Below are 112,132 nucleotides of genomic sequence, written 5' to 3'. Positions count from 1 at the left end.
CGCAGGCGCAGTACGACGAGGCGGATGCCTCTGCCATCGAGCCGCTGCTCAACCCGCCGACGCAGGGTTGCGCGTCCGCCGGCCGCAGTGCGTACTTCTGCCAGTACGTGAAGTCGATCATCGAGACGGACCCTTCCTTCGGAGAAACCCTGCAGGAGCGTCGTGATCTGCTTCGCCGCGGCGGCCTGAAGATCTTCACCACGCTGGACTTCCGCATCCAGGAGCCGGCGGCCCAGACGATGGCCGACATCGTCCCGACGAGCTACGGCGCGTACTTCGGTGCCGCGGGCACGTCGATCGAGGTCGGCACCGGCCGCATCCTCTCGATGACGCAGAACACCCTGTTCAGCGAGACGATCGAAGACAGTCCGGATTACACCTCGCTCGTGTTCGCCGGTGACAAGAAGAACGGTGACTCGGTCGGTTTCCCCGTCGGGTCGACCTACAAGCTCTTCACCCTGATCGACTGGCTCGAGAAGGGGCACTCCGTCAACGAGCGGGTCGACGGCAGCCTGCAGACGAACATGAAGTTCACCGCCGCGGCCTGCGGCGGCGGCACCATGACCGCCAACACCCGGGAGATCGGAAACTTCAACAGCGCGGCGGGATACACCGGCACCGTCATGGACTTCACCAAGAACTCGCTGAACAGCGGGTTCTTCGCGATGGCCTCCAAGCTCGACCTCTGCGACATCAACAAGGTGGCTGATCGCATGGGCGTCACCGTCGCGACGGGTGAGAAGACCACCGAGAGCAACGTCCCCTTCGACGTCCTCGGCTCGAAGAACATCTCCCCGCTGGCCATGGCGAACGCCTACGCGACGGTCGCGAGCGGTGGCACCCTGTGCACCCCCCGCGCGATCGATCGCGTCATCGGCGCCGACGGCAAGGACCGCGAGCTCCCGGCATCGTCCTGCACCGCCGGTGTCATCAGTCCCGAGGTCGCGGCGACCGCCGCATACGCGCTCCAGGGCGTCATGAACTCGGGGGGCACGGGAAGCCGGGCCAACCCGGGCGACGGCACACCGCTGATCGGCAAGACAGGCACGCACAACGAGTACGGCACGATGATGATCGAGTCCAGCACCAAGGTCGCGACCGCCGTCTGGGTCGGCCGTTCGCAGGGGCAGGACAACATCTACCGCGAGTGGTACGGCGATTGGCAGCTCAACGATCTGCGCTACCCGCTGGCCGAGGTGGCGCAGGCCGCCGCGAACGCGGCCTACGGCGGCGACGACTTCCCGCAGCCCGACCGCAACCTCACCAAGGTCGTCCTGACCGACGTGCCGAGCGTGGTCGGCATGACCGTGGACGCCGCGAAGGCCACACTCGAGGGCGCAGGCTTCCAGTTCTCGCAAGGTGGAGAGGTCGACAGCAACCTCGCCGCCGGTCTCGTGGCAGCTCAGGATCCGAACGGCCAGGCTCCGGCCGGCGCGACCATCACGGTCGCCACCAGCAACGGTTCCGGCACGACCGTGCCCGCGAACCTGGTGGGGATGTCGAAGGCGCAGGCGCAGGCCGCTCTGATCGCGGCAGGCTTCACGAAGATCAGCTTCGACGCGTCGTGCAATCCTCCGACGGCCACCGTGACCGGATCGGATCCCGCCCCGGGCGCCGCGGCCAGCAAGGCCGCCCAGGTCGGCGTGACGTGCCAGTAGCCTCCGGCCGCTCCGCACACCCGGCCCTCATCGCGCTCGGCGCGGTGGGGGCCGCGGGTGTCGCGGCGGCGGTGTGGGGCATCGGCATCGAGCGCTACCTCTTCACGCTTCGCGAGGAGACGGCCCCGGCCCTCGCACCCGGCTCGGCGCCGATCCGCGTCCTGCACATCTCGGACGCGCACATGGCCCCCTGGCAGCATCGCAAGCAGGACTGGCTGGCATCCCTCGCGCAGCTGAAGCCCGACCTCGTTGTCAACACCGGCGACAATCTGGGTCATCGCGACGGGCTCGAAGGCATCCGCCGTTCGTTCGATCCGTTCGCCGGCATCCCCGGTGTGTTCGTGCACGGCTCGAACGATGTCGTCGGGCCGTCTCCACGCAACCCGCTGCGCTACTTCCTCGGCCCGTCGAAGAAGCAGCAGGAGCCCGAGACCCTCGACACCGAGGCGATGGACCGGTACTTCACCGAGGAGCTCGGCTGGACCGATCTCGACAACGCGGCCGCGCGGCTGACCGTCGCCGGCAACACGGTCGACTTCTTCGGCGTGAACGACGCGCACCGCGACTGGGATCGGCTCGATCTGCTCCCCGCCGCGATCAGCGACCTCGGAGCACCGGATGCCGGCATCACGAAGCTCGGCGTCACGCATGCCCCCTACCAGCGCATCCTCAACGGATTCACGAGCCTCGGCGCTGACGCGATCTTCGGCGGTCACACGCACGGCGGTCAGGTCTGCCTCCCCGGCTACGGGGCCCTGGTGGCGAACTGCGACATCCCGCTGAAGCAGGCCAAGGGACTCAGCACCTGGTCGCACGGTGCCCGCTCCGTGCCCCTGAACGTCAGCGCCGGGTGCGGTCACTCCATCTACGCGCCGGTCCGTTTCGCCTGCCGTCCGGAGGCGACGCTGCTCACTCTGACCCCTCGGGCCTGATCGCGCGCACGATTCGGCGCACGGGACATTTCCCTGTAGACTCGGAGGGTTGCAAACGGGGTGTGGCGCAGCTTGGTAGCGCGCTTCGTTCGGGACGAAGAGGTCGCAGGTTCAAATCCTGTCACCCCGACCAGTGACACCGGAAGGCCGCCCCTCAGGGGCGGCCTTCTCTGTACGGAGAACGCGCACGGAAGGGACTCATGGGCTCTCTGCTCCCGCCGCCGCGCCGTTACACCCGCGCCTGGGCGCTCGTCCTCGGCATCCCCTTCCTCGCCGGCCTCGCCGTACTGACGTTGACGCCGTCGCGCGTCGAGGACTCGATGCCGAACCTGCTGGACCTCGTGCTCTCCGTGGTCCACCGGCTCGGCTGGACCGCACTCGACTTCACCCGTCTCGAGGTCCTCGCCAACATCCTGGTGTTCCTCCCCGTCGGGGTGCTCGCCTTCCTCCTTCTCCCCCGGCGCGTGTGGCTGCTGTCGCTGCTGGTCGGGCCGCTGGTGTCCCTCTCCATCGAGGCCGCGCAGCGCGTCGCCCTGCCCCACCGCGCCGCGACGGTGACCGACGTGATCGCCAATTCATCAGGCGCCACGGCGGGAGTGGCCTTCGCCGTGCTCTGCACGCTCGCCTTCGCCGTGCGCCGAGCTCCGCAGCCATCTCCTACGCTGGAGGCATCATGACCGCTCCCGCACTCGTCGCCTTCGACCTCGACGACACGCTCGCCCCCTCCAAGGGCCTGATCGACCAGCGCATCGCCGACCTCCTGCAGGCGCTGCTGCGCTCGGTCGACGTCGCGATCATCTCCGGCGGCAACGAGGCGCAGTTCCGCACGCAGGTGATCGCCCGGCTGGGCGATGCGGATGCCGCCGACCTCGCCCGCCTGCACCTGCTGCCGACGTGCGGCACGCGCTACCTGCGGCACGACGGCTCGGACTTCACGCCGGTGTATGCGCACGATCTCAGCAACGCGGAGAAGACCGCCGCGCTGACCGCGCTCCGCGAGGAGGCCGAGCGCCTGGGCCTGTGGGAGCCCGAGCCCTGGGGCGAGATCCTCGAGGACCGCGGATCGCAGATCACCTTCTCGGCCCTCGGCCAGCGCGCGCCGCGCGAGGCGAAGCACGCGTGGGACCCGACGGGCGCCAAGCGCTCGCTCCTGCGCGACGCCGTCAGCGCACGGCTTCCCGGACTCGAGGTGCGCTCCGGCGGGTCGACCTCGATCGACATCACGCAGGCCGGCATCGACAAGGCGTTCGGGATGCAGCGGCTCGCCGAGCACACCGGCATCCCCCTCTCCGCCATGCTCTTCTACGGCGACCGTCTCGACGAAGGCGGGAACGACTACCCGGTGCTCGCGATCGGTGTGCCCTCCGTCGCGGTCGACGGCTGGGAGGACACCGCCGACAGGCTCGACGCGCTGCTCCCGACGCTCTGAATCGCCGCGGAGCCGCGACAGCGCTCTAGCATGGCGTCATGGATGCCCTGCTGATCGTCATCATCGTGGCCGCGATCGCCAGCCTCGCCTGTTGGCTGCTCTCACTGATCACCCGGGACACCTCGTGGGTGGATCGCGCCTGGTCGATCGTGCCGGTCGTCTACGTGTGGATCTTCGTCGCCGGCGCCTTCGCCGCGGGTGACGGGTCGGTGCGCGTGGTGCTGATGGGCGTCCTCGCCACCGCGTGGGGAGCACGCCTGACGTTCAACTTCGCTCGCAAGGGCGGCTACTCCGGCATGGAGGACTACCGGTGGGCGATCCTGCGCCGGCGGATGAGGCCCTGGCAGTTCCAGGTGTTCAATGCGCTGTTCATCATCGGCTACCAGATGACCCTGCTGGTGCTCATCACACTGCCCGCCTCCATCGCTGCGCAGAATCCCTCGGCACTCACCGGATGGGATGCGGTCTTCGTGATCGCCTTCGTCGGCTTCCTCGTGGGTGAGACGGTGGCCGATCAGCAGCAGTGGCGGTTCCATCAGCGCAAGAAGGATGCGGGAGGCGCGCTCGCCCCCGGCTTCGCGACCGGCGGGCTCTTCCGTTACAGCCGCCACCCCAACTTCTTCTTCGAGCAGGCGCAGTGGTGGGCGTTCTACGCCGTCGGCGCGACCGCCGCGATGGCCGGGGGCGCCGGCATCCTCGGCGGAGCGCTGAACCCGACGATCGTCGGGCCCGCGCTGCTGACCGTCCTCTTCATCGGCTCGACGATCTTCACCGAGTCGATCACGGCGAGCAAGTACCCCGCCTATGCGGAATACCGGCGCACCACGTCGATGCTCGTCCCCTGGCCGCCGCGCGCGCGGGCCGCAGTGACGCAGGCCTGACCGCTCCTCCGCTCAGCGGACGACGGCCTCCGTCGCCGCGCGCGACACCGGCACGAGCCGAGTGAGCTGCGTGACGTGGCCGGGTTCGAGCTCCGCGAGCGACGAGACGCCGAGCAGCCGCATCGTGCGCTCGATCTCGCCGCGGAGGATCGCGATCGTGCGATCGACGCCCTGGCGCCCTCCCGCCATCAGGCCGTAGAGGTAGGCGCGCCCGATGAGCGTGAAGTCCGCTCCCAGCGCCACCGCGGCCACGATGTCGGCGCCGTTCATGATGCCGGTGTCGACCATCACGGTGAAGTCGTCGCCGACGGCCTTGCGGACCTCGGGGAGCAGGTGGAACGGGATCGGGGCGCGGTCGAGCTGGCGCCCGCCGTGGTTCGAGAGCACGATGCCGTCGACGCCGGCGTCGCGGAGCCGCACCGAGTCCTCGACGTTCTGCACGCCCTTGATGACGAGCTTCCCCGGCCAGATGTCGCGGATCACGGCGAGGTCGTCGTAGCTGATCGTCGGGTCCATCGCGGCGTCGAGCAGTTCGCCGACCGTCCCGCCGGTGGTGCTCAGCGAGGCGAACTCGAGCTTCGGGGTGGTGAGGAAGTCGAACCACCACCACGGCCGCGGGATCGCGTTGATGATCGTACCCAGCGTCAGCTGAGGCGGGATGCTGAAGCCGTTGCGCTTGTCGCGCAGCCTGGCCCCGGCGACCGGGGTGTCGACCGTGAACTGCAGCGTGTCGAAGCCGGCGGCGGCGGCGCGGCGGGTGAGCTCGTAGGAGATCTCACGGTCGCGCATCACATACAGCTGGAACCAGTTCCGTCCCTGAGGGTTGGCAGCCTTCACGCCCTCGATCGACGTCGTGCCGAGCGTCGAGAGGGTGAACGGGATGCCGGCGGCAGCCGCTGCCCCGGCGCCGGCGACCTCGCCCTCCGTCTGCATGAGGCGCGTGAAGCCGGTGGGCGCGATGCCGAACGGCAGAGCGGATGGCCCGCCGAGGATGTCGACGCTGGTGTCGACGGTCGGCGCGGGGCGGAGGATGCCGGGGTGGAACTCGACGTCCTGGAACGCCTGGCGCGCCCGGGTGAGCGAGAGCTCGCCCTCGGCGGCGCCGTCGGTGTAGTCGAAGGCCGCCTTCGGCGTGCGGCGCTTGGCGATCGAGCGCAGGTCGTCGATCGTGAGGGCAGCGTCGAGGCGACGCTTGCGCCCGTCGAGCTCGGGCTTCTTGAACTTCATGAGCTCGAGCAGCTCGGCGGGGTTGGGAAGCTGGCGCTGGACCATGGTGTGCCTCTCGGTCAGGATCGGGGGTGAGGATCAGGGGGTCAGGATCTGCGTGTAGTAGCCGGTGATGTGCGCGCGCACGAGGGAGCGGGCTGCCTCGGCATCGCCGACGTCGATCGCGGCGACGAGCGCGTGGTGCTCCGCCCGCAGACGATCGGCCATCGCGTGCCAGTCGGGGATCGCCTCGACGCCGCCTTGCACGTAGGACTCGATCGACGAGCGCAGACCCGCCATCATCGCCGCGATGACGGTGTTGCCGCTGCCTTCGGCGAGGGAGAGGTGCAGCTGCGCGTCGAGAGCCAGGAACTCCGCCGGCGTCAGATCCGCCGCGTCCATCGCCCCCAGGAGTTCGTGGGCGCGCACGGTGTCCCGCTCAGCGGATGCCGCCATCGCGCCGACGACGGCGTCTTCGAGCACCAGACGCGTCTGCACCACATCGGCGAGCGGGAACCCCTGGGCGGCGACCTGGAGTCGCAGGAGGGCCGACATGCCGCCGGTGGGCGTGGCGATCACGATCGCGCCGGACTGCGGACCAGAGCCTGTGGCGGTGCGGATCAGGCCCATCACCTCGAGGACGCGGAACGCCTCCCGCACACTGGAGCGGCCGACACCGAGTTCGCTCGCCAGGTCCCGTTCCGAGGCCAGCCGGTCCCCGGGACCGAGCCGGCCGTCGAGCAGGTCGCGCTCGATGTGCTCGAGCACGAGGCGCCAGGCGCGGGCGGGCTGCTCCGGCATCCGTGCTCCTCTGCTCGTGCGCGGTTCTCGCGTGTGGTCTGACCACAGTAGCGCGTGTGGTCAGACCACGCAAACGCCGACGGTTGCCGTGCCGACCCCGTGCACAATTCAGCAAGAGCGCGCCGATTGTCGCCCCCGGGTGCCGTTCCGCCGCCGGAGGGAGAGATCTTGCTGAATTGCGACCGCGAAGACGGCGGACCGGGCGAGCGTCAGCCCAGGCGTCCGCCGGATTCCTCGAGGTAGCACGTGCCGCACAGCGACTCGTAGGTCGTGAGCTCCGGCGCGGCGGAGCCGTCGGCCCCCTCGTCGATCGCGACCTGGTCGCCGTCGAAGACGAAGCGTCCTCCGATCACGCGGCCGTTGAACACGGCCTTCCGCCCGCAGCGGCAGATCGTCTTGAGCTCCTCGAGCGAGTGCGCGATCGCGAGCAGCCGCGCGGAGCCGGGGAACGCGTGGGTCAGGAAGTCGTTGCGGATTCCGTAGGCCATCACCGGGATGCGTTCCTCGATCGCGATCCGGAACAGGTCATCGACCTGCTCCGGCGTGAGGAATTGCGCCTCGTCGATGAGGAGGCAGGCCACATCGACCGGTCCGCTCGGGATCAGCTCCTCCTCGGCCGAACGTCGGATGCGCTCCCGATGCTCGGCGAACAGGGTCCGCGCGTTGTCACCGGGGCCGATCAGGAAGTCCACCTCGCGCGTGACACCGAGCCGGCTGGCGATCTCGGACGCCCCCTTGGTGTCGATCGCGGGCTTGGCGAGCAGCACATGCTGCCCGCGCTCCTCGTAGTTGTACGCGGCCTGCAGCAGCGAGGTCGACTTGCCCGAGTTCATCGCGCCGTAGCGGAAGTAGAGCTTCGCCACGGTGCCGGCTCAGGCGTTGATGCCGAGGGTCGCGGCCGTCGCCGCAGTGGACTCCTCCGCGAGCGCGGCATCCTTGTTCAGCATCTCGCCGAACGTCGGGATGAGCGCGCGCAGCTCGGGCTCCCAGCCCGCGTACTCCGCCGGGAAGCAGGTCTTGAGCAGCTGGAGCATGATCGGGACCGCGGTCGACGCCCCGGGCGAGGCGCCAAGGAGGCCGGCGATCGATCCGTCGGCCGACGAGACCACCTCGGTGCCGAACTGGAGGATGCCGCCCTTCTTTGGGTCCTTCTTCATGACCTGCGCGCGCTGACCGGCATCGATGAGCGTCCAGTCCTCGTCCTTCGCGGTGGGCATGAAGGTGCGCAGGCTGTCGACCTTCTTCGCGTGGTTCTTCAGCAGCTCGCCCACGAGATATGTGATGAGGTCGGGGTTCTTGACCGCGACCTGCAGCATCGGCATCAGGTTGTGCGCACGCACCTGCGAGACGATGTCGAGCATCGACCCGTTCTTCAGGAACTTGGGGCTGAAGGTCGCGAACGGACCGAACATGAGCGAGGCCTCGCCGCCGACCACGCGGGTGTCGAGGTGCGGCACCGACATGGGCGGCGCGCCGACCGAGGCCTGCGAGTACACCTTCGCCTTGTGCTGCGCGACGACCTTCGGGTTCGTGGTCTTGAGGAACTGGCCGCCGATGGGGAAGACGCCGTAGCCCCTGATCTCGGGGATGCCGGAGTTCTGGAGCAGCTTGAGCGCCCAGCCGCCGGCGCCGACGAACACGAAGCGCGCCTTGATCTCGTTCGGGGTGCGACCGACCGTCGTGCGGTACTTGACCAGCCAGCCGCCGTCCTTCTGCTTCTTCAGGCTGCGCACTTCGTGGTTGGTGCGCAGCTCGACGCCGGACGCGGTGAGGTGGTCGAACAGCTGATGGGTGAGGGCGCCGAAGTCGACGTCGGTCCCCGCCGGAACGCGCGTGGCGGCGAAGGGCTCGCCCTTGCGGCGGTGCTGCATGAGGAGCGGCGCCCACTGGTTGATGACGCGCGAGTCCTCGCTGTACTCGATGCCCGCGAACAGCGGCTGCTCCTTGAGCACCTCGTAGCGGGCCTTGAGGTAGGCGACGTCCTTCTCGCCGCGCACGAAGGTCATGTGCGGGGTCGCGTTGATGAACGTCGACGGCGCGTCGAGCACGCCCTTGTCGACCAGCGACGACCAGAACTGGCGGCTCTGCTGGAACTGCTCGTTGATCGAGACGGCCTTCGCCGGGTCGAGAGGCGCATCACCCTGCTGCGGCATGTAGTTCAGCTCGCACAGGGCGGCGTGACCGGTGCCGGCGTTGTTCCAGGGGTTCGAACTCTCCTGGGCCACATCGGAGAGTCGCTCGAAGGCGACGATCTTCCACTCCGGCTGCAGTTCGTGCAGCAGAGTACCCAGGGTGGCGCTCATGATGCCACCGCCGATCAGGACGACATCGACGTTTTCGGTCACCGGATCAGTCTAGTTCGACTGCGCGGACGCGAGAGCCAGTCCATGGCCTCGCGGGAGGTCCGACGAGACCGGATCGGTATCGCGGTGATGCGGTCAGGCTATGACGGCCAGGCGCTCGGCGAGCACCTCGGCGATCTGCACGGCGTTGAGCGCCGCGCCCTTGCGCAGGTTGTCGTTGCTGATGAACAGCACGAGACCCTTGCCCTCGGGTGCGGACTGGTCGGCCCGGATGCGGCCCACGAAGCTCGGGTCCTTGCCCGCGGCCTGCAGCGGGGTCGGGACCTCTTCGAGGGCGACGCCGGGGGCCGCCGCGAGCAGCTCGGTCGCGCGTTCCGGGGTGATGTCCTTCGCGAACTCCGCGTGGATCGAGAGCGAGTGCCCCGTGAACACGGGCACGCGCACGCAGGTGCCGGCGACCCGGAGGTCGGGCAGCTCGAGGATCTTGCGGCTCTCGTTGCGGAGCTTCTTCTCCTCGTCGGTCTCGTTCTGCCCGTCGTCGACCAGGTTGCCCGCGAAGGGGATGACGTCGAAGGCGATCGGGGCGACGTACTTCTCCGGCTGAGGGAAGTCGATCGCCGAGCCGTCGTGCACGAGGCGGAGCGTGTCGCCCTGGGCGAGGACGCCCTCGACCTGTCCGAGCAGCTCCTGTGCACCGGCGAGACCGGAGCCGGAGACGGCCTGGTACGTCGAGACGATCAGGCGCTCGAGGCCGGCATCGGCGTGCAGCGCCTTCAGCACGGGCATGGCCGCCATCGTCGTGCAGTTCGGGTTCGCGATGATGCCCTTGGGGCGATCATCGATCGCGTGCGGGTTGACCTCGCTGACGACGAGGGGCACCTCGGGGTCGTTGCGCCAGGCGCTCGAGTTGTCGACGACCACGGCGCCCGCCTCCGCGAAGCGCGGCGCGTAGGCGCGGCTGGCGGTCGCGCCGGCCGAGAACAGGGCGATGTCGATGCCGGCGGCATCCGCCGTCTCGACGTCTTCGACGATCACGGTCGCGCCGCCGAACTCGATCGCGGTACCGGCGGAGCGCGACGACGAGAAGAGCCGCAGCTCGCGGATCGGGAACGCCCGCTCGGCGAGAATCTCGCGCATGACGGTGCCCACCTGGCCGGTGGCGCCGACGATGGCGACGGAGAGTCCTGAATCGGAGATGCGGGTCATGATGTTCCTTGGCGTCGTGCGGATGCTGCGTACGAAGCGTCGGGCGCAGCGTCGGGATGCGGATGCCGCGCCTGGCGCCGGTGTCAGGGTTGCGGTGAGTCTACCGTGCCCTCACGAGCGCGAGGGCGGTGGGTCAGCGACCGGTACCGGCGTGGACGGTGACGTCGGAGTCGCCGTCGAGGCCGTAGGCCGTGTGCACCGTGCGCGCTGCCTCGGCGAGATCGTCACCGCGCAGCACGACCGAGATGCGGATCTCGGAGGTCGAGATCATCTCGATGTTGATGCCGCCGGCCGAGAGGGCCTCGAACAGCGTCGCGGAGACGCCGGAGTGCGTGCGCATGCCGGCGCCGACGACCGAGAGCTTGCCGATCTGGTCGTCGTGCACGAGGTTCTGGAACCCGACCTCGTTCTGCTCGGCGGCCAGGGCCTTGAGCGCTGCCGCGGCATCCGCCTTGGGCACGGTGAACGAGATGTCGGTGCGGCCCGTCGCGGAGACGTTCTGCACGATCATGTCGACGTTCGCCCCGGACTTCGCGACGATCTTGAAGATCTCCGCCGCCTTGCCCGGCACGTCGGGCACGCCGGCGACGGTGATCTTGGCATGGCTGAAATCGGTGGCCACACCGGCGACGATCGGTTCTTCCATGACTGCTCCCTCGGCTTCGCGCGGGTTCTTCATACCCTCGCCCAGAACGTACGTGCCCTCGGCGGACGAGAACGTCGACCGGGCGTGGATGAGAACGCCGTGACGGCGTGCGTATTCGACGGCGCGGATGTAGAGCACCTTGGCGCCGTTGGCGGCGAGCTCGAGCATCTCCTCGGTCGAGACGTGGTCGAGCTTCTGCGCCTTCGGGATCACCCGCGGGTCAGCGGTGAAGATGCCGTCGACGTCGCTGTAGATCTCGCAGACGTCGGCCCCGAGCGCTGCGGCCAGGGCGACCGCCGTGGTGTCGGAACCGCCGCGGCCGAGGGTCGTGATGTCGCGGGTGTCGCGGTTGAAGCCCTGGAAGCCCGCGACGATGACGATCGCGCCCTCGTCGAGCGCCTCGCGCAGACGCACGGGCGTCACATCGACGATGCGGGCCGCGCCGTGCTGCGAGTCGGTGATCATGCCGGCCTGGCTGCCGGTGAAGGAGCGCGCCTCGAAGCCCATCGAGTGGATGGCCATCGCCAGCAGCGCCATCGAGATGCGCTCACCGCTGGAGAGCAGCATGTCCAGTTCACGCGGCGCCGGGATGGGAGCGACCTCGTTCGCGAGGTCGAGCAGCTCATCCGTCGTGTCGCCCATCGCGCTGACGGCGACGACCACGTCGTGCCCGGCACGACGCGTGTCGACGATGCGCTTGGCGACGCGCTTGATGCTCTCTGCGTCGGCGACAGAGGAGCCGCCGTACTTCTGCACGATGAGGGCCACGTTCACTCCCGGGGATGTCGGGCGGATCCGCCCACCGCTCATTCTACGATCGGGCCGTATACCCCGCCGCGCATGTGTCGATTCCGCGGGCGGGCGTCAGGGGCGGGCGTCCGCGGGCGGGTGTCAGGGTGCGGGCGGCAGTACGGCGGCCGGAGGCGGATCGGATGCGAGCGGATCGGCCGTGGCGCGCCGCAGGCGTCCGCCGGTCGCGGCGAACCAGCATCCGGCGATGATCAGGGGGAAGCCGATGAGGAGACCGGGCGTCAGCGGTTCGGCGAGCACGAGCGCGCCGAGGATGATCGCCACGACGGGATTCACGTAGGTGAACAGCGGCGCGCGCACAGGTCCGACCTCGCGGATGAGCGCGAAGAACGCCAGGAACGCGACGGCGGTGCAGATCACCGCGAGCGCGAGGAGCGCGGCGATGGACGGCAGCGTCGGAACCTCGTGCTGCGTGAGCAGTCCGATCGGGAGGTACAGGATGCCGATCATCAGCAGCGACAGCGTGATGGTCCCGAGCGAGGGGACCTCCGTGAGCTTGCGCGCGACGATGAACGGGGCGATCGCGTAGAGGATCGCGACGAGGAGCACCTCGCCCGCCGCAAGCAGGCTGATCTCGCCGCCGAACAGCCCGGGTCCGGCGACCACGATCCCGACGCCGATGAAGCCGACGAGGAGGCCGATGCCGCGCGCGGGCCGGAGCACGCCGCGATCACCGCCGCCGAGGGCGATCAGCGCCGCGAACAGGGGCACCGTGGCCACCAGGAGCCCGGTCATGCCCGAGGGCAGCGTCATCTCGGCGTGCCCCAGGAGCACGAACGGACCCGCCATCTCGACGAGGCCGAAGGCGAGCACCCACGGCCAGTGCTTGAGGGCGGTGCGCAGTGCCCCGCCGCGGAGGGCGAACGGCAGCAGCAGCAGAGCGGCGATGAGCGTGCGACCGGCCACGATCGCGGGCGGCGAGAGCGACTCGACCGCGATGCTGATGAACAGGTACGGCACGCCCCACAGCAGCGCCATCGCCCCGAAGAGGAGCCAGCCGCGTCGGGAGAAGCCGCCCTGGGCGTTCACAGGACGCGCCGGCCCTCGAAGGCGCGACCGAGAGTGACCTCGTCGGCGTATTCGAGGTCGCCGCCGACCGGGAGGCCGGAGGCCAGCCGCGAGACGGTGATCTGCATCGTGGTCAGGAGCCGGCTGAGGTAGCTCGCCGTCGCCTCGCCCTCGAGGTTCGGATTGGTGGCCAGGATGACCTCCTGCACGGTGCCGTCGGCCAAGCGCGTCATGAGCTGGGCGATGCGCAGGTCGTCGGGACCGATACCGGCGATGGGACTGATCACGCCGCCGAGCACGTGGTACAGGCCACGGAACTCCCGGGTGCGCTCGATGGCCGCGACATCCTTCGCGTCTTCGACGACGCAGATCAGGGCCTGGCTGCGTCGCGGATCGCGGCAGATCGCGCAGCGCTCCTGCTCGGCGACGTTGCCGCACACCTCGCAGAAGCGCACCCGGGTGCGGATCTCGGAGAGCAGCTCGGCGAGACGGGCCACGTCGAACGTCGGCGTCTGCAGGATGTGGAACGTGATGCGCTGAGCGGACTTCGGTCCGATGCCGGGGAGCCGACCGAACTCGTCGATCAGCTCCTGAACGATGCCGTCGTACATCAGGAGAACCTCGTCGGGGGCTCGTAGGGCTCTTCGCGCAGGAACGTCGCGCCGAGCACCTGGCGGATCACGGCCTCGCCGTAGCGCTGCACTCCCCCGACGGAGGGCGCGCGTTCGGTGACGACCGGAGAGGCGGAGGGCGCACGCTGCGCCCGGGGAGCTGCCTGCGCAGCGGGCGCAGACGACGCGGGCGGCGCGTCCTGACGCGGCGGCGGTCCCTGCGGTGCTCCGACCGGCTCGTACGACGGGTCGTAGGGCGGCTCGTCGTCGAAGGAGGGAGCCTCGTCGTCGCCGGGCAACGGCGGCTCCTCGCGGTCGACGGCGCCGTCGGTCGGCGCGGCGGGCGCTGACGCTGCCGCCTCGACCTCTTCGGGTTCGTCGTCGACGGGAAGCGGGGATGCCGGGGCCGGGGCCTCGGCCGCGGGCGAGGCGGTGGGGATGGGAGCGACGGCCCACTCCGTGACGGAGGGGGCGGACGCGCCACGGACCTGCGGGCGGGAGGAACCCGCTGACGCAGGCTCCGACGCGGGTGCGGCGTCGGCGGGAGCCGAGACGGCGGATGCCGCGGGCTGGCGCGGCGCACCGCCGGACGGCATCGGCGCGGGGATGTACTTCACGCGGACGCCGAGCTCCTGCTCGATCGCCGTGCGCAGGTGGTCCGACGGGCCGGAGCCGGGCGTCGTGCCCTTGAACTTCGCGACGTCGTGCTGGCTCGTGAATCCGAGCGTGAGCACATCGCTCTCCGTGACATACGCGAGCGGCTGCACGGCCGTCGCGAGCAGCCAGGAGGTGCGGCTGATGCTCTCCAGACGCGTGAGCACGGCCGGCCATGCGGCGGTGATGGACTCCAGGGTGACCGGCCCGGCGGGCACGGATGCCGCGGCAGCGGGTTCGGGATCGGCCACCGCCGAGGTGTCATCCGCGACGGGGGTCTGGGGCGCGGCGGCGGTCTCGACAGCCGGGGTCGCTGCGGCAGCCTCCGCCGGGGCGGTCGAGGAAGTCGGCGCAGGCTCGGGTGCGGGCGCGGCAGCAGGTGCGGCAGCCGGTGCGGCAGCCGCGGCGGCGGGCACCTGGGCGCGGGCAGCGGCGGGAGCTGCCGGACGTTCGGAAGCGCCGACTGCAGGGGCCGCGGCCACGGCATCCGACGCTCCGGCGAGCACGCGAGCCACCATGAGCTCGAGATGCAGGCGAGGGGACGTCGCACCGCTCATGTCGTCGAGGGCCGCACTGACCACGTCGGCCGTGCGCGACAGACGCGATGCCCCGAAGGCCGCTGCCTGCCCGCGCATGCGCTCGAGGTCGTCTTCGGCGATGCCGCGGAGCACGGCCGAGGCGCCCGCCCCGACCGCCGCGATCACGATGAGATCGCGCAGTCGCTCGAGCAGATCGTCGACGAAGCGACGGGGATCCTGACCGGTCTGCACGACGCGGTCGATCGCGGGGAAGGCCGCTGCGGCATCGCCCGCGGCGAGCGCGTCGACGATCTCGTCGAGCAGAGCGGCGTGCGTGTACCCGAGGAGGGCGACGGCGCGCGCATACCCGACCGTCACGGTCTCGGAGCCGGCCGGGGCGTCGGAGCCCGCGATGAGCTGGTCGAGCAGCGACAGCGTGTCTCGGGGCGAGCCGCCGCCGGCGCGCACGACGAGCGGCAGCACGCCCTGCTCGACGATCACGCCCTCCTCGCCGCAGAGCTTCGCGACGTACTCGAGCATCGCGGCGGGCGGAACCAGGCGGAACGGGTAGTGGTGCGTGCGGGAGCGGATCGTGCCGAGCACCTTCTCGGGCTCGGTGGTCGCGAAGATGAACTTCACGTGCTCCGGCGGCTCTTCGACGAGCTTCAGCAGGGCGTTGAATCCCTGCGGGGTGACCATGTGCGCCTCGTCGAGGATGAAGATCTTGTAGCGGTCGCGGCTCGGGGCGAACGTCGCCCGCTCGCGGAGGTCGCGTGCATCGTCGACGCCGTTGTGGCTCGCGGCGTCGATCTCGACGACGTCGAGCGATCCGCCGCCGGCGCGCGACAGCTCGACGCAGCTGTCGCAGGTGCCGCAGGGCGTGTCGGTCGGACCCGCGGCGCAGTTCAGACAGCGGGCCAGGATGCGCGCCGAGGTCGTCTTGCCGCACCCGCGCGGCCCGGAGAACAGGTAGGCGTGCCCGACGCGGTCTCCGCGCAGCGCGGTCATCAGCGGATCGGTCACCTGAGACTGCCCGATCATCTCGCCGAACGTCTCGGGTCGGTAGCGGCGGTAGAGGGCTGTGGTCACCTCAACAGCCTACGGCGTGCCACCGACACTTCGGCGGTCACCTGATCAGTCGATCGGCTCGATGATCGGGATCGCCGTCGTGATGACCGGAACGGATGCCGAGAGCCTCGTCCCGTCCTCGCGCAGCGCGTCGGCGAACTGCCGCAGCGTCGGGCGCCCGGGGATCAGCGGCCCCTGGTCGGCGAGCGGAACCACGACGGCCTCGTCGGTCGTCGCGATGTACGCGGCGTCCCGCACGGTGAAGGCCACCGGTGCTCCGCTGCGCACCCGCAGCTGCAGCGCGTCCTTCGTCACGGTGACCTGCACGTCCGATCCCTGCCACTGCAGCGGGAACGACAGCGAGGGCCAGTCCGCCGGGAGGCGCGGGTCGAAGCTGAGCTCCCCCGCGTAGTCGCGCATGCCGCCGAAACCGCACACGAGCGCCGTCCACACCCCACCGGCGGAGGCGACGTGCACGCCGTCCGCCGCGTTGTGGTGCAGGTCGTGCAGGTCGACGAACAGCGACTGCTCGAAGTAGCGCTGCGCGAGGTCCTGGTAGCCGACCTCGGCGGCGAGGATCGACTGCACGACCGCCGACAGCGTGGAGTCGCCCGTCGTCAGCGGGTCGTAGTAGTCGAAGTCGGCCCGCTTCTCCTCCGGGGTGAAGTGGTTGCCCTGCAGGAACAGCGCGAGCACGACATCCGCCTGCTTGAGCACCTGGAACCGGTAGATCACCAGCGGGTGGAAGTGCAGCAGCAGCGGACGCTGATCGGCCGGCGTCTGGGCGAGGTCCCAGACCTCGCGCTCGAGGAACAGCGAATCCTGCGGGTGGATGCCGAGGCTCTCGCTGTACGGGATGAACATGGCCTCGGCGGCGCGCTCCCAGGCCTCCGCCTCCCCCGCACCGAGACCCGTGCGCTCGACGAGCCGCGTGTAGTCCTCGGGGTAGGTCTCCTGGATCTCCCGCACGATCCGCGCGGCGTAGCGGAGGTTGTACCGCGCCATCACGTTCGTGTAGAGGTTGTCGTTCACGACCGTCGTGTACTCGTCGGGGCCGGTCACACCGTGGATGTGGAAGGTCTCGATCGTCTCGCCCGCGCCGGGCTCCTCCATCAGCCGCGAGCCCCGCCAGAATCCGAGGGTCGCCCAGAGCCGCGCCGTCTCGATGGCGATGTCCGCGCCCTCGCGACGGAGGAAGTCCTCGTCGCCGGTGGCGCGCACGTACTTGCCGAGCGCGAAGCTCACGTCGGCGTTGATGTGGTACTGCGCGGTGCCGGCGGCGTAGTAGGCCGATGCCTCCTCGCCGTTGATGGTCCGCCAGGGGAACAGCGCCCCGGCCTCGTTGAGCTGCGCGGCCCTGCGGCGGGCGGCGGGGAGCATCTGGACGCGGGCGCGGAGCGCGTTGCGCGCCCACTGCGGCGACGTGTAGGTGAGGAACGGGAGCACGTAGATCTCGGTGTCCCAGAAGTAGTGGCCGCTGTAGCCCGAGCCCGAGACGCCCTTGGCCGGCACGCCGGTGCCGTCGGCGCGGGCCGACGCCTGCGCGAGCTGCAGCAGGCACCAGCGGGTCGCCTGCTGGATGTCCTCGCGGCCGCCGATCTGCACGTCGCTGCGCTCCCAGAACGCGGCGAGCCAGTCGGCCTGCCGGCGGAACTGCGTCTCGACGCCCTCCACCGCGACCCTGTCGAGGGAGCGGCGGCAGCGGTCGACGAGCTCGCGCGGGGGGACGCCCCGCGAGGTGTGGTAGCTGACGAGCTTGGTGATCCGGATCGGGACGCCGGCCTTCGCCTGCACGCGGAACACGTTCTTCGCGATGTCCGGCTCGATGAGCTGCCGGGCGCTGTACTCGTTGTCGGTCTCGATGATGTGGTCGGCGACCACGGCGACGGTCATGCCCGAGTCGGCGACCTGGTACGACAGCGCGGCCCGCAGTCCGTCCTGCCAGTATTCGGCGGGGTGGAGAACGCGATCCGCGATCTTCTCCGACTTGCGGGGATCGAAGCCGGCCTTCTTCTTCTGCGCCGCGACCGGCGTGCCGGCATACACGTTGCCGCCGTCCTGCCGGTTGAGCAGCTGGCAGCTGATCGTCACCGGGGCGTCGGAGTTCTCGACCGTGACCTCGAGGCGGAGGATCGCGAGGTGCCGCTCCTCGAAGCTGACGATGCGCTCGTCTCGGATGCGGACGCGCTTGCCCGACGGGGTCTCCCAGACGACGAGTCGCTCCAGGACGCCGGTGCGCATGTCGAGGGTGCGCTGGTACTCGCGCACGTCGGCCTCGTCGAACGACATCGGCTCGTCGTCGACGTAGACGCGCATGATCTTCGCGTCGGGCGCGTTGACGATGGTCTGCCCCACCTCGGCGAAGCCGTACGCCTGCTCGGCGTGACGGATCGGCCAGGTCTCGTGGAGCCCGTTGATGAAGGTGCCGTGCTCGTGTGCGCCGCGACCCTCGATGTGGTTGCCGCGGAGGCCGAGGTAGCCGTTGCCCACGGAGAACAGCGTCTCCCCCACGCCTTCCTCGGAGTAGCTCGTCTCGATGAGACGCCATGGGTCGACGGGGAAGCGGTCGCGGTCGATCATGCGGTCTCCGGGTTGTCGGTGCGGGTTTCGGGAAGGAAGACGTCGAGGTCGTCGACGACGACGGTGGCTCCGGCATCGCGCAGGGCGTCGGCACCCGCGCCGCGGTCGACGCCGACGACGGTGGCGAAGCCGGCGGCAGCGGCGGATGCCGCGCCCGAGGTGGCGTCCTCCACGGCGACGGAACGCGCCGGGTCGACGCCGAGGGCGGCGGCGCCGGCGGCGAACATGTCGGCGGCGGGCTTGGAGGCGAGACCGTCGCGCTCGGCGACGACGCCGTCGACGACGATCCGGAAGAACGAGCGGATGCCGGCGGCGCCGAGGACCTCCTCGGCGTTCTTCGAGCTCGAGACGACGCCGAGCGGAACGCCGGCGGCGGACAGCTGCTCGATGAGGGCGAGCGACCCAGGGTACGGAGCGATCCCCTGGCCGCGCAGGGACGCGGCGAAGGCGGCGTTCTTGCGGTTGCCGATGCCGCAGACGGTCTCGGCGGCGGGATCGTCGTCGACGTCACCCCAGGGGACCTCGACGTTGCGGCTCTGCATCAGGCTGGCGACGCCGTCGTAGCGCTTCTTGCCGTCGACGAAGTCGTAGTAGTCGGCATCCGTGTAGGCGGGCGTGATCCCCCAGCGCTCGAAGACATCGTCGAACACGACCTTCCACGCCCGCATGTGCACCTCCGCCGTCGGCGTGAGCACGCCGTCGAGGTCGAAGAGCACACCGTCGGCGTGGAGCAGATCGGGCAGGGCTTCTGGCACAGGAGCCTCCAGGAGAAGGGCGATGATGGTTCGGCACCTCTCCGTGCCACTGTGCAAGCGTAATGCGGTGCGGCCTGGCGGGGTAACCCCTGACGCGGCATCCGATCAGAGCAGTCCTGCGGTCTGGCGGGCGATCTGCAGCTCCTCGTTCGTCGGCACCACGAGAACGGCGACCTGCGACTCGTCGCGGGAGATCCGGCGGATGCCGCGCTCCCGCGCCTCGTTGCGTGCCGGATCGATCTCGACACCCGCGAATCCGAGGGTCGCGAGGGCTTCGGCCCTGACCCGGGCCGCGTTCTCTCCCACGCCGGCGGTGAAGGAGATAACGTCGACGCCGCCGAGCTGTGCGATGTAGGCGCCGGCGTACGCGCGGAGCCGATGGATGTAGACGTCGAAGGCGAGCGTCGCGGCCTCCTCCCCGTCGTCCACACCGGTGAGGATGTCGCGCATGTCGCTGCGTCCCGCGAGACCGAGGAGGCCGCTGCGACTGTTGAGCAGCCGATCGAGGTCGTCGATCGACAGCCCCGCACGCCGCGACAGATGCACGAGCGCGGCGGGATCGAGGTCGCCGGAGCGGGTGCCCATCACGAGTCCCTCGAGCGGTGTCAGGCCCATCGACGTCTCGACCGAGCGTCCGCCGTCGATCGCGGTGACCGAGGCGCCGTTGCCGAGGTGGAAGACGATCTGGCGGAGGTCGGCGAGATCTCTGCCGAGGAACGCGGCCGCCTTCTCGCTCACGTACTGGTGACTGGTGCCGTGGAAGCCATAGCGGCGGACCCGGTGCTCGGCGGCGAGCGCGGCGTCGATCGCATAGGTGAAGGCGGCGGGAGGGAGCGTCTGGTGGAACGCGGTGTCGAACACGGCGACGTGCGGCACGGTGGTGAAGACGGCTTTCGCGGCGCGGATGCCGGCCAGGTTCGCGGGGTTGTGCAGCGGCGCGAGCACCGCGAGCTCGTCGATCTGGCGTTCGACGTCGGCGTCGATCAGCGTCGGGGCGAAGAAGCGGGCGCCGCCGTGCACGACGCGATGGCCGACCGCGACGGGCGGGCGCTCCTCCAGCGACGGGCCGTGTGCCGCGAACTGCTCCAGCATCACCGCGAAGGCGGCGCGGTGATCGGCGACCGGCTGCTCGGACCGGTACGTCGCATCGAGCATCGTGGGCACGGCATCCGCCGTCGTCTCCGGGCGGACCGTGTGCGAGACCGGGCTGGCGTCCTGACCGATCCGCTCGATGAGTCCGCTCGCGAGCTCGTCCTCGGTGTCCACGTCGATCAGGCTGTACTTCAGCGACGAGGATCCGCTGTTGATCACCAGGATCGCGCTCATGCCGCGCCCTCCCCCGCGCTCTGGGCCTGGATCGCGGTGATCGCCACGGTGTTCACGATGTCGTCGACGAGCGCGCCGCGGGAGAGGTCGTTGATGGGCTTGTTGAGCCCCTGCAGCACCGGCCCGATGGCGACGGCGCCGGCGGAGCGCTGCACGGCCTTGTAGGTGTTGTTGCCGGTGTTGAGGTCGGGGAAGACGAAGACCGTCGCCCTGCCCGCCACCGCGGAGTCGGGGAGCTTGGCCTTCGCGACGGCGGCATCCGCTGCCGCGTCGTACTGGATCGGTCCTTCGACGAGCAGCTCGGGAGCTCGCTCGCGCACCAGGGCGGTGGCCGCACGGACCTTGTCGACGTCGGCTCCGGACCCCGACTCCCCCGTCGAGTACGAGAGCATCGCGATGCGCGGCTCTATGCCGAACTGACGGGCGGTCGCCGCCGAGGAGACGGCGATGTCGGCGAGCTGCTCGCTGGTGGGGTCAGGGATCACGGCACAGTCGCCGTAGACGAGCACACGGTCGGCGAGCGCCATCAGGAAGACGCTGGAGACCACGTTCACACCGGGCTTCGTCTTGATGATCTCGAAGGACGGCCGGATCGTGTGCGCCGTCGTGTGCGCGGCACCCGACACCATGCCGTCGGCGAGGCCCAGATGCACCATCATCGTCCCGAAGTACGACACGTCGGTCACGGTGTCGGCCGCCTGCGCGAGGGTGATGCCCTTGTGCGCCCGCAGCCGGGCGTACTCTGCGGCGAAGCGCTCGACCAGCTCGGGATCGGTGGTGCTGATCACCCTGGCCGCGGAGATGTCCACCCCGAGCTCGACGGCCCGTGCCCGCACCGATGCCTCGTCGCCGAGGATCGTGAGATCCGCGACCTCCCTGGCGAGCAGGGTGGCGGCGGCGCGGAGGATGCGATCGTCGTCGCCCTCGGGAAGGACGATGTGGCGACGGTCGGCCCGAGCGCGCTCGATCAGGCCGTACTCGAACATGAGCGGCGTCACGACCCGCGATTCGGCGAGCCCCAGCTGCGTGGTCAGCTCGGCGATGTCGACATGGGTCTGGAAGAGGCCGAGGGCGCGATCGTAGCGGGCGCGCGAGTCCGGCGAGATCAGGCCGCGGGTGCCCATGACCCGCACCGCGGTGTCGTAGGTGCCGAGGTCGGTCGTGATGATCGGCACCGTCGAGGAGAAGCCGTCGAGAAGCTGCACGATCGGCTCGGGAAGTGGGAACGGTCCGTTGAGGATGATGCCGGCGATGCGAGGGAACGTGCCGGACGAGTCGGCCAGCAGGGCGGCGAGCAGCACCTCGGTGCGGTCGGCGGGGATCACCACGACCGCCTCCTCGGTGAGCCGCGGGAGCACGTTCACCATCGACATGCCGGCGACGACGATCGTGAGCGCCTCGCGTCCGAGCCTGTCGTCGTCGCCCTTGAGGAGCTTCCCGTCGACCGCGGCGAGGATACTGCGGATCGAGGGTGCGACCAGCGCACGGTCCTCCGGGATCGCCCAGACGGGGGTGCCCTCCTCGGGAAGCGCTCCCGACACCTCGGCGACGATGTCGTCGAGGGCTGCCGGATCCGCGCGGTTGACGACGACCGCGAACAGCTCCGCGCGCTCCTCGGCGAGTTCGGACAGCGCCAGTGCGGCGATCTGGCTCACCGCCGCCGCGGTGCGCGCGGTCGTCGTGCCGAGCTGCTCCGCCTGCCGCTGCTGATCGCGGCCGCTGAGCGCGAGCAGCACGGGCGCGCCGAGGTTCGCGGCGATGCGGGCGTTGTAGCCGAGCTCGGCCGGGCTCGCGACGTCGGTGTAGTCGCTGCCGATGATGACCACGGCGTCGCACTGCGCCTCGACGGCCTTGAAGCGCGCGACGATGGTCGACAGCGCCGCGTCGGGGTCGCGACGGACATCGTCGTAGGTGACGCCGATGCAGTCCTCGTAGTCGAGGTGCACGCCGTCGTGGGCGAGCATCAGATCGAGGATCTCGTCGCGCTCGGTGACCGACCGGGCGATCGGACGGAACACGCCCACCCGCGGCGACACGCGCATCAAGGCGTCGAGCGCCCCGAGGGCGATCGTCGACTTTCCGGAATGGCCTTCGGCCGAGGTGATGTAGATGCTCCGCGCCACGGGTTCAGCTTAGGCGGGGTCTGCCGTGCACGTGCCGGACAGGGCGTCGACGATCGCGGCGGCGTCCTCCTGGAAGCGGGCGTAGTAGTCCCGATCGGTGTTCACCTGCACGCGATGGATCGCGTGCGAGGGCGGCAGCTGCTGCCAGTCGGGCAGGCGTCCGAGTCGTTCGAAGAACATCGTCGCGGCGGTGGCCGGGTCCATCCGGGCCTCGACGCTGCCCCACCACTCCTGCTGCTGGAACAGGCCGATGCTGCTGGTGGGCGTGCCGTCGGGGTTGGTGAAACCGCGGGTCTCCCAGTCGCCGTAGTCGATGTTCTCCAGACTGCTCTCCCCCATCGCCGTCATGACGCCGAGGATCTGGCCGTCGCGTCCGAACCCGAGGGCGGATGCCGTACGCACGATGGTCGCGGCGTTCTCGAGCTGCTCGCCGCTCCACCCTTCGATGCCCGCCTCCGGGAAAGTCCGCGGGTCGTCGATGCAGATCGCCGCGGGATCGCGGGCGAGGCCCAGCGGGATCAGGACCAGGAGTGCGACGCCGGCGGCCACCGCTCCCGCCGAGATCAGGATGCGGCGCAGCATCCGTCGACGACGCAGGCGGAGAAGCGCCTGTCGGCGGGCTCCCGGCTTGCGGCGATTCGCCGTCCCCTTCCTCGTGGTTCCCCTGGTGGCGCTTCGCGCTGCGGTGGCGCGGGACTTCGAGGTCTTCCGAGGTCGCGCCTTTCGCTGCGGGTTGGCCCGACCGCGGCTCACGGGGTCACGTCACGATCCGGTCTGCGGCGCCTGCCGGCGAGGGCTGCGACGCCGCCGCCGAGGGCTCCGAACAGGTGCCCCTGCCAGGACACGCCCTCGGCCGCGCCGAAGACGCCCGCGAGCATCGACCCGCCGTAGAGGGAGATGACGATGAGGGCGATGACGGCGTAGAGGATGCGATGGGAGACACGGCCGGGAGCGAAGACGCGCATCACGACATAGCCGAAGTAGCCGAATACCAGGACGGAGGCGCCGACCGTCAGGGTGCCGGGAGCGTTGACGAGCCAGGTGCCGAGTCCGCCCACGATCGCGACGATCGCCGTGACGGCCCAGAACCGGCGTGCGCCTTCGACGGCGACCAGGCAGCCGAGCACGAGGAAAGGCACGGAGTTCGCGATGAGGTGACCCCAGTTCGCGTGCAGCAGCGGGCCGAGCACGATGCCGCCGAGACCGGTGACGTCCCAGGACCGCAGACCGAATCCGGTGAACGAACCGGGCAGGATCGCGTCGAGAGTCTGGACGAGCCACATCAACGCGAGCAGCGCGACCGGCGACACGAAACGGCCGAGAGCGTTCGAGGTGCTCTGCGTGTTCGGGCTGTTGCGAGGCGGTATGACGGTCACGTGCTGATTGTCGCAGGCGTAGCCCGGAGGCGACTGAGCACCGCAAGCCGATCGGCCACATCGCGGTCGAGCGTGCGGCAGCGACGTCGGGCGCGGACGCCGGGTTCAGGTTCAGGTGCCGGCGCGGGTGCGTGTGAGGCGGGTGGGGATGCTCGGTCTCGGGGCGCGCCATCTCCCGTGGGGGTCCCACCAGGCCGGTCCGCGGATCTCGGGGACGCCGGCGTTCATCCGGATCTCCCACCCCGACGTGTCCAGCGACCGGTGATGCCACCAACACAACGCGACCCCGTTATCGGTATGGGTCGGCCCACCCCGCGCATGCTCGACCACGTGATGGATCTCACACCACGACGCCGGGACATGACACCCGGGGATCAGGCACTCCTTGTCGCGGGCGAGGATCGCGCGCCGTTGATGCACCGGGAACACCCGATCGGTGACACTGATGCCCACGATCCGACCCTCATCGAAAAGGACACGTTGGATCGCCCCGGCACAGGCCGTGTGCGCAGCAACATGCAGCCCGACCGGGGCGAGGGAGCCGGCGATCCGCGCCCACCCGGTACCGGCCGCGACATCCTTCGCGTCCACGTGCACGACCAGCGTCGGCGACGCTCCACCCAGAGTGGGCATCTCCTCATGACGGGCCGCGATCCCCAGCGCCGCAGCGAGAGCATCGTGCCGCTTCTGTCCCGCACTGCGCCGATCAAACGCCTCCGGCTCATCGGCGGCCGAGTCATTCCGGGGCGACTCATCCGTGCGCGCTGCGCCCCCTGGCGACTGATCGGAGTCCTGGAACTGCACGCCGGGCATCGGGGGTCCGTCGATCTTCGGGTTGCATTGCGCGTCGATGATCGCCTGCAACTGCGCCGCGACATCCGGGAGCAGATGCCCGCGGATCGCATGCAACCCGTCCTTCAACCGGCCGATCGTGAGGGATCGCTGATGCCGCGCGCCCTGCTCCGACGGCTCCGGACCGTCCGGGTCCAACACCATCGCCAACACCTGCGCGAACTGCCGCAGATCCTCCGGCGTCGCCGCGGGCGCGGCATCAGCTTCCGCCTCGGGTGCAGCGTCGATGTCGCTGTCATCCGCGTCGGTCTCGACATCCCGCTCCGCTGCACGGCACCCGCGGGCGTAGTCCGCCAGGGCGGCATCCGCTTCCCAGAGAATTTCGCGGCCGAACCGGTGCGCGGCCTTGTCGATCGGCGTGATCGCCGCAAGGAAACCCGCAACCCCGACCACACCGTCGAGCAGCGCTTCCCGCAACGCCGGATACCGGGCAGGCAACCGCTCCCCTGACGACGGGCTCACGTCCCGGCGCACCGCATCCGCGACCTTCCCGACCCGCGTCGCCCCGGCCACATCCACCCGCAACACCCGCTGCAACAACTCGTTCTGACCCCGACAGCCGAACGAGTGGGAGAAGTCCGGATCCGCGGACGCGGTCGTCTCGACCACCACCGCCTCGATACGCCGGAACGCCGCCCCCGCGATACGCAGCACATCCATCCGCTCCGCGTCAGGCAGACCCGCCAACCCGTCACCGGACAGCACAGAATCGAGGTCGGCGACGACCCGATCCAAGATGTCCGTGCGGCTGTTCATAACCCCCAGTCAACCTGGGGCCACCGACATTCGGACTCCTAAAAGACCCTGATCAGAATACTTTTCCGGTCTATCAGAATGCAGTTCCAGAGTCTTCGTCTCGTCTCGCTCCGCTCGCTCAACGACCGACAGACACGACACCCGTCTCCGCCCGAGCAGACGACCACCGCCGAAGCCGCGACAGCACAGACACGGCTCGTCGACGAACTCAGAGACCCGCGGCATCCGGCGCCTCCACGATTTCGGCATCAGGGGAAGATGCCGCGGACGCAGGGACGCACATCGCAGAGACCCGCCCGAGGGCAAAGAAAATGACCCTCCGCGCACCCAGCAGAGCCCGGTTACCCTTGCTGCGTTTCCGCCCTGGGGGAATTGGCCTGGATGCCGCCACGCGGAGAGCCGAGATCTATCCTAACCCGACACGCACGGTCCCTCGAATCGAGGGGCGCCCGCGCCCGCATCCTCAGGGGAACCTGCCAGAGCGCCGTCGACCGTACAGGGTTACGATCGAGTAACGCGCACCGAGGCGCCAACGCGAGAGGGAACGCATGCCAGACAACTCCCCCCGGATCCCGGCGATGATCGACGCCGACGCGTTCGCCGTGCAGACCTCGGCGATCCTCTCGTCGATCGGCCAGGTGATCGACGGGAAGCCGGACGCGGTGCGCAGCGCCCTCGTCTGTCTGCTGGCGGAGGGCCACCTCCTCATCGAGGACGTCCCCGGGGTCGGCAAGACCATGCTGGCTCGCGCCCTCGCCGCGAGCGTCGACGCGACGGTGCGGCGCATCCAGTTCACCCCCGATCTGCTTCCCGGTGATGTGACTGGCGTCTCGGTCTACAACCCGGTCGACCGGGAGTTCGAGTTCAAGCGCGGCGCGATCTTCGCGCACATCGTGATCGCCGACGAGATCAACCGCTCCTCCCCCAAGACGCAGTCCGCCCTGCTCGAGGCGATGGAGGAGGGACAGGTCACGGTCGACGGCGCCACCCACCCCCTCCCGAAGCCGTTCCTCGTCGTCGCCACGCAGAACCCTCTGGAGATGGAGGGCACGTACGCTCTGCCGGAGGCCCAGCGGGACAGATTCATGATGCGCATCTCGATGGGATATCCGGATGCCGCCGCGGAAGCCCTCATGCTCCGCCAGCGTGATGTCGTGAATCCTCTGGCCGCGGTGTCGCCCGTGGCGAACGCGGCGTCGATCTCGCAGCTGATCGCCTGGGCTCGATCGGTGCACGTCGCCCCGGCCCTCGAGGAGTACGCGGTGGCACTCGCCCAGGCCACGCGCTCCGATCCGAATCTCCACCTCGGCGCGAGCCCCCGCGCCACGCTGCAGCTCGTCCGATCGGCGAAGGTGTGGGCGGCCCTCGACGGGCGCGACTTCGTGATCCCGGACGACATCACCGCTCTGCTGATCCCGGTGCTCGCCCATCGGCTGCTCCCCGCACGCGGTGCGCATCGCGCCGGCGCCCAGCCCGTCGAGGCCGCCCTCACCCAGATCGTGGAACGGGTGCGCGTCCCCGTCGCGACGCGCACCTGACCGGGACCCCCGATGCGCCGCCGCAGAACCCTCACCGCACGGGGCACGGGCGCGCTCGTCGCAGCGCTCGGGTGCATGATCGCGGCCAACCTCGTCGGCGCCCGCATCCTCCTCTACCTCGGCCTCCTGTTGGCGCTGCTGACGCTGTTCTCGGTCATCGCCGTCCGTGTGCCGCGGCGCTCCGGCACCGTCACGCGGCGCATCTCCACCGACCTGCTCACGGTCTCGGAGGCGTCGCGGGTGACCGTGCGATTCACTCTGCGCGCACTGCGGGTCCCGCACGGACTCTGGCGAGACGAGCTCCCCGATGCGGTCACCGGCGATTCCGGCGGGGAATATCCGCCGGAGACGGGACAGCTCAGCTACCTGATCACCGGGGTCCGCCGTGGCGTGTGGCCGCTCGGACCGCTGATGCTGCGCACCGTCGACCCCTTCGGCCTGGCCCAGCGCGAGCAGTCGTTCGGCGACACGCGGAGCATCACGGTCGTGCCCGAGATCTTCACGCTCGCCCCTCTGGCCGTGCGGGTAGGCGCTGCCGGCGGCACCGCGCACACCTCGTCGAGCCGGCTCGGTCAGGGCAGCGACAACCTCTCACCGCGCGGCTACATCCCCGGCGACTCCATGCGCCGCATCCATTGGCGGGCGACCGCGCATCGCGGGCAGCTGATGGTGCGTCAGGAAGAAGAGGAGTCCAGCCCGGATGCCGTGGTCGTGATCGATCGCAGCGGCCGTCGCTGGGACACCCCGGGCGCGCACGCCGACCCCGCCTTCGAAGCCGCGGTGTCGTTGTGCGCCTCGACGGCCGTCCACCTGTCGTCCGAGGGCTACAGCGTCGACGTGATCGACAGCGCCGGCACCCTCCTCGGCACGTTGCGCGGCCACGAAGACGATCGCGACGGGCTGCTCGTGGCGCTCGCCATGGTCGCCCCGCGCGGCGACAGCCGAGATCTCGCGACCCTCATCGGCGGAACGCCGCCGGGTCCGCTGGTGTACATCACGGGCCGCCTGGACGAGGAGGACGCGGCGCTGCTGCGCCCGTCCGGCGCGGCCGCGCCGATGCTGTTCAGCACCGAGCTGCTCGACGGCGCCGCCGAAGCGGCCGCTCAGCACGGCTGGACCGTGGCGCCGCTGGGGCCGGACGTCGCCGAGGCCTGGGAGGACGCGGTCTCCGCGCGGATCGGGGTCGGCGATGTTCCGGGCTGAGCGCGCGCCGAGCACGCCGACCGCGCAGCCGCAGACGCCGCCGCGCTGGCACCGCGAGCACGAGGAGCCGTTCGGCGTCGTCGCGCCCGGCGCGCTGGCCGCGGCGGCATCGTTCGTCGCGATGTGGCCGTTCACCTCGGTCATCGATCCGGGAGCCTGGTCGATCACCGTCGTCATCGTCGTGGTCATCACGGCGGCCACCGGCATGTTGATGCGCCACCTCCTGCGGCGGCAGACCCCGTGGCTCTGCGACGTCACGACGTTCGTGGTGCAGCTCGTGGTCGCCGTCGCCGTGGTCACGCAGCTCGTCGCCGGCGACACCGCGTTCCTCGGCATCTTCCCGACATCCACGACGCTGACCGTCTTCGGCGCCCTCGGCGCCGCCGCCTGGGAGCAGATCGTCTTCGGCACCGCACCGCTCGACGCCTCGCCGGGACTCGCGGCGGCCATGGGATCGGGGTTCGCGGTCATCGCGATCCTCCTCGATCACCTCGTGGCGCACCGCTCCGTCGTGATCGCGGCCCTGCTGACCGGAGTCGTCGGCGCGATCCCGATGATCGTCACGATGGGCGAACCGCACGTCGTCTGGTTCGTGATGCTCGGCGTGCTCGTCCTCATCCTGTTCCGGTTCACCGCACGGCGGCATCCGCTCTCCCCGCGCCGGTCCTCCACGACGATCGCCGTGGCCGTCGGCGCCGCGGCCCTGGCTGTGACCGTCGCGATCGCCCCCGCGCTCCCGGTGACCGCGAACCTCGCGGGAACCGGCGTCGGCGTCACGGTCGATGCGTCCCTGCGGCTCGGAGACGACCTTCGTCAGCCGAACCCGGTCGAGGTGCTCACCGTCGCAGCGAAGGGCGAGATCGCACCGTACCTGCGCCTGACCACCCTGTCGCGCTTCGACGGCCGGGTATGGCAGCCCGATCGGGGCGACGTGCAGTCGCAGGAGGAGGGCTTCGGCGGCCCCGAGTGGAGTCCCGACGTGGCGACCGAGGAGCAGACGACCTCGATCCGCATCCTGCGCATGTCGAGCTCCTGGCTGCCCGTGCCCTACCCGGCGACCGACGTTCAGGGGCTCACCGGTTCGTGGCGCGTGGCCGTCGACAACCGCACGCTCGTCTCCCGAAGCGCGGATGCCGCGGGCAACGACTACACCGTCGCATCGACGCGGGTGATCCCGACCCTCGAGCAGATCCGCGCCCTCGACGCTGCGGAGCCCGTGGTCGACCCCGACGCGGAACCGGTGGAGCTGCCGGAGATCATCGCCACCCTCGCGAACGATGTCACCGCGGAGGCCGGAACCGACTACGACCGTCTCGTCGCCCTGCAGACCTGGTTCCGCTCCGAGTTCATCTACTCGCTGGAGACGCCGGTGGAAGAGGGGTTCGACGGGACCGGGGCAGAGGCAGTCGCCCAGTTCCTCGAAGAACGATCGGGCTACTGCGTGCACTTCGCCGGAGCGTTCGCGCTGATGGCGGAGAGCCTCGGGATGCAGACGCGCATCGTCGTCGGCTACCTCCCCGGATCGCTGACCGATGAGAAGCGCGGCGACGAGTCCGTGTTCTCGGTCTCGAGCGATCAGCTGCATTCCTGGCCGGAGGTGCTGTTCCCGGGTGTGGGGTGGGTCCCGTTCGAGCCCACCGCCTCGCTCGGCGTGCCGACCGCCTTCCGCGCGGGTGCCGCCGACGGCGCAGGGACCGGCGGACCTGCGGCTCCGGCCCCGACGACGGCTCCGCAGGCCGAGGAGTCCGCGGGCCCGGATATCGAGCGCGGCGACGAGGCAGAAGGTGCGGGCACCGGCGGAGAGCTGCGCCGCCTCGACCCGATGCCCGTGGTGCTCACGGCTCTGGGCGCGATCGTGCTGCTGCTCCTCCCCGCTCTGATCCGCCGCGTGGAGCGCTGGATGCGCCTGCGGCGAGCGCGTTCCGGCGATTCGGCGGCCGTGTGGGCGGAACTTCGCGACACCCTGATCGACCTCCAGCTTCCGGCATCGGATGCGGACACGCCGAGGATGCGTGCGGCAGCACTCATCAAAGAGCGAGACGTGGACGCTGCGACGATGAACGCGCTGACGGATGCCGTCGAACGAGCGAACTACGCCCGCGCCGGCTCGGAGCCGATCGATCTCGCAGAGCCATTGCGTATCGCGCTGAGGCGCCTGCACGGCACCGTCGATCGCCCCACGCAACTGCGCGCGAAGCTCCTGCCGCGTTCGCTGTTCGCCACGAGAAGCACGACGGCCGCCGCGATCTGAGCGCCGCTCAGGCCGCGTGCGCGGCGCAGGGCACGGACTCGCAGTCGGCGCAGACGACGAACTGGGCGCGACAGGAGAGGTCGGGGCAGTTGGCCGTGCGCTTGGTCGCGGCGCCGCAGCCGACGCACTCGCCGACCACCTGGGCATGGTCGGAGAAGTCGACGGAGCCGCGCTTGTCGAACACATAGAGGGATCCCTCCCACAGGCCGTCGTCGCCGTACTGCTCTCCGTACCGGACGATCCCGCCTTCGAGCTGATAGACCTCGCCGAAGCCACGCGCGGTCATGAGGCTGGAGAGCACTTCGCAGCGGATGCCCCCCGTGCAGTACGTGACCACAGGCTTGCCCTTCAGGTCGTCGTACGCTCCCGAGTCGAGCAGCTGCACGAAATCCCTCGTGGTCTCGGTGTCGGGCACGACCGCGCCGCGGAACCTTCCGATCTGCGCCTCGAGGGCGTTGCGTCCGTCGAAGAAGACCACATCGTCGCCGCGCTCGTCGATCAGCTCATGAAGCGCCTCGGGAGTGAGTCGCGTCCCACCGCCGACCACGCCGTGCTCGTCGACCTTCAGCTCACCCGGGGCGCCGAAGGACACGATCTCATCGCGCACCTTGACGCTGAGCTTCGGGAAGTCGAGGCTTCGACCCTCGGCATCCAGGCCCGTCCCCTCGCTCCACTTGATGTCGGCGTCCGCGAACGGCGCGTAGGAGCGGAAGGAGCGCGACCACTTCTTCAGCGCCCGGACGTCGCCCCCTAGGGTGCCGTTCACGCCGTCCTTCGAGATGAGCACCCGCCCGCGTAGGCCGAGCGCCTCGCCGAGGTCGCGCTGCCAGAGGCGGATGGCCTCGGGGTCGGCGAGCGGCGTGAAAGCGTAGAACAGGACGATCTTCGGGGTTGCCACCTAGGGATCCTACGTCGTGTCCCCGGCCGGTCCGAACCCCGGGACGCTGCGCGGCTGCGTTATCTCACGTCACGGTTCATGAACGAGAGTCCCCCTGCCAGGAGGGCCGCCGTCACCCACCCGGCCGTCACCAGGACGGCCGTGGAGCCATCGAGACTCTCTCCCGGCAAGATCCCCACTGCAGTGACGTCGAACCGAAGGGCCTCGAGCATCGCGAGAAGGGGCAGATAGACGGCCCCGACCTTCCAGAGGATCGCGACCAGAAGTGCAGCACCCATCGACATCGATGCAGCGAAGAGCGCGACGAGATGGACCTGGACGACGATTCCGAGCCCCATCCCCCAGAGCCCTGCGATGGCGCCGAGCGCGAGCGTGGATCCGACCGCTGTCCAGTCCAGCGCTATGCCGCCGATCGCGAAGGTCAGCACCGCGTGACCGCCGACGAGCGCCGCAAGCGCCACGACCGCCCCACCGACGGCGGAAGCGGGCGCCCTGACGAGGAGAGTCACCCACCGGGGCTGCAGCATCAGACGCTGGGCCACCACACCGTCGCGCCGATCGAGGGTGTAGCGGAAAGAACCGTAGACGGACGCGAGGACTGCGCCGTACGTCGCGAGCACGGCGGTGAATGGCGCGGCGAGCGCTGTCCGGACGTTGGCCGGCGCCTCGGCGAGTTCCGGCGGGATGCTGGTCGCCAAGGAGAGAGAGACCGCGAACGCCGCCACCACCACCCAGAGCAGAACGATGTCGCCCGCGAACGTGCGCACGTGCGCTCGAAGAGCCTGGCCGATCACCCCACCCTCCTGCGGCCACGGACCCACGCGATCGCGACCAGCGCGGCGGCCCACGCAACGCCGACGCTGAGGGCCGGGAGGAACTCGAGCAGGCGGTCCTGATATCCCGGGACACTCAAGGCGGCGATGGCCATCCCCGGCGAGAACCTCGCCACCTCGGGTGCTGTGCGCAGCAATGCGAACTCCACCGCCATCGGGAAGACCAGGACGATGGCGGCGGTGACGTAGTAGTTCCGGGTGATCCAGCCGACAGCTCCTCCGATGAGTGCGCCGAGAATCGCACCGGCCAGACCACCCGTATACACGCGCCACGCATCCTGTGTGAGAGCGAGCCCCAACCCGTTCTGGGCCAGGATGAGCGAGACGCCTGCTGTCCAGATCACGAAGATGCCCACGGACAACACGATGGCGATGGCGGCACCCGCCACCAGCTTTCCCGAGAAGGCGCGACCGAAGCCGACTCCGGTGAGCGTCCTTTCGATCGAGCCGTAGTAGTACTCACGTGTGACCCCGTACGCACCCACGAACGCCGCGGAGATCCCGGACCAGGCGAGCGGCTCCAGAAGTCGAACGGTGGCCGCGCCGGAGTCGAGCCCGGCGAGAGCCAAGCGCGAACCGTCGGAGAAGAGAACGAACGCCGGGATGAGGAGCGCGACGAAATAGACGGCCAGGATGGAGAGCCCGCTCAGGGAGCGCAGGACCTCGCTCTGGATCACACCTCTCATGCCGACACTCCTTCGACGAGATCGAAGTACTTGCTCTCCAGCGAGTCGGATTCGTTCGTGACGAGATCTTCCAGTCGCCCGGCGAAGAGCGCACGCCGCTTGATGACGACGACCTCATCCACGACCTGTTCCAGCTCGGCGAGCTGATGGCTGGAGATCAGCACGGTGCCGCCGCGCTCGGCATAGCCGCGCAGGAATCTGCGCAGCCAGCGGATGCCGTCGGGGTCCAGCCCGTTCGCCGGCTCGTCCAGGACGAGTGTTCGAGGCGAACCGATGAGAGCGGCGGCCAGACCGAGGCGCTGCGCCATCCCCGTCGAGAACGTCTTCACGCGACGACGGGCATCCGCGGCCAGTCCCACCTCCTCCAGCACCGCATCGACTCGGCTCCGAGGAACGCCCGCCGCGAGCCGGGTGATCTCCAGATGCCGGCGCGCCGTGATGCCTGCTTCGAAACCGAACCCGTCCATGTGGACACCGACGTGCGCTGCGGGGTTCTCGAGTGCGGCGAAGGGCGCGCCGTCGATCAGACTGTCGCCGATCGTCGGCTTGAGCAGGCCGACGATCGTCCGCAGCGTGGTCGACTTGCCGGCGCCGTTCGGCCCCAGCAGGCCGACGATCGACCCGCGCGGTACGACGAACGACAGCTCCTCCACTGCGACCCGCTGGCCGTACCTCTTCGTGAGTCCTCGGACTTCGATTGCGTTGTCGTTCATCTTCGCTCTTTCCTACTTCTCGATCTGAAGGGCCGACAGCGGCCATATCACGCCCGTCACCCAGAGCGTCTGCCACAGGTTTCCCACGCCGAGCTCGACGCGCGCCTGTCCCGTCGAAGGCACGCTCCCGCTCCCCTCGGACACGTCCACCCCGGCGACGATCACCGCGGGGACGGACACATCGTGCGCCCTCACGGGAACCAGAGCGTCGAGCGGGACCTCGGTCGGTTGGGGTCGCCGGGGGAGGGCCGTTCCTGCGCCGATCTGCTCGTTGACGAGAAGACCGCTGCTCATGAGCTCCACACGGGACCCGGCGGGCACCTCCACCTCGGCCCTGTCGCCCGCGTGCACGAGGACCACGCGGTCACCGTGTGCGGTGAAGCCGTACGTGGCCGTCATCGGAACGGGGATGAGGGCTCCGGCGATCACGATGCTCGCGACGAGAGCGGCATTGACCGAGACGAAGCGGAGCCGTGAGACCCCCGATCTCAGGACGCGGTGCAGTGCCCGGAAGACGATCCCGATGCCGACGAGGACCACGACCGCTTCCAGCGCCACCACGAGCAGGCCGAGGACGGGTCCTCCTCCGGCGAGCGCCCGAACTGCGCGAGAGACCGCGAACAGCACCAGGAAGACCGGAGCCATGAGGCTCGCCAGACCGAACGGCACGCTCCACCACCTCTCCAGGCTTCTGCTCGTCCGCTGTCCGCCGAACAGCAGCCGAGTCAGAAAGTTCGCGCCGTCCCGAATCGATCGATCTCTGAGGTTCGGCTCGTCCAGCGCGCTCATGAGCGCGATGTACCCGTCGAATCGCACGAACGGAATCAGGTTGACCAGGACGATGCCCCCGCACGCGACCGCGAGGAGCAGGAGCGTCTGCCTGAACCCCGGCTGAGGAAGAATGAGCGCGGCGCCGAGCGCGATCGCGGCGACGACGGCATGCACGGCAGGCCCCGCGAGCGCGACCGCGACACGTTGCCGACGATCGGGGAGGCGCCACCCGTCAGTGACATCCACGAAGAACGCGGGTGTGAGGTAGAACAGCATGAAACCCGCGCGGCGTGGGCTGCCGCCGAACCTCGTGAGCGTGAGTCCGTGGGCGCTCTCGTGGAGCAATGTCAGGATCGAGAGTGCCGCGAGGAGACTCACCAGACCGAGCAACGGTACCGGCGTGGACAGAACTTCCAGCAGCTCGCTCGCCTGCAGGACCGCGGCAACCAGCCCCAGGCAGAACAGCACGGCACCTGATATCAGAGCCGTCCGGCAGGAGATCGGCACCATCGATCGGTCGAGGCGGTCGAAGATGCCCGGCGCACGAAGCGTCGCGAGCTGCAGGGTGAACGGGGGGCGGTAGGTGATTCGGCCCGGCGGGAGCTTCGTGTCCCCGTCGAGGAGCCCGTTGGCGCGGAAGCGTTGGACCAACTGGAGGAAGCTCTCCAGCGACTCGGATGCGGCGAAGCGCTGGTGCAGATCGTGGAGCGCCGTTTCGCCGTTCATCGCTTTCAGCAGTTCGGCGACCGTCCGGGAGACCCTCGACGTCGGCACTCCATGCAACATCGTGATCCGCACCGCTTCATCAGGCGCTCCCTCGAACACGACGCCGGAAGCGAGCCGCGGCCGAGCGTCGGCAGCGAGCGGGGCCGCTTCCGGTGAGTTCCGTCGGTGAGTGAACCTAGTGAGCGGCATCGTCATCCACCACTTCCGGCGGTCCCGCCCACGACGTGGCGAGAAGGAGGATGTCCGCTCCGTGGTGCGTTCGCACCGGAGAGACGGCAGGTGCGTCGAAGCCGGCTTCGACGAGCTCTCGCGAGAGGATCGCGTGATCGAGCACTCGTAGTCGACTGGTGAGGACGGTGACTTCGCCACCTTCCGTCACGTCGGAGGCCCGCACCCAGTTGACGACGCGCACCGCGCCCTCGTCTTCGATCTGCTGAGAGAAGAGGTAGATCTCGTCTCCGTCGGGCCCGGGCACCCGGATCTCCTGATCTCTGGACTCCGAGAGGGTCTCCGCAGAGATGCCTGCCGCGACGGTGAAGGCGAAGACGCCGTCGGCCGCGAGGTGGCGTCGCACGTTCGCGTAGAGACGCGATCTCCCTGTGCGATCGAGCAGGGTGATCGACGTCGCACCGATGATGACGAGCCCATATCGACCCGCCAACGCGAAGTCGCGCATATCCGCAACAGCGCAATCCAGCATCGGGTGGTCGGGCAATGCGCGTCGAAGGTGGCGGAGCATGTCGTCGGAGAGATCGATCGCGGTCACCCGTCGTCCGGATCTCACGAGCGGGATGGTCAATCTCCCTGTACCCGCCGCGATATCGAGAATCGGATCCGCGGAATCTCTCGCAAGCGCCAGCACTTCTCGAATCTCTGCTCGGTCAGGCCCGACCAGCCGTTCGTAGAAGTCGGTGCCGGTACCCGCGTACAGGTCCTGCTCCTTCGGGACCGCACCGGCAATGTCGAGTCGCGCCGCCATGGCATCGGTGATCAGTCGTGACATGCACACCTCACTTTTCGATGGGAAGAATCGGGTGCGGGCGCGGTGTTGCGCCCGCACCCGATGTTCAGGTCGCGATCGCTGCGGCACCGCCGATGATGAGGACGATATAGCTCGCGTGCTCCCACCATTCGAGAGGTGCGTCAATCTGTTCGAGTTCGATGAAGTCCAGCGTCTCTGTCTGCAATTCCTACCTCCTGGGTCAACCTTGCGAATGCTCTTCCTACGTCAGAGCGAGAATCCCGATGATGACGCCAACGGCGAAGCCGCGCATGAAGTCATCGGTGTCATTCAGCGCCTCCATGGCCTCGAGCTCCGTGAACTCGAGCTTCGGTGCTGCAGTTTGCATGCTCACTCCTTTCCTCGTTCGATTCCTTCGATCGCCGCGATCATGTCGCCATGGCCGCGGCGGCGCCGATGAGAACCAGCGCACTTATCGTGCCTCTGTAGAAGCTCTCCCAGCTCGGGGCCTCCATCTCGTCCAGCTCCTGGAAATGGATCTGCATTTCAACGTTGCTGTTCATTCAATTCACCTCCTTCCAAGCGGTTCCGAAGGTCGGCATGCGTTGCCGACCGGCTGAGCACTCCAGCGGGAATCGCGGAGCACATCGCGGAAGTCGTCTGACGCGAGATCGCGAAGCATCGGCTGGCGAGACCCCCACGACTTCTCTGTGTCGGAGGCGATGCGGCTGAGGACGTCCGCGGTCGGAGTCTGCGGAAGCGGGATCTCCCACTGGTCGACGAGGGACGCGATTCCGGCGACCGGTTCGAGGGGCAGTCCCGACCCGCTCGTCCCCCTCTCCCAGAAGTCCTCGAGACTCTCCCGATCTCCCCATCGCGAGTCGCCCGCGCAGATTCGACGCCAGACCGCGGCGATGACCGCCGCCGTGGCGACCATCTTGCGGACCCCGAGCGCGAAAGCGACCTCGTTCGCCAGGTACCAGTGACGAGCGCCGTACGGGTCGTCGCCACGGAGTGCGGCGCTGCGCTGCGTGGCCGCGCTCAATCGGGCGAGACGCAACCGTCCCGCAGCGGAGCCCTCGTCGTACATGGCCGTCTCGAGAAGCGCCCGGGCGAGAAGGACGGCATCACTCTTCGCCCTGGTGCTGCGCCGCTCGCTCGTCGACACTCCGGCCAGGCGGAGGAATGCCTCGATCGCCCCCTCTCTCACTGCGGTACGCGTGAGAGTGCTCAGGTTGTCCGGATCGATGATGGCGTGGCGCGGTCGCAGGAGGCGCCCGACGATGAGCCGGTAGCCGCTCTCGTTCCGGAGGATGCCGACGCTGTTCGTCTCCGACGACGTGCCGATCGTCGTCGGCACGGCGACGACCTCGACGGGTGGTGGTGCATCGGGCAGCAGGGTCAGCGCGAACCTCGACGCGTGTCCGACCGCGTAGTCGAAGACGCGCCCCCCGGCGAGCGCGAGGGCGGCGATCTTGGTGGCGTCGAGGATGCTGCCCCCGCCGATCGCCACGATGACGCTCGGCGGCCGGCGTACGATCTCCTGCGCGATCGTGACGACAGTGGTGACGTCGATCGAGCGCGCGTCCAGCCTCACTGTCCTCGCCGAGCCGGCGATCAGGACGGGGACCGTGAGCGCGGAATCTGCGATCACGAGAGTCTCACGCCCGGCGGTCAGGCGCTTCGTCAACTGACGCGCGACCCCTCGCCCGTGCCAGAGCGTCGGAACCCGCCCCGTGAACTCGGGGGTCATGCTGCCGACTCCGCTGCGTGCGCCAACCCCGCGCGCACAGCCGTGTCCGTCTGGAGGAGCTCAGCCGCCGTGAATCCGTACGCCGGGATCAGCTCGACGGAACTGGGCCCGGGCTGTACCAGAACGCCGTTGTCCGCGATGGCGGAGACGACTCGAAGGACCTCATTCGCCGAGAGGAGGCTGTCATCGGGGTTGCGAAGCCCGAGTCCCACGAAGCAACCCCGGCCCGTCACCTCAGCGACCAGACCCTCCGACTTCAACGACGTCGCCATCTCCCACAGGCCCGTCGCGAGCGCCCTCGCGGTCGACTGCACGTCGATCCGGCGCAGCTCTTCGATCACCGCGATGATGGCCGCGGCGCACGCCGGCGTTCCCGCCTGCGTCTCACCGTGGACGAAGGTCCACCCGCCGCGCGCGAACTCGGATGCGACGCGAGAACCCACCACGAGCACCGCGGCGCCCATGGCACCGTTCGTCAACGCCTTCGAGAGAAGGAGAACGTCGGGTGCGGCGGCCCAACCATCGGTGGCGAGCATCGTGCCTGTGCGACCGAAGCCCGTGGCGACCTCATCCGCGACGATCAGGAACCCGTACTCCTCTCGCAGAGCCAGCAGACGATCCACGAACGCATCGGACAGCGCGTGCGCTCCGCTGCCCAGGACCGGCTCGACGACGACAGACGCGACCCTGGCCCCCTCACGCTTCAGCAGCGTCTCGAGTTCCTCTCCGTCATCGGAGTGAGAGACATGTCTCACCGATCTGCGGTCGACGGCGTAGGCGGATTGAAGGAGATCGTCTCCGCTCAGCGCATGGCTGCCGTACATCGTGCCGTGATAGCTGCCCTTCAGACCCACGACGAGCGAGCGGGATCCGGCCGCTTTCTGCGCCCAGTACTGGCGTGCCAGCTTCATCGCGGCGTCATTCGCCGCCCCGCCCGACGTGGAGAAGATGACGCGGCTGTACCTCATCGGGTTCGCGAGCTCCACGAGAGCCTCAGCGGCGGCCTCCGCGTACCGATGCGACGCGCGGAACAGAGTCAGGTAGGACGCGTCGTGGGTGGCCCTGCTCACGGCATCGGCGACCGCCGGGTTGCCGAAGCCGAGCGGAACGTTCCACAGTCCGCTCGTCGCGCAGAGGCGCGAGGAGCCGTCGGCGAAGTCGATCCGATGCCCAGCGGCGCCGACAGCTACTCGATCTTGCGTGAAGGTGGTGTCGGCCGGGAGCATCGAGGCCCAGAGCGCGTGCAGGGCGCTCACCTGCGTGTTCCCGATGTCGGATTCGACGAGTCGGCTCGCCTGCCGAAATGGACGTCGAGCGCGCCGACAGCATCGAGGCACAGCCTGCTCGCGTCAGAGGCTGTCGTACCCAGCAGTCGCGTGATGCGCTCTGCCGCGACCTCAGGCGCGCTCGAGGTCTGAAGGATGGCGACCACCGTGGCCGTGACCGGCGACAGCAGCTGACGGCGCAGGGTTCCGGTGTCGGCGAGGAGAAAGCCGTCGGTGGTCTCCAGCAGGAACGGATCCGACATCAGCGGTTCGGCGTCTGCGCGTCCGTCCTCGACGAGCTCCCAGCCGAAGCCCGCCATCTTGGCGCCGCCATTCCCGAGCTGGAGCATCTTGATGAGATCCGTCGCGTTGAGGTAGCGCCCGATCCAGCCGCGGCTGGTCAGGTCGGCCGTGAGCTCATCGCGCGGCGCGATGCCTCCCAGCGCCGCGACGCGAGGCAGAGGAACGGCGAGCAGGGTACGAAGATCGTCGACGCTGCCGATGACCTCGCCCCTGAGACCGACGCTGACTCTGCCGTCCGAGCGCACTCTGAGGGCGCTCGGAGTCGCCCGCTCGCCGGGCTTCGCAAGGGCAGTTCGATCCCCGAGAATCACCCGAGGATCGATCAACGCCGATGGAAAGACCCCGGTCTCCCGAGCGATGTCCGCATCAGCCAGGAAGGCGTGCCAGCCGGGCGGGTCGATGAGGCACACTGCCGTCGGTCCGAGAATCTGGACGAACGCCGCGGCGACGTAGTCCTGAAGCTCGACCGAACGCTCTCCGAAGAACAGCTCGTCACCGATCTCGTCCAACGCTCCGCTGTAGCGAACTGCGCGGGCACGTCCGTTGTACGGTTCGCCGGCCGTCGGCAGAAGGACCACATCATCGCGGCCGGCCACGTCGTCGATGTCCGCGGCGGCAGCTCCGCTCTCCACGAGGAAGACCCGCGAGTACTCCTCACGACGTCCGGTGATCCATTCGCGAAGCGCCCGTGCTCCGACGACTTCCAGGTCAGCCACCGTTTCGTCAGTTCGCATCAGACGCCTCCTCGCGGTGTGTTCCGGCCAAGCCGTCTGAGTGCACCGTCCCCTGCCATCAGCGTCACGCCCGCCGTCGGGAAGGAGTCGACCGGAGTATCCTGCGGTGGTATCGGCGCTGTGACGAAGTCGACCACCGGCCGTCGGCCGGTCAGGTCCGGCGCGCCAGCTGTCGCGGTACGTTGACGACGCCCCGCCGACCACGCTGATCCCATGTCCATTCGTCCCCCAGAAGATGCGCCGAGGAGGCAACGAAGGCGTCATCCGGTCGACTCTTCCGCATCCCCATGCGAGGACTTTACGTCCTCATATGAGGATATAAGGATTACTCCATCGAGTGCAATATTTCAGCTGTACCCCCGCTGTGGAGGAGAGGTGAGCGCCGGGGAACCCTCAGCCGATGCGGAGTTCGGGCCCTTGAGGATCGACGATCACACCCGAGACCTCGTCGATCCCGAGCACGGGGAACCGCGAGACCGCCCCGATCTTCTCCGCACTGCCGAGCACGAGCACCTCGGCGCTGCGCGCGGCGAGGGCGCGCTTCGTCACCGCGTCATCCAGTTCTCCGGTGGTGAGACCGTGCACGGGGTCGATCCCTGTCACACCGAGGAAGAACACGTCGGCCGAGAGCCGGGAGATCGCCTCCTGAGCGAGAGCGCCTCCCGCCACGGCCGAATGCCGGCTGAGCTCGCCGCCCACCATCAGCACGCGCGCGGCCGAATGCTCCATCGCCGTCAGCGCCACCGCGGGGCTCGGGGTGATCACCGTCAGTCCGGCATCATGCGGAAGCCTCCGGGCCATCGCCAGGGTCGTGGTGCCTGCATCGAGGATGATCGTCGACGACGGGCGGATCAGCGCGACCGCCGCACGGGCGACCCGCTCCTTGCTCTCGCTCGCCACCCCCAGACGCTGCACCACGGGCGCGTCGGCCGCCGGCACGGGCAGCGCACCGCCGTAGACGCGGATGCACAGCCCCGCGTCGGCGAGCTCCCGCAGGTCGCGGCGGATGGAGTCCTCGGAGACGCCGAGATCCGCGGCGACCGCCTTCGCGACGATGCGCCCCTCAGCGGCGAGGAGTCCGAGGAGATGTTCTTTGCGCTGCACACTCAGCATCCGCACTTCTTCCTGTTGTTGCATGTTCTTGCACGGTTAACGCTACAGTGTCCTCCATGAAGAAGCCACTCCTGATCCTGATCGCCGGCCCCTACCGCTCCGGCACCGACGGCGACGCGTCCGCGATCGCCCGCAACCTCGAACGCCTCGAGACCGCCGCGGCCCCCATCCACCGCCTCGGCCACGTGCCCATGATCGGCGAATGGGTCGCCCTCCCGACGCTTCGCGGCCTGGATGCGGCCGAAGCCGCGGACGGCGACGTCATGTACGAGACGGCCGCCCGACTGCTGCAGCACTGCGACGCGGTGCTGCGCCTTCCGGGGGAATCCGCCGGCGCGGACAACGACGTCGCCATCGCCCTCGAACGCGGCCTGCCGGTCTATCACCGCATCGAGGAGATCCCTGCCGCATAGTCGCGGTCACGCGGCACCCGGCCGATCGGATAAGATGAACAGGTTGTTCCTGGTGACGTGTCCGAGCGGCCGAAGGAGCACGCTTGGAAAGCGTGTGTTGTGCAAGCAACCGCGGGTTCGAATCCCGCCGTCACCGCCAAACGCATGAAGGGTCTCCGCGCCAGCGGGGGCCCTTCATGCGTTTATCGAGCACTGGGGATTCGGGGAGGAGCGAGCGCAGCGAGCACCGGAGTCCCGCCGTCACCGCCAAACGCATGAAGGGTCTCCGCGCCAGCGGGGCCCTTCTGTCTTTTCAGTCGGCAGCCGCGTCGAACGTCACTCCGTACATGTGCCCCGCGCCGGGCAGCCGCGTCATGCCGAGGCGCTCGTAGAACGCGGCCGCACCGGCGTTGTTCGGATCGATGCCGAGGTGCAGTCCGCGCACTCCCCGCCGGGTCAGCTCGGCGAACAGCGTCTCCATGAGCCGACGCCCGAGTCCCTGGCCCTGCGTCTCGGGCAGGAGGTCGATGTGCAGGTGGGCCGGGTAGTCGACGGCATTCGGCTCGATGCCCGGCATCCGCTCGTATCCGTACTCGACCATGCGATCCTCGCGGGTGACGGCCTCTTCGGCACGCGGGAAGCGCTCCCGGAACGCCGGCCACCACTCGTCACGGAACCACGTGTAGAACGCGTCGGTGTCATCCGTCGCGACGATGTACCCGATCGTGCGCCCGTCGTCGGTCTCCACGACCCAGGCGAGATCCGGATGCCGTTCCACATAGGGAATCGCGAACAGGGCGCCCCACAGATCGTCGTCCGACAGGATCCCGGTCGCGTCCGCTCCCGCATCGGCCGTCTTCGCGCAGATCTCGGAGACGGCTGCCCGGTCCGACGGACGGTAGGGACGGATGCTGCTGGGCACGAGGACTCCTCTGAACGGATCGGGGTCCCGTCAGCCTACCGGCGCCTCGACAGGCTCTTCGCGACGTTGCCGCACCCACGGCAGCAGCCAGGCGGCGAGCACCAGGACCACGCCGGCTCCGACGAGGGCGCCGCCGAGCGTGTCGCTCGCCCAGTGCACCGAGAGGAAGGTGCGCGAGAGCGCCATCGCGAGCACCCAGAGGGCGCCGAGGAGCGCGGTCCAGGCCTTCGGGAACAGCACCCAGACGACGAGGGCGATCGTCGCGGCGTTCGCGGTGTGCCCGGAGGGGAACGACCCGTAGTCGCTCACCACCAGCATGTCTTCCGGCCGGGCCCGCCCGAACAGCTGTTTGAGCAGCTGCACGGCTCCGGCGCTGGCCGCGAAGCAGATCGCCGCGAAGAGGGCGCTGCGCCAGCGGCGGGCGAGCAGCAACGCGACGATCGCGACGACCGGCACTCCGAGGATCGCGACCCATCCGCCGCCGATCCAGTTCAGCGCCAGCGCGAACGAGTACATCCAGTCACCGCGGATGCTCGCGATGAGCTCATTCCACCACCGGTCGAACCCCGGCGTCTCGGAGTACCCGAAGACCACGAACGCACCCAGAGCCGTCGCGAGGACGAGACACCCCACGCCCCACCACAACAGCATCCGTCTGTTCATCGTCCCATCATGGCCGATGAACCCTGTGCACTCAGGGAGTGAGCATCGCCACCGTGCGCGGACGCACGATCAGCCACAGCGAGAGGATGCCGATCGTGGCGCAGCCCACCATGACCGACGCCATGGTCGTCGCCGTGATCCCGGCGTCCTTGGAGATCCAGCCGACGATCGGGGAGATGAGCCCCGCGACGCCGAAGTTCACTGCGCCGAGGATCGACGCCGCGGTGCCGGCCGCCTTGCCATGCCGGTCGAGCGCCAGGACCTGCACATTCGGGAACGTGAACCCGCACGCGGTCATGAACACGAACAGCGGCACGACCGTGCCCCACAGGCCGAGGCCGAGCTGGTCGGTGACGATGATCGCCGAGCCCGCGAGCAGCAGGATCGCGGTCGAGTAGGCCAGGACCCACTGCGGGCCGAAGCGCGCCGCGAGTCGGGAGGCGACCTGCACGCCCGTGACCACACCGAGCGAGTTCACCGCGAACAGCAGACCGTACTGCTGGGCGTCGAGGCCGTGCGTCTCCTGGAACAGGAACGGCGAGGCAGACAGGTAGGAGAACAGTCCAGAGAAGCTCATCCCGCCGATGATGAGCACGCCGATGAACACGCGATCCGAGAGCACGGACTTGTACCGCTGCAGCATGGTCGCGCCGCCGCGCCCCTGTCGACGCGCGACGGGCAGCGTCTCGGGGATGAACAGGATCGCGGAGAGCAGCATGATCACGCCGTACGCGGCGAGCACGACGAAGATGCCCCGCCAGGGCATGAGCGTCAGCAGCCAGGAGCCGATCAGCGGTGCGACGACAGGGGCGACGCCCGACACCAGGGCGAGCCGCGACAGCATCACGACCAGCCGTCGGCCGCCGAAGAGGTCGCGGACGATGGCCATGGCCACGACACCGCCGGCCGCGGCGCCGATCCCCATGAGCACGCGGGCGGCGCTGAGCAGTCCGAGGTCGGGAGCGAACGCCGCCGCGACGCTCGCGAGCACGTGCAGCGCGGTGACGGCGATGAGCGGAAAGCGCCGACCCACCTTGTCGCTGAGCGGCCCGACCACGAGCTGACCGAGCGCGAAGCCGATCATCGTGCCGGTGAGCGTCAGCTGGATCGCGGCAGCCGTCGTCTGGAAGTCCTCCTCCAGCACGGGGAACGCCGGCAGGTAGAGATCGATCGTGAACGGCCCGAGCGCCGTGAGGGCCCCGAGCAGCACGATGTACAGGGTGCGGCGGCCGAGCGAGATCGCATCTCCCGGGTGCAGCATGATCGGCGCGGTCGCCGGGTTGCTGCCCAGAGTGCGGATCGCGCCGGTGGCGCTGGACGTGCGGATGGTGCCCGTGGACGTGCGGATACTGCCCGTGGACGTGCGGATGCTGCCCGTCGGGGTGGGCTCGGGCTGCGGGGTCGTCGGGATGGAGTCAGTGCGTGGAGCGTCGGACACGACGGTCCTTCCGGGGGTCAGGCGGTGGCGTGCGAGATCGAAACGATTCGACCGGGGGAAGAACCCATGCTATCGCTTCGACAGGCTCAGCGACCCATCCGGGGCCGGACTGCTCAGCGACCGAGGCGCGCGAGTGCCTGCTCGAGGTCCGCGATCAGGTCGCCGACGTCTTCGATGCCGACGGAGAGACGCACCACATTCTCCGGCACTGCGAGCGCCGTGCCGCGCACCGATGCGTGCGTCATGTCCGACGGGTACCCGATGAGCGACTCCACGCCGCCGAGCGACTCGGCGAGCTGGAACAGCTCGGTGCTCTCGGCGAAGGTCCGTGCCGCATCCGCTCCGGCGGCGAGACCGAGCGACAGCATGCCGCCGAATCCGCTCATCTGCTTCGCCGCGATCTCATGCCCCGAGTGCGCGGCGAGACCGGGATAGAACACCTCGGAGAAGTCCGCACGGTCCGACGCCCACTCGGCGATCGCCTGCGCGTTCTCGGAGTGCTGCCGCATCCGCACGGCGAGCGTCTTGATGCCCCGGGTGGTGAGCCACGCGTCCAGCGGGGCGGACACCGCGCCGACGGCGAACTGCTGGAACTTGACGTCTTCACGGAAACGGTCGTCGCCGAAGACGACGGCGCCGCCCAGCACGTCGGAGTGCCCGCCGAGGTACTTGGTCGTCGAATGCACGACGAGGTCGGCACCGAGCGACAGCGGCAGCTGCAGGGCCGGCGAGGCGAACGTGTTGTCCACGACGAGCACGGCGCCGGCGGCGTGCGCGATCTCGGCGATCTGCGCGATGTCGACGATCTTCAGCAGCGGGTTGCTCGGCGTCTCGAGCCACACGATCTTGGTCTCCGGGCGCAGCGCCGCGCGGATCGCGTCGGCGTCCGCGAGCTCCACCGTGGTCGTGGTGATGCCCCACTTCGCCAGGACCTTCGTCAGCAACCGGTAGGTGCCGCCGTACACGTCGTTGCCGAGCAACACGTGATCGCCCGGGCCCAGGAGTCCCCGCAGCAGCGCGTCCTCCGCGGAGAGCCCGGAGGCGAAGGAGAGCGCGCTCGCTCCCCCTTCGAGTGCCGCGAGCTGCGTCTCCAGCGAGGAGCGGGTCGGGTTGCCGGACCGGTTGTACTCGAAGCCCTCCCGGAGACCGCCGATGCCGTCCTGCACATGCGTGGAGGCCTGGTAGATCGGCGGGATGATCGCGCCCGTGACGGGGTCGGGCGCCTGGCCCGCGTGGATGGCTCGGGTGGCGAAGGAGTGCTCGGACATGCTCCTCAGCCTACGTCCGCCGCCTGCGCGGCATCCCTCCCGTTACGCCACGCGTCAGCGCGAGAGGTACGAGAGCAGATCCTGCCGGGTGAGCACAGTGTGCGGCTTGCCGTCCTCCGTGACCAGCAGCGCATCGGCCTCGGCGAGCGCGGCGCGCGCCCGCGCGACCGAGGCGTGGATGCCGACGAGCGGAAGCCGCTCCCCCACGTGCGTGCCCAGAGCATCCGTCGGATTCGCCTCGCCGCGGAACAGCAGGTCGAGCAGACCCTTCTCGTCGACGGTGCCGACGACCTCGCCCATCATCACCGGCGGTTCTGCGCTGAGCACGACGAGCTGGGAGACGCCGTACTCCGTCATCATCCCGATCGCCTCGAGCACCGTGTCGGTCGGGTGGGCGTGCACGAGGTCCGGGATGCCGGCGCCGGACCCGGTCGCCTGGCGCACGGCGCGGGCCTTCAGCACATCGGCGACCGTCTCCCCCTCCTCGACGTCGCTGAAGCCATAGGAGCGCATCCACCCGTCGTTGAAGATCTTGCCGAGGTAGCCGCGCCCGCCGTCCGGAAGGAGCACCACCATCACGGCATCCGCCGGCAGCTCACGGGCGACCCGCAGCGCGCCGACCACGGCCATCCCGCTGGACCCGCCGACGAGGATCCCCTCCTCCCTCGCCAGACGCCTCGTCATCGCGAAGGCGTCGGCATCTCCGACCGCCACGATCTCGTGCGGCACGGCAGGGTCGTACGCCCCCGGCCAGATGTCCTCGCCCACGCCCTCGACGAGGTAGGGCCGTCCGGTGCCGCCGCTGTACACACTGCCCTCGGGGTCGACCCCGACGATGCGCACGCGTCCGTCTGACACCTCGCGGAGGAATCGGCCCGTTCCCGTGATCGTGCCGCCGGTGCCGACGCCGGCGACGAAGTGCGTCACTGCTCCGTCGGTGTCGCGCCAGATCTCGGGGCCGGTGGTCTCGTAATGACTGCGCGGACCGTTCGGGTTCTCGTACTGGTTCGGCTTGAACGCCCCAGGGATCTCGCGGGTGAGCCGGTCGCTCACGCTGTAGTAGGACTCGGGGCTGTCGGGGGCCACGGACGTCGGCGTCACCACGACCTCGGCGCCGTAGGCCCGGAGCACATCGATCTTGTCCTCGCCGACCTTGTCGGGAAGCACGAAGACGCACTTGTACCCCCGCTGCTGCGCGACCAGGGCCAGGCCGACGCCGGTGTTGCCGCTGGTGGGCTCCACGATCGTGCCGCCGGGCTTCAGATCACCGGCGGCCTCCGCCGCGTCGATGATCCGCGAGGCGATGCGGTCCTTCGAGGACCCGCCGGGGTTCATGTACTCGAGCTTGACGAGCACCGTGCACGCGACGCCCTCGGTGACGTGCTGGAGCTTCACGAGGGGCGTGTCGCCGACGAGGTCGACGATCGAGTCTGCGTACTTCATGACTTCAGGGTACGGGGACGGATGCCGCGGGTGGGGCTGTGTTGCACCCCTCCCGCGGCATCCGTCCTTCGTCTCGCTCCGCTCGCTCAGGAACCGGAGACCCGGTCCCTGAGCCTGACGAAGGGCGGTCCCTGAGCTTGACGAAGGGTCAGCCCTTGGTCGACCCCGCCAGGAGGCCGCGGACGAAGTACCGCTGCAGGGCGAAGAAGACGATCAGCGGGATGATGATCGACACGAACGCACCGGCCGTGAGCAGGTACCAGTCGTTTCCGCGGGTACCGGTAATCTCGGCGAGGAGCTTGGTGATCGGCGCGGCCGCTCCGTCGGCGAAGACGAGGGCGACGAGCAGGTCGTTCCAGACCCAGAGGAACTGGAAGATCGCGACCGAGGCGATCGCCGGCATCGTCAGCGGCAGCACGATCCGGAAGAAGATCTGTCCGCGGGATGCGCCGTCGACCCGCGCCGCCTCGATGATCTCGCCGGGGATCTCCGACATGAAGTTGTGCAACAGGTAGATCGCCAGCGGGAGGGCGAACATCGTGTGCGCGATCCACACCTGCGCGTAGCCCTGCGAGGCATCGAGCGGCAGCGTGACCTGCAGCCCGAAGAGGTTGATTCCCCGCGAGAACGAGCTCAGCAGGGGCACGAGCGCCATCTGGATGGGCACGATCTGCAGCGCGAACACGAAGATGAACAGGGCGTTGCGACCCTTGAAGTCGATCCAGGCGAACGCGTACGCCGCCATCGCTGCGATCATCAGCGGGATCACGGTCGCCGGGATGGTGATCGCGATCGAGTTGACGAAGGACTCGAGGATCGTCAGCTGCGTCGTGCCCGACTGCAGCACGTCGACGTAGTTCTCCAGTGTGACCTGAGGATTGGCGAAGAACTCCCACCAACCGCTCGACTGGATCTGGTCACGAGGACGGAACGACGAGATGAACAGCCCCAGCGTCGGGATCGTCCACAGCACCGCGATGATGATCGAGCCGACGGATGCCCACGGGCGGGACAGCCTCTTGCGCGCCCGCCCCGCAGCGCCGTCCAGGCCGCCACCGGTCGTGATCGCCCGCGTGCTGGTCGCGCCGGTGGGGGTCTTCTGCTCCGCGGATCCGGAGCTCGTGGAAATGGTCATCAGCGCACCTCCCGCTGCTTCTTGATCTGTCTCGCGTTGTAGATGACGATCGGCAGCACCAGGATGAACAGGATGACCGACAGCGCGGCGCTGCGGCCGGCCTCGAACTTCGAGAACTGCGTGTACATCTCGTTCGCGAGCACCGATGTGCCGTAGTTTCCTGCGGTCATCGTGCGGACGATGTCGAACACCTTCAGCGAGGCGATCGAGATGGTGGTGAGGACCACGATGAGCGCCGGCCGGATGGACGGGATCGTGACGGACCGGAAACGCTGCCAGGCGTTCGCGCCGTCGAGCTCCGCCGCCTCGAGCAGCTCGGCCGGGACTCCCTTGATGGATGCCGACAGCACGACCATCGCGAAACCGGTCTGCACCCAGATCAGCACCACGATCAGGAACAGGTTGTTCCACGGCTCGTTCAGGAGCCACTGCTGCGGCTCGCCGCCGAACCAGACCAGGATCTGGTTGAGCAGGCCGATCTGCTTGAAATCGCCGCCGCGGTACTCGTACATGAACCGCCAGATGATGCTGGCGCCGACGAACGAGATCGCCATCGGCATGAACACGAGGACCTTGTAGATCTTCTCGCCGCGCGTGCGGTCGATGAAGACGGCGTAGGCGAGGCCCACGATCGTCGACACCGTCGGCACGAGCAGCACCCAGATGATCGAGTTGATCACCGAGGTGATCCCGTCGGACTGCGTGAAGATCCAGAGATAGTTCGCGAAGCCGACGAACTCCTTCCCCGAGGAGTTCAGGAACGAGGAGTACATCGTCTGGATCGACGGGAGGATGAGCCCGACGAGCAGGAGCAGGAGGGCCGGGGCCATGAAGGCCACCAGCTGGATCAGGTAGCCCGCGCCGTCGCGGGACCGATAGTCCAGGAGGAAGAACAGCGCACCCACGACGACGGCCACGGCCATCGCCCAGTAGTAGGAGCTGAAGAAGAACATCACGGCGAGCGGGATGAGCAGGCACATCGCCAACCGCACCCACGTGTAGATCGCCCCTCGGCGCGGAGCCACGTCCACGAGGAGCAGGATGATCGCCACGACCACCGCGAACGCGATGACCACGACGACGGCTTGCAGGATCGGGGGGAGCGTCCCGATCCACTGGAAGAATACTGTCGCGTTCACGGAATCCCCTTCGTCACGCGTTGCGGATCAACGGCGCGCACGTCGGTGTGCGCACCGTGAGAGAAGGAGGGCCGCCCGCGAGGACGGCCCTCCTGCTCCGATCAGCTCGAAGGCCAGCCGGTCTCGATCTGCGTGAGAACCTCATCGGTCGAGGTGCCGTTGACCCAGGCGACGATGCCCTTCCAGAAGGTTCCGGCGCCGACGGCACCGGGCATCAGGTCGGAGGCGTCGAAGCGGAACGTGGTGTCCGGGTCCTGCAGGATCTTGATGGTCTCCTGGAGGATCGGGTCCTTGGCGTTCGCCGGGTCGAGCCCGTTGTTCGCGGAGGTGACACCGCCGAGGCTGACGCGGCTGTTCGCCCACTCGGGGCTGGACAGGTACGCGAGCACCTTCTGCGTGGCCTCGGACTCGCTGAACGCTCCGACGATCTCGCCGGCACCGGTCACGGCCTTGTCGTCGGCGCTCTCGCCCGGGAGCATGAAGGCCCAGACGTCGCCGTCCTCGGCGATGTTCGTGCCCTCAGGGAAGAACCCGGAGAGGAACGAGGCCTGGTGCGTCAGCGCGCAGCTTCCGCTGGCGAGCGCCGGAGCGACGTCGCCGAAGGCGGTGGAGTTGATCGAGCGCACGTCGCCGAAACCGGCGTTGACGTTGGCCGGGTTCAGCAGGGTCGCCCCGACCGCGTCGAAGGCCTCCTTGATCTGCGGGTCGGTGAACGGGATCTCGTTCGTGACCCACTGGTCGTAGACCTCGGGACCGGCCTGGCGGAGGACGTAGTCCTCGACCCAGTCGGTGCCCGGCCAGCCGGTGGCGGTGCCGGACTCGAAGCCGGCGCACCACGCCGGCGTGCCGGTGGCGGCCTGGATGGTCTCCGTCAGCGCCGTCATCTCATCGAGCGTGGTCGGAACCTCGACGCCCCACTCGGCGAACTTCGCCGGCGAGTACCAGATCCATCCCTTGACGTTGGCCATCAGCGGTGCGCCGTAGAAGGTGTCGTCGACGGTGCCGTAGTTGACCCAGTCCTCGGTCCAGTACTCGTTGGCGTTCTTCTCGACCTCTTCGGGCGCCGGCTTCAGGAAGTCGCGCTTGGCGAAGTCCGCGAACAGACCAGGCTGCGGGAAGATCGCGATGTCGGGCGGGTTACCGCCCTGTGCACGCGTGCCGAGCTGCGTCTCGAAGTCCTGGCTGCCCTCGTACTTGATCGTGATGCCGTTCTCGTCAGCCCAGTCCTTCCAGGATTGCTGGAGGAGTTCCGCCTCCGCGTCGACGATCGTTCCGTAGATCGTGACGGTGGAGTCGCCGCCGTCATCGCCGCCGCCGCCGCCGGGCGCACCGCCCGGAGCCCCGCAACCAGCGAGCGCGATGCCCGCGACCCCCAGCAGGGCGAGCGGTACGAGCCGCCGTGAACGCTGTGACAGAGCCATGTGAATTCTCCTCTTCGAGTACAGGGTCCCGCTTCGACAGACGCCACCCCCGGCGTCGTTCGGGAACCGATTCCAGGCAAACCTACTGGGCTTCCGCTCCCCGACACAACAAGCAAGGGTCACAAGCTCGCAACCATTCGCCGTCCTCCGCCGCGAAGGATGGGAGCGCTCCCTCGAATCCATTGTGGAACCGGTTCCCTTTCGTCTGTCGAAGGACTACGCTGTCACCCGGCACGCGCCGGCCGCGTCGCCGCACGCATCGCAGCGTGACAGGTCGAGGAGGACCGATGAGCACGATCGCGGATGTCGCCGCCCGTGCCGGCGTGTCGAAGGCGACGGCGAGCCGCGCGCTCACCGGGCGCGGGTACGTCTCGGAGGAGACGCGTCAGCGAGTGGCGGATGCCGCGCGCGATCTCTCCTACGTCGCCCACTCCTCCGCCACGAGCCTCGCCACGGGTAGGACCCAGACCGTCGGGGTCGTCATGCCTCCTGTCGATCGCTGGTTCTTCGCCGAGCTGCTCGCCGGGATCCAGGAGTCCCTGTTCGCGCTCGACTACGATCTCTCGCTCTACGGCGTGCCGGAGGGCTCGCGCACCAGGGAGCGGCTGTTCGAGCACGTGCTCCCCCGACGGCGATTCGACGGGATCATCGCGGTGGGGATCCAGCCGAGCGCCAGGGAGCTGGAACGGCTGCAGCGCGCGGAGCGCGCGCTCGTCAGCGTCGGACCCTACAGCGAGGGTTCGAGCGCCGTGTCGATCGACGACACGGACGCCGCACGCATCGCCACCGAGCACCTCATCGAGCTGGGCCACGAGGACATCGCCTTCGTGGGCGGGTCGACGGATGCCGGGGAGCTGAGCTTCGGCGACGCACGACGCCTCGACGGCTACCTCGTCGCCCTGCAGGCCGCGGGTCTCGCGCATCGCGCGCGCGTCGTCGGTGCGACCCCGACGATGCCGGGCGGGTACACCGCGGCGGCCGGTCTGCTCGGAGACCGGCGGCATCGGCCGACGGCCATCGTCGGCGTCTGCGACGAGGCCGCGATCGGCGCCGTCATCGCGGCACGGCGTCTCGGCATCGCCGTGCCGACCGAGCTGAGCGTGGTCGGCATCGACGACCACGAGCACGCGGAGATGTTCGCCCTGACCACGATCGGCCAGTCGCCGCGGGAACAGGGCCACGAAGCCGTGCGGCTTCTCACCCAGCGGATGAGCCGACCCGACGATCCCCTGGAGCACGTCGCCGCGGCATCCGCTCTCGTCGTGCGCAGCTCGACGGCTCCGCGCCGCTGATCACCGACCGGAACGCACACCCGGGGGATGCACGAAGGCCCCGGGCGAACCCGGGGCCTTCGGTGAAGCGTGGAGACGCGGTGATTACTTGAGGGTAACCGTGGCGCCTGCCTCTTCGAGAGCAGCCTTGGCCTTCTCGGCAGCTTCCTTGTTCGCGCCCTCGAGCACGGCCTTGGGAGCGCCGTCGACGACAGCCTTGGCCTCGCCGAGACCCAGCGAGGTGAGCTCGCGGACGGTCTTGATGACCTGGATCTTCTTCTCGCCGGCAGCCTCGAGGATGACGTCGAACGAGTCCTTCTCCTCCTCGGCCTCGGCAGCGCCACCCGCGCCCGCAGCGCCGGCAACGGCGACGGGTGCAGCAGCGGTGACCTCGAACTTCTCCTCGAACGCCTTCACGAAGTCGTTGAGCTCGACGAGGGTCAGGCCAGCGAACTGCTCGAGCAGCTCCTCAGTGGAAAGCTTCGCCATGATGTATCTCCTAATAGATGGGGTTTGTGAAAAAGAACGCCGGACGCTTACGCGGCCTCAGCGGTCTCCAGCTTTTCGCGAAGCGCGTCGATGGTGGCGGCAGCCTTGCCCATCGTCGCCTTCATCATGCCCGCAGCCTTCGCCAGCAGAACCTCACGGCTCTCCAGCGCGGCGTACTTGTTGACCTCGTCGGCGGAGAGGGCATTGCCCTCGAAGACGCCGGACTTGATCACGAGAAGCGGGTTGGCCTTGGCGAAGTCACGCAGAGCCTTGGCGGTGGCGACGAAGTCACCGTGCACGAAAGCGACAGCCGACGGACCCTTGAGGTCGTCGTCCAGCGCAGTGATCCCAGCCTTGTTGGCAGCGATCTTGGTCAGCGTGTTCTTCACCACGGCGTACTCGGCGTCCTGACGGATGCTGTTGCGCAGCTCCTTGAGCTGGGCAACCGTCAGACCGCGGTACTCGGTCAGCAGGACGGCGTTCGAGTTCTCGAATGACTTCGTGAGCTCGGCGACCGATGCATCCTTCTGCGCCATGGTCACTCCTTGGTGTGTACGTGGCGCCGCACGGTGGTGGGGCGCCGGCCTGGGACCCCCTGCAAAAGAAAGAAGCTCCGGCGCAAGCGCACGGAGCTTCGAGAAGTTCGTGTCCTGCGCGGGCCCCTGCTGTGCAGAGCTTCGATCGCCTCGCGTTCGCACGCACGACGATGACCAGCGGTCTTCGGTTAGGAACAGGCTACCTCACCCGCGGCCGTGTCCCAAATCAGCGGCGATCGGCGGCACGGCCGCGATGCCCTGCCAGTGCGTCCGCGGCGCGGATGAGGCTCAGGTGGGAGAGCGCCTGCGGGGTGTTCCCGGCCTGACGGCCGTGGCCGACGTCGTACTCCTCGGACAGCAGACCGACGTCGTTCGCCATCGCGATCAACCGCTCCATCAGCGCGGCGGCCTCGGCGGCACGCCCGGTCGCGGCGTACTGCTCGACCAGCCAGAAGCTGCAGGCGAGGAACGGATGCTCCCCGCCGGCGAGCCCGTCGACCCCGGATTCCGTGCGATAGCGGAGCAGCAACCCGTCCTGGAGCAACGTGCGCTCCATCTGTTCCACGGTCCGCAGCATCCGGGGGTCGTCGGGGGCGCAGTACCCGACCTGCGGAAGGATCAGCAGCGACGCATCCACCTCGGCGGAGTCATAGTGCTGCACGAAGAAGCCGTCGGCATGCACCCCGCGACCGTCGATCTCCCGACGCAGCTCGTCGCGTGTCCGCTCCCACCGCTCCGCGTCACCGGTGAGCCCGTGCTCGCGCACGGCGCGGATGCCCCTGTCCACGGCGGCCCACATCATGACGCGCGAGTGGGTGAACCAGCGGGGTTCGCCGCGGATCTCCCAGATGCCGTTGTCCGGACGGTCGAGCGACGCGACGACGTGCTCGATGAGCGCCCGCTGCAACGGCCAGGAGAAGTCCCCCTCCGCGAGGCCGGCGATCCTGGCCGCCTCCAGCGCGACGAGCACCTCGCCGACGACGTCGCCCTGGTACTGGTCGACCGCTCCGTTGCCGATGCGCACGGGCGCCGCGCCGTGATAGCCCGGCAGGCTCGGCATCTCGCGTTCCATCAGGTCGCGCTCCCCCGCGATCCCGTACATGATCTGCACCTCGCTCGGCTCGCCGGCGACCGCCCGCAGGAGCCACCGCCGCCAGTCGTGCGCCTCGTCGAGGAAGCCGTGGGCGATCAGCGCCTCGAGCGTCAGCGCGGCATCCCGCAGCCAGACGAAGCGGTAGTCCCAGTTGCGCGAGCCGCCGAACTGCTCGGGCAGCGAGGTCGTCGCGGCGGCGACGATGCCGCCGGTGTCCTTGTTCGTCAGCGCCCGCAGGACCAGCAGCGATCGGACGACCTCGCCGCGATACGGACCGTCGTGCTCGATCCCGCTCGCCCACCCCTGCCACCAGGAGCGGGTCGCGGCGATGGCCTCCTCGACGTCCAGAGGCTTCGGCGGATGCTCGTGCGACGGGAACCAGCTGAGCACCAGGTCGCGGTGCTCTCCCGCACCGACGGTCGCCGTCGCCCGGTGCACATGATCCTCGGCGACGAGCCGCAGGCCTCGGACGATCACGGCCTCGGGGCCTGCGGTCGCGCGCAGCGCCGGCGCCTCGGGCGTGCCGACCTGGCGCACCCAGGGCAGCCGTCGGGAGTAGTCGAAGTGCAGACGCAGCTCCGTGGCGAACTCGACCTGCCCGGAGATGCCGACGATCCGGCGCACGACATCGGTGCGCGTCGCGTGGAGCGGCAGGAACTCGTGCACCTCCGCGATCCCGCCTGCGGTCTCCCAGCGGGTCACGAGGATGAACGTGTCGGAGATGTAGTGCCGGTGGGGTACCGCCGAGTCATCCACCGGCCGGAGGCTCCAGCATCCGTTGCTCGGCTCCCCCAGGAGCGCGCCGAACAGGGACGGCGCATCGAAGCGGGGAAGGCAGAGCCAGTCGATGCTCCCGTCCCGCGACACCAGCGCACCTGTCCGGCAGTCGCTGAGCAGGGCGTAATCCTCGATCGGAGCAGGCATCGACCGAGTCTTGCACGCCTGACCCGGTGCGGGAGCGATTACGGTGGGTGGCATGACGGATGCGACGACGCTCGTGATCTTCGGGGCCGGTGGCGATCTCGCCTCCCGGCTCCTCCTGCCCGCGCTGGGCCAGCTGCTGATGCGGGAGCCCGCGCGCACTGTCCACATCGTCGGCGCCGACCGCGAGGACGGGACGGATGCCGGGCTCCGGGAGATCGTCCGGAAGGCCTTCGCGACGATGGACGCCGAAGACGCGGCCGCCCGCGTCGACGCCGTGTATCGCAAGACCGACATCACGCGCCCCGAGGATCTGCGCGCGCTCCTGGAGGAGTGCACCGGCCAGGTCGCCCTCTACTTCGCCGTCCCGCCCTCGATCGCCGCGGCGTCCGTGGCCGCCATGACATCCGAGATGCTGCCCGAGGGCGCCGTCCTGGTGATGGAGAAGCCCTTCGGCACCGACGAGGCGAGCGCCCGGGCGCTGAACCGCACGCTGACGGCCCTCGTGCCGGAGAGCCAGGTCTTCCGGGTCGACCACTTCCTCGGCCGGTCGACGACGCTGAACCTGCTGGGCGCGCGCTTCGCCAACCGCATCCTCGAACCGCTCTGGTCCGCCGAGAGCATCGAATCCGTCGACATCGTCTACGACGAGGCGCTCGGCCTCGAAGGCCGCGCGGGGTACTACGACAACGCCGGCGCCCTGGTCGACATGGTCCAGAGCCACCTGCTGCAGGTCCTGGCGGTCCTGGCGATGGAGGAGCCGGCGACGCTCGACGAGGTCGACTTCCGCGCGGCGACCGGTGCGGTGCTGCGCGCGACCACCGTCTGGGGTGACGACCCGGTCGCCTCCTCCCGCCGCGCGCGCTACACGGCGGGTCGGGTCGAGGGCGCGGACAAGCCCTCGTACGTCGACGAGCCCGGGGTCGATCCTGCGCGCCACACCGAGACGCTCGCCGAGGCGACGTTCGAGGTGCGCAACGCCCGCTGGGCCGGGGTGCCGTTCCGTCTGCGCTCGGGCAAGGCCCTCGGCGACCCCGCGCGGGAGATCGTCGTGCGCTTCCGTCCGGTCCGGCACGTGCCGACCGGACTCACCGGATCGGCCGAAGGAGCGGTGCTGCGCTTCTCGCTCGGCCCCGACCGCATGTCTCTCGAGCTGAACCTCAATGCCGCGGAGGACCCCTTCGAGCTGGAGCGGGCGACGCTCTCGGCGGAGCTCGGCGAAGGCGCTCTCAAGGCCTACGCCGAGGTGCTGTCCGGCGTCCTCGACGGCGACCCCCTGCTGGCCGTCCGCGGCGACGCGGCCGAGCAGTGCTGGCGGATCGTCGACCCGATCCTGCAGGCGTGGCGCCGCGGCGACGTGCCCTTGGAGGAGTACGCCGCAGGTTCCGCCGGCCCCGAGGGCTGGCCTCCCGTCGCGTGACCGCTCGCCCCACGCCGAGTCCCCCTCATGCGCGAACCGGCCCTTTGCGCGCGAGCCGGCCCTCTGTGCACGAGCTCAAGGGGCCGGGTCGAACGAAAGGGGCCGGGTCGACCGACGCCCGAAGAGCCCGACCGCCCGGAAGTATGACTCCGCAGCATCCAGCGACGCCATGTGCTCGCTCATAACGCGCACGACGCGCCATCCGGTCACGCCGCGCACCCAGTCCTCCCGCGTCTTCTCCTGCAGAACGACCTGATCTGCCGCTCGTTCGCCGCGCAGCTCGTCGTTCAGATACTTCGCACGGCCGTCGCACTCGATGAACGCGTGCGACTGATCGACCGCGATATCCATCCAGAAGCTGCCGCCGTCTGGTCGCTGAACGGGTACCTGCAGGCGCGGACGCGCGAAACCCAGCTGGTGCAGGCGGTACCGGGTCACGCTTTCGAGAGGGAGCTGCGCTCGGCCGTTCGCGAGATCCACGATGCGACGTGCCTGCAGGATGCCGCGTGCTCCTGGTCGGCGCGCACGCGCCACCAGTTCGCCGAACAGCGACTCAGCCGCCTCATCGTCGTAGTCCCACGCCGCTCCGCCGACCGATGCGAGAGCGCCGTCCGTGAGCGCGAGCGCCGCCTCGGGGCTGACCGTACGCGCCATGTCGAGCACTGTCCGTGCGAGCGAAGTGCAGCGGATGCCGTCGATATCGGAGATGTCGGATTGCGGCAGCGGCCCTTCGTGCCGAAGCATCCCGTCGACGCTGTGCCGCTTGTGCGGCGAGGTCATCACATGCACGCGCGTCGGTCGGACGCGGTAGAGCGGCAGGCCCCACAGCACGGCCGCCGAGACGTGCGAGAACACCGGGTCGCTCCCTGCCGCGGAGAACGCCGCCGCGACGACCTCCGCGCGATGCCGCGACTCCGGCAGGAGCTCACGCCAATGCGACTGTTCGATGAACCATCCGCGGCGCACGCGATGAAGCCTGCGTGACTCGACGGCGACGCGAAGACCTCGTGAGTTCCAACCCTCGTCACGGAGTCTTCGACTGCTGATGAGGAGGTTCGTGATCTCGTCGACCGTTGCATGGCGCATCCGCTGATCCTGCCCCTGGCTCAGTGCCGTCTGTCCGACGAATGCCGTCTTCATGCAGTTCCTCGATGCATCGCCTCCTGTGCAGGACGAGACGTTCTCTCCCGTAGGCTCCGCGAGCCGGCCCTTTGCGTACGAACCGCCCCTCTTGCGGCGGATTCACGGGGGTGGCTCGTACGCAAAGGGGCGGCTCGCGTTCAGATGACCACTCCCCCACGCCGGCGGATGCCGCGGCGCGGCGTGTACGGACCGAGACGTCGGCGGACGGGGTTAGGGTCGAGGAGTGAACCCCGAACTCGCCGCACGCATCGTCGCGGACTCGCGCGACAGGGTGGCGTGGTTGCGGGCACGGTCGCGCGGCATCACCGCGACCGATGTCGCCGGGCTCACCAGCGAGAAGTCGATCGCCCGTGCCGCGGATGCCAAGCTCGGCGGTGGTCCGCGCTTCGGCGGCAACGCCTACACCGACCACGGACGCCGCCGCGAGCCGGAGATCGCCGCGTGGGTGGCAGCGACCCACGGCATCCTCCCGTCATCGGCGCTGTTCCGCGCCGAGGTCGAGCACCGGCACCTGGCCACCCCCGACGGCATCGCCGTCGACGCGTCAGGCCGGGTGAAGCTCGCCGAGATCAAGACGACCAACAAGGCATGGCGCGGCATTCCTCGCACGTATCTCCGCCAGATCTGGTGGCAGCAGCATGTGCTGGGCGCGGAGCGCACGCTGTTCGTGTGGGAGGAGCACGTCGACTTCTCGCCGATCCACGACGAACCCCGCTGCGTCTGGATCGACAGGGACGACCGGGAGATCGCGAAGCTCATCGGCCTCGCGACCGACCTGATCGATGAGCTCTACCGCCGCACCACCGGACAGCAGCCGCCGACGCGCATCGCCGACGCCGCGGCCAGCCGCCGGGAGCAGCTGCGCGAGCGCGACGCCTTCCGGGCCCTCGCGCTGGCGGACTGACGTCACTCAGACGGTCGTGAACGTGCAGGTCGTCGCACCGCCGGCGAGGATCGACGCGTAGGTGACCGTGATCTTCACCTTCTGCGGCGAGCGCCAGGTGATCCCCCCGGGTGTCACCCAGGATGTGCCGAAGTAGACGACGTACGAGCCTCCTCCGAGCAGGAAGCCGAGGCCGCCGAGGAGCCCGTCGAACACGCCCTTGCTCACGGCCGTCGTGTACACGCCACCGGTGGCTGTTCCGGGAGCGACCGTGCTCCCTCCCGTCCCGTCCGCGGCTCCCGTGAGGAACACGTTGAGGGCGGTCGTCGCCGGATAGTCTCCGACCGTCGTCGGCCACTTCCACTTGATCGTCAGGGCCGTGCCGCCCAGCAGGGTGCTCAGCGGATTCGGACAGGTCAGTCCCCCGGGCAGCGGCTCCACGACGGGCGGGAGCAGCTTCAGGGCGGTGACCGTCGCCGACGCGTACTCGCTGTCGGTGAACTGCGCGTCCGTCATCTCCGCCGACGGCAGGATCGCGAGCCCGGCCAGGACCGAGAGTCCCGCGACTCCGGCCAGCATCCGCCGCCCTCCCCGCGACATCATGCGCCGTCCCCCACGTCGCGCCGGGTGCGTCGGCGGATGATCACGAGGACCGCGCCCGCCAGGATCAGCAGCGCGCCGCCAGCCCACGCCCAGGGCGCGATCGGTGCGAGTCCTGTGGTCGCGAGCCCTCCGTCCGGCCCGACGACCGCCGTCTCCCCCGCGCCCTGAGCGTGCACCAGGATGTCGGTGCTGCCTGCCGCATCGGCGGGGTCGAGGGTGATCGCGAGCCGGATGTGCGCGATCTCGGTGTCGGCGATCTCGATGAGCCGGATCTCCGCGCCGTCGCGCGGGATGATCCAGTCCGTGCGCAGAGCGGTCGCGCCTCCGGGGCAGCCCGAGGCGTCCCACGCGCGTGCGCAGAGGAGGACGTCGAGGAGCAGCGTCGCCGAACCGGTCGCGCTCACGCCGATGCGCACGAGGCCGGGGTCGGGCGCGTCTGCGCTGACCTCGACGTCCCATTGCACCGGAACCCCGGGCAGCAGGCTGGACGCGGCATCCCAATCCGCCACCGAGACGAGCCGCAGCACCTCTCCCTGGATCACCTGGGTCGTCGGAGCGGCCCATGCCGGCGACGGCATCAGAAGGGTGCCGGCGGCGGCGAGCGCGGCGAGCCCGGCGATGAGCCTTCTCCTCATGTGACGCCTCGCCTTCGTCGACCCCGCGACCCGCCGGCCGACCGCGGCCAGAAGGCCCAGACGACCAGGGTCGTGGTGGCCAGTGTGAGACCGCCCAGGACGAAGGGGTTGCCCATGCCGACGATCACCGTCGCGATGCCGGGGATCGAGAACAGGACGATCCGCACCGAGGTCACCGCGTAGGGAAACGGATCCTCCGCGGCGTTCGCATCGCCGCGCATCGTGATGACGCGCTCCTGACTGCTCGCGCCGGGCTCGACCGACGTGATGCGGTGAGTGACGGGGAGGTCGCCGGGCCGATCCACGGTCACGACGTCACCGACGGCGATCTCGCTCGCCGGGACACGCTGCACGACCGCGACGGATCCGGCCGGGATGGTCGGCGACATCGATCCGGTGCGGAACATGATCAGGGTGATCTGCGCCGTGAACGCGAGAACGACGAGCACGATGCAGATCACTCCGCCGACGGCCGCGATCCAGAGCAGCGCGTCGGCGAGGATCCGACCCACTCCGCGGCGCGCCGGGTGACGGGCGGGCGTCGTGCTCGCGGCGGCGGGCGCGCCGATCGAGTCGGGCTGCTCACGCAGGCTCCGTCTCGTCGTCGGCGTCGTCATCCCGTCCTCCTCCTGCACCTCTCCGTCGTCTGCTCGATCACGGGGCGGACGAGGTCCCGAGGATCTGCCAGGTCTGCGACATCGTCAGCGACTGCGCCGCGCTCGGAGCCGCGAGCGGCAGCGTGACGGCGACGCAGTAGTTGATCTGGTTGCCGCCGTTCGCCGACACCGTCTGCGTCGTCGTCCCGTTCGCGGTCAAGGCGGAGCCGTCCGCGACCAGCGCGGTTCCGAGCGGGTAGGTCGTCGAATTGCAGGCGGTGCCGCCGATCGTCCGGACGCCGTACGTCAGATAGGTCGCGAGCCCGGTGCCGCCGGGTGTTCCCGCCGACCACTGCAGGGTCCCTGCGATCGACGGATTCGCGGTCTTCACGCTGTACAGCGCATAGGTGGTCGTCCCCGGAGCCATGGCGGTCGGCGCCGCGACGAAGGTCAGCGCGGCCGCCGTGCCCGTGGTGGCATGGCTCGCGAACGTGGCGCCGTCGGCGGCTCCGACGATGTCGAACCGGCCGGCGGTGAATGTCGCGGTGGCGTACTCCGAGTCGTTCCATGCGGCGAGCGTCATCGTCACCCCGACGCCCAGCACCAGCCCTCCCGCCAGGACAGCACGGATACGGCGGGAGCGGAGTCGCCTCGCCTCCCGCACGTCTCTGCGGGTGTCCATCAGGGGCTCAGTCCGTCGAGGTCGCCGTGAACTCCCACGTCGCCGTCGTCTCGAGGCCCTGCTCGAGGGTCGCGTCCGCGGTCACCGCGAAGCACAGCTGCACGGCGGTTCCCGCCACAGCGGCGGTCGCTCCTTCGAGCAGCGGGACGGTCGTCACGCCGGCCTGGGCGTCGAGCGTGGCCCCGGTGGCGATCGGCGTGCCGACGGCGGATGCCGCGTTGCAGGTGGCGCCCGGAGCCAGCGCGTAGATCGCGTAGCCCAGGTGCTCGGAGTTCGAGGAGACGGCGGGGTCGGCCGTGGTGCCGGCGGCGACGAGGTCGGCTCCGGTGGTGGTGCCGGCGGCGAGTCGCACCCAGAACCCGGCGTACACCGCGTCTCCGGGAGACATGTTGTCGACGATGTCGGCCGGCAGATCGAAGGCGAGCGTGGCGGCGGTATCACCGTCGTCGACGTTGTGGTCGCTGTAGTTCGCATCGACGTCACCCGCCGTGGAACCCTCGAGGTTGAAGGATCCGGCCGTGAAGGTGCCGGTCGCGAACTCGGAATCGTTCCAGACGGCGAGCGTCACCGCGACGCCGACACCGAGCACGAGTCCGCCCGCGAGCACCGCGAGCACTTTCCGCTGATTCTGCTTCTTGACCATGGTCGTCCCCCTCAGGAATCGGTCGACGGCGTGAACCACAGGCCCCTCCTCCGAGACCTACGGTTCCGCCGGTTTCAGTCTCCCAGGCAAATCCCAGGTGACAAGCTGTTTCTGCGCACGAAGAACGCACATCGCGCGCAGCGGCCCTCTGTCTGGTCACAGAAACTCCTCCGCTTCTCCATCGAATGGTTGATCGTTGTCAACGATGTGCGTATAGTTGACGAAGTTCAACCATCTCGTGCGCGCCAGAGCTGTCGCCGCATCCCTCCGCGACTACCCGAAAGGTGCCGGCAATGACCACGGACTCCCCCGTCAAGATGACGCACCGCCAGGTGCTGGAAGCCCTCACCGGCCTCCTGCTCGGCATGTTCGTCTCGATGATCGCCACCACGGTCGTCTCCACCTCGATGCCCGTCATCGTGCACGACCTCGGCGGCGACCAGGCCGCGTACACCTGGGTGATCACGGCCACCCTGCTCACCACGGCGATCTCCACCCCGATCTGGGGCAAGCTCGCCGACCTCTTCAACCGCAAGCTGCTCATCCAGCTCGCCATCGTCATCTTCGTCGGCGCGACGGCCGCCGCCGGATTCGCGCAGGACACGAACACGCTCATCGCGTTCCGTGCCGTCCAGGGCATCGGCGGCGGCGGGCTCGCCGCCCTCAGCCAGGTGATCATGGCCGACATCATCAGCCCGCGCGAGCGCGGCCGCTACATGGGTCTCTTCGGTGCCGTCATGGCGGTCGCCACGGTCGGCGGCCCGCTGCTCGGCGGATGGATCACGGATGCCGCGAACTGGCGCTGGAACTTCTTCGTCGCCCTGCCGTTCGCGATCGCCGCGCTCATCATCCTGCAGAAGACCCTGCACATCAGCACGGCACGGACCCGCAAGGCGTCGATCGACTACACCGGCATCGTGCTGCTCTCGGCGGCGGTATCCCTGATCCTCATCTGGATCACCAACGCGGGTTCGAGCTTCGACTGGTGGGGCACCGAGACCGTGCTGATGGTCGGCGGCGCGATCGTCGCCGCTGTCGCCTTCGTCATCGTCGAGCTCAAGGTGCGCGAGCCGCTGATCCCGCTCTCGCTGTTCAAGGGCCGCACCTTCACGCTGTCGGTGCTCGCGTCGATCTCGATCGGCGTCGCGATGTTCGGCACCTCGGTCTACCTCGCGCAGTACATGCAGCTCTCCCGCGGCGCGACGCCGACGGAGGCCGGCCTGATGACGCTGCCGATGATGGCGGGGCTCCTGATCGCATCGATGGTCGTCGGCCAGCTGGTCACCCGCTTCGGCAAGTGGAAGGGCTACCTGATCCTCGGCTCGGTGCTGCTGATCGTCGGCTCGGTGACGCTGTCGACCCTGCACTACGACACGAACTTCTTCCTCGTCTCGCTCTACATGTTCGCCATGGGTGCGGGCGTCGGCATGACGATGCAGAACCTCGTGCTCATCGTGCAGAACGTCGCGAAGCCCAGCGAGATGGGTGTGGCGAGCTCGGGAGTGACCTTCTTCCGCAGCCTCGGCGGCACGGTCGGCGTCTCGGTCATGGGCGCCGTGCTCGCGAACAGCCTCACCGGGCTCTTCAGCGACGGCAAGGAGCGCATCGGCGAGGCGATCGCCAAGCTCGGCGACAAGGGCGCAGAGGTCGCAGCGCAGCTCTCCAGCGGAACACTCCCGGAGGTCCGCCTCCTCCCCGAGCCCGTCCGCTCGATCATCGAGGACTTCTACGCGCAGGCCATCTCGCACGCGTTCCTGATCGGCATCCCGCTCGCGGTGATCAGTCTCATCGCGATCCTGTTCCTGCCGAACCGTCCTCTCACGACCATGACGACGAGCGAGAGGGCGCACGCGGATGCCGCGAAGACCGGCTCGCCGGTGGACGACGCGGCTGACGTCGCGATCGCCGACGCGACCGCCCTCTCCGGCGCACCCACGGGCAGCGTCACGGTGGTCACCCGGTCGAACGACGGCCGCGGCGATGCGGCATCCGATGACCGCCGCTGAGCACACCGCCGAGTCCCCCGAGGAGCGGGCCGACGCGGTCCGCTCCCTCGAGGCGGAGTTCAGCGGGCTGATCACGAACTTCCGCCGGATCATCATGGAGAACGCGAACCGGGTCAGCCCCGGCATGCTCCCGGGCGCCTACAAGACGCTCACCACGATCGCCCACTGCGAGACGGTGACCGCGTCGGCGCTCGCGGAGCGGATGCTGATGGACAAGGGGCAGGTGAGCCGGACCCTCCGGGAACTGGAGGAGCTCGGTCTCGTCGAGCGCTCTCCGGACCCGCGCGACGGCAGATCCTCGCTGCTGCGACTCACCGGACTCGGCACCGAGCGCCTCGCGGCGGCACGTCTTCCCCAGGAGGGGGTCCTGCTGCAGACGCTGCAGGACTGGAGCATCGACGACATCGGGAACCTGTCCCGGATGTTGCACGCCCTGGCGTCCGGCGTCAGCCCTGGCGCCACGACCTGATCCGGCAGCACGCCGATCAGGCCTGCAGGACCCGTCGCGCCTCGTCGGCCACCTCGGCCGCGATCGTGTCGAGGAGGTCGGAGCGCAGGTTCCACTGCTGCCAGTACAGCTTGACCCGCAGCGGCGGCCCGCCCAGGGGAACCAGTCCCGGCACCTCCTGCAGCCGAGGGAGCATGCCCCACCCCAGACCGAGCTGCACGGCCAGCGCGTAGTCGTGCGATGCCGGCACATAGTGCCGTGGAACCCCCTGATGCGGCACGCCCTGCGCACGCAGCCATTCGTGCTGCAGGGTGTCACGTCGATCGAAGTCGACGAACGGGGCAGCCGCCAGGGCCGCGCGGTCGGCGCCGTCGGCGAACCAGCGCTCCGCGAAGGCGGGTGCGGCCACGGCCCGGTACTCGATCATGCCCAGCGGTGCGACCGAGCATCCGGCCACGGGGCTCTCCTCGCTCGTGACCGCCGCCATGACGGTGCCGGACTCGAGCAGCCGTGCCGTGAAGTTCTGATCGTCGCGGTGCAGATCGAAGTCGATGCCGTGTCGAGCAGAGAGCCGTGCGAGGGGCGCCAGGAACCAGGTCGCCATCGAGTCGGCGTTCACCGCGAGCGGGATGCTGGTGCGCCGGGATCCGTCGCCGTCGTCGACGCCCACGCCGGCGAGCGCATCGTGCTCGAGCAGGGCGATCTGCCGCGCCAGGCGCACGACGGCCTCCCCCGCCTCGGTGAGGGTCGCCGGCTTCGTCCGGACGACGAGGATGCGACCGAGCTGCTGTTCGAGGGCCTTGAGTCGCTGGCTGACGGCCGACGGGGTGATCCGCAGGCGTCGCGATGCCGCGTCGAGCGTGCCTTCGTCCGCCACCGCGGCGACGGTGGCGGCCAGTTCCGGATCGATCCTCACATTAGTGATGCTAATGGTTCGATAGGAATCTTCGCTGGTGCTGTCGCCCATGGTTTCCTACTCTGAGAGCATGCTCTCCGTTCTCGCCGGTCTCGGCCTCGGCCTCTCCCTCATCGTCGCCATCGGCGCGCAGAACGTCTTCGTGCTGCGGCAGGGCATCCGACGCGAGCACGTGCTGGCCGTGGTCGTGATCTGCGCCGTCTCCGACGCCGTGCTCATCATCGCCGGCGTCGCCGGCCTCGGCTTCGTCATCTCCGCCGCGCCGTGGCTCGTGGTGGTCGCGCGGTGGGCCGGGGCCGTGTTCCTGCTCGTCTACGGGCTGCTGGCTGCGCGCCGCGCCTGGCGCGGCACCGGCGAGGCACTGCAGGTGGACAGCCCTGAGGCGCCCGCCCCGACGGGATCCGGCGGCACACGCACCGCGACGCCGACGCGCGCCCGGCTCGCACCCGTGATCCTCACCGTCCTCGCGCTCACCTGGTTGAACCCGCACGTCTACCTCGACACCGTTCTCATGCTCGGGTCGATCGCGGCGACCCACGGCGAGGAACGGTGGCTGTTCGCTGCCGGCGCCGTCACAGCCAGCCTCCTGTGGTTCACCGCCCTGGGATTCGGCGCGCGCTATCTCGGGCGCTGGCTGCGCACCCCGCTGTCGTGGCGCATCCTCGACGCGGTGATCGCGGTGGTGATGATCACCATCGCGGTCAGCCTGGTCCTCCCGGTCCTCGGCGGCTGAACCGGCTGGTTCAGGCACCGTCCAGCGGCCGCATGATGCGAGTCAGGAAGCGCTGCGTGCGCTCGTGCTGCGGTGCCGTGAACAACTGCGTCGGCGCGCCCTGCTCCACGACGACCCCGCCGTCCATGAACAGCACGTGGTCCGCGGCCTCGCGGGCGAAGCTCAGCTCGTGCGTGACCACAGCCATGGTCCATCCCTCGTCGGCGAGCTCCTTGATCACGACGAGCACGTCGCCGACGAGTTCGGGGTCGAGCGCGCTGGTCGGCTCGTCGAACAGCAGCAGGTCCGGCTTGAGCGCGAGCGCGCGGACGATGCCGACCCGCTGCTGCTGCCCGCCGGAGAGCTGATGCGGACGAGCATCCGCCTTGTCGCTCAGGCCGACCCGGTCGAGCAGCACCCGCGCCTCGGCGACCACCTCGTCCTTCGGTCTTCCCTGCACGCGCCAGGGTCCCTCGATGACGTTCTGGAGCACGGTGAAGTGCGGGAACAGGTTGTGGTGCTGGAACACCATCGCCGAACGATCGCGCAGGGCGAGCCGCTGCTGCTTCGCGATGCGGGCAGGAACCCCCGACGCCGCGAAGTCGACGTCCGGTCCGCCGGCGACCTCGATCGTGCCGGCATCCGGCGTTTCGAGTCCGTTGAGCGCGCGCAGCACGGTGGTCTTGCCGGAGCCGCTCGGCCCGATCAGCACCAGGACCTCGCCGCGGTGCAGCGTCAGATCGATGCCGCGCAGCACCTCGTTGTCGCCGAAGCTCTTGCGGAGGCCGCGCGCGGTGAGCAGCGGCGGCGCCGTGGGCGTGAGAGCGGGGTCAGTGTGCGACACGGCTGTCGAGCCTCCTCTCCAGGGCGCTCTGGCCGGCGGACAGCACCAGGCAGAACACCCAGTAGACCAGAGCCGCCGTCAGATACAGGATCATGAACTCGTAGGTCGTGGACGCGATCTGCTGCGCCACCTTGAACAGCTCCGTCACCAGGATCAGCGATGTCAGCGACGTGTCCTTCACGAGCGAGATGAAGGTGTTGGACAGCGGCGGAACCGACACCCGAGCCGCCTGCGGCAGGATGACGCGTGTGAGCGTGTGTGTGCGGTTCATGCCGACGGTGTAGGCCGCCTCCCACTGCCCCTGGGGCACCGAGAGGATGGCCGCGCGCACCACCTCCGCTCCGTAGCCGCCCACGTTGAGCGAGAGCGCGATGATCGCACTCGGCCACGGGTCGATCGTGATGCCGATCGAGGGCATGCCGTAGAAGATCACGAAAAGCTGCACGAGCAGCGGGGTGCCGCGGATGACCGAGATGTAGAAACGCGCGATCCCCGAGAGGAGCGGGTTGACCGAGATCCGCATCAGGGCGATGCCGACCGCGATCACCAGTCCCAGGGCGAACGACGCCAGGGCGAGCGGAACCGTCGCCGTCAGCCCCGCCAGAGCGATGGGGCCGAGCGAGTCGAGGAACAGCTGCCAGGGCGACGTCGGTTCCATGGGTTACTGCGTGACGTCTTCGCCGAAGTACTTCTCGCTGATCTCCGCGAGGGTGCCGTCCGCCCTGAGCTCTTCGAGCGCGGCGTCCACGGCCTCGACCAGGCTCTTCTTGTCCTTCGTGAACACGAAGGCCTGCTCGCCGGCCTCGTCGGTCTCGGCGGCGATCTTCAGCCCGGACGGGCTGTTGGTCGTCTCGTAGTCGAGGAACGTGAGCTTGTCGTTGATGGTCGCGTCCACGCGTCCCTGACGCAGCAGCTCGACGGCCTGGGCCCAGCCCTCGACGCCCTCGACGGTGGCGCCGGACTCGGTGGCGAGGTCGTTCCAGTTGCTCGTGAGCGACTGCGCCGTGGTCTTGCCCTTGAGATCGGCGAACGACGAGATCGAGTCGTCGTCCTCGGCGACCACGATCACGCCGGGCGAGACGGTGTAGGCCTCGCTGAAGAGGTACTTCGCCGTGCGCTCGTCGTTGATCGTGACCTGATTCGCGATCACGTCGAAGCGGCCGGCGTCGAGCCCCGCGAAGATCGCATCCCACTGGGTCTCCTCGAAGGTGACGTCGAGGTCGAGCTTGTCGGCCACGGCCTCGATGATCTCGACGTCGTACCCGGTGAGCGCTCCGGCGCCGTTGTCGTCGTGGAAGCTGAAGGGGCGATACGTGCCCTCGGTCGCGACCGTCAGCGTGCCGTCCTTCACGAGACCGAAGTCGGATGCGGTGCCGCTGTCGTCGCTCGCGCTCGATTCCTCCGGTGCGCTCGCGCCGCTGCACGCGGTGAGCGCGGCGGCGGTGAGAACGAGTGTCGTGACGGCGATGAGGCGACGAGACATGGACCCTCCTGGGGTGCGATGTGCGCAGGGCTGTGGCGCGTTGATGGAACCCATCCACAGTACGCGCCCCCGCCGCCACGGGATGCATCCGATGACGTCAGGTTTCGGGCGGCGGACGCAGAAACGCCCCCGGGCGGACCCGGGGGCGTTTCGGTGAGTCAGACTCAGATGGCGTTGACGTCCAGCGGGATGCCGGGGCCGAACGTGGTCGACACCGCACCCTTCTGGATGTAACGGCCCTTCGAGCTCGACGGCTTGAGGCGCACGATCTCCTCGAGCGCTGCGTCGATGTTCTCGTTCAGCTGCTCGGCGGTGAAGGAGGCCTTGCCGACGACGAAGTGCACGTTGGCGTGCTTGTCGACGCGGAACTCGATCTTTCCGCCCTTGATCTCCTCGACGGCCTTGGCCGTGTTCGGGGTCACGGTGCCGGTCTTCGGGTTCGGCATCAGGCCACGCGGACCCAGGACCTTTCCGAGACGACCGACCTGGCCCATGAGCTCCGGGGTCGAGACCGCGGCGTCGAAGTTGGTCCAGCCGTCGGCGACCTTCTGGATCAGCTCGGCGCCACCGACCTCGTCGGCGCCCGCGGCGATCGCGGCCTCAGCGGCCGGACCCGTCGCGAACACGATGACGCGGGCGGTCTTGCCGGTGCCGTGGGGAAGGATGACGGTGCCGCGCACCATCTGGTCGGCCTTGCGGGGGTCGACGGCGAGCTTCAGCGCGACCTCGACGGTCGAGTCGAACTTCGCGGAGCCGGTCTCCTTCGCGAGGGCGACTGCCTCGGACGGGGTGTAGAAACGGTCTGCCTCGATCTTCTCGGCGGCAGCGTTGTAAGCCTTGGACTTAGCCATGATTATTCTCCTCAGCCCTCGACCGTGATGCCCATGGAACGGGCGGTGCCGGCGATGATCTTCGAGGCGGCCTCGATGTCGTTGGCGTTCAGGTCAGCCTGCTTGGTCTCGGCGATCTGACGGACCTGGTCCTTGGTGATCTTCGCGACCTTGACCGTGTGGGGCGTCGACGAACCCTTGGGCACGCCGGCGGCCTTCTTGATGAGCTCCGCAGCAGGCGGGGTCTTCAGGATGAACGTGAAGCTGCGGTCCTCGTAGACGGTGATCTCGACGGGGATGACGTTGCCGCGCTGCGACTCGGTCGCGGCGTTGTACGCCTTGCAGAACTCCATGATGTTGACGCCATGCTGACCGAGCGCGGGGCCGATCGGCGGCGCCGGGTTGGCTGCACCGGCGTTGATCTGAAGCTTGATCAGGCCGGTCACCTTCTTCTTCGGTGCCATTCTCTTTCCTTTCATCGAACCGGATGCCGGAGCATCCGTTTCTCCCACGGGCCCGGCATCTCCGGGTCGTGGTCGTCTGCGCGCGCAGAAGCGTCGCACAAACCACACAAGTCTACCCGATCAGCGGAACGACCGATCACCGAGGCTCCGGGCACGGTATATCGGGTCCCTCGACGGCTCGCGGAGGGGTGATGTTTGACTTGGGTCGAATCCACGAGAGTGAGGAATCCCCGCCATGGGTCTGTTCAACCGCCGCAAGAAGAAGCCTGCCGACGAGCCGCTGCCCAACGCGCGACAGGAATGGAAGGACGAGATCCCCTGGGGCACGGTGTACGGCGGCCGTGAGCTCGATCTCCCCGCGCCGCTCGAGATCGCATCGGCCCCCGCCTTGGCCCAGTGGTTCGTCGACGTCTTCGCCGGTGAGACCGATGTGACGCTCGACTACTCGGTGAGGAGCCTGGAGGATGTCGACAGCATCCTGGCCGAGTTCGAGGAGCGCGGCAGCGAGCGCACCGCCGAGGTCACCGCGTGCGCCGGGTTCTACGCAGGCGAGGTGTTCGTGCGGAACCACGGGTTCCGCTGGCACGCACCGGAGGAGAACCCGCTCATGCAGGAGTTCGACGCTCCGCGGGCTCTCGGATTCGCGATCTCCGCACCCGGGGACGATGCCCAGTCGAACATCGTGAACAAGGCATTCAAGCGAGTGGAGAACGGCAACGAGGACAGCCTCGCGTTCTTCGGCCGATTCCTTCTGGCCGATCTGCGGAGCACGCCTGAGCCGGACGCCTCCTAGCCCCGGTACAGGGCCGCGATCCGCTCCCCGAGGTCACGGAGAGCGGATCGCACCTCGGTCGGCTCCACGACCTCGGCGACACCGGTCCATCCGGCGAGCTGCTCGGCGAGCGCGTCGGCACGGTGGGCACTGACCTCCATCCGCACGCGGCCGGCGCCGTCGGGCTGTCCGTCGATCATCCGCGCCTGCACCCCGAACCGATCGCTGATCGCCTTCACCGCCCACGGCTCGACGTGCACGACCGCGCGCACGGCGCCGCGGAATCCCTCGACCCGTTCCACCATCTCGGCCCAGGCGAGCGCCCCGTCGAACTCGGCAGGGGCCGTCCCCCGCGACCCCAGCAGACGCAGCTCGAGGATGCGATCCGCCCGATAGGTCCGCAACCGTCGGGTGTCCGCATCATCCGTCCCTTCGACGACCGGCGCGGCGATGAGATACCAGCGCGGCCCCCTGCTGCCCACCATCAGCGGAACGACCTCCGCCTCGCTCCGACCGGACGAGCCGACGTACTGCAGCGCGACCTGCACGGATGCGGCGATCGCCCGCTGCAGCTCCGCCACGACCAGGGGAGGGGTGTCGTCTTCCGTGACGCCCCAGGGCGCCTCGCGCACCGTCGAGACCGCGACGCGCTGTGCACCCTCCCGGAACGGCTCCGGAACCGCGCGGACGAGCTTCCGCATCGCGGCAACCCGCTCCGGCGTCGCCGCTCCGCTCTGCGTGAGCGCCACCAGCAGCGAGTTCACCTCGCCCTGAGTGAGTCCGGTGAGATCGGTGCGCGCGCCGCCGATCAGTCGCCAGCCGCCCCCTCTCCCCCGTGTCGGGTAGATCGGGACGCCGGACATCGCGAGCGCCTCCAGGTCTCGCCGTGCCGTCGGCACGGAGACCTCGAGCTCTGCAGCGAGCTCGGATGCCGTCACCTGGGGGCGCCCCTGGAGGAACAGGAGCGCCTGGATGAGGCGGTCGGCGCGCATCTCCGAACTCATTTCTTAAGTGATCATTCGGTGATCACTTCACCCGGAAGCATAGAAGAGAACAGCCCCACCGATGAAGGAGAAGAACATGTTCCGTGGACTCGCCAATCTCAACCTCGTCGCCGATGACATGACCGCTGCCGTCGCCTGGTACGCCGAGGTCTTCGGCACTCCTCCGTACTTCGTCCGCCCCGAGCAGGGCCCCGTGCAGTACGCCGAGTGGCGCTTCGGCGACGACGACGACGAGTTCGCCCTCATGGACGCCCGGTTCCGTCCGGCGCTCGCCCAGCCGGGCGGCGCACTGATGAGCATCCACGTCGACGACGTCCGCTCGACATTCGATCGGCTCATCGCGCTCGGCGCGACGGCGTTCGACCCGGTGACCCAGCGCGGCGAAGGCTGGTGGTCGGCATCCGTCAGCGACCCGTTCGGCAATCTGCTCGGCCTCATCCAGAGCCCGCACTGGGCCGCCCAGCACGCCTGACCGCCGGCAGACGCGAGAACGGCCGCCCCCGAAAGGGACGGCCGTTCTCGTGCGTCTGGTTCGCGACCCCGTGGGGTCAGACCATCTTGGTGACCTGGTCGAACGACAGCTCGACCGGGGTCTCGCGCTCGAAGAGCGAGACGAGGACCGTGAGCTTGCCGCTCTCGGGCTTGATCTCGCTGATCGAACCGGGAAGACCCGCGAACGAGCCCTCCTTGATCGTGATGGTCTCGCCGACCTCGAAGTCGACCTCGGCCGGCAGCGGACGAGCGACGGCGACGCCGCCCTTCGACGCGATGTTCTTGGCAGTGGGGACGTCCTTGACCTCGACGAGGGACTTCAGCATGTTGAAGGCCTCTTCGAAGCGCAGCGGCGTCGGGTTGTGGGCGTTGCCCACGAAGCCGGTGACGCCCGGCGTGTGACGGACGACCGACCAGGTGTCCTCGGTGAGCTCCATGCGCACCAGCACGTAGCCGGGGATGCGCACGCGCGTGACCATCTTGCGCTGGCCGTTCTTGATCTCGACGACGTCCTCCATCGGGACCTCGATCTGGTAGATCTCGTCCTCGACCTCGAGCGTCGACTTGCGCTGCTCGATGTTGGCCTTCACCTTGCGCTCGAAGCCGGCGTAGGAGTGGATGACGTACCACTTGCCGGGGAGCATGCGCAGGTCCAGGCGGAAGGCCTCGTACGGGTCCTCCTCGGCGTCGTCGTCTTCGTCGTCCTCGGACGGACGGTCGTCTTCGCCGTTCACGTCGGGGCCGTCGTAGGGGGTGACCTCGTCGGCCGCCGCAGCTTCCTGCTCTGCGGTCTCCTCTGCGACGGAATCGTTGAGGACCTCGGCCGCAGCCTCGGTCTCAGCCGTCTCGTCCAAGTTCAGAGCGTCGTTCACGATCGCGTCCGCCTCCGGGTCGTCGATGTCGATGTCGATGTCTTCCGTGCTGCCCTCGTCTTCGTCCTCGTCTTCGACGTGGACGGCGACATGCTCGGCCGAGGTGACCGAGAGCTCCTCCGCGGCGAGGACGTTGCCCTCCTGGGCCTCGTCCTCCTCGCTGGACTGCTCTGCGGCGGTCGCCCAGTCGGCGTCGTCGGAATATCGTTCAGACACGTTGCTTCTTCTCCATAGCTGCGGCGTGAGCCGCGGGCGTCATCAGTCGGGGATTCCGAATACCCAGTGCGTCACGTACGCGAACAGAGTGTCCAAGCCGTAGACGATGCCCATGACGATCAGAACGAAGACGAGCACCACACCGGTGAACTTGAACAGCTCCTTGCGAGTCGGCGTGACGACCTTGCGCAGTTCGGAGATGACCTGACGGATGAACAGGGCGATGCCCCCGAAGAACCGGGAGAAGGGGTTGCCCTTCTTCTCACGGGTGGCGCCGGCCGCGACCAGCTCGCCGCGCGGTTCTTCCTGATCCATCCTGAATGTACCTTTCGTGTGTCAGCGTTGCGCTGACGCGCAGGGCGGACAGGAATCGAACCTGCAACCTGCGGTTTTGGAGACCGCTGCTCTGCCAATTGAGCTACCGCCCTAGAGGCCCGGAAGCCTCGGGGTGTTCTCCCCACTCTGCCACCGAACTGTGATCGGGAGATCCCAGGCACGGCGAAAGAATGCAGACAACAACTGCTCACCCAGCATACGGCATCCTCCGAGGGAAGCCGAACCGAGGAGGGCCCGGTGTTGTTGTTAGGCTCGGCGAGCGGATGCAGTGGGAGGGAGCGCCGGTGAGCGCTGATGTGCAGCAGTTCCAGGTGGACCTGCGCGGAGTCGTCGACCTGCTCAGCAGGCACATCTACTCCAGTCCTCGGGTGTATCTGCGCGAGCTCCTGCAGAACGCGCGCGATGCGATCACGGCCCGTCGCGAGGTCGACGGCGGTGGGGGCCGCATCCGGATCACCCCGCTGACCGCCGAGAACGGTGAGTTCGTCCTGCGCGACGACGGCGTCGGCCTGACGGCGTCCGAGGTCGCCGATCTCCTCGCCACCGTGGGACGGAGCTCGAAGCGCGACATCTTCGACCTGCCCCGCAGCGACTACCTCGGCCAGTTCGGTATCGGACTGCTCAGCTGCTTCATGGTCGCCGACACCATCGTCATCCGCTCCCGGAGTGCGAAGGGAGGCGCCTCGGTCGAGTGGACCGGCAGCGCCGACGGCACCTTCCAGGTCTCAGAGATCGATGAGGAGCTCCCCATCGGCACCAGCGTGCACCTCGTGCCGCGCTTCGACGCCGACGAGTTGCTGCGCCCCGCGGCCGTGCACGAGCTCGCGACGACGTTCGGCGAGTTCCTCCCCGTGCGGGTGACCGTCGACGCGCCCGGCGGCGACGTCGACATCACCAGGGATCCGCCCTTCCTCGACCCGGCCGACGACCTCGAGGCGGCCGTCGTCTACGGACGGGACATGCTCGGCGCAGCTCCCCTCGACGTCATCGAGCTCGCCGAGTCCGCGACCGGAACCCGCGGCCTCGCCTACGTGCTCCCTTACGCGCCCCCGCCGGGCGCTCGCCAGGCGACCCGGATGTACCTCGGACGGATGCTGCTCTCCGAGCGCGTCGACGACGTGCTGCCGGACTGGGCGTTCTTCGTGCGCGCGGTCGTCGACTCCACCGGACTCGCCCCCACCGCGAGCCGGGAGTCGCTGGTCGAGGACGCGGCGCTGGAGCGGGTCCGCGAGCAGCTCGGCGCCGGCATCCGCCGCTGGGTGCTGGAACTCGGCCTGCGCGAACCCCATCGTCTCGCCCAGTTCGTCGCGGTGCACGAGGTGGGCCTCAAGTCGCTCGTACGCCACGACGAGGAACTCGCCCGCTTCATCACGCGCTGGCTGACCGTCGAGACCACGCACGGGACGATGCGGATCGGCGATCTCGTCGAGCGGTATCCGCACATCCGCTATGCCCAGAGCGTGGACGAGTTCCGCCAGGTCGCCGGCATCTCCCCCGCCGACGAGGTGCTCGTGAACGGCGGCTACCTGTACGACGCCGATCTGATCCGGATGCTGCCGGAGCTGCATCCGCACGTCTCGGTCGAACAGGTCGACGTCACGGGAGAGCTCGACCGGCTCGATCCGCCACCCCTCGACGACCGCGATGCCGCTGTGGCCCTCGAAGCGCGCGCCGGCGCCGTGCTCGCGGCGTCCGACTGCTCGGTCGTCGTCCGCTCGATCGACCGCCCCGACCTCGCCGGCCTCTACGTCGCCGACCCCGAGGTGCTGCGCGCGATCGATCGCGGACGCACCAAGGGCGTCACCGGGGCGCTGTGGGGCGGCGTGCTCGACCGCATCGACCGGACGCTCTCGACGGCGCGCGAAGACGACCTCCGCGCCCGGCTGTGCCTGAACTGGTCGAACCGCGTGGTGCGGGCGCTCGTGCGGGTGCAGGACGACGCCGTGTTCGCCCGGACCGTGCAGCTCCTGTACATCCAGGCCCTGCTCGCGGGTCATCATCCGCTCGGCGATGCCGACCGCGCGCTGATGACCAGCGCGCTCTCCGATCTCGTCTCGCTCTCGGCCGGCCTGGAAGGGGACTCGATCCCCTTCGGCGACGCCCACTGACATCTCCACCGAAAGGCACGTGCATGGCTCGTCCGAAGAAGCGCTTCCAGCAGCTCATCGAGGAGATCGACCGCACCCCGTGGGGCCCGGCGGAACAGGCGCTCGTCGCCGAGGCCGTCGCCCTGGCCGTCGAGCTCGGCGATGAGCGGCTCGAGTACGAGGCGCGCATGCGGCAGACGGCATCCGCCAACATGGGCGGCGCCACCGACGTCATGCTCAACTCGTTCGCGTGGTGCCTCGCCCACCACGATGCCGACCCGCAGCGCTTCCCCGCCGACATCGACAACGGCAGCGCCGACCTGATGTGGCAGTTCAAGTGGATGGCCTCGTCGCTGCGCTCCTCCCCCGCCTTCTCGCAGGAACAGATCGCCGCCGTGCTCGACGACATGGAGTCGCACTACCGCGCCGCCGGCCTCGGACTGAGCGGCGTGCTCACGGCGCGCTTCGAGGATGCCTGGGATGCCGGGCGCTTCGACGACGCCGAGACCCTGCGGGTGCAGCTCGAGGCCACCCCTCGCGACGAGCACAGCCACTGCGACGCTTGCGGCCGCAGCCAGTTCGCCGGCTTCTTCGCCGAGACGGACCGCGATGCCGACGCCATCCGCCTCGTCGAGGAGATGATCGAGGGCGGCTTCTCCTGCGGCGAGGAGCCGGAGCACGCGCTGTCGCGGGTGCTGCTGCCCTATCTGCGCGCGGGACGCCTCGACGACGCGAAGACCGCGCACCTGCGCAGCTACCGGCTGGCCAAGGACAACCCCGACAATCTGCGCATCGTCGCAGGCAACATCGTCTTCGCCGCGGTGACCGGCAACGAGGCCCGCGCACTCGCGATGGTCGAACGGCACATCGGATGGCTGGCGCACGACGGGCTGAACGTCGACGCCCATTTCGCCGCACTCGCGGCCTTCGCGGTCGCGCTCGACCGGGTGACCGCCGCGGGGCATGGCGAGACTCCGGTGCGCGGCGCCGATGCCGCCTCCCTCGTCCCCCTGTTCGGCCCGCACGACGGCGCGTGGGGCGCTGCCGACCTCGCCGCATCCGCCTGGGCCGCCGCCGAGCGGATCGGCGCGGATTTCGACCAGCGCGACGGCACCGACGGTCACTCGCGCGCCCTGGCACGGATGCGGGCGCTCGAGGCCGAGCAGTACGACGTGCCGATCCGCTCCGATGCCTTCACCGCTCCGGCGCCGTCGGTCGCGCCGGTCGACGCCGACGGCTGGTACGAGCGCGCGATGCAGCTCGCGCAGTTCGGCGCGGAGCACGAGATGCTCGAAGCCCTGCCGCGTGCACTCGAGGTCGAGGACCCCGCGAAGCTCGCACAGCTGCAGTCCATGCGTCTCGGGATCCTGATCGCCCTCGATCGCGCCGACGAGGCCGCGGAGCTACTGCCCGAGCGCATCGCTGCTCTGCGCGCCGCCGGTCGGGATGAGCAGGCCGATCTGGAAGAGCGCCTGGGCCTCGCGACCTTCGGGCTGAACACTCCGGAGGCGACCGCCGGGCTCGAGGAGGAGATCGCGGCGGCCGCCGCACTCCCGGCGTGGTCGCGAGGCGATCTGGCGATCAGCCGTGCGTCTCTGCACCTGCAGGCCGATGAAGCGGATGCCGCGCTCGACCTCGCCGAAGTGGCGGCACGGGCCTTCGCCGAGGCGGAGGACACGCGGTTGTCCAACACGACCACCCTGGTCGCGATCTCAGCCCTGCTGAGCAAGGGCGACATCGAGGCGGCATCTTCGCTGCTCGATCGGTTCCTGGCGCAGGACGACGTGAGTGCCGGCCATCGGGCGCAGGCGCACCAGACCAGGGCGCGGGTTCGCGGAGCCGGCAGCGCCTATATCGAGGGGGCCACCGACGCGGACGAATCCTGCCGGCTGCTCGCCGAGCTCGGAGCGACCCGCGCGCTGGCCGAGGCGCACCTGCTCGCGGGCGCGCTCTGGGAAGACGCCGACGAGCCGGAGAAGGCCGTGGCGCGCTATCGACTCGCGGCGCGCATCGGAGGTGAGGCCGGAGGAGACGCGACCGCGACGAACTTCCGGATGGCGCGCGCCATGCTGCGCGCCGGTGATGCCGTCGAGGCGGCCGAGCTGTTCGGCGAGGTGCTCCAGCAGGAGGAGCAGGCCGAGGTGTCCCCGGGTTCACGAGCCATGACAGCGTCGATGCTCGCGCGTTCGCTGAGCGCCGCGGGCGAATTCGGCCAGGCGGTGGGCGCGCACGGCTACGCGTCCGAGCTGTTCGGCGAGGCCGAGGAGCACGCCGACCAGGCCATGGCGATGACGGAGCAGGCCAAGATCCTCGCCCGCTTCGACGAGAACGACGACGCGATCGCCCTCCTCGAGTCGGCGGCGGAGATCGTGCGACAGGCGGAGGATGCCGCCGGGGCCCGCGCCGAAGTGCTGCACAGCCTCGGCCAGGCCTACGGCGGACGCGGCGACCAGCGCGCCTTCGGACTGTTCGACGAGGTCGCGGCCCTGGCGCAGGAGCATGATGCCGGCTGGCTGCTGGCCGATGTGACCGACTCCCGCGGACGGGCTCTCGCCGAGCTCGGCCGGGTGGACGAGGCCGTCGCGGCGGCGCTCACGGCGGCAGACGGCTTCGCGGGACTCGGAGACAGCGGGGCCGCCGGAGGCTCGGAGCTCTTCGCCGCGCGCGTGCTCGCGGGGAACCAGCGCGCGGATGACGCGGTGCCCGTCTACCGCAGCGCGCTCGAGCACGGCGGAGAGATCCCTCAGCTGCGTCAGGTCGCGGCGCTCGAGCTCGGCGACGTGCTCGAGGCGCTCGGCCGGCACAGCGAGGCCGCCGAGGTGCGCGCGCTCACCGAGAGCTGAGCGCCGCGGAGCTCTCCCACCGGCTCAGAAGAGCTGGCGCCAGTTGGCCTTCGCGAGGTCGAGCAGCTCGTCGCCGCGCCCCGACATGACCGTGCGGATCGCGTAAAGGGCGAAGCCCTTGACCTGCGCGGCCTCGATCGCCGGCGGCATCGACAGCTCCTGCCGTTCGGTGACGACGTCGAGCAGTGCGGGCCCGTCGTGGTCGAGGACCTCGCGCACGGCATCCGGCAGATCCTCGCTGCGCTCGACGCGGCGCGCGAAGATGCCCATCGCCTCGGCGATCGCGGCGAAGCTGGGATTCTCGAGGCCTGTTCCGTAGGTGACGAAGCCCGCGGCCTTCATCTCCAGCTCGACGAAGTTCAGCGAGGAGTTGTTCACGACGATCGTCTTCACCGGCAGCTTGTTCTGCGTGAGCGTGAGGAGCTCGCCGAGCATCATCGAGAGTCCTCCGTCTCCGGCGAGCGCGACGACCTGACGGTCCGGATGCGCGACCTGCGCGCCGATCCCGTGCAACAGGGCGTTCGCCATGGACCCGTGGGTGAACGAGCCGATGAGACGGCGGTCCTCGGTCATCGAGAGGTAGCGGGCAGCCCACACGGTCGGCGATCCGACGTCGGCCGTGAAGATCGCGTCATCGGCCGCGTACTCGTTCACGAGTCTGGCGAGGTACTGCGGGTGGATGGGACGCTTGCCCTTCGCCGGCACCGCCAGCTCGTCGAGCTTCTTCCGCGTCTTGCGGTAGTGGGCGGTGGCGTCGTCGAGGTGACCGCGGTCGTCGCGCGTCGCCAGCCGGGGCAGCAGCGCCTCGGCCGTGCCGCGCACGTCGCCGACGAGACCGAGATCGAGCGGATGCCGCTTGCCGAGCTGTGCACCGCGGATGTCGACCTGGATGGTGGTGGCGTGATCCGGATAGAACTGCTCGTAGGGGAAGTCGCTCCCCAGCACCAGGAGGGCGTCGGCCGCCTCCATGGCGCGGTAGCCCGAGGCGAAGCCGAGCAGCCCGGTCATCCCGACGTCGAACGGATTGTCGTACTCGATGAACTCCTTGCCGCGGAGAGCGTGCACGATCGGGGCCGCCAGCTTGTCGGCGAGGGCGATGACCTCGTCGTGCGCCCCCTCGACACCCGCGCCGGCGAGGATCGTGACCTTCTTCGCGGCATTCAGCAGGGTCGCGGCCTTCTCGAGCTCGGCGCCGCTGGGGATGATCACCGGGCGGGCGCGCTCGATCACCACGGCGCGGTCGTCCGCGATCTCGGCGAGGGCGACGTCACCGGGGATGACGAGCACCGCGACGCCGCGCTGCTCGATGGCAGCGCGCATCGCGATCTCGAGCAGGCGGGGCATCTGCTGGGGGTCGGCGACGTACTCGACGTAGACGCTGCACTCGCGGAACAGCTCCTGCGGATGCGTCTCCTGGAAGTAGCCGGTGCCGATCTCGGTCGTGGGGATCTGCGCCGCGATCGCGAGCACCGGCACGCGGGAGCGGTTCGCGTCGAACAGCCCGTTGATGAGGTGAAGGTTGCCGGGACCGCAGGATCCGGCGACGACGGCGAGCTCGCCCGTCGTGGCGGCATCCGCTGCGGCAGCGAAGGCCGCAGCCTCCTCGTGCCGCACGTGCACCCAGCGGATCGTGCCGTCCTTGCGGAGCGCGTCCGTGAAGCCGTTGAGCGAGTCGCCCGGGATGCCGTAGACCCGATCGATCCCGTTGGCGTGCAGAGTCTTGACGATGTTCTCAGCGACGTTGGCCATGCTTCGACCCTACGCCCGCGCAGCAGCCCCGGGTCGGGCGTTGAGAGAGCGCACACGACGAAGGAGATCTCGCGTCCTGAAGGAGCGGATGCGGCATCCGCTCCTTCATTCCGCGAGATCTCCTTCAGTACGTGCGCGCGGCACGGACCGCCGCTCAGCCGATGCGGATGAGCTTCTTGTTCACGAACTCGTCGGCGGCGAGATGACCCAGCTCACGTGCGGTACCGCTGCGCTTGATGCCGCCGAAGGGCAGCTCGGGGCTGTCGGCCAGCACGAGGTTGACGTAGACCATGCCGGCCTCGATCCTGTCGGCCACGCGCTCCGCCTGGTCGGCATCCGTCGTGAAGACGTAGGAGCCGAGACCGAAGGTCGTGTCGTTCGCCAGCGCGACCGCCGCATCCTCGTCTGCCACCCGGTACACGACAGCAGCGGGACCGAAGAGCTCCTCGCGGTAGACGTTCATCGCCGGCGTGACGTCGGCGAGCACGGTCGGCGCGAAGAAGGCTCCGTCGCGCGTGCCGCCCGTGAGCAGCGTGGCTCCCTGCTCGACGGCCTGGTCGATCTGCTTCTGCAGGTTCTCCGCCGCCGTCTCCGACGAAACCGGCCCGAGGACCGTGTCGTCGAGCATCGGATCGGTCGCCTCGACCGCACCCATCGCGGCGGTGAACTTCTCCACGAACGCATCGTAGAGGCCGTCGACGATGATGAAGCGCTTGGCGCCGTTGCACGCCTGGCCGTTGTTGTCGAGGCGCGCGTCGACGCCGGCCTGGACGGTCGCGTCGAGGTCGTCGGTCGACAGCACGATGAACGGATCGGACCCGCCGAGCTCCAGCGCGACCTTCTTGAGGTTGCGACCGGCGACCTCGGCGACAGCGGCACCCGCCCGCTCGGAGCCGGTGAGCGACACACCCTGCACGCGCGGGTCGGCGATCATCGTGGCGATCTGCTCGTTCGTGGCGAGCACGCTCTGGTACGCACCCTTCGGGAATCCGGCGTCGTGATAGATCGCCTCGAGCGCTGTCGACGACTCGGGGCACTGCGGGGCGGGCTTCAGCAGGATCGTGTTGCCGACGATGAGGTTCGGCGCCGCGAACCGCACGATCTGGTACGCCGGGAAGTTCCACGGCATGATCCCGATGAGCGGCCCCAGCGACGAACGGCGGATGATCGCCGAGCCGTCTCCGAGGATCGCGATCGGCTGGTCGGCCATGATGGCCTCGGCCTGGTCGGCGTAGTACTCCGCGATGTCGGCGGCGAAGTCCACCTCGCCGAGGGCCGCCTCGCGCGGCTTGCCCATCTCGCGCACGAACACGTCGGCGAGCTCTTCCCGACGCTCGCGGTGCAGCTCGGCGGCGCGGCGGAGGAGCGCCGCGCGCTCCGCGACGGTCGACGAACGCGACCAGTCGCGGTGCGCCTCGTCGGCGGCCGCGACGGCCTCGTCGATCTGCGCGTCCGTGAACGTGTCGAAGGACGCCAGCGTCTCTCCGGTGGCGGGGTTGATGACGGCGTAGTCGGTCATGTCGTGTCCTCTCGATTTGTGCCGGTCGTTGAGCGAGGAGCTATCGTCTCGCGGAGACCCGCACTGAGCGAGCGAAGCGAGTCGAAGTGTCGCTCAACGACCGAGGGGTTTTCAGGAGACGGGAATCAGCGTGTACTTCGTGGACAGGTACTCGTGGATGCCCTCGAAGCCGCCCTCGCGTCCGACGCCGGACTGCTTGACGCCGCCGAAGGGCGCTGCCGCGTTCGACACGACGCCCACGTTGAGGCCCATCATGCCGGTCTCCAGCTTGTCGATCATGCGCTGGCCGCGCTGCAGGTTCTCGGTGAAGACGTACGAGACGAGTCCGTACTCGGTGTCGTTCGCGAGGCGCACGGCCTCGTCCTCGGAGTCGAAGGTCGCGATCGCGAGGACCGGTCCGAAGATCTCCTCGCGGAGGATCGCCGATCCTGCCACGACATCGGTCAGCACGGTGGGCTCGTAGAACGTGCCGGTGCCCTCGACGGCCTTGCCGCCCGCGAGGAGCTTCGCGCCGCGTCCGACGGCGTCGTCGACGAGCTCGCCCGCCTTCGCGACGGCATCCGCATCGATGAGCGGTCCGATCGCGACGCCCTCCTCGGTGCCGCGGCCGATCTTCATGGCGTTGACGCGCTCGGTCACCTTGCGGGCGAACTCCCCCGCGACGTCCTTGTGCACGATGAAGCGGTTCGCCGCCGTGCATGCCTGCCCGATGTTGCGGAACTTCGCGGCCAGCGCGCCCTCCACGGCCTTGTCCAGGTCGGCGTCCTCGAAGACGACGAACGGCGCGTTGCCGCCGAGTTCCATCGAGACCCGCAGCACGCCCTCGGCCGCCTGGGCGATGAGCTTGCGGCCGACCTCGGTCGATCCCGTGAACGAGAGCTTACGCAGACGCGGGTCGGCGATGATGGGTGCCGACAGTGCGCTCGACTTCGAGGTCTGCACGACGTTGACGACGCCGGCGGGGAGCCCCGCCTCCTCCAGCAGCTTCGTGAAGAACATCGTCGTCAGGGGCGTCAGAGCCGGGGGCTTGATCACGACCGTGCATCCGGCGGCCAGCGCCGGCGCGATCTTGCGCGTCGCCATCGCGAACGGGAAGTTCCACGGCGTCACGAAGAACGACGGTCCGACCGGACGCTGCGACACGACCATGTGGCCGGTGCCCTCGGGGTTGATCCCGTAGCGGCCGCTGATCCGCACGGCCTCCTCGCTGAACCAGCGCAGGAACTCGCCGCCGTAGCCGACCTCGCCGCGCGCCTCCGCGAGCGGCTTGCCCATCTCGAGCGTCATCAGCAGCGCGAGGTCCTCCTTGTGCACCTGCACCAGGTCGAACGCCCGACGGAGGATCTCGCTGCGCACGCGCGGAGCGGTCGCCGCCCACGAGTCCTGCGCGGCGACTGCCGCGTCGAGCGCGCGCTTGCCGTCGGCGGGCGTCGCGTCGGCGATGGTCCGGATGACGGCGCCGGTCGCGGGGTCCTGCACGTCGAAGGTGCCGCCGGTCTCGGCATCCGTCCACTCGCCGCCGATGAAGAGGCCGGTGGGGATGCTGTCGAGCAGCGCCTGCTCGGTCTGAGTGCTCATGGATTCTCTTTCTGTGGGGAGGAGTGCGGGGTCAGCGGCGGCGAAGGCTCGGCGGGGCGTCGATGCCGAGGGTCTCGCCGCGGAAGAACGCGGGCCGCTTGACCCGCTGCCAGATCATCACCGCGATACCCACCACGATGATGAGCATCCCGAGGATGAAGACGATGCCGACGCCGCCGATCTGCGATCCGGAGCCGTACGCCGGATCCATCGAGTCGATCAGGGTCGTGAAGAACAGCACCGCGAGGATGACGCCGCCGACGAGCGGGAACAGGAACGTGAAGAAGAAGTTCCGCGTCGAGTCGAACCACTGCTTGCGGAAGTACCAGACGCACGCGAACGCGGTGATGCCGTAGTAGAAGCAGATCATCATGCCGAGGGTGAGGATCGTGTCCCACAGCGTGTCCTCGCTGACCACGCGCATGACGGCGTAGAACGCGGAGGCCACGATGGCCGAGACGATGGTCGCATACCCCGGGGTGAAGAAGCGCGGGCTGACCTTGGCGAACGACTTCGGCAGAGCGCCGTAGTGGCCCATCGCCAGCAGCGTGCGCGCCGGCCCCACGAAGGTCGACTGCAGCGACGACGCGGAGCTGGTGAGCACGGCGAGCGACACGAGGAACGCGAGCGGGCCGAGGATCGGACCGGACAGGTGGAAGAACACGTTCTCCTGGATGTCCTCGTTGCCGAGCCCGAGGTCGCCGGTGCCGACGCCCGCGAACATGATCATCGCGACGGCGAGGAGCAGGTACAGCGACACGATCGTGAGCACGGTCAGGGTGGCTGCGCGTCCCGGGGTCTTCTCCGGGTCCTTGGTCTCCTCGTTCATCGTGAGGGTGACGTCCCAGCCCCAGAAGATGAAGATCGAGAGCGAGAGCCCGGCGGCGACGGCGCTGAACGACGAGATCGCGAACGGGTTGAACCAGTTGAGGTCGAACGGCTGATAGTCGAACCCGTTGCCGTTGACCGCCTGCACGATCGCGGCGCCGGCGAAGAACACGAGCACCAGGATCTGGAAGCTCACGAGCCAGTACTGCAGCTTCTGCGTCGTCTGCATGTCGCGGTAGGAGACCCACGTCGCGCCGAGCATGAACAGCAGACACACCCCGATGTTGATCCAGGTGTTGCTGGCGAGCGCCGAGATGTCGGGATTGTTCGTGATCTGCGACAGCAGCAGGAACAGGAAGTCGACCGCGACGCCGGCGAGATTGGACAGCACCAGGATCGTCGCGACGATGAGGCCCCAGCCGGCCATCCAGCCGATCCACGGGCCGAAGGCCCTGGTCGCCCAGGTGAAGGAGGTGCCGGAGTCGGGCATCCGGTTGTTGAGCTCGCGATAGCCGAAGGCGACCAGGAGCATCGGGATGAAGCCGACGAGGATGATGGCGGGGATCTGCGCGCCGACGACGGATGCCGTGGGCCCGACAGCGGCCGTGAACGTGTAGGCCGGCGCGATGCAGGAGATCCCGATCACGACCGCGCCGATGAGGCCGATGGTCCCGGCGCTCAGGCCCTTCGTGGAGATGCCGGTCGTGACACCGGATTCGGGCTCCGTCGCCCGATTCGTGCTGCTCATCAGCGGACTCCTGCTTCGGCGCGGGTGCGCGGGACGACGATCATCGGAACGGGCAGCTCGTGCAGCATCTTCGCTGCCGTGGAGCCCAGGAACAGCCGGCGCGGCTGGGCGAGCCGGCTGGAGCCGACGAGGAGGACCTCGCCGGGGAGCCAGGAGAGGTGCGCGACGGCATCCTCCACGCTGTCTCCCGGTGCCTTCTCGACCACGGCGGTGCGGCCGTCGGGCAGCAGCTCCGAGGCGACCGCGAGAACCTCCTGCGAATGCTCGTCGCCGACCACGCGGAGCGCGCCCGTGTCGAGGCCCGGCGGGACGTCGAACGGCACGAGGGACACGAGACGGAGGTCGACGCCGGTGTCGCCGGCGAGGGCCACCGCCTCATCGAGCAGCGCATCGGCGCCCGGACGGGTGCCGACGGCGACCGTGACGCGCGGGATGACGTGATCGTCCTGCTGAGCCGAGCCCACCGGCGCGAGCGCGACGGGGATGGTCGACGAGTGCAGGAGCTCGGAGGCGACGCTGCCGAGTCGGTGCCGACCCAGGATGCCGCCTCCGGCTGCACCGACCACGATCACGCGTGCATCGAACTCCTCACCGGCGGCGATGAGCCCCTCGGCGAAGGATTCGGCGAAGCGCACATGTCCGTTGCGGGTGAGCTCCTGCGGCAGCCGGACGATCGCGTCCGCGAGCCACTTCTTCGCCTGGCCGCGGATGTGCTCCTCGTAGGCGCGCTCCGGCGGGACCGCCGCGCTGCGCGTGCCCTCGTTCGGGAGCACGATCACGAGGTGCAGCGTCGCGCCGAGGCTGCGGGCGAGGCGGGCGCCGAGTGCTGCGGCATCCGCTCCGGTGTCCGTCGCGGTGTAGCCGACGACGACCGAGCCGGTCATCAGACGGCGTCCTCGGCGGAGCCGGCGTCGCGGATCGCGTCCACGATGTTCGAAGCGGCGAGCTGGCCCATGCGGATCGCCCCGTCGACGTGCTGGTATCCGGCGCCGGCCAGGTCGCTGCAGGCGAAGTGGATCGGTCCGACCGGGGTGCGCAGGTCCGCGCCGTAGCGGTGCAGGCCGCCCATGTCGAAGCTCGCGGCGTAGGCGCCGCGGGTCCATTCCTCGCTGCCCCAGTCGCTCTCGTAGTAGACGACCGGGTTCTTGGCCTCGTCGCCGTAGTAGTGCGAGAGGGATTCGAGGATGCGCTCCTTGCGCTCCTCGGCGGAGAGCTCGAAGACGCCGTCGGCGTTCGCGTCCGAGACGAAGCCGACGAGAGTGCCGCGCTCGTCGCCGTGGTTGGTGTTGTCGTACGCCTCGTGCACGAGCTCGTAGGGGCTGAACGCGGTCGCGCTCAAGCCGTCCTTCCGCCAGAACGGCGTCTCGTAGACGGCATGCACCTTGATCACGAAGCCCATCGACAGATGCTGATGCATCTGGTGCTGGCGGCGCGGGAGCGGCGGGACGAACGAGATGCGGCTGTAGAGCACCGGCGCGTGGGCGAGGATCGCGTAGCGGGCGCTGACCGTGAGGTCGTCGGTCGTCGCCTTCACACCGTTCGGACCCCATTCGAGGCTCCGCACGGGCTGGTTCAGCAGCACGTCGTCGCCCAGACGCTCGGCGAGACGCTGCGGCACCTGCTGCAGACCGCCGACGACGCGCTTGTCGAGGATGAAGTCCGCGTCGACGAGGTTCGAGTACGAGCCGGCGGATGCAGCCATCAGCAGCGACTGCAGCAGCGAGAACGAGTGCGTGGGCTTGGTGAGCATCGCGGTGCCGGTGGCGAAGGCCAGGTTGCGTACGGCCTCGTCGTCGTCGGTCTGCGCGCGCAGCCAGGCGTCCCACGTGACGGTGTCCCATTCCTCGGCCTTGGCGTGCGCCCAGGGGCGATCCGGGTCGATCTCGGCGACCATGGCGTCGAGACGCTCGGTGATCTCGGCGATCACGGCTTCCGTCTCGGGCGCCACGGGGAACATCTCGCCGGTGAAGCGGTGCGACTGGCCGTCGGGGCCCACGTAGACGCTGTCGCCCTCGCGATAGCGGCTGTACGTCTCGAGTCCCAGCTCCTCGATGGCATCCTTCAGCGCGTCCTGATCCGGAGAGACCCACTGGCCGCCGATCTCGAGCATCGCGCCCTCGATCACGTCGGTCCACAGCCGACCGCCGACGCGGTCCCGCGCTTCCAGCACGGCGACCGAGAGGCCGGCCTTGCGCAGGTCGTTCGCCGCCGTGAGCCCTGCGGCTCCGGCGCCGATGATCAGTACATCGCGGGTGATCTCAGCCATGTGCAACTCCTTCGTCGGGGGCGTGAAGTGCCGGTCGCGACCCGCAATCCCCCGATCAGGGTCGCGACCGGACGTGTGGTGTCAGGCGGCGGCGAGGGCCGCTGCGACGACGTCTAGTCCTTCGTTCAGCAGATCGTCGCCGATCGCGAGCGGAGGCAGGAACCGGATGACGTTGCCGTACGTGCCGCAGGTGAGGACGATCACGCCCTGCGCGATGCAGGCCTTCGCGACGGCGGCCGTGAGAGCCGCATCCGGAGCGTTGGTCTCGGGGTCGACGAACTCGGCCGCGATCATGGCGCCGTGACCGCGCACCTCGCCCACGCGGGCGTCGCCCTGCTGGATCGCCGTGAGGCGGTCCGTGAGGATCGTGCCGATCTCGCGGGCGCGCTCGATCACGCCGTCGTTCTCGAAGACGTCGATCGCGGCGAGCGCCGCGGCACAGGCGATCGGGTTGCCGCCGTAGGTGCCGCCGAGGCCGCCGGAGTGCGAGGCGTCCATGATCTCGGCGCGTCCGGTGACGGCGGCGAGCGGCAGACCGCCCGCGATGCCCTTGGCCGTGGTGATGAGGTCGGGCTCGATGCCGAAGATCTCGCTCGCGAACATGTGGCCCGTGCGGGCGAAGCCGGTCTGCACCTCGTCGGCGATGAAGACCACGCCGTTCGCACGGCACCAGTCGACGATGGCGGGCAGGAAGCCCTCGGCGGGAACGATGAATCCGCCCTCGCCCTGGATCGGCTCGATGATGACCGCGGCGAGGTTGTCGGCGCCGATCTGCTTCTCGAGCTGGAGGATGACGCGGGCCGCCGCCTCGGGGCCGGCGAGGCCGTCGCGGAACGGGTACGACATCGGCGCACGGTAGACCTCGGGCGCGAACGGCCCGAAGCCGCTCTTGTACGGCATCGACTTGGCGGTGAGCGCCATGGTCAGGTTCGTGCGCCCGTGGTAGCCGTGGTCGAAGGCGACGACAGCCTGGCGGCCGGTGTGCTTGCGGGCGATCTTGATCGCGTTCTCGACCGCTTCGGCGCCCGAGTTGAACAGGGCGCTCTTCTTGGCGAAGTCGCCGGGTGTGACCCGGTTCAGCGCCTCCGCCACCTCGATGTACGACTCGTAGGGCGAGATCATGAAGCACGTGTGCGTGAACTGCGCTGCCTGTGCCGCGACGGCGGCGGCGACCTTCGGGTGCGCGTTGCCGACGGTGGTCACCGCGATGCCGGAGCCGAGGTCGATGAGCGAGTTTCCGTCCGCGTCCACCACGACGCCTCCGCCGGCGGCGACGGTCGCGACGGGAACGGTGTGGCCGACACCCGCGGCGACGGCATCCGCCTTGCGCGCGAGGATCTCGGCCGAGCGCGGCCCGGGAAGCGCGGTGACGAGGCGTCGCTCCTGAGGGAGCTCGGGTCCGCCGAGGGGAACTGCAACAGCTGCGGTGTCGAGGAGTGCCATGTTCGCGAGCGTACGGCGGCCGACGACACCGTCGCACTCGCCCGCTTGTACAATCTGGAGGGACAGATCGCCGAACCGTACAACAGGAGCCACCATGGCCGCTGCCGAAGAGCCCACGCTGCGGGCCCTGCTGCGCCGTCGCGACCTCGGGCTCACCCTGGTCTCGCGCGAGGACGACCTCCCGGAGAGCGCGCTCGACCGGTCGCTGCGGTGGGTGCACAGCTCGGATCTCGAGGACCCCACGCCGTTCCTCTCCGAAGACCTGGCCCTGCTGACCACGGGCCGGCAGTTCGACGAGCAGGGCGACATCGACATGTACGTCGGGCGGCTCGCCGATCGCGGGGTGCTCGGACTCGGCTTCGGCACCGAGGTGCACCGCTCCGGCATCCCCGAGGAGCTCATCCACGCCTGCGCCGCGCGCGGGATGCCGCTGTTCGAGGTCCCGTACCGCACACCGTTCATCGCCGTCGCCCGCGCGCACTCCGAGGCCATCGCCGCACAGGCCTATGCCCGCCGATCGTGGGCACTCGACACGCAGCGCGCACTCGCCCTGGCCGCGCTCCGCCCGCACGGGCTCGACGCGACCATCGCCGAGCTCGGCCGGCGTCTCGACGTGTGGGCCGGGATGTTCGACGCCGCCGGAGCACTGCTCAGCTCGCATCCACGCGATGGGGTCGAACCGGACGTGCTCGACGACCTCGGCGAGCGCGTCATCGAGATCCTGACCCGCGGACTCGAGGCCGGCCAGTCGCTCACCATCGAGCACCGCACCTTCACGCTCTTCACCGTCGGGCGGGGCGGACACCTCCGCGGCGTCATCGCGCTCGCGGTCGACGTGCTCGACGCGGAGGCGCGCTCGGTCGTGACGTCGGTCATCGCGATGGCGGGACTGGCCATGGAGCAGAGCGAGCAGCTGGCACGGAGCCGCCGTCGGCTGCACGCCCAGCTGCTCGGCTCGCTCCTCGCCGACGATCCGGGATTGGCCAGGCGCGTCCTCGGCGGTCTCCCGCCCGCCCCGATGATCGTCGCGGTGGCGGCCGATGCGCCGGCAGGTCCCCTGACCGACTGGTGGGAACGGCACCGCTCCGAGCACGGCACACCCTTCTTCCTCGCCGAGTCCGAGGACGGCGTGACGCTCTGCCTGTCCGCGGGCGACGAGCACCTCCTCGATGAGATCGCCGTGCGTTTCGGCATCCGCGTCGGCGTCTCCGACCCGGAGGGCTACGACGCCTTCTCGCGCGCGCACGCGCAGGCGCTCACGGCGCTCCGGCAGCAGGGCGAGCGCGGCGCGGTGAGGTACGCCGACACCGTGGGCTCGAGCATCCTCACCGCTCTCGCGACCGACGAGGCGCGCCTGGTGGCGGAGTCCCGTCTGGCACCGCTGCGCGAGCACGACGCGCGGACGGGCTCCGACCTCGAGCGCTCGCTGCGCACCTGGCTGGAGCACGACGCGCGCGCGGAGTCCGCCGCCACCGCGCTCGGCGTGCATCGGCACACCCTCCGCTCCCGCATCGCGCAGGCCGGCGGGATGCTCGGGATCGACCTGTCGTCGTTCCCCGCGCGCGCCGAGCTCTGGACCCTGCTGCAGACCGCGCGGGACTGACCGCGAGCATCCGACGTCAGCGGGGCGCGTGCGCCTCGAGGAACTCGTACACGTCGGTCGTGTCGACGCCGGGGAACGAACCCGTCGGCAGCGTCGCGAGCAGCGTGCGGGGAGTCTTCACGTTCGGCCAGGAGTTCTCGCGCCAGCGCTCCTCGAGTTCGGCAGGCGCCTGCCGGCAGCACACCTCGACCGAGTGCTTCGACACACCGCGGTGGCCGGTGTCGCGCCCGACGAACCACTTCGTGTCGTCGAAGCGCACCCCAACGCTCACCGAGTGCAGACCCTCGCTCGACGCCTCGACCCTGGCCGTGCACCAGTACGTGCCGTTGCCGGTGTCGGTGTATTGGTAGTACGGGTTGAAGCGGTCGTCCTCGTCGAAGACGACGCGGCTCGTCCAGCGCCGGCAGCACATCTGCCCCTCGATCGCGCCGAGGCGGTCGGTCGGGAAGTTCACGTCGTCGTTCTCGTACGCCTTCGTGATCGTGCCCGACTCGTGCACCTTGAGGAAGTGCACGGGGATGTCGAGGTGGCGCGTCGCGAGGTTGGTGAACCGGTGCGCAGCCGTCTCGTAGGAGACGGAGTACGCGTCGCGCAGATCCTCGATCGAGATGGAGCGCCGTTCCTTGGCATCCTTCAGCGAGGGGACGACGTGCGCCTCGGGAATGAGGAGTGCGCCGGTCAGGTAGTTGGTCTCGACGCGCTGGCGGAGGAACTCCGCATAGCTGCGGGGCTCGGAGTGGCCCAGGATGCGGCTCGACAGGGCCTGCAGCACCGCGGTCCGGGCATCCCCCTTGGCGGGCACGCTGCTCGACAGGTACAGGCGTCCGTGCGCGAGGTCGGCGACGCTGCGCGTCGTCTGCGGCAGATCGGGCGCGTAATGCAGCGTGAACCCCAGGTAGGCGGCGATCTCGGATGCCGTGCGCTGGGTCAGCGGACCGCCGGGGTGGCCGACCGCCGCCAGGATCTCCGACGCCTTCGTCTCCAGGTCGGCGAAGTGGTTGTCCTGCCGTCGCATGAGGTGCCGCAGCTCGACGTTCGCCCGCCGCGCCTCCTCCGGCGTGGCCGCACGCTCGTCGCGCAGCCGATCGATCTCGCCGTGCAGGGCAAGGAGCGCTCTGAGCGCGTCCGTCGGCACCGACTTCGCGATCCGGAACGGGTCGATCCCGAGCGCCCGAAATGTCTGTCCCTTCATCGCTCGCTCCAGGGCGATCTCGATCGCGCTGCGTTCGTCGAGCGGCTCGCCCTCGAGGAGCGCATCGATCGTGACGCCGAGCGCCCGCGCGATGGCCTGCAGCTGCGTCAGCTTGGGCTCGCGCTTGCCGGTCTCGATCATCGACAGCTGACTCGGGGCGCGATCGACGGCCGCCGCGAGATCCTCGAGCGTCAGCCCCCGCGCGGTACGCAGCTGGCGGATGCGCCGACCGATCGTGAGGGCGTCGGTGTCTTCCGCGTCGGAGACCGGGGTCCCTGAGCCTGTCGAAGGGGTCATGGCCGCGATTCTGTCACAGAAACAGAATTTTCGGCATTCTTCACCCCCGGATCGGTCATCCGAGGTTCAGAACTTCACACAGAGTGGATGCCAAGCCACCCACTCTCATCGAGGAGACACCATGACGAACACCGCAGCAACCCCCGCACCTCGCCCCGCCGGACTGCGCGCCGGCGACCAGGTTCAGACGGCCGCGGAGCTCCGGGAGATCTGGGAGACCGACCCGCGCTGGGACGGCGTCGAGCGCACCTACACCGCGGAGGACGTCATCCGCATCCGCGGCTCCGTCCGCGAGGAGTCGACGCTCGCCCACCGCGGCGCCGAGAACCTGTGGAACCTCCTGCACACCGAGGACTACGTGCGAGCGCTCGGCGCCTACACCGGCGGTCAGGCCGTGCAGCAGGTCCGGGCGGGCCTCAAGGCCATCTACCTCTCGGGCTGGCAGGTCGCGGCCGACGGCAACCTCGCGGGCCAGACCTACCCCGACCAGTCGCTGTACCCGGCGAACTCGGTGCCTGCGGTCGTCCGCCGCATCAACAACGCCCTGATCCGCCAGGACCAGCTCGAGCACGCCGAGGCCCTTGCCGGCACGGGAGAGATCACCCAGGACTGGCTCGCCCCGATCGTCGCGGACGCCGAGGCCGGCTTCGGCGGTCCGCTGAACGCCTACGAGCTCGCGCAGTCGCTGATCCAGTCGGGTGCCGCCGGCATCCACTGGGAGGATCAGCTGGCGAGCGAGAAGAAGTGCGGGCACCTCGGCGGCAAGGTGCTGGTGCCCACGCAGCAGCACATCCGCACGCTGAACGCCGCGCGACTCGCTGCCGACGTCGCGGGCGTGCCCACGGTCATCATCGCCCGCACGGACGCCCTCGCCGCCGACCTGCTCACGAGCGACGTCGACGAGCGCGACCAGCAGTTCACCACCGGCGAGCGCACGACCGAGGGTTTCTACCGGATCCGCCCCGGCATCGAGTCGGTCATCAGCCGCGGACTCGCCTTCGCTCCCTACGCCGATCTGCTCTGGGTCGAGACCGGGGAACCCGACATCGAGCTCGCCCGCGAGTTCGCCGCCGCGATCCACGCGCAGTTCCCCGGGAAGCTCCTGGCCTACAACTGCTCTCCGAGCTTCAACTGGAAGCGGCACCTGTCGGACGCCGAGATCGCGACGTTCCAGCAGGACCTGGCCGACCTGGGCTACAAGTTCCAGTTCATCACCCTTGCCGGCTTCCACGCCCTGAACCACTCGATGTTCGACCTCGCCCGCGGCTACGCCGAACGCGCCATGAGCGCGTACGTCGAGCTGCAGGAGGCCGAGTTCGCCGCCGAGGCGGACGGCTACACCGCCACCAAGCACCAGCGCGAGGCGGGCACCGGCTACTTCGACGTCATCTCCACCGCGCTCAACCCCGACAGCGCGACCCTCGCCCTCGCCGGCTCCACCGAAGCCGCACAGTTCCACTGATCCGTCACGGGCCCTTCGACGGGCTCAGGGACCCATGGGTTGCTGAGCCCGTCGAGGCACCCCACCACGCAAAGGACTTCAGATCATGACCACTCCCACCGCTCCCCCGACCACGGCTCCGATCCAGACGACCCAGCAGGGTCCGGCGATCGCGATCACCGGCCCGCTGCGCGACCGCTACGACGAGATCCTCACCCCCGAGGCCGTCGCCTTCCTCACCGAACTGCATCACCGGTTCGCCTCGCGCCGCCACGACCGGCTCGCGGACCGCATGCGCCGCCGCTTCGAGATCGGCAACGGGCACGACCCCCGTTTCCGCGATGACACGGCCCACATCCGCGAGGACGCCGAGTGGCGCGTCGCCGGCGCCGGCCCCGGACTCGAGGACCGCCGCGTCGAGATCACCGGCCCGACGGACCCGAAGATGACCATCAACGCGCTGAACTCCGGCGCACGGGTCTGGCTCGCCGACCAGGAGGATGCGACCAGTCCCACCTGGAAGAACGTCATCGAGGGCCAGCTGTCCCTGCGGGACGCGATCCGCGGGGAGCTCTCCTTCACCTCCCCCGACGGCAAGGAGTACCGCGTCACCGCCGAGCACACCCCGACGATCGTGATGCGGCCGCGCGGCTGGCACCTGCCCGAGAAGCACGTGTCGTTCACCGATCGCGCAGGGCGCCGCACGGCGGCATCCGGCTCGCTCGTGGATTTCGGTCTCTACTTCCTGCACAACGCGCAAGCGCTGATCGACGGCGGCCGCGGCCCGTACTTCTACATCGCCAAGCTCGAGTCCAGCGAGGAGGCGAAGCTGTGGGACGACGTGTTCTCGTTCAGCGAGGAGTACATCGGGATCCCGCACGGCACCATCCGCGCGACCGTGCTCATCGAGACGCTGCCCGCCGCGTTCGAGATGGACGAGATCCTCTACGAGCTGCGTGATCACTGCGCCGGCCTCAACGCCGGGCGCTGGGACTACATCTTCTCGATCATCAAGAACTACCGCGGCCGCGGGGCGCGCTTCGTGCTCCCCGACCGCAGCGAGGTCACGATGACGGTGCCGTTCATGCGGGCGTACACCGAGCTGCTCGTGCAGACCTGCCACAAGCGGGGCGCGTTCGCGATCGGAGGCATGAGCGCCTTCATCCCGAACCGTCGTGACCCCGAGGTGACCGCGCGAGCGATCGAGAAGGTGTCCGCCGACAAGAAGCGCGAGGCCGGCGACGGCTTCGACGGCACCTGGGTCGCCCACCCCGACCTGATCCCGACGGCCCAGGCGGAGTTCGACGCCGTGCTCGGCGATCGCCCGAACCAGGTCGACCGTCAGCGTGACGACGTGCACGTCGAGGCGCGCGACCTGCTCGATCTCCGCATCGGCAGCGCGGTCACCGACCGCGGCGTGCGCGACAACGTGTCGGTGGCCATCCGCTACCTCGAGGCGTGGTTGCGCGGCCTCGGAGCCGTCGCCATCGACAACCTGATGGAGGATGCCGCGACGGCCGAGATCAGCCGGTCGCAGGTGTGGCAGTGGATCCATCAGGACCGCGTCACGCAGGAAGGCACGCCGATCACGGCCGAGTACGTCGAGGGGCTGATCACCCAGGTCATCGCGTCGGCGACCCGGAGCGCCGGCGACCGATTCGACGATGCCGCCGAGATCTTCCGCGAGGTGGCCCTGCAGGAGGAGTTCCCCACGTTCCTCACGCTCGGCGCCTACAGCCGCTTCCTCGTCGACGAGGACTGAGCGGACGGACGAGGCCCTCGGATGCGCGGTTCGGCATCCGAGGGCCTCTCTGCACGCGGGGACGATTCCGTCCATCCGGCGTCGGCCCGCGACCCGATCGCCCGGCGTAGCCTGGATCCATGGCCGACGTGTGGACCGACATCTCCTCCGAGTTCCTGCATCTGTACCCGAGTGGGCGACGGCTTCTCGCCGTGGCGGGAGCGGATGCCGAGCGTTCACGCCGCAGCGCCGACGAGCTCGCCGCGGCGCTGCGCGCGGCAGGACTCGAGGTCGAGCGGAGGCATTCCGCCGACGGCGATGAGCAGGTCCTCCGCACTGATGTGATCGCGCCGTTCCGCGCGAGCTCCGCGAGCGACAGTGTGCTCGTCGTCTCTGGTCCGTCCACGCTGCTGAGCGAGACGGCCCGCGGCATGTGGCACTACGTCGTCTGGCAGCTCGCGGGCGATGAAGCGCCGCACACGGTCGCCGCCGCGATCGTCGATGTCACCGATCCCGCGAACCCGAAGCGACGCTTCGCCGACTACTGCGCCCTTCCGGCGTCCTTCGGCGCATGAGCGGGAAGCCCGACCCGCGCTGATCCACTCACGCGAACGAGGCGGCCACCGAGTTGCGGTGATAGTCGAACACGATGCTCGTCCGCGTGGACGCGACGCTGCTCTGCGCCGACAGATGCTCGAGCACGAACTCGCGCATCTCGGACGAGTCGGCGACAGCGATGTGCAGGAGGAAGTCGTCGTCCCCGCCGAGGAAGAAGACCTGGATCACCTGCGGCAGCACTCGCACGCGTTCGGCGAACTCGACGATGCTCTCGCGCCGTCCGCTCGGGCGCAGCGTCACGCCGATGATCGCCTGGAGTCCGGCCCCCAGCATCCGCTCGTCCACGCTGGCGTGGAATCCGGTGATGACCCCGCGCTCGACGAGGGCGCGCAGTCGCGCGTGCGCCGTCGAGGGGGCGACCCCGAGGTGACCGGCGAGCTCGGCGTTGGTCATCCGCCCGTCTTCGGCCAGCAGCTGCACGATCCTCGCATCCGTCGGGTCCAGGGCGGGTGCCCGAAGAGTGTTCGGCTGAGGACCCTGTGATGTCGTCTCCATGTGAACGATTATTCAGGATCTCCGCCGTGATCGAATCATCTTCAGGGAATCTGTTGCCTGGTCGACGTTTCTGCGATTCTGTATGCACGCAAACCTAGTCCTGGAGGATCGATGAAGATCGGCGTGCCCACCGAGGTCAAGAACAACGAGAACCGCGTCGCGCTCACCCCCGCGGGTGCCGACCGTCTCGTCCACGAGGGCCACCGCGTGCTCGTGCAGTCCGGCGCGGGCGTCGGCTCACGCATCGACGACGACGCCTACCGGGCTGTCGGCGCCGAGATCGTCGCGACCGCAGCCGAGGCATGGGGCGAGGCGGATCTGCTGATCAAGGTCAAGGAGCCGATCGCGCAGGAGTACGGGTTCCTCCGCCCCGACCTCACCCTCTTCACCTACCTGCACCTCGCCGCGGACCGCGCACTGACGACCGCCCTGGTCGATGCCGGCACGACGGCCGTCGCCTACGAGACCGTGCAGCTGCCGGACCGCAGCCTGCCCCTTCTCGTGCCGATGAGCGAGATCGCCGGGCGGCTCTCCGTCACGATGGGCTCGTACTCGCTGCTGCGCTCGAACGGCGGCCGCGGCATGCTGCTCGGCGGCATCGCCGGCACTCCGCGCGCCAAGACCGTCGTGATCGGCGGCGGCGTCGCCGGGGAGCACGCCGCAGCGAACGCCCTGGGCCTCGGCTCGAAGGTCACCGTGATCGACATCTCGCTGCCTCGACTGCGCGAGCTCGAGCACCGCTACGGAGGCGCGCTCGAGACACGCGCGTCGAGCCGCTACGACATCGCCGAGGAGCTCGCGACGGCCGACCTCGTGATCGGCTCGGTGCTGATCCCCGGCGCGGCGGCCCCGAAGCTCGTCACCGACGACATGGTCGCCGGCATGAAGCCGGGCGCCGTGCTCGTCGACATCGCGATCGACCAGGGCGGATGCTTCGAGGGCTCGCGGCCGACCACGCACGACGACCCGACCTTCGCCGTTCACGACGCGATCTACTACTGCGTCGCGAACATGCCCGGCGCCGTCCCCGAGACGGCCACCCGCGCGCTGACCAACGCGACGCTCCCCTACGTCTCGGCCATCGCCGGCAAGGGCTGGGAGCGCGCGGCATCCGAAGATCCGTCCCTCGCGAAGGGTCTGAACGTGCAGGGCGGACGCATCACGCTCGACGCCGTCGCCCAGGCCCACGGCTTCGCGACCGCCTGAGCGCGCTCGCCGTCGACGTGAGGGGTCAAGAGACGCCGCCTCGCCCCCTCGGGACACGGCGCTTCTTGACCCCTCACACACCCGTGCTTCCGTAAAGAACCCAGATTCTTGATGGCGACGCGCCCGGCATCCGGCGGGCCCACCCGAGTACGCTCGTAGTCGTGACCGAACGCGCTCCTCTCTCCCGCAAGCTGTCCGCCATCGCCGAGTCGGCGACCCTCAAGGTCGACGCGAAGGCGAAGGCCCTCAAGGCCGAAGGCAAGGACGTCATCTCCTATGCCGCCGGCGAGCCGGACTTCGCGACGCCGCAGTTCATCGTGGATGCCGCGGCGGAGGCCCTCGCCGACCCGGCGAACTACCGGTACACCCCGGCGCCCGGCCTGCCGGCACTGCGGGAGGCGATCGCTGCGAAGACCCTCCGCGACTCGGGCCTCGAGGTCTCCCCCAGCCAGGTCATCGTGACCAACGGCGGCAAGCAGTCGGTCTACCAGGCGTTCCAGACCGTCGTGAACCCGGGCGACGAGGTGCTGCTGCCCGCCCCGTACTGGACCACGTACCCCGAGGCTATCCGTCTGGCCGACGGCACTCCCGTCGAGGTCTTCGCCGGAGCCGACCAGGATTACAAGGTGACCGTCGAGCAGCTCGAGGCCGCGCGCACCGAGCGCACCACGGTGCTCGTCTTCGTCTCGCCGTCGAACCCGACCGGATCGGTGTACACCGCCGAGGAGACCCGCGCCATCGGCGAGTGGGCGCTCGAGCACGGCATCTGGGTCATCACCGACGAGATCTACCAGAACCTCACCTACGAGGGCGTGAAGGCGACGTCGATCGTGGCAGCCGTCCCCGAGGTCGCCGGCCAGACCATCCTCGTCAACGGCGTCGCGAAGACGTACGCCATGACCGGCTGGCGGGTCGGCTGGATGGTGGGTCCTGCCGACGCCATCAAGATCGCCGGCAACCTGCAGTCGCACCTGTCGAGCAACGTGAACAACGTCGCCCAGAAGGCCGCGATCGCCGCTCTCAACGGCCCGCAGACCGAGGCCGAGAAGATGCGCGAGGCGTTCGATCGACGCCGCAAGCTCATCGTCTCCGAGCTCTCCAAGATCGACGGCCTCGTCGTGCCGAACCCGCTCGGCGCCTTCTATGTCTACCCCGACGTGCAGGGCCTGCTCGGCCGCACCTGGGGCGGCGTCACGCCGACCACCTCGCTGGAGCTCGCCGACCTCATCCTCGAGCAGGCCGAGGTCGCCGTCGTCCCGGGCGAGGCCTTCGGCCCGAGCGGCTACCTGCGCCTGTCGTACGCCCTCGGCGACGACCAGCTCCTCGAGGGCGTCCAGCGCCTGCAGCGTCTGTTCGCCTGACCGGACCCGTTCGCCTGACCGGTTCGGCCTCCCGGCCGCCGGTCAGGACTCGGGCTGGTATCCGATGAGCCAGCGGATGCCGTACCGGTCGACGAGCGTGCCGTCCCAGTCGCCCCACGGACGGCGCTGGAGCGGGTCGATGACCCTCCCGCCCACGGAGAGGTCAGCGAACCACCCGGTGAGCGTCGACGCGTCCGCGGTGCCGAGCAGGGAGAAGAACATCCCGCCCATCTGCACCGCATCGGCGTCGATGCCGGCATCCGCGCCCGACAGATCCACGACACCCTCGAGCATGGCGTGCGCGATCGCGTCGGACGGGCCGTCGTGCCGATCGAACTGCGCGTAGTCGAACATCCGCAGCTCGCCGCCGAACACCGACTGGTAGTGCCGCATCGCCTCAGCGGCGTTTCCGGGGAACAACAGGTACGGGGTCAATCCGCTCATGCCGCGAGTGTAGCCGCGGCGGCGGACGCTGTTAAAGCTCGACGCCGACGAGCACGGGCTCCGGCTGCAGCACGAGACCGAACTCGGCATGCACCCTGCTCTGGATGAACCGTGCCAGCTCCGCGACCTCACCCGCCGTCGCGCCTCCACGGTTTGTCAGCGCGAGCGCATGCTTGGTCGACACGGACGCGCGCGACCTCGGCAGCTTGAAGCCCTTGCGGATGCCGGCCTGCTCGATGAGCCAGGCGGCGCTCACCTTGACGTCCGGAGCCTCCGTCTTCGTCTGCGGCACGAGGCCGTCGTAGGAGGCGAGCGGGATCACGGTCACCGCGTCGAGGTCGGGCGCAACGGGCCAGCGCGGGCATTCCGGCGGCAGCGCCCTGGCCACGGACTCCGGCACGATCGCGTTCTGGAAGAACGATCCGACGCCGTGGGTGTCGGGATCCGCGTCGTCGAGCAGCATCCCCTTCGATGCGCGCGTGGCGAGGATGCGCTCGCGCACCCAGCCGAGCGGCACGGGGGCATCGTCGTGGAGAGCGAGCGCACGGCGCAGCTGTTCGCCGCGGACGATGCGCTCTCCCGCGACGAGGAGGTCGACGGTCACCGACAGGATGACAGCACGCCGCAGGGGCTCCCCGCCGTAGTGGTGCTTGAGGACCGAGGTGCGGAACCCCAGGCCCAGCTCGGACGCCGGCACCGTCGAGATCTCGCCGGTCGCCTCGTCGATGAGTTCGACCTCGACGAGCGTCTCCTGGATCTCCTGACCGTAGGCGCCGATGTTCTGCACCGGTGCGGCACCGACCGTCCCCGGGATGCCGCTCATGGCCTCGAGCCCCGCGTACCCGTGCTCGACGGCGTAGGCGACGAAGGCGTCCCACCCGTGGCCGGCCTGCGCCCGGAGGCGCACGCGACCGGCGTGGGGGGACGGCAGCTCCTCGATGCCCTCGGTGCGCACGCGGATCACGGTCCCCTCGAAGGGCTCGTCCCCGACGAAGAGGTTGGATCCGCCGCCGAGCACGAACCACGGTTCCCGGCCGGACCACGTGTCGCGCAGAACGTCGACGAGCTCCGCGGTCGTCGACGCCTCACGCATCCGCTCCGGCGCGGCACCCGTGCGCAGCGTCGTCAGCTGCGCGAGCGGGATCGACTCGATGTCGTGCACCTCGGACGCCCCCATCAGACGGCGACGCGCAGCTGCGCCTTGACCAGCACGGTCGCCTCGTCGAAGGTGACCTTCAGGTCGATGCGCGCAGCGGTCTCGTCGACCACGCCGACCGTGGCGCTGACATGCAGGTCGGCACCGGTCTCGGGGTCGACGACGACGGGCTTGGTGAAGCGCACGCCGTAGTCCAGGATCTTCGTTCCCGGCTCGAGAGCGGCGACGACGACCGACGACGCGATGCCCATCGTGAGCATGCCGTGGGCGAGCACGCCGGGGAGCCCGACGGATGCCGCGACGTCATCGCGGTAGTGGATGGGGTTGAAGTCTCCGGATGCTCCGGCGTAGCGCACCAGCGACTCGCGGGTCAGGTGCACGGTGCGCTCGGCGATCACGTCTCCGACGGTGTAGCCCATCAGGCGGCCTCTCCCTTGTCGGCGTCGTCTTCCGCACCGACGAGCAGCACGCTGGTGGCGGTCACGACATGCGCGCCACTCGCGTCCGTGATCTCCGCCTCGCTCGTGATCATGGCGTTGCCGCCCATCATCCGGATGCCCGTGACACGGAGCGTTCCGGTGAGCTCATCGCCCGCGACGATCGGTCGGGTGTAGGCGAAGCGCTGCTCCGCGTGGATCGTGCGCGCCAGCACGATGCCGGAGTCCGGCAGCGCCAGCAGCTGCTGGAGCGTGTGGTCCTGGATGACGATCGCGAACGTCGGCGGCGCCACCACGTCCTCGAAGCCCAGGGCGCGCGCGGCCTCGACGTCGGTGTGCTGCGGAGCATCGGCGAAGACGGCGCGCGCGAACTCGCGCACCTTCTCGCGTCCGACGAGGTACGGGGCCGTCGGCGGGAGCTCCCGGCCGACCAGATCTTGGTTCACTGCCACCCCTCGATCCTACCGAGGCCGCGGGAGTCAGTCCTTCTTCCGCCCCCGGATCGCCTTCATCGCCATCTGCACCGCGATCACGACGAGGTATGCCGCGAACAGCATGTTTCCGGCGAACGGGTCGATCAGTGTGGCGAGCCAGGCGCCCAGCGCCGTCGTCGTGCACGCCGAGACGCCGACGATGGCGGCGGCCACGAGATCGACGTTGCGATTGCGGATGTTGCCGATCGTCCCCGAGATGGCGGTCGGGATCATCATGAGCAGCGAGGTGCCCTTGGCGACGAGATCGCTCGTGCCGAAGGCCAGCATGAGGACCGGCACGACGATCACCCCGCCGCCGACGCCGATCAGGCCGGCCAGGATGCCGGTGACGACGCCCACCGCGACGAGGGCGAGACCGGTGAGCAGCTGCAGGTCGAAAGCCGCCTCGCGGGAGGGGACCACCAGGAACAGACTCACGATCACGATCACGAGGAAACCGACGAAGAACCACCGGAGCGTCGTCTGCGAGATCTTCGGGAGCAGACGCGTGCCGATCTGCGCACCCACGACCGAGCCCGCCGCGAGGATGAGGGCCGGGACCCATGCGACCGAGCCGTGGATCGCGTAGGACACCACACCCACGGTGGCCGTCGGCACGATGGCGGCGAGCGAGGTGCCCGCACCGAGCCGCTGATTGAAATGCAGGAAGAGGACCAGCAGCGGGACGATGACCGTGCCGCCCCCGACCCCGAAGAGTCCGGACAGGAGACCCGCGAGCAGGCCGATCCCGACGAACGCGGCGTAGGCACGAGGCCCTCGGTTCAGGGTCTCTGCATCGCTCACCGGATCAGCCTACTCCCGGGCTCTCCTGCGCCCGACCTCAGACCTCCGAGTCGGTCCTGATCGGCACGGCGATAGAGGCGGTCAGCGCCTGCTCGTACCGGCGCTGACGCCGACGCAGCCACAGCCCACCGGCGACGAGGAGCGCCAGCACGATGTAGGCCGTCGCGGCGAACGGCTGAACGAACAGGGTCGTCAGGTCGCCCTGGCTCAACTGCAGCGCCTTGCGGAGGTACTCCTCCCCCATCGGCCCCAGGATCATGCCGACCACGAGCGGAGCCACCGGATAGCCGTACCGTCGCATGAAGTAGCCGAGCACGCCGATGATCGCCAGGATCAGGATGTCGACGACCGCGAAGTTCAGCGCGTAGGCGCCGAAGGCCGCGAACAGCAGGATGCCCGCATACAGGTAGGGCCTCGGGATCTGCAGCAGCTTCACCCACATGCCGACGAGCGGCAGGTTGAGGATGATGAGGATGACGTTGCCGACGTACAGGCTCGCCACCAGCGCCCACACGAGCGCCGGCTGGTTCTGGAACAGCTGCGGTCCCGGCTGCAGTCCGTAGGCCTGGAAGGCGACGAGGATGATCGCCGCCGTCGCGGTCGTGGGCAGACCGAGCGTGAGCAGCGGGACGAGCACACCCGCCGCCGCCGCGTTGTTCGCGGACTCGGGGCCGGCGACCCCCTCGATGGCTCCGCGGCCGAACTCGCCCTTGTGCCGCGAGAGCTTGCGCTCGGTGGCGTACGACAGGAACGTCGCGACGTCGGCACCACCCGCGGGGATCGTGCCGATCGGGAAGCCGATCGCCGTGCCGCGCAGCCAGGGCTTCCACGAGCGCTTCCAATCGCTCTTGGTCATCCAGCTGCGCCATCCGCGGGTGACCGGGATGACGTCGATGCCGCCGTGGCGCAGACGAGCCGCGATGTACAGCGTCTCGCCCACGGCGAAGAGTCCGACCGCGACGAGCACGATGTCGATCCCGTCCGACAGCGGAAGCAGCCCCAGCGTGTAGCGCTGCTGCGCCGTGAGGGTGTCGGTGCCGACGAGTCCGAGGAACAGTCCGACGCCGAGCGACAGCATCCCGCGCGGGACGGAGCTGCCGATCAGCGCCCCGACCGTGATGAACGCGATCACGATGAGCGCCACGTAGTCGGCCGGGCCGAGGTTCACCGCGAACTGTGCCAGCACGGGTGCGAGCAGGGTGAGCCCGACGGTGGCGATGGTGCCGGCGACGAACGAGCCGATCGCGGCCGTGGCGAGAGCGGCGGCCCCGCGCCCCATCTTCGCCATCTTGTTGCCCTCGATGGCCGTGACGATGGATGCCGATTCACCCGGAGTGTTCAGCAGGATGCTGGTGGTGGAGCCGCCGTACATCCCGCCGTAGTAGATGCCGGCGAAGGTGATCAGCGCAGCGGTGGGGTCGAGCGTGTAGGTGAGCGGCAGCAGGAGCGCGACGGTCATCGCCGGCCCGATGCCGGGAAGCACGCCGACCGCCGTTCCCACCAGCACGCCGAAGAAGGCGAACACGAGGTACTGCGGCTGCAGCGCCGTCGCGAAGCCTTCGAGAAGCAGGGTCCAGCTGTCCATCAGAACACCTCTCCGAGCCATCCGAGAGCCGGTCCCCAGGGCAGCGACAGCCCCATCAGGCCCCCGAAGACCACCTGGATCACCAGACTGACGACGAGCCCGATGACGAAGGCCAGCCACCAGCGCGTGGCGCCGAGCGCCCACGCGACCACGCCGAAGAGCACGGTGGCCGCCGGCGCCCAGCCGATGATGTCGATCAGCAGCAGGTGGGCGACCACGGCTCCGACGATCTTCGCGATCGTGAGCCAATCGGTCTTGGCGTCGGGGTCGATGTCCTCGCCCTCCTCGACCTCCGCGCGCTTTCCGCGGAGCACGTTGACCAGAACGGCCACGGCCGAGCCCAGCAGGATGATCGAGACGAAGAGCGGGAAGATCGTCGGCCCGGCTTTCACTCCGACCGGGACGTGGATCGTGAAGACGCCCACCAGCGCGAAGACGCCGAGGGCGAGCATGAGGAGAGCGAAGACGAGTTCACCGAGGGGAACCCGCGGGGCGGGCCGAGTCGCCTCGGCCCGCCCGCTCACCCCGAGGATCGGGGTTTCCATGTCAGATCAATCCGATGTTCTTGAGCGTGCCGGTCACATCGGTGATGTTCTCCGTCAGGAAGCTGTCGAACTCGTCGCCGGTCAGGAAGGCATCCGCCCAGCCCTTGGTCTCGAGCTCGTCCTTCCAGGCGCCGGATTCGTGCATCTCGGTGACGATGCGCTCCAGCTCGGCGCGCTCCGCGTCGGAGATTCCACCGGGCGCGATCACGCCGCGCCAGTTGGTGAGCTCGACGTCGTACCCCTCGTCGGTGATGGTCGGCACGTCGGGGAGCGATGCGACCGGCTCGGCGCCCGAGACCGCCAGCGCCCGCATCGAGCCGTCCTCGATGTACTGGAGGAACTCGCCGACACCGGAGATGCCTGCGGCGACCTTGTTGCCGACGAGGAGCGAGACGGCCTCGCCACCACCGGAGTTCGGCGTGTAGTTGAGCTTCTCGGGGATCTCCTCCGCGTCCAGTCCGGCGGCTTCGAGGAGGAGGCCGGCGAGGATGTGATCGGCGCCACCCGCCGAGCCGCCGGTCACCGTCACCTCCTGCCCCTTCTCGACGATGTCCTCGACGAGATCCTCGAGGGTCTCGTACTTCGAGCTCTCCGGCACCACGATGACGAGCGACTCGTCCGTGAGCCGGGCGATCGGGGTCGTGTCCTCGAGTCGCACCGTCGACGCGTTCGTCTCGATCGCACCGACCATCACCAGACCCATGACCATGAGGGTCGCCGGGTCCTTCTCGTTCGCGAGCTGAGCGAGGCCGACGGTACCGCCCGCGCCTCCGACGTTCGAGACCGGGGCGGACCCGACGATCTCGTCGGCGGCCAGAACCTGCGACATCGCGCGACCGGTCTGATCCCAGCCGCCACCGGGGTCGGCCGGGACGATGATCTTGACATCCTCGATGGCCGCGGCCTCGTCGCCTCCCCCACCTCCGCCGCCGGATCCCGTGCTTCCGCCGGCGCATGCCGTCAATGCCAGTGCTGCGGCCGCGAAGACGGCTGTCGCCGCCACCAGACGTGTGTGCTTCATGTGCGCTCCTCCTTGAGCGTCGGTGTTGCTGTCGGTTCACTCTGGAGGGGGGAGGGCGGGTGCTCAAGCTTCGGAAACCATTGGTCGGAGTTCTGAAACTATTGTTCGCGAACGCCGGAGCAGACCCCTCGCCGTCGGTCGCAGGAGCGACGAGAATGATCGGGTGGCCTCGAAGATGACGCTCCGAGTGCAGCTCCTCGTCCTGCAGGCGCTGATCGTGTTCCTGGTGACGCTTGCGACCGGCATCGTCGCGGGTGCCCTGCAGGAGCAGGCGCTGCGCGAGTCGTACAAGGACCGCATGCAGGCCGTCGCCCAGTCGATCGCCTCGCTCCCCACGGTGCGCGAAGCGTTCGACGATGCAGACCCGTCGGCGACCATCCAGCCGATCGCCGAGGTGATCCGCGAAGCGTCGGACCTCGCCTACGTGGTGGTGGCGAACGCCGACGGCATCCGCTATTCCCACCCGAACCCCTATCGGATCGGCGAGAAGGTCTCGACGGATCCGTCCATCCCGCTCGCGGGTGAGATCTACGTCGGCACCCAGACCGGCACGCTCGGAACATCCTGGCGCGTGAAGGTGCCGATCTTCGCGGATGACGGGACGGTCATCGGCACGGCATCCGTCGGGATTCTCGAGTCGGAGCTGAACGACGAGTTCATGCGGAACCTCGCCTGGCTGATCTCGGCGATGCTCGCCGCCGCCGTCCTCGGGGTCTTCGGCTCGGCCTGGGTGACCTCGGTGATCCGTCGACGCATCTACCTGCTCGAACCGGATCAGATCGCGGCCCTCGTGAAGAATCAGGAGACCACGCTGCACGGTCTGAGCGAGGGGGTGATCACGGTGAACGCGGCCGGTCGGATCACGCTCGTGAACGATGCCGCTGCCCGCTTCCTCGACAGGGATGCCGCGGAGCTCGACGGCGCGGATGCCGCATCCGTCCTCGGCGAAGACCTCCACACGGTGCTCCGTGAGGGCGAGGACGCCGGGCGCCCGGTGATCGTCGGCTCGCACGTGCTCGTCGCTCGCAGCACCGGGAGCAGGCACGACGGTGTCGATGTCGAGGCCACTCTCCTGCTGCGCGATCACACCGAGCTGCATGACGTGGTCCGACGTGTGGAGGCGGCGGATGCCATCATCGCGTTCCGCCAGCGCTTCGGGCTGCCGAAGGGGCTCAGCGCGGAGACCCTCGATCGCGTCGCGTCCGCGCTCGCCACCCGTCCCGACGCGTCGGCGACCGAGATCGGCGCCGACGTGCAGATCTCACGGGTGAGCGCCCGTCGATACCTCGAGCACCTGGCGAGTTCGGGGCGGGCGATCCGCACGCTCGACTACTCGACGAAGGGCCGCCCGGGTACGCGCTACCGCGCCAACGACACCGTCTGAGGTTCCGCCTTCCCCGCTCCACACCCTGGTACGCAGTGCCGTGGTGTGCGAAACTGCATCTCAGCGCGCGCCGCCGCCGCGCCACCCGGATCGAAGGAGATCTCATGGTTCGCAGCACCTACCCCGACGTGGAGATCCAGGCGGTCTCCGTGTACGACTACCTGTTCGGCGATCTCGACGAGAGCCGCCTCGACGCCACCGCGCTCATCGACGGGACGAGCGGGGCGGAGACCACCTATCGACAGCTGATCGCCCAGATCGACCTGTTCGCCGGCGCTCTCGCGGCGCGGGGCGTCGGCGTCGGCACCCGCGTCGGCGTGCTGTGCCCGAACATCCCGGCGTTCGCGACCGTCTTCCACGGCATCCTCCGAGCGGGCGCGACCGCGACGACGGTCAACTCGCTCTACACGGCCGACGAGATCGCGAACCAGCTCACCGACGCCGAAGCCGAATGGCTGATCACCGTGTCGCCGCTGCTCGCCGGCGCGGAAGCCGCCGCAGCGAAGGTCGGGATCGACGCCGACCACCTCATCGTGCTCGACGGAGCTGAAGGGCATCCCTCGCTCCGCGATCTCCTCGGCGAAGGCCGCACCGCCCCGGAGGTGTCCTTCGACCCGGCCGAGCACCTCGCGGTGCTCCCCTACTCCTCCGGCACCACCGGTCGCCCCAAGGGCGTGATGCTCACACACCGGAACCTCGTCGCGAACGTGAGCCAGTGCCGCTCGACGATCTCCCTGGCCGACGGCGATCGCGTCCTCGCGGTGCTCCCGTTCTTCCACATCTACGGGATGACGGTGCTGCTGAACTTCGCCCTGCGGCAGCGCGCCGCCCTCGTGACGATGCCGAAGTTCGATCTGACCGAGTTCCTTCGCGTCGTCGCCGAGCACCGCACGACCTGGGTGTTCATCGCCCCGCCGATCGCGGTCGCCCTGGCGAAGCATCCGCTGATCGATCAGTACGACCTCTCCTCCATCACCGTGATCTTCTCGGGGGCCGCTCCCCTCGACGGGGCGCTCGCATCAGCCGTGGCGACGCGGCTCGACTGCACGGTGTGCCAGGGATACGGCATGACCGAGACCAGTCCGGTCACCCACGCCATCCCCGCCGCCCGCGACGACGTCGACCGGTCCTCCGTCGGAATGCTGATCAGCAATACCGAGGCACGACTGATCGACCCCGAGACCGGAGCGGACGTCACCGTGCCCGGCGACGGGGCGAGCGAACCGGGCGAGCTGCTGATCCGCGGCCCGCAGGTGATGAAGGGCTATCTCAACCGACCGGATGCCACGGCCGAGATGCTCGACGCCGACGGCTGGCTGCACACGGGAGATGTCGCGACCGTCACCCACGACGGCATCTTCCGGATCGTCGACCGCCTCAAGGAGCTCATCAAGTACAAGGGCTACCAGGTGGCGCCCGCCGTGCTGGAGGCTGTGCTGCTGGAGCATCCGTCCATCGCCGACGCGGCGGTCATCGGCGCGCAGGACGAGGATGGCCAGGAGGTCCCGAAGGCGTTCGTCGTGCGGCAGGCGGATGCCGATCTCGACGCGGATGCCGTCATGGCGCATGTCGCCGCCCATGTCGCTCCCCACGAGAAGGTGCGTCAGGTGGAGTTCATCGACGCCATCCCGAAGTCGGCCTCCGGCAAGATCCTCCGCAAGGACCTCCGCGCGCGCTGACCCGCGGGACTCCTGCGGCCATTCCGAACTTCTGCGGCCACATCTCGCGAATCGGGCCGCAGAAGCTCCCCGTGGCCGGAGAACCTGGCCCAGGAAACGACGAAGCCCGCCACCCCGGAAGGGGCGGCGGGCTTCGTTCGTGAGAGGTGCTTACTTCTCGACAGCGTCCTCGGCGGCAGCCTCGGCTGCTTCGCCCTCGGCCTGCGACTCGGCACCGGCGTCGGCGGCGGGAGCCTCCTCGACGGGAGCCTCCTCGGCGACCTCGGCGGGCTTCTCTGCCTTCGAAGCGGCCGCAGCCGTCTTCTTGGCGGACTTCGGCTTCGGGTTGACCGGCTCGAGGACGAGCTCGATCACGGCCATCGGAGCGTTGTCGCCCTTGCGGTTGCCGACCTTCGTGATGCGGGTGTAGCCGCCCTCACGGTCAGCGACCAGCGGTGCGATCTCGGCGAAGAGCGTGTGCACGACGCTCTTGTCGCCGATGACCGACAGCACGCGACGACGCGCGTGCAGGTCGCCGCGCTTCGCGAACGTGATCAGACGCTCGGCGAGCGGACGAAGGCGCTTGGCCTTGGTCTCGGTCGTCTTGATCGACTTGTGGGTGAACAGAGCCGCCGCGAGGTTGGCAAGCAGCAGGCGCTCGTGGGCGGGGCCGCCTCCGAGGCGGGGACCCTTAGTGGGCTTGGGCATAATCGTCTAACTCCTGGTCAGAAAGGTCGGGTATCAGAAGGACTCGTCTTCGCTGCCGCCGTAGAAGTGGGCGCCGTCGAAACCGGGCACCGAATCCTTGAGCGACAGACCGAGCGAGATGAGCTTGTCGCGCACCTCGTCGACCGACTTCTGGCCGAAATTGCGGATGTTCATGAGCTGCGTCTCCGAGAGGGCGACGAGTTCAGAAACAGTGTTGATGCCCTCACGCTTCAGGCAGTTGTACGAGCGGACCGACAGGTCGAGATCCTCGATCGGCATCGACAGCTCGCTGGAGTTCACTGCCTCCACCGGCGCCGGGCCGATCTCGATGCCCTCAGCCTCGACGTTCAGCTCGCGAGCGAGACCGAACAGCTCGGTGAGCGTCTTCGCAGCCGAAGCGACAGCGTCGCGGGGGCTGATCGACGACTTGGTCTCGACGTCCAGGACGAGCTTGTCGAAGTCGGTGCGCTCACCGGCACGAGTCGCCTCGACGCGGTAGCTGACCTTGAGGACCGGCGAGTAGATCGAGTCGATCGGGATCTGACCGGCCTCGGCGTACTCGTTGCGGTTCTGCGTCGCGGAGACGTAGCCGCGGCCGCGCTCGATGGTGAGCTCGAGCTCGAACTTCGCCGTCTCGTTGAGCGTCGCGATGACGAGCTCGGGGTTCTGGACCTCGACACCGGCCGGAGCCGAGATGTCAGCGGCGGTCACTTCGCCCGAACCGGTCTTGCGCAGGTACGCCGTGATGGGCTCGTCGCGCTCCGAGGAGACGACCAGCTGCTTGATGTTGAGGATGATCTCGGTGACATCCTCCTTCACGCCGGGGATGGTGCTGAACTCGTGCAGCACGCCGTCGAGACGAACGCTGGTGACAGCGGCGCCGGGGATCGACGACAGCAGGCTGCGACGCAGCGCGTTGCCGATCGTGTATCCGAAGCCGGGCTCCAGAGGCTCGATGATGAACCGGCTACGGTTCTCGACGATCTTTTCCTCGGTCAGTGTGGGACGCTGTGCAATGAGCACTCTGTGTTCCTTTCGATCACATGCCCGCTATATGACATGTGGTGTGGTGAGGTCTTCAATTGTGGAAGTCGATGCCCGCACGCGGGCGTCGAGTCGCTCGACCGACAGGACTCTCGGAGCCTGTCGAAGGGCGAGCGACTCGACGAGCCGTGTCAGACGCGGCGACGCTTCGGCGGGCGGCATCCGTTGTGCGCCTGCGGGGTGACGTCCGAGATCGAGCCGACCTCGAGGCCTGCGGCCTGGAGCGAGCGGATCGCGGTCTCGCGGCCGGAGCCCGGACCCTTCACGAAGACGTCGACCTTCTTGACGCCGTGCTCCTGCGCCTGACGCGCAGCGGACTCGGCAGCAAGACCTGCGGCGTACGGGGTCGACTTGCGGGAGCCCTTGAAGCCCACGCCACCCGACGATGCCCAGCTGATGACAGCGCCGGACGGGTCGGTGATCGAGACGATCGTGTTGTTGAACGTCGACTTGATGTGGGCCTGGCCCAGCGCGATGTTCTTCTTTTCCTTGCGGCGCGGCTTGCGCGCGGCGGCCTTGGGTGCAGCCATGAAAGTGTTCTCCTAGTCCCTGGGGCCCCGCTTAGCGGGCCTTCTTCTTGCCTGCGACGGTGCGCTTCGGGCCCTTGCGGGTACGGGCGTTGGTCTTGGTGCGCTGACCACGGACCGGGAGACCACGACGGTGGCGGATGCCCTCGTAGGAGCCGATCTCGACCTTGCGGCGGATGTCTGCGGCGACCTCGCGGCGCAGGTCACCCTCCACCTTGTAGTTGCCTTCGATGTGGTCGCGGAGGGCGATCAGCTGGTCGTCGCTGAGGTCCTTCACGCGGATGCTCTCATCGATGTCCGTCGCCTTGAGGATCTCGACCGAGCGGGTACGGCCGACGCCGTAGATGTAGGTAAGGGCGATCACCACGCGCTTGTCGCGCGGGATGTCAACGCCGGCAAGACGTGCCATGCGGTTCTCCTGGATGTAGTGGAGGTATGGAACAGGATCGGTGCCCGGGCCTCCGCCCCGAGGTGTCAGCTCGTCCGGGCTGAGCCCGTCGAAGCGTCTGATCCTGCCGTTTCGTATTGAGTTGTGAGATGTGCGCGAGCGTGCCGCGCAGCGCAGGTCAGCCCTGGCGCTGCTTGTGACGCGGGTTGCTCTTGCAGATCACCATGACGCGGCCGTGGCGGCGGATCACCTTGCAGTGATCGCAGATCGGCTTGACGCTGGGGTTGACCTTCATGATGTTTCCTGTTCGCTGTCTTCGTACCGCCCCGTGTCCGAGGCAGGCCGTTACTTCTCGACCGATCAGCGGTAGCGGTAGACGATACGGCCGCGGGTGAGGTCGTAGGGGCTGAGCTCCACGACCACGCGGTCCTCGGGGATGATGCGGATGTAGTTCTGCCGCATCTTTCCGGAGATCGTTGCAAGGACCTTGTGTCCGTTGCTGAGCTCAACGCGGAACATCGCGTTGGGCAGAGCCTCGGAGATCACGCCCTCGATCTCGATGACACCGTCTTTCTTAGCCATAGCCTCGCTGACGCTTCTGCAGACCGGTCGATCTGCGGTGGGTGGGTGGTTTGCGGTGCCGCACCGATCGGACACGCCGAATCAAGGCACAAAGCACCAAAGATCAATGTTAGACCTTCGGGAGCCATCCGGCAACTCGGCCGGATGGACGATCAGCCGAGGAGCTTCTCCATCTCGGTGATGTCTCCGGCCTGGAGGTCGAGGCGCTTGCCGTTGACCTCGATGGTCGGGGTCCCGGCGATCTCCTGAGCCTTGGTCTGATCCAGGACGAAGTCCATGTAGGTGCCGTCGGCGATGCAGTCCGCCGCGGCCCCTGCTCCGGCCTGCTCGGCGAGCGAGGCGAGCTCGTCGTCCGTGAGTCCTGCCGTGTTCTCTTCGGGCTGGTTGGCGAAGAGGAGGTTGAAGTAGTCGAGCGCCGCCTCAGGGGCCTTCTCGGCGACGCAGTACATCGCGCCGGCAGCACGCGTGGAGAACTGCGTGTTCTGCGAGAAGCGATCCAGGATCGAGACCGGGTGGATGTTCAGCGTGATCTTGCCGTCGGCGGCTGCCGCCTGCAGCTTCTCGCCGTACTGGTCCTCGAAGGTCCCGCAGATCGGGCACATGAAGTCGACGAAGGTGTCGACCTCGTCCTTGCCGTCGCCGAACGAGATGGCGCCGGTCTCCTCGTTGATGATGTCGCTCTTCGGAGCGACGCCGGGAGCCGTGGCCTGGTTGTTGAGGAACACCACGAGACCACCGAGCACGACCAGCACCACGACCACGGCGATGGAGACGCCGATCGCGAACCAGTTCGTGTTGCTCTTCGCCGCTGCCATTACTTTCCGATCTCTCGAGGCTCGACCCCGAACGGGGCGAGTCCGGCCTTTCCGCCATCGGGCGCGGTCAGCACCCAGATACCCCCATCATGCCGGGCCACGCTATGTTCCCAATGTGAGCCGTCTGTGCCGTCGACGGTCGTGACGGTCCAGTCGTCGTCCTCGATG

Annotated in this window: 107 protein-coding genes, 3 tRNA genes and 1 other RNA gene (2 of these 111 only partly in view); 29 read left to right on the top strand and 82 right to left on the bottom strand. The window is 69.1% G+C overall.

The genetic code is table 11. The features are described 5' to 3' along the window. From ABD648_RS18060 to ABD648_RS18035, 6 genes are all read left to right on the top strand, one after another. A protein-coding gene (locus ABD648_RS18060) for a transglycosylase domain-containing protein (protein ID WP_282216320.1) crosses the window boundary here: on the top strand, positions 1 to 1,658 show its 3' portion. The gene continues 889 nt to the left of window position 1, outside the view; the window shows 1,658 of its 2,547 coding nt (coding positions 890-2,547); its start codon lies beyond the left edge, outside the window; it ends in the stop codon at positions 1,656 to 1,658. Then, positions 1,649 to 2,590: a metallophosphoesterase gene (locus ABD648_RS18055; RefSeq protein ID WP_282216319.1), complete on the top strand. Its 942-nt coding sequence runs from the start codon at positions 1,649 to 1,651 to the stop codon at positions 2,588 to 2,590. The genes ABD648_RS18060 and ABD648_RS18055 overlap by 10 nt, the downstream gene beginning before the upstream one ends. Before the next feature lie 56 nt (positions 2,591 to 2,646). Next, positions 2,647 to 2,723: transfer RNA gene (locus ABD648_RS18050), tRNA-Pro, on the top strand. Positions 2,724 to 2,790: 67 nt separating this feature from the next. Next, positions 2,791 to 3,267 (top strand): VanZ family protein, encoded by a 477-nt coding sequence (locus ABD648_RS18045; protein WP_282216318.1) that lies wholly within the window; start codon positions 2,791 to 2,793, stop codon positions 3,265 to 3,267. Next, positions 3,264 to 4,019, top strand: coding sequence for an HAD-IIB family hydrolase (locus ABD648_RS18040; protein WP_282216317.1), 756 nt, complete (start codon positions 3,264 to 3,266; stop codon positions 4,017 to 4,019). The genes ABD648_RS18045 and ABD648_RS18040 overlap by 4 nt, the downstream gene beginning before the upstream one ends. A 38-nt stretch (positions 4,020 to 4,057) precedes the next feature. Continuing rightward, positions 4,058 to 4,900: a DUF1295 domain-containing protein gene (locus ABD648_RS18035; protein WP_282216316.1), complete on the top strand. Its 843-nt coding sequence runs from the start codon at positions 4,058 to 4,060 to the stop codon at positions 4,898 to 4,900. Positions 4,901 to 4,912: 12 nt separating this feature from the next. On the opposite strand, the gene ABD648_RS18030 is transcribed toward ABD648_RS18035, so the two are convergent. The 17 genes from ABD648_RS18030 to ffs all read right to left on the bottom strand — a co-directional run bounded on the left by ABD648_RS18030 (position 4,913) and on the right by ffs (position 25,903). Further along, a complete protein-coding gene (locus tag ABD648_RS18030; protein WP_282216315.1) occupies positions 4,913 to 6,172 on the bottom strand; it encodes an alpha-hydroxy acid oxidase in 1,260 nt (419 codons plus the stop codon). Positions 6,173 to 6,205: 33 nt separating this feature from the next. Further along, positions 6,206 to 6,907, bottom strand: coding sequence for a FadR/GntR family transcriptional regulator (locus tag ABD648_RS18025; RefSeq protein WP_282216314.1), 702 nt, complete (start codon positions 6,905 to 6,907; stop codon positions 6,206 to 6,208). A 209-nt stretch (positions 6,908 to 7,116) separates the two neighbouring features. Beyond that, on the bottom strand, positions 7,117 to 7,770 hold the full coding sequence (locus ABD648_RS18020) for a thymidine kinase (RefSeq protein ID WP_282216313.1): 654 nt from the start codon (positions 7,768 to 7,770) through the stop codon (positions 7,117 to 7,119). 9 nt (positions 7,771 to 7,779) lie between these two features. Next, complete coding sequence (locus ABD648_RS18015) at positions 7,780 to 9,252, bottom strand: malate:quinone oxidoreductase (RefSeq protein ID WP_282216312.1); 1,473 nt, start codon at positions 9,250 to 9,252, stop codon at positions 7,780 to 7,782. Positions 9,253 to 9,345: 93 nt separating this feature from the next. Continuing rightward, the gene (locus ABD648_RS18010; protein ID WP_282216311.1) at positions 9,346 to 10,416 is read right to left on the bottom strand and encodes an aspartate-semialdehyde dehydrogenase; all 1,071 of its coding nucleotides are present in this window, start codon (positions 10,414 to 10,416) and stop codon (positions 9,346 to 9,348) included. Between the two features lie 133 nt (positions 10,417 to 10,549). After that, positions 10,550 to 11,830 (bottom strand): aspartate kinase, encoded by a 1,281-nt coding sequence (locus ABD648_RS18005; RefSeq protein ID WP_282216310.1) that lies wholly within the window; start codon positions 11,828 to 11,830, stop codon positions 10,550 to 10,552. Between the two features lie 123 nt (positions 11,831 to 11,953). Continuing rightward, the gene (locus ABD648_RS18000) at positions 11,954 to 12,901 is read right to left on the bottom strand and encodes a DMT family transporter (RefSeq protein WP_282216309.1); all 948 of its coding nucleotides are present in this window, start codon (positions 12,899 to 12,901) and stop codon (positions 11,954 to 11,956) included. Then, the gene (gene recR, locus ABD648_RS17995) at positions 12,898 to 13,491 is read right to left on the bottom strand and encodes a recombination mediator RecR (protein WP_136054788.1); all 594 of its coding nucleotides are present in this window, start codon (positions 13,489 to 13,491) and stop codon (positions 12,898 to 12,900) included. Before recR ends, ABD648_RS18000 begins: the two co-directional genes overlap by 4 nt. Then, positions 13,491 to 15,752, bottom strand: a complete 2,262-nt coding sequence (locus tag ABD648_RS17990) for a DNA polymerase III subunit gamma and tau (protein WP_282216308.1) — start codon at positions 15,750 to 15,752, stop codon at positions 13,491 to 13,493. The genes recR and ABD648_RS17990 overlap by 1 nt, the downstream gene beginning before the upstream one ends. A 45-nt stretch (positions 15,753 to 15,797) precedes the next feature. Beyond that, positions 15,798 to 18,311, bottom strand: a complete 2,514-nt coding sequence (locus ABD648_RS17985; RefSeq protein WP_282216307.1) for a glycoside hydrolase family 65 protein — start codon at positions 18,309 to 18,311, stop codon at positions 15,798 to 15,800. After that, entirely contained in the window at positions 18,308 to 19,066 is a 759-nt protein-coding gene (locus tag ABD648_RS17980) for an HAD-IA family hydrolase (RefSeq protein WP_282216306.1), read from the bottom strand. The genes ABD648_RS17985 and ABD648_RS17980 overlap by 4 nt, the downstream gene beginning before the upstream one ends. 105 nt (positions 19,067 to 19,171) lie before the next feature. After that, positions 19,172 to 20,392: an acetate/propionate family kinase gene (locus ABD648_RS17975; protein WP_282216305.1), complete on the bottom strand. Its 1,221-nt coding sequence runs from the start codon at positions 20,390 to 20,392 to the stop codon at positions 19,172 to 19,174. Further along, positions 20,389 to 22,515 (bottom strand): phosphate acetyltransferase, encoded by a 2,127-nt coding sequence (pta, locus tag ABD648_RS17970; protein WP_282216304.1) that lies wholly within the window; start codon positions 22,513 to 22,515, stop codon positions 20,389 to 20,391. The genes ABD648_RS17975 and pta overlap by 4 nt, the downstream gene beginning before the upstream one ends. A 9-nt stretch (positions 22,516 to 22,524) precedes the next feature. Next, the gene (locus ABD648_RS17965; protein ID WP_282216303.1) at positions 22,525 to 23,097 is read right to left on the bottom strand and encodes a hypothetical protein; all 573 of its coding nucleotides are present in this window, start codon (positions 23,095 to 23,097) and stop codon (positions 22,525 to 22,527) included. A 167-nt stretch (positions 23,098 to 23,264) separates the two neighbouring features. Further along, positions 23,265 to 23,891 carry a rhomboid family intramembrane serine protease gene (locus ABD648_RS17960; protein WP_282216302.1) on the bottom strand — a complete coding sequence of 209 codons (627 nt, stop codon included), beginning with the start codon at positions 23,889 to 23,891 and terminating at the stop codon, positions 23,265 to 23,267. 111 nt (positions 23,892 to 24,002) lie between these two features. Continuing rightward, a complete protein-coding gene (locus tag ABD648_RS17955; RefSeq protein ID WP_282216301.1) occupies positions 24,003 to 25,499 on the bottom strand; it encodes an HNH endonuclease signature motif containing protein in 1,497 nt (498 codons plus the stop codon). 307 nt (positions 25,500 to 25,806) lie between these two features. Beyond that, an RNA gene (ffs, locus tag ABD648_RS17950) (signal recognition particle sRNA small type) lies at positions 25,807 to 25,903 on the bottom strand. Positions 25,904 to 26,047: 144 nt separating this feature from the next. On the opposite strand from ffs, the gene ABD648_RS17945 reads away from it, so the two are divergent. Genes ABD648_RS17945 through ABD648_RS17935 form a run of 3 tightly spaced genes read left to right on the top strand, consistent with a single transcriptional unit; the run spans position 26,048 to position 30,491 of the window. Continuing rightward, positions 26,048 to 27,037, top strand: coding sequence for an AAA family ATPase (locus ABD648_RS17945; RefSeq protein WP_282216300.1), 990 nt, complete (start codon positions 26,048 to 26,050; stop codon positions 27,035 to 27,037). A gap of 12 nt (positions 27,038 to 27,049) precedes the next feature. Then, on the top strand, positions 27,050 to 28,240 hold the full coding sequence (locus tag ABD648_RS17940; RefSeq protein ID WP_282216299.1) for a DUF58 domain-containing protein: 1,191 nt from the start codon (positions 27,050 to 27,052) through the stop codon (positions 28,238 to 28,240). Beyond that, the gene (locus tag ABD648_RS17935; protein ID WP_282216298.1) at positions 28,227 to 30,491 is read left to right on the top strand and encodes a transglutaminase TgpA family protein; all 2,265 of its coding nucleotides are present in this window, start codon (positions 28,227 to 28,229) and stop codon (positions 30,489 to 30,491) included. Before ABD648_RS17940 ends, ABD648_RS17935 begins: the two co-directional genes overlap by 14 nt. Positions 30,492 to 30,498: 7 nt before the next feature. Here the strand turns inward: ABD648_RS17935 and trhO are convergent, their stop codons facing one another. From trhO to ABD648_RS17870, 13 genes are all read right to left on the bottom strand, one after another. Beyond that, positions 30,499 to 31,389, bottom strand: a complete 891-nt coding sequence (gene trhO / locus ABD648_RS17930; RefSeq protein WP_282216297.1) for an oxygen-dependent tRNA uridine(34) hydroxylase TrhO — start codon at positions 31,387 to 31,389, stop codon at positions 30,499 to 30,501. Between the two features lie 59 nt (positions 31,390 to 31,448). Then, on the bottom strand, positions 31,449 to 32,183 hold the full coding sequence (locus ABD648_RS17925) for a hypothetical protein (protein ID WP_282216296.1): 735 nt from the start codon (positions 32,181 to 32,183) through the stop codon (positions 31,449 to 31,451). Then, on the bottom strand, positions 32,180 to 32,908 hold the full coding sequence (locus ABD648_RS17920; protein ID WP_282216295.1) for an ABC transporter permease: 729 nt from the start codon (positions 32,906 to 32,908) through the stop codon (positions 32,180 to 32,182). Before ABD648_RS17920 ends, ABD648_RS17925 begins: the two co-directional genes overlap by 4 nt. Beyond that, positions 32,905 to 33,621 carry an ATP-binding cassette domain-containing protein gene (locus ABD648_RS17915; protein WP_282216294.1) on the bottom strand — a complete coding sequence of 239 codons (717 nt, stop codon included), beginning with the start codon at positions 33,619 to 33,621 and terminating at the stop codon, positions 32,905 to 32,907. Before ABD648_RS17915 ends, ABD648_RS17920 begins: the two co-directional genes overlap by 4 nt. 12 nt (positions 33,622 to 33,633) lie before the next feature. Further along, positions 33,634 to 35,307 (bottom strand): daptide biosynthesis intramembrane metalloprotease, encoded by a 1,674-nt coding sequence (gene mpaP, locus ABD648_RS17910; RefSeq protein WP_344709788.1) that lies wholly within the window; start codon positions 35,305 to 35,307, stop codon positions 33,634 to 33,636. Beyond that, on the bottom strand, positions 35,294 to 36,121 hold the full coding sequence (gene mpaM / locus ABD648_RS17905; protein ID WP_344709658.1) for a daptide-type RiPP biosynthesis methyltransferase: 828 nt from the start codon (positions 36,119 to 36,121) through the stop codon (positions 35,294 to 35,296). The genes mpaP and mpaM overlap by 14 nt, the downstream gene beginning before the upstream one ends. Before the next feature lie 64 nt (positions 36,122 to 36,185). After that, complete coding sequence (gene mpaA3, locus ABD648_RS17900) at positions 36,186 to 36,305, bottom strand: MpaA3 family daptide-type RiPP (protein WP_344709657.1); 120 nt, start codon at positions 36,303 to 36,305, stop codon at positions 36,186 to 36,188. Positions 36,306 to 36,341: 36 nt separating this feature from the next. Then, entirely contained in the window at positions 36,342 to 36,467 is a 126-nt protein-coding gene (gene mpaA2 / locus ABD648_RS17895) for an MpaA2 family daptide-type RiPP (protein ID WP_282216291.1), read from the bottom strand. A 40-nt stretch (positions 36,468 to 36,507) separates the two neighbouring features. Further along, positions 36,508 to 36,642, bottom strand: a complete 135-nt coding sequence (gene mpaA1 / locus ABD648_RS17890; protein ID WP_282216290.1) for an MpaA1 family daptide-type RiPP — start codon at positions 36,640 to 36,642, stop codon at positions 36,508 to 36,510. Positions 36,643 to 36,647: 5 nt separating this feature from the next. Next, on the bottom strand, positions 36,648 to 37,832 hold the full coding sequence (gene mpaC, locus ABD648_RS17885) for a daptide-type RiPP biosynthesis dehydogenase (RefSeq protein ID WP_282216289.1): 1,185 nt from the start codon (positions 37,830 to 37,832) through the stop codon (positions 36,648 to 36,650). After that, the gene (mpaD, locus tag ABD648_RS17880) at positions 37,829 to 39,088 is read right to left on the bottom strand and encodes a daptide-type RiPP biosynthesis aminotransferase (protein WP_282216288.1); all 1,260 of its coding nucleotides are present in this window, start codon (positions 39,086 to 39,088) and stop codon (positions 37,829 to 37,831) included. The genes mpaC and mpaD overlap by 4 nt, the downstream gene beginning before the upstream one ends. Continuing rightward, positions 39,085 to 40,134, bottom strand: coding sequence for a daptide biosynthesis RiPP recognition protein (mpaB, locus tag ABD648_RS17875; RefSeq protein WP_282216287.1), 1,050 nt, complete (start codon positions 40,132 to 40,134; stop codon positions 39,085 to 39,087). Before mpaB ends, mpaD begins: the two co-directional genes overlap by 4 nt. 393 nt (positions 40,135 to 40,527) lie before the next feature. Continuing rightward, positions 40,528 to 41,271 (bottom strand): DeoR/GlpR family DNA-binding transcription regulator, encoded by a 744-nt coding sequence (locus ABD648_RS17870; RefSeq protein WP_344709656.1) that lies wholly within the window; start codon positions 41,269 to 41,271, stop codon positions 40,528 to 40,530. Between the two features lie 32 nt (positions 41,272 to 41,303). Here ABD648_RS17870 and ABD648_RS17865 point away from each other — a divergent pair, with 32 nt between their 5' ends. Together ABD648_RS17865 and ABD648_RS17860 are read left to right on the top strand one after the other, a co-directional pair. Further along, positions 41,304 to 41,660 carry a DUF4406 domain-containing protein gene (locus tag ABD648_RS17865; RefSeq protein WP_282216285.1) on the top strand — a complete coding sequence of 119 codons (357 nt, stop codon included), beginning with the start codon at positions 41,304 to 41,306 and terminating at the stop codon, positions 41,658 to 41,660. 51 nt (positions 41,661 to 41,711) lie between these two features. Then, positions 41,712 to 41,799, top strand: a tRNA-Ser gene (locus ABD648_RS17860). A 153-nt stretch (positions 41,800 to 41,952) separates the two neighbouring features. On the opposite strand, the gene ABD648_RS17855 is transcribed toward ABD648_RS17860, so the two are convergent. From ABD648_RS17855 to ABD648_RS17820, 8 genes are all read right to left on the bottom strand, one after another. Further along, entirely contained in the window at positions 41,953 to 42,561 is a 609-nt protein-coding gene (locus ABD648_RS17855; protein WP_282216284.1) for a GNAT family N-acetyltransferase, read from the bottom strand. Between the two features lie 30 nt (positions 42,562 to 42,591). After that, the gene (locus tag ABD648_RS17850; RefSeq protein WP_282216283.1) at positions 42,592 to 43,224 is read right to left on the bottom strand and encodes a phosphatase PAP2 family protein; all 633 of its coding nucleotides are present in this window, start codon (positions 43,222 to 43,224) and stop codon (positions 42,592 to 42,594) included. Between the two features lie 31 nt (positions 43,225 to 43,255). Then, the gene (locus ABD648_RS17845; protein ID WP_425561715.1) at positions 43,256 to 44,662 is read right to left on the bottom strand and encodes a multidrug effflux MFS transporter; all 1,407 of its coding nucleotides are present in this window, start codon (positions 44,660 to 44,662) and stop codon (positions 43,256 to 43,258) included. A 113-nt stretch (positions 44,663 to 44,775) separates the two neighbouring features. Then, entirely contained in the window at positions 44,776 to 45,930 is a 1,155-nt protein-coding gene (locus ABD648_RS17840) for a cystathionine gamma-synthase (RefSeq protein WP_282216282.1), read from the bottom strand. Between the two features lie 54 nt (positions 45,931 to 45,984). Next, positions 45,985 to 47,373 (bottom strand): cystathionine beta-synthase, encoded by a 1,389-nt coding sequence (locus ABD648_RS17835; RefSeq protein ID WP_282216281.1) that lies wholly within the window; start codon positions 47,371 to 47,373, stop codon positions 45,985 to 45,987. A 148-nt stretch (positions 47,374 to 47,521) separates the two neighbouring features. Continuing rightward, on the bottom strand, positions 47,522 to 48,508 hold the full coding sequence (locus ABD648_RS17830; protein WP_282216280.1) for a carbohydrate ABC transporter permease: 987 nt from the start codon (positions 48,506 to 48,508) through the stop codon (positions 47,522 to 47,524). Further along, a complete protein-coding gene (locus tag ABD648_RS17825; protein WP_282216279.1) occupies positions 48,508 to 49,647 on the bottom strand; it encodes a carbohydrate ABC transporter permease in 1,140 nt (379 codons plus the stop codon). Before ABD648_RS17825 ends, ABD648_RS17830 begins: the two co-directional genes overlap by 1 nt. Before the next feature lie 101 nt (positions 49,648 to 49,748). After that, positions 49,749 to 51,068: an ABC transporter substrate-binding protein gene (locus tag ABD648_RS17820; protein ID WP_282216278.1), complete on the bottom strand. Its 1,320-nt coding sequence runs from the start codon at positions 51,066 to 51,068 to the stop codon at positions 49,749 to 49,751. Between the two features lie 287 nt (positions 51,069 to 51,355). Between ABD648_RS17820 and ABD648_RS17815 the strand changes: the two genes are divergently transcribed. Beyond that, positions 51,356 to 52,360 (top strand): LacI family DNA-binding transcriptional regulator, encoded by a 1,005-nt coding sequence (locus tag ABD648_RS17815; protein WP_282216277.1) that lies wholly within the window; start codon positions 51,356 to 51,358, stop codon positions 52,358 to 52,360. An 84-nt stretch (positions 52,361 to 52,444) separates the two neighbouring features. Here ABD648_RS17815 and rplL read toward each other — a convergent pair whose 3' ends face one another. The 3 genes from rplL to ABD648_RS17800 form a co-directional block, all read right to left on the bottom strand. Beyond that, positions 52,445 to 52,828 carry a 50S ribosomal protein L7/L12 gene (gene rplL / locus ABD648_RS17810; protein WP_282216276.1) on the bottom strand — a complete coding sequence of 128 codons (384 nt, stop codon included), beginning with the start codon at positions 52,826 to 52,828 and terminating at the stop codon, positions 52,445 to 52,447. Positions 52,829 to 52,875: 47 nt separating this feature from the next. Next, on the bottom strand, positions 52,876 to 53,364 hold the full coding sequence (gene rplJ / locus ABD648_RS17805) for a 50S ribosomal protein L10 (protein WP_116635740.1): 489 nt from the start codon (positions 53,362 to 53,364) through the stop codon (positions 52,876 to 52,878). Between the two features lie 226 nt (positions 53,365 to 53,590). Beyond that, the gene (locus ABD648_RS17800; protein WP_282216275.1) at positions 53,591 to 55,381 is read right to left on the bottom strand and encodes a glycoside hydrolase family 15 protein; all 1,791 of its coding nucleotides are present in this window, start codon (positions 55,379 to 55,381) and stop codon (positions 53,591 to 53,593) included. A 52-nt stretch (positions 55,382 to 55,433) separates the two neighbouring features. On the opposite strand from ABD648_RS17800, the gene ABD648_RS17795 reads away from it, so the two are divergent. Further along, the gene (locus ABD648_RS17795) at positions 55,434 to 56,798 is read left to right on the top strand and encodes a glucose-6-phosphate dehydrogenase (RefSeq protein WP_282216274.1); all 1,365 of its coding nucleotides are present in this window, start codon (positions 55,434 to 55,436) and stop codon (positions 56,796 to 56,798) included. 75 nt (positions 56,799 to 56,873) lie between these two features. On the opposite strand, the gene ABD648_RS17790 is transcribed toward ABD648_RS17795, so the two are convergent. Next, positions 56,874 to 57,938 carry a hypothetical protein gene (locus ABD648_RS17790; RefSeq protein WP_282216273.1) on the bottom strand — a complete coding sequence of 355 codons (1,065 nt, stop codon included), beginning with the start codon at positions 57,936 to 57,938 and terminating at the stop codon, positions 56,874 to 56,876. A gap of 226 nt (positions 57,939 to 58,164) precedes the next feature. Here ABD648_RS17790 and ABD648_RS17785 point away from each other — a divergent pair, with 226 nt between their 5' ends. Beyond that, a complete protein-coding gene (locus ABD648_RS17785) occupies positions 58,165 to 58,845 on the top strand; it encodes a YqaJ viral recombinase family protein (protein WP_282216272.1) in 681 nt (226 codons plus the stop codon). A gap of 6 nt (positions 58,846 to 58,851) precedes the next feature. Here the strand turns inward: ABD648_RS17785 and ABD648_RS17780 are convergent, their stop codons facing one another. The 5 genes from ABD648_RS17780 to ABD648_RS17760 are packed head-to-tail and all read right to left on the bottom strand — an operon-like array spanning position 58,852 to position 62,022. Next, entirely contained in the window at positions 58,852 to 59,427 is a 576-nt protein-coding gene (locus tag ABD648_RS17780) for a hypothetical protein (protein ID WP_282216271.1), read from the bottom strand. Next, positions 59,424 to 60,062 (bottom strand): hypothetical protein, encoded by a 639-nt coding sequence (locus ABD648_RS17775; RefSeq protein WP_282216270.1) that lies wholly within the window; start codon positions 60,060 to 60,062, stop codon positions 59,424 to 59,426. The genes ABD648_RS17780 and ABD648_RS17775 overlap by 4 nt, the downstream gene beginning before the upstream one ends. Next, on the bottom strand, positions 60,059 to 60,679 hold the full coding sequence (locus ABD648_RS17770; protein ID WP_282216269.1) for a signal peptidase I: 621 nt from the start codon (positions 60,677 to 60,679) through the stop codon (positions 60,059 to 60,061). The genes ABD648_RS17775 and ABD648_RS17770 overlap by 4 nt, the downstream gene beginning before the upstream one ends. Before the next feature lie 37 nt (positions 60,680 to 60,716). Then, positions 60,717 to 61,340, bottom strand: a complete 624-nt coding sequence (locus ABD648_RS17765; protein ID WP_282216268.1) for a SipW-dependent-type signal peptide-containing protein — start codon at positions 61,338 to 61,340, stop codon at positions 60,717 to 60,719. Positions 61,341 to 61,347: 7 nt separating this feature from the next. Further along, positions 61,348 to 62,022 carry a SipW-dependent-type signal peptide-containing protein gene (locus ABD648_RS17760; protein WP_282216267.1) on the bottom strand — a complete coding sequence of 225 codons (675 nt, stop codon included), beginning with the start codon at positions 62,020 to 62,022 and terminating at the stop codon, positions 61,348 to 61,350. 254 nt (positions 62,023 to 62,276) lie between these two features. Here ABD648_RS17760 and ABD648_RS17755 point away from each other — a divergent pair, with 254 nt between their 5' ends. Together ABD648_RS17755 and ABD648_RS17750 are read left to right on the top strand one after the other, a co-directional pair. After that, positions 62,277 to 63,989: an MDR family MFS transporter gene (locus ABD648_RS17755; RefSeq protein ID WP_282216266.1), complete on the top strand. Its 1,713-nt coding sequence runs from the start codon at positions 62,277 to 62,279 to the stop codon at positions 63,987 to 63,989. Next, entirely contained in the window at positions 63,976 to 64,458 is a 483-nt protein-coding gene (locus ABD648_RS17750) for a MarR family winged helix-turn-helix transcriptional regulator (protein ID WP_282216265.1), read from the top strand. Before ABD648_RS17755 ends, ABD648_RS17750 begins: the two co-directional genes overlap by 14 nt. A gap of 16 nt (positions 64,459 to 64,474) precedes the next feature. Here ABD648_RS17750 and ABD648_RS17745 read toward each other — a convergent pair whose 3' ends face one another. Continuing rightward, positions 64,475 to 65,353, bottom strand: a complete 879-nt coding sequence (locus ABD648_RS17745) for a LysR family transcriptional regulator ArgP (protein ID WP_282216264.1) — start codon at positions 65,351 to 65,353, stop codon at positions 64,475 to 64,477. A gap of 70 nt (positions 65,354 to 65,423) precedes the next feature. Here ABD648_RS17745 and lysE point away from each other — a divergent pair, with 70 nt between their 5' ends. Then, positions 65,424 to 66,086, top strand: coding sequence for an L-lysine exporter (gene lysE, locus ABD648_RS17740; protein WP_282216263.1), 663 nt, complete (start codon positions 65,424 to 65,426; stop codon positions 66,084 to 66,086). A 10-nt stretch (positions 66,087 to 66,096) separates the two neighbouring features. Here lysE and ABD648_RS17735 read toward each other — a convergent pair whose 3' ends face one another. The 5 genes from ABD648_RS17735 to rplK form a co-directional block, all read right to left on the bottom strand. Continuing rightward, positions 66,097 to 66,909 (bottom strand): amino acid ABC transporter ATP-binding protein, encoded by an 813-nt coding sequence (locus ABD648_RS17735; RefSeq protein WP_282216262.1) that lies wholly within the window; start codon positions 66,907 to 66,909, stop codon positions 66,097 to 66,099. Further along, complete coding sequence (locus tag ABD648_RS17730) at positions 66,896 to 67,567, bottom strand: amino acid ABC transporter permease (RefSeq protein WP_282216261.1); 672 nt, start codon at positions 67,565 to 67,567, stop codon at positions 66,896 to 66,898. The genes ABD648_RS17735 and ABD648_RS17730 overlap by 14 nt, the downstream gene beginning before the upstream one ends. 3 nt (positions 67,568 to 67,570) lie before the next feature. Then, complete coding sequence (locus ABD648_RS17725) at positions 67,571 to 68,392, bottom strand: amino acid ABC transporter substrate-binding protein (RefSeq protein ID WP_282216260.1); 822 nt, start codon at positions 68,390 to 68,392, stop codon at positions 67,571 to 67,573. A 164-nt stretch (positions 68,393 to 68,556) separates the two neighbouring features. Then, complete coding sequence (gene rplA / locus ABD648_RS17720) at positions 68,557 to 69,243, bottom strand: 50S ribosomal protein L1 (protein WP_116635728.1); 687 nt, start codon at positions 69,241 to 69,243, stop codon at positions 68,557 to 68,559. An 11-nt stretch (positions 69,244 to 69,254) separates the two neighbouring features. After that, positions 69,255 to 69,686 (bottom strand): 50S ribosomal protein L11, encoded by a 432-nt coding sequence (gene rplK / locus ABD648_RS17715; RefSeq protein ID WP_053097443.1) that lies wholly within the window; start codon positions 69,684 to 69,686, stop codon positions 69,255 to 69,257. Positions 69,687 to 69,921: 235 nt separating this feature from the next. Between rplK and ABD648_RS17710 the strand changes: the two genes are divergently transcribed. After that, positions 69,922 to 70,479, top strand: coding sequence for a hypothetical protein (locus tag ABD648_RS17710; protein ID WP_282216259.1), 558 nt, complete (start codon positions 69,922 to 69,924; stop codon positions 70,477 to 70,479). Here the strand turns inward: ABD648_RS17710 and ABD648_RS17705 are convergent. Then, positions 70,476 to 71,450: a helix-turn-helix transcriptional regulator gene (locus tag ABD648_RS17705; protein WP_282216258.1), complete on the bottom strand. Its 975-nt coding sequence runs from the start codon at positions 71,448 to 71,450 to the stop codon at positions 70,476 to 70,478. The genes ABD648_RS17710 and ABD648_RS17705 overlap by 4 nt on opposite strands. Before the next feature lie 88 nt (positions 71,451 to 71,538). On the opposite strand from ABD648_RS17705, the gene ABD648_RS17700 reads away from it, so the two are divergent. Continuing rightward, positions 71,539 to 71,934, top strand: coding sequence for a VOC family protein (locus ABD648_RS17700; RefSeq protein WP_282216257.1), 396 nt, complete (start codon positions 71,539 to 71,541; stop codon positions 71,932 to 71,934). A 76-nt stretch (positions 71,935 to 72,010) separates the two neighbouring features. On the opposite strand, the gene nusG is transcribed toward ABD648_RS17700, so the two are convergent. The 3 genes from nusG to ABD648_RS17685 all read right to left on the bottom strand — a co-directional run bounded on the left by nusG (position 72,011) and on the right by ABD648_RS17685 (position 73,470). Beyond that, a complete protein-coding gene (gene nusG / locus ABD648_RS17695) occupies positions 72,011 to 73,042 on the bottom strand; it encodes a transcription termination/antitermination protein NusG (protein ID WP_282216256.1) in 1,032 nt (343 codons plus the stop codon). Between the two features lie 42 nt (positions 73,043 to 73,084). Further along, a complete protein-coding gene (secE, locus tag ABD648_RS17690; RefSeq protein WP_282216255.1) occupies positions 73,085 to 73,357 on the bottom strand; it encodes a preprotein translocase subunit SecE in 273 nt (90 codons plus the stop codon). 40 nt (positions 73,358 to 73,397) lie between these two features. Beyond that, a tRNA-Trp gene (locus ABD648_RS17685) sits at positions 73,398 to 73,470 on the bottom strand. Between the two features lie 171 nt (positions 73,471 to 73,641). Here ABD648_RS17685 and ABD648_RS17680 point away from each other — a divergent pair. Together ABD648_RS17680 and ABD648_RS17675 are read left to right on the top strand one after the other, a co-directional pair. Further along, positions 73,642 to 75,486: an HSP90 family protein gene (locus ABD648_RS17680; protein ID WP_282216254.1), complete on the top strand. Its 1,845-nt coding sequence runs from the start codon at positions 73,642 to 73,644 to the stop codon at positions 75,484 to 75,486. Between the two features lie 23 nt (positions 75,487 to 75,509). Then, positions 75,510 to 78,308 (top strand): tetratricopeptide repeat protein, encoded by a 2,799-nt coding sequence (locus ABD648_RS17675; protein WP_282216253.1) that lies wholly within the window; start codon positions 75,510 to 75,512, stop codon positions 78,306 to 78,308. Between the two features lie 24 nt (positions 78,309 to 78,332). On the opposite strand, the gene poxB is transcribed toward ABD648_RS17675, so the two are convergent. The 7 genes from poxB to gabT form a co-directional block, all read right to left on the bottom strand. Beyond that, a complete protein-coding gene (poxB, locus tag ABD648_RS17670) occupies positions 78,333 to 80,057 on the bottom strand; it encodes a ubiquinone-dependent pyruvate dehydrogenase (RefSeq protein ID WP_282216252.1) in 1,725 nt (574 codons plus the stop codon). A 154-nt stretch (positions 80,058 to 80,211) separates the two neighbouring features. Beyond that, positions 80,212 to 81,576, bottom strand: coding sequence for an NAD-dependent succinate-semialdehyde dehydrogenase (locus tag ABD648_RS17665; protein ID WP_282216251.1), 1,365 nt, complete (start codon positions 81,574 to 81,576; stop codon positions 80,212 to 80,214). A 111-nt stretch (positions 81,577 to 81,687) separates the two neighbouring features. Next, complete coding sequence (locus ABD648_RS17660) at positions 81,688 to 83,154, bottom strand: NAD-dependent succinate-semialdehyde dehydrogenase (RefSeq protein WP_282216250.1); 1,467 nt, start codon at positions 83,152 to 83,154, stop codon at positions 81,688 to 81,690. 31 nt (positions 83,155 to 83,185) lie between these two features. Continuing rightward, positions 83,186 to 84,730 (bottom strand): APC family permease, encoded by a 1,545-nt coding sequence (locus tag ABD648_RS17655; RefSeq protein WP_282216249.1) that lies wholly within the window; start codon positions 84,728 to 84,730, stop codon positions 83,186 to 83,188. Continuing rightward, on the bottom strand, positions 84,730 to 85,614 hold the full coding sequence (locus ABD648_RS17650) for a universal stress protein (RefSeq protein ID WP_282216248.1): 885 nt from the start codon (positions 85,612 to 85,614) through the stop codon (positions 84,730 to 84,732). The genes ABD648_RS17655 and ABD648_RS17650 overlap by 1 nt, the downstream gene beginning before the upstream one ends. Next, positions 85,614 to 86,996 carry a flavin monoamine oxidase family protein gene (locus tag ABD648_RS17645; RefSeq protein ID WP_282216247.1) on the bottom strand — a complete coding sequence of 461 codons (1,383 nt, stop codon included), beginning with the start codon at positions 86,994 to 86,996 and terminating at the stop codon, positions 85,614 to 85,616. Before ABD648_RS17645 ends, ABD648_RS17650 begins: the two co-directional genes overlap by 1 nt. 81 nt (positions 86,997 to 87,077) lie before the next feature. Further along, positions 87,078 to 88,439, bottom strand: a complete 1,362-nt coding sequence (gene gabT / locus ABD648_RS17640; protein WP_282216246.1) for a 4-aminobutyrate--2-oxoglutarate transaminase — start codon at positions 88,437 to 88,439, stop codon at positions 87,078 to 87,080. A gap of 94 nt (positions 88,440 to 88,533) precedes the next feature. Between gabT and ABD648_RS17635 the strand changes: the two genes are divergently transcribed. Next, positions 88,534 to 90,042 carry a PucR family transcriptional regulator gene (locus ABD648_RS17635; protein WP_282216245.1) on the top strand — a complete coding sequence of 503 codons (1,509 nt, stop codon included), beginning with the start codon at positions 88,534 to 88,536 and terminating at the stop codon, positions 90,040 to 90,042. Positions 90,043 to 90,058: 16 nt separating this feature from the next. Here ABD648_RS17635 and ABD648_RS17630 read toward each other — a convergent pair whose 3' ends face one another. After that, a complete protein-coding gene (locus ABD648_RS17630) occupies positions 90,059 to 91,531 on the bottom strand; it encodes a helix-turn-helix transcriptional regulator (protein WP_282216244.1) in 1,473 nt (490 codons plus the stop codon). Positions 91,532 to 91,652: 121 nt separating this feature from the next. On the opposite strand from ABD648_RS17630, the gene aceA reads away from it, so the two are divergent. The 3 genes from aceA to ABD648_RS17615 all read left to right on the top strand — a co-directional run bounded on the left by aceA (position 91,653) and on the right by ABD648_RS17615 (position 95,288). Continuing rightward, the gene (gene aceA, locus ABD648_RS17625) at positions 91,653 to 92,993 is read left to right on the top strand and encodes an isocitrate lyase (protein ID WP_282216243.1); all 1,341 of its coding nucleotides are present in this window, start codon (positions 91,653 to 91,655) and stop codon (positions 92,991 to 92,993) included. Between the two features lie 85 nt (positions 92,994 to 93,078). Continuing rightward, on the top strand, positions 93,079 to 94,734 hold the full coding sequence (aceB, locus tag ABD648_RS17620) for a malate synthase A (protein WP_282216242.1): 1,656 nt from the start codon (positions 93,079 to 93,081) through the stop codon (positions 94,732 to 94,734). Between the two features lie 119 nt (positions 94,735 to 94,853). Further along, positions 94,854 to 95,288 (top strand): hypothetical protein, encoded by a 435-nt coding sequence (locus ABD648_RS17615; protein WP_282216241.1) that lies wholly within the window; start codon positions 94,854 to 94,856, stop codon positions 95,286 to 95,288. Between the two features lie 28 nt (positions 95,289 to 95,316). Here ABD648_RS17615 and ABD648_RS17610 read toward each other — a convergent pair whose 3' ends face one another. Beyond that, entirely contained in the window at positions 95,317 to 95,826 is a 510-nt protein-coding gene (locus tag ABD648_RS17610) for an Lrp/AsnC family transcriptional regulator (protein ID WP_282216240.1), read from the bottom strand. A 111-nt stretch (positions 95,827 to 95,937) separates the two neighbouring features. Between ABD648_RS17610 and ald the strand changes: the two genes are divergently transcribed. Beyond that, complete coding sequence (gene ald / locus ABD648_RS17605) at positions 95,938 to 97,032, top strand: alanine dehydrogenase (protein WP_282216239.1); 1,095 nt, start codon at positions 95,938 to 95,940, stop codon at positions 97,030 to 97,032. Positions 97,033 to 97,193: 161 nt separating this feature from the next. Next, positions 97,194 to 98,393 carry a pyridoxal phosphate-dependent aminotransferase gene (locus ABD648_RS17600; protein ID WP_282216238.1) on the top strand — a complete coding sequence of 400 codons (1,200 nt, stop codon included), beginning with the start codon at positions 97,194 to 97,196 and terminating at the stop codon, positions 98,391 to 98,393. Positions 98,394 to 98,435: 42 nt separating this feature from the next. On the opposite strand, the gene ABD648_RS17595 is transcribed toward ABD648_RS17600, so the two are convergent. Genes ABD648_RS17595 through ABD648_RS17560 form a run of 8 tightly spaced genes read right to left on the bottom strand, consistent with a single transcriptional unit; the run spans position 98,436 to position 104,858 of the window. After that, positions 98,436 to 98,837, bottom strand: a complete 402-nt coding sequence (locus ABD648_RS17595; protein ID WP_282216237.1) for a VOC family protein — start codon at positions 98,835 to 98,837, stop codon at positions 98,436 to 98,438. A gap of 31 nt (positions 98,838 to 98,868) precedes the next feature. Continuing rightward, positions 98,869 to 99,999: a UDP-N-acetylmuramate dehydrogenase gene (locus ABD648_RS17590; RefSeq protein WP_282216236.1), complete on the bottom strand. Its 1,131-nt coding sequence runs from the start codon at positions 99,997 to 99,999 to the stop codon at positions 98,869 to 98,871. A gap of 14 nt (positions 100,000 to 100,013) precedes the next feature. Beyond that, positions 100,014 to 100,412, bottom strand: coding sequence for a MaoC/PaaZ C-terminal domain-containing protein (locus tag ABD648_RS17585; protein WP_282216235.1), 399 nt, complete (start codon positions 100,410 to 100,412; stop codon positions 100,014 to 100,016). Beyond that, a complete protein-coding gene (locus tag ABD648_RS17580; RefSeq protein ID WP_282216234.1) occupies positions 100,412 to 100,882 on the bottom strand; it encodes an FAS1-like dehydratase domain-containing protein in 471 nt (156 codons plus the stop codon). Before ABD648_RS17580 ends, ABD648_RS17585 begins: the two co-directional genes overlap by 1 nt. Positions 100,883 to 100,909: 27 nt before the next feature. Further along, the gene (locus tag ABD648_RS17575; protein WP_282216233.1) at positions 100,910 to 101,707 is read right to left on the bottom strand and encodes a sulfite exporter TauE/SafE family protein; all 798 of its coding nucleotides are present in this window, start codon (positions 101,705 to 101,707) and stop codon (positions 100,910 to 100,912) included. A 37-nt stretch (positions 101,708 to 101,744) separates the two neighbouring features. Further along, entirely contained in the window at positions 101,745 to 103,292 is a 1,548-nt protein-coding gene (locus ABD648_RS17570; protein WP_282216232.1) for a tripartite tricarboxylate transporter permease, read from the bottom strand. Next, the gene (locus ABD648_RS17565; protein ID WP_282216231.1) at positions 103,292 to 103,837 is read right to left on the bottom strand and encodes a tripartite tricarboxylate transporter TctB family protein; all 546 of its coding nucleotides are present in this window, start codon (positions 103,835 to 103,837) and stop codon (positions 103,292 to 103,294) included. Before ABD648_RS17565 ends, ABD648_RS17570 begins: the two co-directional genes overlap by 1 nt. A 1-nt stretch (position 103,838) precedes the next feature. Continuing rightward, entirely contained in the window at positions 103,839 to 104,858 is a 1,020-nt protein-coding gene (locus tag ABD648_RS17560; RefSeq protein WP_282216230.1) for a Bug family tripartite tricarboxylate transporter substrate binding protein, read from the bottom strand. Between the two features lie 163 nt (positions 104,859 to 105,021). Here ABD648_RS17560 and ABD648_RS17555 point away from each other — a divergent pair, with 163 nt between their 5' ends. Both ABD648_RS17555 and ABD648_RS17550 read left to right on the top strand, forming a co-directional pair. After that, positions 105,022 to 106,242: a PAS domain-containing protein gene (locus tag ABD648_RS17555; RefSeq protein WP_282216229.1), complete on the top strand. Its 1,221-nt coding sequence runs from the start codon at positions 105,022 to 105,024 to the stop codon at positions 106,240 to 106,242. A gap of 104 nt (positions 106,243 to 106,346) precedes the next feature. Next, a complete protein-coding gene (locus tag ABD648_RS17550) occupies positions 106,347 to 107,921 on the top strand; it encodes an AMP-binding protein (RefSeq protein WP_282216228.1) in 1,575 nt (524 codons plus the stop codon). Between the two features lie 150 nt (positions 107,922 to 108,071). On the opposite strand, the gene rplQ is transcribed toward ABD648_RS17550, so the two are convergent. The 8 genes from rplQ to map form a co-directional block, all read right to left on the bottom strand. Further along, on the bottom strand, positions 108,072 to 108,608 hold the full coding sequence (gene rplQ, locus ABD648_RS17545; RefSeq protein ID WP_282216227.1) for a 50S ribosomal protein L17: 537 nt from the start codon (positions 108,606 to 108,608) through the stop codon (positions 108,072 to 108,074). 33 nt (positions 108,609 to 108,641) lie between these two features. Further along, positions 108,642 to 109,631 (bottom strand): DNA-directed RNA polymerase subunit alpha, encoded by a 990-nt coding sequence (locus ABD648_RS17540; RefSeq protein ID WP_120773743.1) that lies wholly within the window; start codon positions 109,629 to 109,631, stop codon positions 108,642 to 108,644. 152 nt (positions 109,632 to 109,783) lie between these two features. Beyond that, positions 109,784 to 110,182, bottom strand: coding sequence for a 30S ribosomal protein S11 (gene rpsK / locus ABD648_RS17535; protein WP_046013422.1), 399 nt, complete (start codon positions 110,180 to 110,182; stop codon positions 109,784 to 109,786). Positions 110,183 to 110,213: 31 nt separating this feature from the next. Next, positions 110,214 to 110,588 carry a 30S ribosomal protein S13 gene (gene rpsM / locus ABD648_RS17530; RefSeq protein WP_017201568.1) on the bottom strand — a complete coding sequence of 125 codons (375 nt, stop codon included), beginning with the start codon at positions 110,586 to 110,588 and terminating at the stop codon, positions 110,214 to 110,216. Between the two features lie 157 nt (positions 110,589 to 110,745). Then, on the bottom strand, positions 110,746 to 110,862 hold the full coding sequence (gene rpmJ, locus ABD648_RS17525) for a 50S ribosomal protein L36 (RefSeq protein ID WP_005050492.1): 117 nt from the start codon (positions 110,860 to 110,862) through the stop codon (positions 110,746 to 110,748). Between the two features lie 65 nt (positions 110,863 to 110,927). Beyond that, entirely contained in the window at positions 110,928 to 111,149 is a 222-nt protein-coding gene (gene infA / locus ABD648_RS17520; protein ID WP_017201569.1) for a translation initiation factor IF-1, read from the bottom strand. A gap of 152 nt (positions 111,150 to 111,301) precedes the next feature. After that, positions 111,302 to 111,964: a DsbA family protein gene (locus ABD648_RS17515; RefSeq protein ID WP_282216226.1), complete on the bottom strand. Its 663-nt coding sequence runs from the start codon at positions 111,962 to 111,964 to the stop codon at positions 111,302 to 111,304. Then, on the bottom strand, positions 111,964 to 112,132 hold the end of the coding sequence (gene map / locus ABD648_RS17510) for a type I methionyl aminopeptidase (RefSeq protein ID WP_282216225.1). 683 nt of this gene lie beyond the right edge of the window; 169 of the gene's 852 nt are visible here — the last part of the coding sequence; its start codon lies beyond the right edge, outside the window; its stop codon occupies positions 111,964 to 111,966. Before map ends, ABD648_RS17515 begins: the two co-directional genes overlap by 1 nt.

This window comes from Microbacterium luteolum, from assembly GCF_039533965.1.
GTDB classification, from domain to species: Bacteria; Actinomycetota; Actinomycetes; order Actinomycetales; family Microbacteriaceae; genus Microbacterium; species Microbacterium luteolum.
Note: the sequence above shows the minus strand (reverse complement) of the source record. Positions and strands in the feature narration are given on the sequence as shown.

Excerpts from the sequence above, each read along its gene's own strand:
- ABD648_RS18045 (WP_282216318.1), top strand. The coding sequence starts at position 2,791 with ATGGGCTCTCTGCTCCCGCCGCCGCGCCGTTACACCCGCGCCTGGGCG.
- ABD648_RS18040 (WP_282216317.1), top strand. The coding sequence starts at position 3,264 with ATGACCGCTCCCGCACTCGTCGCCTTCGACCTCGACGACACGCTCGCC.
- ABD648_RS18035 (WP_282216316.1), top strand. The coding sequence starts at position 4,058 with ATGGATGCCCTGCTGATCGTCATCATCGTGGCCGCGATCGCCAGCCTC.
- ABD648_RS18030 (WP_282216315.1), bottom strand. The coding sequence starts at position 6,172 with ATGGTCCAGCGCCAGCTTCCCAACCCCGCCGAGCTGCTCGAGCTCATG.
- ABD648_RS18025 (WP_282216314.1), bottom strand. The coding sequence starts at position 6,907 with ATGCCGGAGCAGCCCGCCCGCGCCTGGCGCCTCGTGCTCGAGCACATC.
- ABD648_RS18010 (WP_282216311.1), bottom strand. The coding sequence starts at position 10,416 with ATGACCCGCATCTCCGATTCAGGACTCTCCGTCGCCATCGTCGGCGCC.
- recR (WP_136054788.1), bottom strand. The coding sequence starts at position 13,491 with ATGTACGACGGCATCGTTCAGGAGCTGATCGACGAGTTCGGTCGGCTC.
- ABD648_RS17985 (WP_282216307.1), bottom strand. The coding sequence starts at position 18,311 with ATGATCGACCGCGACCGCTTCCCCGTCGACCCATGGCGTCTCATCGAG.
- ABD648_RS17975 (WP_282216305.1), bottom strand. The coding sequence starts at position 20,392 with ATGAGCGCGATCCTGGTGATCAACAGCGGATCCTCGTCGCTGAAGTAC.
- ABD648_RS17965 (WP_282216303.1), bottom strand. The coding sequence starts at position 23,097 with ATGCTGCGCCGCATCCTGATCTCGGCGGGAGCGGTGGCCGCCGGCGTC.
- ABD648_RS17955 (WP_282216301.1), bottom strand. The coding sequence starts at position 25,499 with ATGAACAGCCGCACGGACATCTTGGATCGGGTCGTCGCCGACCTCGAT.
- ABD648_RS17945 (WP_282216300.1), top strand. The coding sequence starts at position 26,048 with ATGCCAGACAACTCCCCCCGGATCCCGGCGATGATCGACGCCGACGCG.
- ABD648_RS17940 (WP_282216299.1), top strand. The coding sequence starts at position 27,050 with ATGCGCCGCCGCAGAACCCTCACCGCACGGGGCACGGGCGCGCTCGTC.
- ABD648_RS17935 (WP_282216298.1), top strand. The coding sequence starts at position 28,227 with ATGTTCCGGGCTGAGCGCGCGCCGAGCACGCCGACCGCGCAGCCGCAG.
- ABD648_RS17920 (WP_282216295.1), bottom strand. The coding sequence starts at position 32,908 with ATGAGAGGTGTGATCCAGAGCGAGGTCCTGCGCTCCCTGAGCGGGCTC.
- ABD648_RS17915 (WP_282216294.1), bottom strand. The coding sequence starts at position 33,621 with ATGAACGACAACGCAATCGAAGTCCGAGGACTCACGAAGAGGTACGGC.
- mpaP (WP_344709788.1), bottom strand. The coding sequence starts at position 35,307 with ATGCCGCTCACTAGGTTCACTCACCGACGGAACTCACCGGAAGCGGCC.
- mpaM (WP_344709658.1), bottom strand. The coding sequence starts at position 36,121 with ATGTCACGACTGATCACCGATGCCATGGCGGCGCGACTCGACATTGCC.
- mpaA2 (WP_282216291.1), bottom strand. The coding sequence starts at position 36,467 with ATGCAAACTGCAGCACCGAAGCTCGAGTTCACGGAGCTCGAGGCCATG.
- mpaA1 (WP_282216290.1), bottom strand. The coding sequence starts at position 36,642 with ATGAACAGCAACGTTGAAATGCAGATCCATTTCCAGGAGCTGGACGAG.
- mpaC (WP_282216289.1), bottom strand. The coding sequence starts at position 37,832 with ATGACCCCCGAGTTCACGGGGCGGGTTCCGACGCTCTGGCACGGGCGA.
- mpaB (WP_282216287.1), bottom strand. The coding sequence starts at position 40,134 with ATGCGAACTGACGAAACGGTGGCTGACCTGGAAGTCGTCGGAGCACGG.
- ABD648_RS17870 (WP_344709656.1), bottom strand. The coding sequence starts at position 41,271 with ATGCAACAACAGGAAGAAGTGCGGATGCTGAGTGTGCAGCGCAAAGAA.
- ABD648_RS17865 (WP_282216285.1), top strand. The coding sequence starts at position 41,304 with ATGAAGAAGCCACTCCTGATCCTGATCGCCGGCCCCTACCGCTCCGGC.
- ABD648_RS17850 (WP_282216283.1), bottom strand. The coding sequence starts at position 43,224 with ATGAACAGACGGATGCTGTTGTGGTGGGGCGTGGGGTGTCTCGTCCTC.
- ABD648_RS17840 (WP_282216282.1), bottom strand. The coding sequence starts at position 45,930 with ATGTCCGAGCACTCCTTCGCCACCCGAGCCATCCACGCGGGCCAGGCG.
- ABD648_RS17835 (WP_282216281.1), bottom strand. The coding sequence starts at position 47,373 with ATGAAGTACGCAGACTCGATCGTCGACCTCGTCGGCGACACGCCCCTC.
- ABD648_RS17830 (WP_282216280.1), bottom strand. The coding sequence starts at position 48,508 with ATGACCATTTCCACGAGCTCCGGATCCGCGGAGCAGAAGACCCCCACC.
- ABD648_RS17820 (WP_282216278.1), bottom strand. The coding sequence starts at position 51,068 with ATGGCTCTGTCACAGCGTTCACGGCGGCTCGTACCGCTCGCCCTGCTG.
- ABD648_RS17815 (WP_282216277.1), top strand. The coding sequence starts at position 51,356 with ATGAGCACGATCGCGGATGTCGCCGCCCGTGCCGGCGTGTCGAAGGCG.
- rplL (WP_282216276.1), bottom strand. The coding sequence starts at position 52,828 with ATGGCGAAGCTTTCCACTGAGGAGCTGCTCGAGCAGTTCGCTGGCCTG.
- rplJ (WP_116635740.1), bottom strand. The coding sequence starts at position 53,364 with ATGGCGCAGAAGGATGCATCGGTCGCCGAGCTCACGAAGTCATTCGAG.
- ABD648_RS17800 (WP_282216275.1), bottom strand. The coding sequence starts at position 55,381 with ATGCCTGCTCCGATCGAGGATTACGCCCTGCTCAGCGACTGCCGGACA.
- ABD648_RS17795 (WP_282216274.1), top strand. The coding sequence starts at position 55,434 with ATGACGGATGCGACGACGCTCGTGATCTTCGGGGCCGGTGGCGATCTC.
- ABD648_RS17790 (WP_282216273.1), bottom strand. The coding sequence starts at position 57,938 with ATGAAGACGGCATTCGTCGGACAGACGGCACTGAGCCAGGGGCAGGAT.
- ABD648_RS17780 (WP_282216271.1), bottom strand. The coding sequence starts at position 59,427 with ATGATGTCGCGGGGAGGGCGGCGGATGCTGGCCGGAGTCGCGGGACTC.
- ABD648_RS17775 (WP_282216270.1), bottom strand. The coding sequence starts at position 60,062 with ATGAGGAGAAGGCTCATCGCCGGGCTCGCCGCGCTCGCCGCCGCCGGC.
- ABD648_RS17770 (WP_282216269.1), bottom strand. The coding sequence starts at position 60,679 with ATGACGACGCCGACGACGAGACGGAGCCTGCGTGAGCAGCCCGACTCG.
- ABD648_RS17765 (WP_282216268.1), bottom strand. The coding sequence starts at position 61,340 with ATGGACACCCGCAGAGACGTGCGGGAGGCGAGGCGACTCCGCTCCCGC.
- ABD648_RS17755 (WP_282216266.1), top strand. The coding sequence starts at position 62,277 with ATGACCACGGACTCCCCCGTCAAGATGACGCACCGCCAGGTGCTGGAA.
- ABD648_RS17750 (WP_282216265.1), top strand. The coding sequence starts at position 63,976 with ATGACCGCCGCTGAGCACACCGCCGAGTCCCCCGAGGAGCGGGCCGAC.
- lysE (WP_282216263.1), top strand. The coding sequence starts at position 65,424 with ATGCTCTCCGTTCTCGCCGGTCTCGGCCTCGGCCTCTCCCTCATCGTC.
- ABD648_RS17730 (WP_282216261.1), bottom strand. The coding sequence starts at position 67,567 with ATGGAACCGACGTCGCCCTGGCAGCTGTTCCTCGACTCGCTCGGCCCC.
- ABD648_RS17725 (WP_282216260.1), bottom strand. The coding sequence starts at position 68,392 with ATGTCTCGTCGCCTCATCGCCGTCACGACACTCGTTCTCACCGCCGCC.
- rplA (WP_116635728.1), bottom strand. The coding sequence starts at position 69,243 with ATGGCTAAGTCCAAGGCTTACAACGCTGCCGCCGAGAAGATCGAGGCA.
- rplK (WP_053097443.1), bottom strand. The coding sequence starts at position 69,686 with ATGGCACCGAAGAAGAAGGTGACCGGCCTGATCAAGCTTCAGATCAAC.
- ABD648_RS17710 (WP_282216259.1), top strand. The coding sequence starts at position 69,922 with ATGGGTCTGTTCAACCGCCGCAAGAAGAAGCCTGCCGACGAGCCGCTG.
- ABD648_RS17705 (WP_282216258.1), bottom strand. The coding sequence starts at position 71,450 with ATGCGCGCCGACCGCCTCATCCAGGCGCTCCTGTTCCTCCAGGGGCGC.
- ABD648_RS17700 (WP_282216257.1), top strand. The coding sequence starts at position 71,539 with ATGTTCCGTGGACTCGCCAATCTCAACCTCGTCGCCGATGACATGACC.
- secE (WP_282216255.1), bottom strand. The coding sequence starts at position 73,357 with ATGGATCAGGAAGAACCGCGCGGCGAGCTGGTCGCGGCCGGCGCCACC.
- ABD648_RS17680 (WP_282216254.1), top strand. The coding sequence starts at position 73,642 with ATGCAGTGGGAGGGAGCGCCGGTGAGCGCTGATGTGCAGCAGTTCCAG.
- ABD648_RS17675 (WP_282216253.1), top strand. The coding sequence starts at position 75,510 with ATGGCTCGTCCGAAGAAGCGCTTCCAGCAGCTCATCGAGGAGATCGAC.
- poxB (WP_282216252.1), bottom strand. The coding sequence starts at position 80,057 with ATGGCCAACGTCGCTGAGAACATCGTCAAGACTCTGCACGCCAACGGG.
- ABD648_RS17665 (WP_282216251.1), bottom strand. The coding sequence starts at position 81,576 with ATGACCGACTACGCCGTCATCAACCCCGCCACCGGAGAGACGCTGGCG.
- ABD648_RS17660 (WP_282216250.1), bottom strand. The coding sequence starts at position 83,154 with ATGAGCACTCAGACCGAGCAGGCGCTGCTCGACAGCATCCCCACCGGC.
- ABD648_RS17655 (WP_282216249.1), bottom strand. The coding sequence starts at position 84,730 with ATGAGCAGCACGAATCGGGCGACGGAGCCCGAATCCGGTGTCACGACC.
- ABD648_RS17650 (WP_282216248.1), bottom strand. The coding sequence starts at position 85,614 with ATGACCGGCTCGGTCGTCGTCGGCTACACCGCGACGGACACCGGAGCG.
- ABD648_RS17645 (WP_282216247.1), bottom strand. The coding sequence starts at position 86,996 with ATGGCTGAGATCACCCGCGATGTACTGATCATCGGCGCCGGAGCCGCA.
- gabT (WP_282216246.1), bottom strand. The coding sequence starts at position 88,439 with ATGGCACTCCTCGACACCGCAGCTGTTGCAGTTCCCCTCGGCGGACCC.
- ABD648_RS17635 (WP_282216245.1), top strand. The coding sequence starts at position 88,534 with ATGGCCGCTGCCGAAGAGCCCACGCTGCGGGCCCTGCTGCGCCGTCGC.
- ABD648_RS17630 (WP_282216244.1), bottom strand. The coding sequence starts at position 91,531 with ATGACCCCTTCGACAGGCTCAGGGACCCCGGTCTCCGACGCGGAAGAC.
- aceA (WP_282216243.1), top strand. The coding sequence starts at position 91,653 with ATGACGAACACCGCAGCAACCCCCGCACCTCGCCCCGCCGGACTGCGC.
- aceB (WP_282216242.1), top strand. The coding sequence starts at position 93,079 with ATGACCACTCCCACCGCTCCCCCGACCACGGCTCCGATCCAGACGACC.
- ABD648_RS17615 (WP_282216241.1), top strand. The coding sequence starts at position 94,854 with ATGGCCGACGTGTGGACCGACATCTCCTCCGAGTTCCTGCATCTGTAC.
- ABD648_RS17610 (WP_282216240.1), bottom strand. The coding sequence starts at position 95,826 with ATGGAGACGACATCACAGGGTCCTCAGCCGAACACTCTTCGGGCACCC.
- ald (WP_282216239.1), top strand. The coding sequence starts at position 95,938 with ATGAAGATCGGCGTGCCCACCGAGGTCAAGAACAACGAGAACCGCGTC.
- ABD648_RS17595 (WP_282216237.1), bottom strand. The coding sequence starts at position 98,837 with ATGAGCGGATTGACCCCGTACCTGTTGTTCCCCGGAAACGCCGCTGAG.
- ABD648_RS17585 (WP_282216235.1), bottom strand. The coding sequence starts at position 100,412 with ATGGGCTACACCGTCGGAGACGTGATCGCCGAGCGCACCGTGCACCTG.
- ABD648_RS17570 (WP_282216232.1), bottom strand. The coding sequence starts at position 103,292 with ATGGACAGCTGGACCCTGCTTCTCGAAGGCTTCGCGACGGCGCTGCAG.
- ABD648_RS17565 (WP_282216231.1), bottom strand. The coding sequence starts at position 103,837 with ATGGAAACCCCGATCCTCGGGGTGAGCGGGCGGGCCGAGGCGACTCGG.
- ABD648_RS17560 (WP_282216230.1), bottom strand. The coding sequence starts at position 104,858 with ATGAAGCACACACGTCTGGTGGCGGCGACAGCCGTCTTCGCGGCCGCA.
- ABD648_RS17550 (WP_282216228.1), top strand. The coding sequence starts at position 106,347 with ATGGTTCGCAGCACCTACCCCGACGTGGAGATCCAGGCGGTCTCCGTG.
- rplQ (WP_282216227.1), bottom strand. The coding sequence starts at position 108,608 with ATGCCCAAGCCCACTAAGGGTCCCCGCCTCGGAGGCGGCCCCGCCCAC.
- rpsK (WP_046013422.1), bottom strand. The coding sequence starts at position 110,182 with ATGGCTGCACCCAAGGCCGCCGCGCGCAAGCCGCGCCGCAAGGAAAAG.
- rpsM (WP_017201568.1), bottom strand. The coding sequence starts at position 110,588 with ATGGCACGTCTTGCCGGCGTTGACATCCCGCGCGACAAGCGCGTGGTG.
- rpmJ (WP_005050492.1), bottom strand. The coding sequence starts at position 110,862 with ATGAAGGTCAACCCCAGCGTCAAGCCGATCTGCGATCACTGCAAGGTG.
- infA (WP_017201569.1), bottom strand. The coding sequence starts at position 111,149 with ATGGCTAAGAAAGACGGTGTCATCGAGATCGAGGGCGTGATCTCCGAG.
- ABD648_RS17515 (WP_282216226.1), bottom strand. The coding sequence starts at position 111,964 with ATGGCAGCGGCGAAGAGCAACACGAACTGGTTCGCGATCGGCGTCTCC.